Origin of the sequence: Streptomyces asoensis (assembly GCF_013085465.1) — a bacterium.
In the GTDB taxonomy this organism is placed as follows: domain Bacteria; phylum Actinomycetota; class Actinomycetes; order Streptomycetales; family Streptomycetaceae; genus Streptomyces; species Streptomyces cacaoi_A.
Map to the genome: position 1 here is coordinate 8,352,954 of NZ_CP049838.1, position 113,696 is coordinate 8,466,649.

At 71.8% G+C, this 113,696-nt stretch carries 100 protein-coding genes and 3 tRNA genes (2 of these 103 cut by a window edge); 55 read left to right on the plus strand and 48 right to left on the minus strand.

All coding sequences use genetic code 11. The features are described from left to right. Both G9272_RS37275 and G9272_RS37280 read right to left on the minus strand, forming a co-directional pair. Positions 1-303, minus strand: partial view of an SDR family NAD(P)-dependent oxidoreductase gene (locus G9272_RS37275; RefSeq protein ID WP_171400624.1) — the 5' end (the start) only. Its footprint begins 468 nt before the window's first position; only the first 303 of its 771 coding nucleotides appear in the window; it begins with the start codon at positions 301-303; the stop codon falls past the left edge of the window. 3 nt (positions 304-306) lie between these two features. Beyond that, entirely contained in the window at positions 307-1,839 is a 1,533-nt protein-coding gene (locus G9272_RS37280; protein WP_171400625.1) for an acyl-CoA synthetase, read from the minus strand. A 142-nt stretch (positions 1,840-1,981) separates the two neighbouring features. On the opposite strand from G9272_RS37280, the gene G9272_RS37285 reads away from it, so the two are divergent. From G9272_RS37285 to G9272_RS37295, 3 genes are read left to right on the plus strand one after another with little or no spacing between them, the layout of a single operon-like run. Then, positions 1,982-2,797 (plus strand): enoyl-CoA hydratase/isomerase family protein, encoded by an 816-nt coding sequence (locus tag G9272_RS37285; protein ID WP_171400626.1) that lies wholly within the window; start codon positions 1,982-1,984, stop codon positions 2,795-2,797. Between the two features lie 40 nt (positions 2,798-2,837). Then, the gene (locus tag G9272_RS37290; protein ID WP_171400627.1) at positions 2,838-3,896 is read left to right on the plus strand and encodes a 2,3-butanediol dehydrogenase; all 1,059 of its coding nucleotides are present in this window, start codon (positions 2,838-2,840) and stop codon (positions 3,894-3,896) included. 1 nt (position 3,897) lies between these two features. Then, the gene (locus G9272_RS37295) at positions 3,898-5,052 is read left to right on the plus strand and encodes an acyl-CoA dehydrogenase family protein (protein WP_171400628.1); all 1,155 of its coding nucleotides are present in this window, start codon (positions 3,898-3,900) and stop codon (positions 5,050-5,052) included. A gap of 40 nt (positions 5,053-5,092) precedes the next feature. Here G9272_RS37295 and G9272_RS37300 read toward each other — a convergent pair whose 3' ends face one another. Continuing rightward, positions 5,093-5,800, minus strand: coding sequence for a TetR/AcrR family transcriptional regulator (locus tag G9272_RS37300; protein ID WP_171400629.1), 708 nt, complete (start codon positions 5,798-5,800; stop codon positions 5,093-5,095). 210 nt (positions 5,801-6,010) lie between these two features. Here G9272_RS37300 and G9272_RS37305 point away from each other — a divergent pair, with 210 nt between their 5' ends. Then, positions 6,011-8,008, plus strand: a complete 1,998-nt coding sequence (locus tag G9272_RS37305) for an alpha-ketoacid dehydrogenase subunit alpha/beta (protein WP_171400630.1) — start codon at positions 6,011-6,013, stop codon at positions 8,006-8,008. A 135-nt stretch (positions 8,009-8,143) separates the two neighbouring features. On the opposite strand, the gene G9272_RS37310 is transcribed toward G9272_RS37305, so the two are convergent. Further along, positions 8,144-9,190 carry a cyclase family protein gene (locus G9272_RS37310; RefSeq protein WP_171400631.1) on the minus strand — a complete coding sequence of 349 codons (1,047 nt, stop codon included), beginning with the start codon at positions 9,188-9,190 and terminating at the stop codon, positions 8,144-8,146. Positions 9,191-9,354: 164 nt separating this feature from the next. On the opposite strand from G9272_RS37310, the gene G9272_RS37315 reads away from it, so the two are divergent. Together G9272_RS37315 and G9272_RS37320 are read left to right on the plus strand one after the other, a co-directional pair. Further along, positions 9,355-9,753 carry a YybH family protein gene (locus G9272_RS37315; protein ID WP_171400632.1) on the plus strand — a complete coding sequence of 133 codons (399 nt, stop codon included), beginning with the start codon at positions 9,355-9,357 and terminating at the stop codon, positions 9,751-9,753. A 53-nt stretch (positions 9,754-9,806) separates the two neighbouring features. Next, complete coding sequence (locus G9272_RS37320; RefSeq protein WP_171400633.1) at positions 9,807-10,214, plus strand: nuclear transport factor 2 family protein; 408 nt, start codon at positions 9,807-9,809, stop codon at positions 10,212-10,214. 64 nt (positions 10,215-10,278) lie between these two features. On the opposite strand, the gene G9272_RS37325 is transcribed toward G9272_RS37320, so the two are convergent. Then, positions 10,279-11,922 (minus strand): flavin-containing monooxygenase, encoded by a 1,644-nt coding sequence (locus tag G9272_RS37325; protein WP_171400634.1) that lies wholly within the window; start codon positions 11,920-11,922, stop codon positions 10,279-10,281. A gap of 178 nt (positions 11,923-12,100) precedes the next feature. On the opposite strand from G9272_RS37325, the gene G9272_RS37330 reads away from it, so the two are divergent. The 6 genes from G9272_RS37330 (at position 12,101) to G9272_RS37355 (ending at position 17,162) form a co-directional block, all read left to right on the plus strand. Then, entirely contained in the window at positions 12,101-12,493 is a 393-nt protein-coding gene (locus tag G9272_RS37330; RefSeq protein WP_020129389.1) for a carboxymuconolactone decarboxylase family protein, read from the plus strand. Positions 12,494-12,566: 73 nt separating this feature from the next. Then, positions 12,567-13,307, plus strand: a complete 741-nt coding sequence (locus tag G9272_RS37335) for an SDR family NAD(P)-dependent oxidoreductase (protein WP_171400635.1) — start codon at positions 12,567-12,569, stop codon at positions 13,305-13,307. 55 nt (positions 13,308-13,362) lie between these two features. Then, positions 13,363-14,568, plus strand: a complete 1,206-nt coding sequence (locus G9272_RS37340) for an NAD(P)/FAD-dependent oxidoreductase (protein ID WP_171400636.1) — start codon at positions 13,363-13,365, stop codon at positions 14,566-14,568. Positions 14,569-14,587: 19 nt separating this feature from the next. Next, a complete protein-coding gene (locus G9272_RS37345; RefSeq protein ID WP_020129392.1) occupies positions 14,588-14,782 on the plus strand; it encodes a ferredoxin in 195 nt (64 codons plus the stop codon). A 48-nt stretch (positions 14,783-14,830) separates the two neighbouring features. Next, a complete protein-coding gene (locus G9272_RS37350; protein WP_171400637.1) occupies positions 14,831-16,069 on the plus strand; it encodes a cytochrome P450 in 1,239 nt (412 codons plus the stop codon). 145 nt (positions 16,070-16,214) lie between these two features. Continuing rightward, positions 16,215-17,162: an SDR family NAD(P)-dependent oxidoreductase gene (locus G9272_RS37355; protein ID WP_171400638.1), complete on the plus strand. Its 948-nt coding sequence runs from the start codon at positions 16,215-16,217 to the stop codon at positions 17,160-17,162. A 593-nt stretch (positions 17,163-17,755) separates the two neighbouring features. Here G9272_RS37355 and G9272_RS37360 read toward each other — a convergent pair. The 11 genes from G9272_RS37360 to G9272_RS37410 form a co-directional block, all read right to left on the minus strand. Continuing rightward, entirely contained in the window at positions 17,756-19,213 is a 1,458-nt protein-coding gene (locus G9272_RS37360; RefSeq protein WP_171400639.1) for an MFS transporter, read from the minus strand. Positions 19,214-19,522: 309 nt separating this feature from the next. Beyond that, positions 19,523-19,882, minus strand: coding sequence for a hypothetical protein (locus tag G9272_RS37365; RefSeq protein WP_171400640.1), 360 nt, complete (start codon positions 19,880-19,882; stop codon positions 19,523-19,525). Further along, the gene (locus G9272_RS37370) at positions 19,864-20,667 is read right to left on the minus strand and encodes an endo alpha-1,4 polygalactosaminidase (protein ID WP_171400641.1); all 804 of its coding nucleotides are present in this window, start codon (positions 20,665-20,667) and stop codon (positions 19,864-19,866) included. The genes G9272_RS37365 and G9272_RS37370 overlap by 19 nt, the downstream gene beginning before the upstream one ends. 34 nt (positions 20,668-20,701) lie before the next feature. Then, positions 20,702-21,364 (minus strand): spherulation-specific family 4 protein, encoded by a 663-nt coding sequence (locus tag G9272_RS37375; RefSeq protein ID WP_171400642.1) that lies wholly within the window; start codon positions 21,362-21,364, stop codon positions 20,702-20,704. Further along, positions 21,361-22,263, minus strand: coding sequence for an NAD-dependent epimerase/dehydratase family protein (locus G9272_RS37380; RefSeq protein ID WP_171400643.1), 903 nt, complete (start codon positions 22,261-22,263; stop codon positions 21,361-21,363). Before G9272_RS37380 ends, G9272_RS37375 begins: the two co-directional genes overlap by 4 nt. A 7-nt stretch (positions 22,264-22,270) precedes the next feature. Further along, the gene (locus G9272_RS37385) at positions 22,271-22,984 is read right to left on the minus strand and encodes a nucleotidyltransferase family protein (protein ID WP_171400644.1); all 714 of its coding nucleotides are present in this window, start codon (positions 22,982-22,984) and stop codon (positions 22,271-22,273) included. A gap of 48 nt (positions 22,985-23,032) precedes the next feature. Then, positions 23,033-24,034: a GDP-mannose 4,6-dehydratase gene (locus G9272_RS37390; RefSeq protein ID WP_171400645.1), complete on the minus strand. Its 1,002-nt coding sequence runs from the start codon at positions 24,032-24,034 to the stop codon at positions 23,033-23,035. A gap of 85 nt (positions 24,035-24,119) precedes the next feature. Beyond that, on the minus strand, positions 24,120-25,538 hold the full coding sequence (locus G9272_RS37395; protein ID WP_171400646.1) for a hypothetical protein: 1,419 nt from the start codon (positions 25,536-25,538) through the stop codon (positions 24,120-24,122). Beyond that, positions 25,535-27,043: a GT4 family glycosyltransferase PelF gene (gene pelF, locus G9272_RS37400; RefSeq protein ID WP_171400647.1), complete on the minus strand. Its 1,509-nt coding sequence runs from the start codon at positions 27,041-27,043 to the stop codon at positions 25,535-25,537. The genes G9272_RS37395 and pelF overlap by 4 nt, the downstream gene beginning before the upstream one ends. Before the next feature lie 119 nt (positions 27,044-27,162). Then, positions 27,163-29,298 carry a hypothetical protein gene (locus G9272_RS37405; RefSeq protein WP_171400648.1) on the minus strand — a complete coding sequence of 712 codons (2,136 nt, stop codon included), beginning with the start codon at positions 29,296-29,298 and terminating at the stop codon, positions 27,163-27,165. Positions 29,299-29,708: 410 nt separating this feature from the next. Further along, positions 29,709-30,233 carry a hypothetical protein gene (locus G9272_RS37410; RefSeq protein ID WP_171400649.1) on the minus strand — a complete coding sequence of 175 codons (525 nt, stop codon included), beginning with the start codon at positions 30,231-30,233 and terminating at the stop codon, positions 29,709-29,711. 490 nt (positions 30,234-30,723) lie between these two features. Here G9272_RS37410 and G9272_RS37415 point away from each other — a divergent pair, with 490 nt between their 5' ends. Next, positions 30,724-32,778, plus strand: a complete 2,055-nt coding sequence (locus G9272_RS37415; RefSeq protein ID WP_171400650.1) for a phosphocholine-specific phospholipase C — start codon at positions 30,724-30,726, stop codon at positions 32,776-32,778. Positions 32,779-32,869: 91 nt separating this feature from the next. Next, positions 32,870-33,688 carry a phospholipid scramblase-related protein gene (locus G9272_RS37420; RefSeq protein WP_171400651.1) on the plus strand — a complete coding sequence of 273 codons (819 nt, stop codon included), beginning with the start codon at positions 32,870-32,872 and terminating at the stop codon, positions 33,686-33,688. A 54-nt stretch (positions 33,689-33,742) separates the two neighbouring features. Here the strand turns inward: G9272_RS37420 and G9272_RS37425 are convergent, their stop codons facing one another. Both G9272_RS37425 and G9272_RS37430 read right to left on the minus strand, forming a co-directional pair. Beyond that, positions 33,743-34,690, minus strand: coding sequence for a hypothetical protein (locus G9272_RS37425; RefSeq protein ID WP_171400652.1), 948 nt, complete (start codon positions 34,688-34,690; stop codon positions 33,743-33,745). Then, positions 34,687-35,484: a phosphatase PAP2 family protein gene (locus tag G9272_RS37430; RefSeq protein ID WP_171400653.1), complete on the minus strand. Its 798-nt coding sequence runs from the start codon at positions 35,482-35,484 to the stop codon at positions 34,687-34,689. The genes G9272_RS37425 and G9272_RS37430 overlap by 4 nt, the downstream gene beginning before the upstream one ends. A 220-nt stretch (positions 35,485-35,704) precedes the next feature. Here G9272_RS37430 and G9272_RS37435 point away from each other — a divergent pair, with 220 nt between their 5' ends. Continuing rightward, on the plus strand, positions 35,705-36,319 hold the full coding sequence (locus tag G9272_RS37435) for a TetR/AcrR family transcriptional regulator (protein ID WP_171400654.1): 615 nt from the start codon (positions 35,705-35,707) through the stop codon (positions 36,317-36,319). 217 nt (positions 36,320-36,536) lie between these two features. On the opposite strand, the gene G9272_RS37440 is transcribed toward G9272_RS37435, so the two are convergent. Continuing rightward, positions 36,537-37,598, minus strand: a complete 1,062-nt coding sequence (locus tag G9272_RS37440; protein WP_171400655.1) for a DUF2510 domain-containing protein — start codon at positions 37,596-37,598, stop codon at positions 36,537-36,539. 287 nt (positions 37,599-37,885) lie between these two features. Here G9272_RS37440 and G9272_RS37445 point away from each other — a divergent pair, with 287 nt between their 5' ends. Beyond that, positions 37,886-40,600 (plus strand): ATP-binding protein, encoded by a 2,715-nt coding sequence (locus G9272_RS37445; RefSeq protein ID WP_171400656.1) that lies wholly within the window; start codon positions 37,886-37,888, stop codon positions 40,598-40,600. 253 nt (positions 40,601-40,853) lie between these two features. On the opposite strand, the gene pcaDC is transcribed toward G9272_RS37445, so the two are convergent. The 7 genes from pcaDC to G9272_RS37480 are packed head-to-tail and all read right to left on the minus strand — an operon-like array spanning position 40,854 to position 47,346. Then, entirely contained in the window at positions 40,854-41,978 is a 1,125-nt protein-coding gene (pcaDC, locus tag G9272_RS37450) for a bifunctional 3-oxoadipate enol-lactonase/4-carboxymuconolactone decarboxylase PcaDC (RefSeq protein ID WP_171400657.1), read from the minus strand. Then, entirely contained in the window at positions 41,975-43,306 is a 1,332-nt protein-coding gene (gene pcaB, locus G9272_RS37455) for a 3-carboxy-cis,cis-muconate cycloisomerase (RefSeq protein WP_171400658.1), read from the minus strand. The genes pcaDC and pcaB overlap by 4 nt, the downstream gene beginning before the upstream one ends. Beyond that, positions 43,303-43,908 (minus strand): protocatechuate 3,4-dioxygenase subunit alpha, encoded by a 606-nt coding sequence (gene pcaG, locus G9272_RS37460; protein WP_171400659.1) that lies wholly within the window; start codon positions 43,906-43,908, stop codon positions 43,303-43,305. The genes pcaB and pcaG overlap by 4 nt, the downstream gene beginning before the upstream one ends. 6 nt (positions 43,909-43,914) lie before the next feature. Beyond that, positions 43,915-44,688 (minus strand): protocatechuate 3,4-dioxygenase subunit beta, encoded by a 774-nt coding sequence (pcaH, locus tag G9272_RS37465; RefSeq protein ID WP_171400660.1) that lies wholly within the window; start codon positions 44,686-44,688, stop codon positions 43,915-43,917. Between the two features lie 17 nt (positions 44,689-44,705). Continuing rightward, positions 44,706-45,920 (minus strand): thiolase family protein, encoded by a 1,215-nt coding sequence (locus G9272_RS37470; protein WP_171400661.1) that lies wholly within the window; start codon positions 45,918-45,920, stop codon positions 44,706-44,708. After that, positions 45,917-46,564 carry a CoA transferase subunit B gene (locus G9272_RS37475; protein ID WP_171400662.1) on the minus strand — a complete coding sequence of 216 codons (648 nt, stop codon included), beginning with the start codon at positions 46,562-46,564 and terminating at the stop codon, positions 45,917-45,919. The genes G9272_RS37470 and G9272_RS37475 overlap by 4 nt, the downstream gene beginning before the upstream one ends. Beyond that, on the minus strand, positions 46,564-47,346 hold the full coding sequence (locus G9272_RS37480) for a CoA transferase subunit A (RefSeq protein ID WP_171400663.1): 783 nt from the start codon (positions 47,344-47,346) through the stop codon (positions 46,564-46,566). Before G9272_RS37480 ends, G9272_RS37475 begins: the two co-directional genes overlap by 1 nt. Before the next feature lie 212 nt (positions 47,347-47,558). On the opposite strand from G9272_RS37480, the gene G9272_RS37485 reads away from it, so the two are divergent. Then, positions 47,559-48,023 carry a MarR family winged helix-turn-helix transcriptional regulator gene (locus tag G9272_RS37485; RefSeq protein WP_171400664.1) on the plus strand — a complete coding sequence of 155 codons (465 nt, stop codon included), beginning with the start codon at positions 47,559-47,561 and terminating at the stop codon, positions 48,021-48,023. A gap of 72 nt (positions 48,024-48,095) precedes the next feature. On the opposite strand, the gene G9272_RS37490 is transcribed toward G9272_RS37485, so the two are convergent. Continuing rightward, the gene (locus G9272_RS37490; protein ID WP_171400665.1) at positions 48,096-49,082 is read right to left on the minus strand and encodes a DUF3048 domain-containing protein; all 987 of its coding nucleotides are present in this window, start codon (positions 49,080-49,082) and stop codon (positions 48,096-48,098) included. A gap of 321 nt (positions 49,083-49,403) precedes the next feature. On the opposite strand from G9272_RS37490, the gene G9272_RS37495 reads away from it, so the two are divergent. Continuing rightward, complete coding sequence (locus G9272_RS37495; RefSeq protein WP_171400666.1) at positions 49,404-50,594, plus strand: zinc-dependent alcohol dehydrogenase; 1,191 nt, start codon at positions 49,404-49,406, stop codon at positions 50,592-50,594. A 200-nt stretch (positions 50,595-50,794) separates the two neighbouring features. Here G9272_RS37495 and G9272_RS37500 read toward each other — a convergent pair whose 3' ends face one another. Further along, positions 50,795-51,871: an ATP-dependent DNA ligase gene (locus G9272_RS37500; protein WP_171400667.1), complete on the minus strand. Its 1,077-nt coding sequence runs from the start codon at positions 51,869-51,871 to the stop codon at positions 50,795-50,797. 110 nt (positions 51,872-51,981) lie between these two features. On the opposite strand from G9272_RS37500, the gene ligD reads away from it, so the two are divergent. After that, positions 51,982-53,019 (plus strand): non-homologous end-joining DNA ligase, encoded by a 1,038-nt coding sequence (gene ligD / locus G9272_RS37505; RefSeq protein ID WP_171400668.1) that lies wholly within the window; start codon positions 51,982-51,984, stop codon positions 53,017-53,019. Positions 53,020-53,052: 33 nt separating this feature from the next. On the opposite strand, the gene G9272_RS37510 is transcribed toward ligD, so the two are convergent. Together G9272_RS37510 and G9272_RS37515 are read right to left on the minus strand one after the other, a co-directional pair. Then, positions 53,053-55,197 carry an OmpL47-type beta-barrel domain-containing protein gene (locus G9272_RS37510; protein ID WP_171402343.1) on the minus strand — a complete coding sequence of 715 codons (2,145 nt, stop codon included), beginning with the start codon at positions 55,195-55,197 and terminating at the stop codon, positions 53,053-53,055. Positions 55,198-55,259: 62 nt separating this feature from the next. Next, positions 55,260-57,737, minus strand: coding sequence for a ThuA domain-containing protein (locus tag G9272_RS37515; protein ID WP_171400669.1), 2,478 nt, complete (start codon positions 57,735-57,737; stop codon positions 55,260-55,262). 199 nt (positions 57,738-57,936) lie between these two features. Between G9272_RS37515 and G9272_RS37520 the strand changes: the two genes are divergently transcribed. Next, positions 57,937-58,935 (plus strand): multicopper oxidase domain-containing protein, encoded by a 999-nt coding sequence (locus G9272_RS37520; protein WP_171400670.1) that lies wholly within the window; start codon positions 57,937-57,939, stop codon positions 58,933-58,935. A gap of 82 nt (positions 58,936-59,017) precedes the next feature. Then, positions 59,018-60,043 (plus strand): LacI family DNA-binding transcriptional regulator, encoded by a 1,026-nt coding sequence (locus G9272_RS37525; RefSeq protein WP_171400671.1) that lies wholly within the window; start codon positions 59,018-59,020, stop codon positions 60,041-60,043. 114 nt (positions 60,044-60,157) lie between these two features. Here G9272_RS37525 and G9272_RS37530 read toward each other — a convergent pair whose 3' ends face one another. Beyond that, entirely contained in the window at positions 60,158-60,949 is a 792-nt protein-coding gene (locus G9272_RS37530) for a VOC family protein (RefSeq protein ID WP_171400672.1), read from the minus strand. A 319-nt stretch (positions 60,950-61,268) separates the two neighbouring features. Here G9272_RS37530 and G9272_RS37535 point away from each other — a divergent pair, with 319 nt between their 5' ends. The 5 genes from G9272_RS37535 to G9272_RS37555 all read left to right on the plus strand — a co-directional run bounded on the left by G9272_RS37535 (position 61,269) and on the right by G9272_RS37555 (position 64,351). Next, on the plus strand, positions 61,269-61,514 hold the full coding sequence (locus tag G9272_RS37535; RefSeq protein ID WP_171400673.1) for a WhiB family transcriptional regulator: 246 nt from the start codon (positions 61,269-61,271) through the stop codon (positions 61,512-61,514). Between the two features lie 72 nt (positions 61,515-61,586). Next, positions 61,587-61,659 (plus strand) — tRNA-Gly (locus G9272_RS37540). Between the two features lie 9 nt (positions 61,660-61,668). Next, positions 61,669-61,740: transfer RNA gene (locus G9272_RS37545), tRNA-Glu, on the plus strand. Between the two features lie 44 nt (positions 61,741-61,784). Then, positions 61,785-63,149 carry an SDR family NAD(P)-dependent oxidoreductase gene (locus G9272_RS37550; RefSeq protein ID WP_171400674.1) on the plus strand — a complete coding sequence of 455 codons (1,365 nt, stop codon included), beginning with the start codon at positions 61,785-61,787 and terminating at the stop codon, positions 63,147-63,149. Further along, on the plus strand, positions 63,146-64,351 hold the full coding sequence (locus G9272_RS37555) for a ribonuclease inhibitor (protein WP_171400675.1): 1,206 nt from the start codon (positions 63,146-63,148) through the stop codon (positions 64,349-64,351). The genes G9272_RS37550 and G9272_RS37555 overlap by 4 nt, the downstream gene beginning before the upstream one ends. A 24-nt stretch (positions 64,352-64,375) precedes the next feature. On the opposite strand, the gene G9272_RS37560 is transcribed toward G9272_RS37555, so the two are convergent. Continuing rightward, entirely contained in the window at positions 64,376-66,199 is a 1,824-nt protein-coding gene (locus tag G9272_RS37560; RefSeq protein ID WP_171400676.1) for an AAA family ATPase, read from the minus strand. Between the two features lie 8 nt (positions 66,200-66,207). Continuing rightward, positions 66,208-67,614, minus strand: a complete 1,407-nt coding sequence (locus G9272_RS37565; protein ID WP_171400677.1) for a DUF2201 family putative metallopeptidase — start codon at positions 67,612-67,614, stop codon at positions 66,208-66,210. Positions 67,615-67,713: 99 nt separating this feature from the next. Here G9272_RS37565 and G9272_RS37570 point away from each other — a divergent pair. Then, positions 67,714-67,789 (plus strand) — tRNA-Trp (locus tag G9272_RS37570). A 19-nt stretch (positions 67,790-67,808) separates the two neighbouring features. On the opposite strand, the gene G9272_RS37575 is transcribed toward G9272_RS37570, so the two are convergent. The 5 genes from G9272_RS37575 to G9272_RS37595 form a co-directional block, all read right to left on the minus strand. Further along, complete coding sequence (locus G9272_RS37575) at positions 67,809-68,651, minus strand: hypothetical protein (protein ID WP_171400678.1); 843 nt, start codon at positions 68,649-68,651, stop codon at positions 67,809-67,811. Positions 68,652-68,737: 86 nt separating this feature from the next. Continuing rightward, positions 68,738-69,712 carry an acyl-ACP desaturase gene (locus G9272_RS37580; RefSeq protein WP_020129430.1) on the minus strand — a complete coding sequence of 325 codons (975 nt, stop codon included), beginning with the start codon at positions 69,710-69,712 and terminating at the stop codon, positions 68,738-68,740. 216 nt (positions 69,713-69,928) lie between these two features. Beyond that, entirely contained in the window at positions 69,929-70,705 is a 777-nt protein-coding gene (ddaH, locus tag G9272_RS37585; protein ID WP_171400679.1) for a dimethylargininase, read from the minus strand. A gap of 138 nt (positions 70,706-70,843) precedes the next feature. Continuing rightward, the gene (locus tag G9272_RS37590) at positions 70,844-72,466 is read right to left on the minus strand and encodes an ABC-F family ATP-binding cassette domain-containing protein (RefSeq protein ID WP_171400680.1); all 1,623 of its coding nucleotides are present in this window, start codon (positions 72,464-72,466) and stop codon (positions 70,844-70,846) included. A 267-nt stretch (positions 72,467-72,733) separates the two neighbouring features. Then, positions 72,734-73,093 (minus strand): SsgA family sporulation/cell division regulator, encoded by a 360-nt coding sequence (locus tag G9272_RS37595; RefSeq protein WP_171402344.1) that lies wholly within the window; start codon positions 73,091-73,093, stop codon positions 72,734-72,736. 284 nt (positions 73,094-73,377) lie between these two features. Here G9272_RS37595 and G9272_RS37600 point away from each other — a divergent pair, with 284 nt between their 5' ends. The 4 genes from G9272_RS37600 to mmpA all read left to right on the plus strand — a co-directional run bounded on the left by G9272_RS37600 (position 73,378) and on the right by mmpA (position 75,994). Further along, positions 73,378-74,490 carry a WD40/YVTN/BNR-like repeat-containing protein gene (locus tag G9272_RS37600; RefSeq protein ID WP_253268062.1) on the plus strand — a complete coding sequence of 371 codons (1,113 nt, stop codon included), beginning with the start codon at positions 73,378-73,380 and terminating at the stop codon, positions 74,488-74,490. A 50-nt stretch (positions 74,491-74,540) separates the two neighbouring features. After that, the gene (locus tag G9272_RS37605; RefSeq protein WP_171400682.1) at positions 74,541-74,870 is read left to right on the plus strand and encodes a plasmid stabilization protein; all 330 of its coding nucleotides are present in this window, start codon (positions 74,541-74,543) and stop codon (positions 74,868-74,870) included. Between the two features lie 67 nt (positions 74,871-74,937). Further along, positions 74,938-75,633 (plus strand): endonuclease V, encoded by a 696-nt coding sequence (locus G9272_RS37610; protein WP_171400683.1) that lies wholly within the window; start codon positions 74,938-74,940, stop codon positions 75,631-75,633. A gap of 214 nt (positions 75,634-75,847) precedes the next feature. Continuing rightward, complete coding sequence (gene mmpA / locus G9272_RS37615) at positions 75,848-75,994, plus strand: morphogenic membrane protein MmpA (protein WP_171400684.1); 147 nt, start codon at positions 75,848-75,850, stop codon at positions 75,992-75,994. A 25-nt stretch (positions 75,995-76,019) separates the two neighbouring features. Here the strand turns inward: mmpA and G9272_RS37620 are convergent, their stop codons facing one another. Continuing rightward, positions 76,020-77,192, minus strand: coding sequence for a saccharopine dehydrogenase family protein (locus G9272_RS37620; protein ID WP_171400685.1), 1,173 nt, complete (start codon positions 77,190-77,192; stop codon positions 76,020-76,022). A gap of 186 nt (positions 77,193-77,378) precedes the next feature. On the opposite strand from G9272_RS37620, the gene G9272_RS37625 reads away from it, so the two are divergent. The 3 genes from G9272_RS37625 to G9272_RS37635 are packed head-to-tail and all read left to right on the plus strand — an operon-like array spanning position 77,379 to position 82,114. Further along, positions 77,379-78,623 carry a CaiB/BaiF CoA transferase family protein gene (locus G9272_RS37625; RefSeq protein WP_171400686.1) on the plus strand — a complete coding sequence of 415 codons (1,245 nt, stop codon included), beginning with the start codon at positions 77,379-77,381 and terminating at the stop codon, positions 78,621-78,623. A 39-nt stretch (positions 78,624-78,662) separates the two neighbouring features. Further along, a complete protein-coding gene (locus G9272_RS37630) occupies positions 78,663-79,877 on the plus strand; it encodes an acetyl-CoA C-acetyltransferase (protein ID WP_020129441.1) in 1,215 nt (404 codons plus the stop codon). Positions 79,878-79,918: 41 nt separating this feature from the next. Next, entirely contained in the window at positions 79,919-82,114 is a 2,196-nt protein-coding gene (locus G9272_RS37635; RefSeq protein WP_171400687.1) for a 3-hydroxyacyl-CoA dehydrogenase NAD-binding domain-containing protein, read from the plus strand. A gap of 12 nt (positions 82,115-82,126) precedes the next feature. Here G9272_RS37635 and G9272_RS37640 read toward each other — a convergent pair whose 3' ends face one another. After that, entirely contained in the window at positions 82,127-82,858 is a 732-nt protein-coding gene (locus tag G9272_RS37640; protein ID WP_171400688.1) for a MerR family transcriptional regulator, read from the minus strand. A 219-nt stretch (positions 82,859-83,077) separates the two neighbouring features. Here G9272_RS37640 and G9272_RS37645 point away from each other — a divergent pair, with 219 nt between their 5' ends. From G9272_RS37645 to G9272_RS37655, 3 genes are all read left to right on the plus strand, one after another. Further along, complete coding sequence (locus tag G9272_RS37645) at positions 83,078-84,553, plus strand: amino acid permease (RefSeq protein WP_171400689.1); 1,476 nt, start codon at positions 83,078-83,080, stop codon at positions 84,551-84,553. A gap of 67 nt (positions 84,554-84,620) precedes the next feature. Then, a complete protein-coding gene (locus G9272_RS37650; RefSeq protein WP_171400690.1) occupies positions 84,621-85,103 on the plus strand; it encodes a macro domain-containing protein in 483 nt (160 codons plus the stop codon). Between the two features lie 5 nt (positions 85,104-85,108). Continuing rightward, positions 85,109-86,068: an adenosine kinase gene (locus tag G9272_RS37655; RefSeq protein ID WP_171400691.1), complete on the plus strand. Its 960-nt coding sequence runs from the start codon at positions 85,109-85,111 to the stop codon at positions 86,066-86,068. Between the two features lie 22 nt (positions 86,069-86,090). Here G9272_RS37655 and G9272_RS37660 read toward each other — a convergent pair whose 3' ends face one another. After that, complete coding sequence (locus tag G9272_RS37660; RefSeq protein ID WP_171400692.1) at positions 86,091-86,270, minus strand: hypothetical protein; 180 nt, start codon at positions 86,268-86,270, stop codon at positions 86,091-86,093. A gap of 107 nt (positions 86,271-86,377) precedes the next feature. Then, a complete protein-coding gene (locus G9272_RS37665; RefSeq protein ID WP_171400693.1) occupies positions 86,378-87,871 on the minus strand; it encodes a M1 family metallopeptidase in 1,494 nt (497 codons plus the stop codon). Between the two features lie 201 nt (positions 87,872-88,072). Here G9272_RS37665 and G9272_RS37670 point away from each other — a divergent pair, with 201 nt between their 5' ends. Continuing rightward, positions 88,073-90,019, plus strand: coding sequence for a Xaa-Pro dipeptidyl-peptidase (locus G9272_RS37670; RefSeq protein ID WP_171400694.1), 1,947 nt, complete (start codon positions 88,073-88,075; stop codon positions 90,017-90,019). Between the two features lie 14 nt (positions 90,020-90,033). Here G9272_RS37670 and G9272_RS37675 read toward each other — a convergent pair whose 3' ends face one another. Then, the gene (locus tag G9272_RS37675) at positions 90,034-90,996 is read right to left on the minus strand and encodes an NAD(P)/FAD-dependent oxidoreductase (protein WP_171400695.1); all 963 of its coding nucleotides are present in this window, start codon (positions 90,994-90,996) and stop codon (positions 90,034-90,036) included. Positions 90,997-91,090: 94 nt separating this feature from the next. Between G9272_RS37675 and abc-f the strand changes: the two genes are divergently transcribed. Then, positions 91,091-92,731: a ribosomal protection-like ABC-F family protein gene (gene abc-f / locus G9272_RS37680; protein WP_171400696.1), complete on the plus strand. Its 1,641-nt coding sequence runs from the start codon at positions 91,091-91,093 to the stop codon at positions 92,729-92,731. Positions 92,732-92,807: 76 nt separating this feature from the next. Here abc-f and G9272_RS37685 read toward each other — a convergent pair whose 3' ends face one another. Then, positions 92,808-95,228 (minus strand): Tex family protein, encoded by a 2,421-nt coding sequence (locus G9272_RS37685; RefSeq protein ID WP_171400697.1) that lies wholly within the window; start codon positions 95,226-95,228, stop codon positions 92,808-92,810. An 81-nt stretch (positions 95,229-95,309) separates the two neighbouring features. Continuing rightward, positions 95,310-95,441 carry an LPFR motif small protein gene (locus tag G9272_RS45580; protein WP_253268063.1) on the minus strand — a complete coding sequence of 44 codons (132 nt, stop codon included), beginning with the start codon at positions 95,439-95,441 and terminating at the stop codon, positions 95,310-95,312. Positions 95,442-95,584: 143 nt separating this feature from the next. Between G9272_RS45580 and G9272_RS37690 the strand changes: the two genes are divergently transcribed. Beyond that, the gene (locus G9272_RS37690) at positions 95,585-96,556 is read left to right on the plus strand and encodes a GlxA family transcriptional regulator (RefSeq protein WP_171400698.1); all 972 of its coding nucleotides are present in this window, start codon (positions 95,585-95,587) and stop codon (positions 96,554-96,556) included. 28 nt (positions 96,557-96,584) lie between these two features. Next, complete coding sequence (locus G9272_RS37695) at positions 96,585-97,220, plus strand: DJ-1/PfpI family protein (RefSeq protein WP_171400699.1); 636 nt, start codon at positions 96,585-96,587, stop codon at positions 97,218-97,220. On the opposite strand, the gene G9272_RS37700 is transcribed toward G9272_RS37695, so the two are convergent. Further along, on the minus strand, positions 97,207-97,956 hold the full coding sequence (locus tag G9272_RS37700; protein ID WP_171400700.1) for an enoyl-CoA hydratase/isomerase family protein: 750 nt from the start codon (positions 97,954-97,956) through the stop codon (positions 97,207-97,209). The genes G9272_RS37695 and G9272_RS37700 overlap by 14 nt on opposite strands. Positions 97,957-98,284: 328 nt before the next feature. Between G9272_RS37700 and G9272_RS37705 the strand changes: the two genes are divergently transcribed. Next, positions 98,285-98,812: an ATP-binding protein gene (locus G9272_RS37705; protein WP_171402345.1), complete on the plus strand. Its 528-nt coding sequence runs from the start codon at positions 98,285-98,287 to the stop codon at positions 98,810-98,812. Positions 98,813-98,815: 3 nt separating this feature from the next. On the opposite strand, the gene idi is transcribed toward G9272_RS37705, so the two are convergent. Both idi and G9272_RS37715 read right to left on the minus strand, forming a co-directional pair. After that, positions 98,816-99,409 carry an isopentenyl-diphosphate Delta-isomerase gene (idi, locus tag G9272_RS37710; protein ID WP_171400701.1) on the minus strand — a complete coding sequence of 198 codons (594 nt, stop codon included), beginning with the start codon at positions 99,407-99,409 and terminating at the stop codon, positions 98,816-98,818. A gap of 188 nt (positions 99,410-99,597) precedes the next feature. Then, positions 99,598-100,539 (minus strand): cation diffusion facilitator family transporter, encoded by a 942-nt coding sequence (locus G9272_RS37715; protein ID WP_171400702.1) that lies wholly within the window; start codon positions 100,537-100,539, stop codon positions 99,598-99,600. Positions 100,540-101,164: 625 nt separating this feature from the next. On the opposite strand from G9272_RS37715, the gene G9272_RS37720 reads away from it, so the two are divergent. From G9272_RS37720 to shc, 13 genes are all read left to right on the plus strand, one after another. Continuing rightward, positions 101,165-103,003, plus strand: coding sequence for a DUF5941 domain-containing protein (locus G9272_RS37720; protein ID WP_171400703.1), 1,839 nt, complete (start codon positions 101,165-101,167; stop codon positions 103,001-103,003). Further along, on the plus strand, positions 103,000-103,752 hold the full coding sequence (locus G9272_RS37725) for a sugar phosphate nucleotidyltransferase (protein ID WP_171400704.1): 753 nt from the start codon (positions 103,000-103,002) through the stop codon (positions 103,750-103,752). Before G9272_RS37720 ends, G9272_RS37725 begins: the two co-directional genes overlap by 4 nt. Beyond that, complete coding sequence (locus tag G9272_RS37730; RefSeq protein ID WP_171400705.1) at positions 103,740-104,801, plus strand: iron-containing alcohol dehydrogenase family protein; 1,062 nt, start codon at positions 103,740-103,742, stop codon at positions 104,799-104,801. Before G9272_RS37725 ends, G9272_RS37730 begins: the two co-directional genes overlap by 13 nt. Continuing rightward, positions 104,779-105,558: a CDP-alcohol phosphatidyltransferase family protein gene (locus G9272_RS37735; RefSeq protein ID WP_171400706.1), complete on the plus strand. Its 780-nt coding sequence runs from the start codon at positions 104,779-104,781 to the stop codon at positions 105,556-105,558. The genes G9272_RS37730 and G9272_RS37735 overlap by 23 nt, the downstream gene beginning before the upstream one ends. Continuing rightward, entirely contained in the window at positions 105,555-106,439 is an 885-nt protein-coding gene (locus tag G9272_RS37740) for a glycosyltransferase family 2 protein (protein ID WP_301272158.1), read from the plus strand. The genes G9272_RS37735 and G9272_RS37740 overlap by 4 nt, the downstream gene beginning before the upstream one ends. Positions 106,440-106,538: 99 nt before the next feature. After that, entirely contained in the window at positions 106,539-107,468 is a 930-nt protein-coding gene (locus G9272_RS37745) for an ABC transporter permease (protein WP_171400707.1), read from the plus strand. Continuing rightward, positions 107,461-108,249 carry an ABC transporter ATP-binding protein gene (locus G9272_RS37750; RefSeq protein WP_171400708.1) on the plus strand — a complete coding sequence of 263 codons (789 nt, stop codon included), beginning with the start codon at positions 107,461-107,463 and terminating at the stop codon, positions 108,247-108,249. The genes G9272_RS37745 and G9272_RS37750 overlap by 8 nt, the downstream gene beginning before the upstream one ends. A gap of 360 nt (positions 108,250-108,609) precedes the next feature. Then, entirely contained in the window at positions 108,610-109,521 is a 912-nt protein-coding gene (hpnC, locus tag G9272_RS37755) for a squalene synthase HpnC (protein WP_171400709.1), read from the plus strand. Next, a complete protein-coding gene (hpnD, locus tag G9272_RS37760; RefSeq protein ID WP_171400710.1) occupies positions 109,518-110,468 on the plus strand; it encodes a presqualene diphosphate synthase HpnD in 951 nt (316 codons plus the stop codon). Before hpnC ends, hpnD begins: the two co-directional genes overlap by 4 nt. A 20-nt stretch (positions 110,469-110,488) precedes the next feature. Next, entirely contained in the window at positions 110,489-110,620 is a 132-nt protein-coding gene (locus tag G9272_RS46265; protein ID WP_367398586.1) for a DUF6380 family protein, read from the plus strand. Beyond that, positions 110,617-112,038, plus strand: coding sequence for a hydroxysqualene dehydroxylase HpnE (hpnE, locus tag G9272_RS37765; protein WP_171400711.1), 1,422 nt, complete (start codon positions 110,617-110,619; stop codon positions 112,036-112,038). Before G9272_RS46265 ends, hpnE begins: the two co-directional genes overlap by 4 nt. 110 nt (positions 112,039-112,148) lie before the next feature. Beyond that, positions 112,149-113,177: a polyprenyl synthetase family protein gene (locus G9272_RS37770; protein ID WP_171402347.1), complete on the plus strand. Its 1,029-nt coding sequence runs from the start codon at positions 112,149-112,151 to the stop codon at positions 113,175-113,177. 117 nt (positions 113,178-113,294) lie between these two features. Further along, a protein-coding gene (gene shc, locus G9272_RS37775; RefSeq protein WP_171400712.1) for a squalene--hopene cyclase crosses the window boundary here: on the plus strand, positions 113,295-113,696 show its 5' end (the start). Its footprint extends 1,620 nt past the window's final position; the window shows 402 of its 2,022 coding nt (coding positions 1-402); the start codon lies at positions 113,295-113,297; its stop codon lies off the right edge, out of view.

Below are 113,696 nucleotides of genomic sequence, written 5' to 3' on the forward strand. Positions count from 1 at the left end.
CGGGCTGATACCCGCGCAGTTGACGAGGGCGTCCAGCCGCCCGGTCGCTCCGGTGATCCGCCCGACCGCCGTGCGGACCGCGTCCGGGTCGGCGACGGAGCCGGGCAGCACCAGCACCTTGCCGCCGTGCCCGGCGAGTTCGGCCTCCAGGCTCTCCAGGTCGGCGACCGTGCGCGCGGTCACCGCCACGTCGGCCCCGGCCTGGGACAGGGCGATGGCGATCGCCCGGCCGAGTCCCTTGCCCGCGCCGGTCACCCAGGCGGTCCTGCCGTCGAGGCGCAGATCGGTGTTGACGTCGGCCATCGTTCAGCCCTCCACGGGGATGTCGCGCAGGGTCCGCTTGAGAACCTTGCCGGAAGGGGTGCGGGGCAGTTCGCCGACGAGGTCGAATCGGGCCGGCACCTTGAACTTGGCCAGGCGCTCCCGGCAGAACTCCCGCAGCTCGTCCGCTCCGGCGCTCGCCCCGGGCCGGAACACCACGAAGGCCCGGGGGACCTCGCCCCAGCGGGGGTGGGTCAGGCCGACCACGGCGGCCTCCAGCACGGCCGGGTGCTCGTAGAGGACCCGTTCGACCTCGGGTGTGGCGATGTTCTCCCCGCCGGAGACGATCATGTCCTTCTTGCGGTCGTCGATGAAGAGGAAGCCGTCCTCGTCGACGTGCCCGATGTCCCCGGTGTGGAACCAGCCGTCCCTGAGCGCCGCGGCGGTGGCCTTCTCGTCGCGCCAGTAGCCCGCGAAGACCTTCGGACCGCGCAGTGTGATCTCGCCCAGTTCGCCGGCCGGGACCTCCTGGTCCGTGTCGTCGACGATCCTGACCCGGGTGTGCGGCACGGGCCGGCCGACCGAGCCCAGCTTGGACAGCGCGTGCTCCCGGTCGAGGAAGGTGTCGCCGGAGACCGTCTCGGTCAGTCCGTAGGCGTCGGCGAACCAGGCGTTGGGGAAGGCGTTCGTGATCCGCCGCAGGACCGGCTCCGGGGTCTTCTCGCCGCCGCCCACGATGAAGCGCATCGAGGTGGTGTCGTACGACTCCCGGTCCGGGACCTCCAGGACCGCGTTGACCATGACCGGCGCCAGCCAGGCGTTGGTGACCCGGTGTTCCTGGATGGCCCGCAGGACGCCCGCGGCGTCGAACTTGCGCTGGAGGACCACGCCGCCGCCCGCGTACAGCACCGGGAGGGCGGGCATGTCGAGGCCGCCGACGTGGTACAGCGGGCCCGCCACCAGCGTGGTGTCCGCGGCGGTCAGGCCGAACTGCACGATCTGCGCCACGTTCTTGGCGTGCAGGTTCCCATACGTGATCCGCACGCCCTTGGGCCGCGAGGTGGTGCCGGAGGTGTACATCAGACGCTGGAGGTCGTCCGGCTCGACGTCCACCGGCTCCACCCGCGCGCCCCGGTGCCTCTCCAGCAGCGCCTCGTAACCGGTCCACCGGTCCGAGGGCGCCTCGCCGTCCACCAGGATCCGTCGCTCCAGGCCGGTCAGCCGTTCGGCGATGCGGTCCGCGGCCCGCAGGAACTCCGGCTCGGTGACGACCGCCTTCGCCCGGGAGTGGTCGAGGATGTACGCCCATTCGTCCTCGGACAACCGGTAGTTCAGCGGCAGGAAGACGGCCCCGACGCGATTGACGGCGTACACCAGCTCCAGGAACTCCGGCCTGTTGTAGAGCAGCAGGCCCACGACGTCGCCGCGCCCGACGCCCAGTTCCGTCAGACCGGCGGACAGCCGGTTGACCCGTTCATGGAGGGTGCGCACCGTCAGGCGGCGGTCCTCCTGCGTCACGGCCACGGCGTCGGGCCGCTGGGCCAGATGGTGATCGAGGATGCTCGAGAAATTGTGCACGGCGACTCTCCGGCTCGGCGGCCGGGATTGTCCCGACCGGTCGGTTGCCCGCTCCCAAGATTTAGTGTACCTCTTGGTCTATAAAACTCTTGCCGCACTTTACGACGGAGCGCACCGGTCGACAACCATCCAGGCGGGCGTGATGTCGCTTCCCCACGGAGGAGGCCCCGTGCCACGTATCCGCCTCGACCCCGACGGACCCGTCGTCACGGTCCGGCTCGACCACCCGCCGATGAACGCCTTCGACACCGCCCAGCGCAGCGAGCTGGCCGCGCGGGTGCGCGAGCTGGCCGACAGCCGTGCGGTGCGGGCCGTGGTGCTGTACGGAGGTGAGCGGCTGTTCGCCGCCGGGGCGGACGTCGGGGCCCTGGCCACCATGGGCGCCGAGGAAGTGCGGGGCTGGAACCGGGCGTTGCAACGGACCTTCGACGAGGTCGCCCGGCTGCCGGTGCCGGTCGTCGCCGCGATCACCGGGTACGCGCTCGGCGGCGGCCTCGAACTGGCCCTCGCCGCCGACTACCGGGTGGCGGCCGACGACGCGGTCCTCGGCCAGCCCGAGGTGCAGCTGGGGATCATGCCGGGCTCGGGCGGCACCCAGCGGCTGACCCGGCTGATCGGACCGTCGCGGGCCAAGAACCTGCTGATGACCGGCCGCCGGGTGGGCGCCGACGAGGCGCTGCGGCTCGGGCTGGTGGACGAGGTCGTGCCCACGGGCGAGGTGCACGACACGGCTCTGCGCTACGCCCGGCGGCTCGCCGAGGGGCCCGCCGCCGCCCTGGAGGCGATCAAGGAGGCCGTGGACCACGGCGCCGACTCCGGCCTGTCCGCCGGGCTCGCGCTCGAACGGTCCCTGTTCACAGGGGTCTTCGGCACCGCCGACGCCGCCACCGGGATCCGGTCGTTCCTCGAACACGGCCCCGGCAAGGCGCGCTTCGAGGGCCCCGCGGACGACAGCTGACCGCGCGACGGGACCGTACGACACGAAAGGGGTGGAGACGATGAAGGCACTGCGCTGGCACGGCGCGCGCGACCTGCGGCTGGAGGAGGTACCCGACCCGCCCGAGCCGGGGCCGCACGAGGCCGTGGTCGAGGTCGCCTGGTGCGGGGTGTGCGGCACCGACCTGCACGAGTTCCTCGAGGGGCCGCACATGATCCGCTCCGGTCCGCACCCGCTGACCGGAGCCAGTCCGCCCCTCGCCCTCGGACACGAACTGAGCGGCACCGTGGTGGCGTTGGGCGCGGACGTGCCCGGCGTCGCGGTCGGCGACCGGGTCGCCGCCGACCCCGTGTGGCGGTGCGGTGTCTGCTTCTGGTGCGCGCGCGGCGAGTACCACATCTGTCCCCGCAGCGGCTCGGTGGGCCTGGCCTCGCCCGGTGCCTTCGCCGACCGCGTCACCGTGCCGATCGCGGGGCTCACCCGGCTCCCCGACAACGTGAGCGACGAGATGGCGGCCGCCGCCGAACCCCTCGCGGTCGGTCTGCACGCCGTCACCCGGGCCGGCGTCCAACCGGGCGACAACGTCCTGGTCGTCGGCGGCGGCCCGATCGGTGTCGCGGTCGTCCTGGCCGCCCGCATCGCCGGCGCGGCCGGACTCTATGTGAGCGAACCCCTCGCCGCGCGCCGCGAGTCGCTCCTCGGCCTCGGCGTCACCGAGGCGTTCGACCCGCGCGCCACCGACGTACGCCGCGAGGTGTTCCTGAGGACCGGCCGGATCGGCCCGGACGTCGTCATCGACGCGACCGGCGTCCCCGCGCTCGCGGGGCAGGCCGTCACCACCGTCCGGCGCGGCGGCCGGGTCGTGCTCGCCGGCGTCGGCCACGGCAGCGTCGAGTTCGACATGGGCCAACTCGTCTTCTACGAGCGTTCGGTGGCCGGCACGCTCGGCTACAACTTCGACATCCCCCGGGTGATCGACCTGATGAGCACCGGACGCCTGGACGCGTCCGCCCTGATCACCGGACGTTTCCCGCTCTCGGAAGGAGCCGGGGTCTTCGCGGACCTGGCCGCCGACCGGGCCCGCCACCTCAAGGTTCTGCTGACCCCGAAGGGACTGTGACATGGATTTCGACCTGCCGGAGGAGACCCGGGACCTGAAGGACATGGTCCGCGAGTTCGCGGCCAAGGAGATCTCCCCGAACGCGGCCGAGTGGTCGGAGAACGAGGAGTTCCCCACCCCTGTCTTCACCAAGCTCGGCGAACTCGGCCTGATGGGCATGCTCGTCCCCGAGGAGTACGGAGGCGCGGGTTCCGACATGGTCTCCTATGTCGCCGTCATGGAGGAACTCGGCGCCGCCGACCAGTCGGTGGCCTCCTCCTGGAACGCGCACTCCACCATCGCCACCCTTCCGCTGCTGGCCTACGGCACCGAGGAGCAGAAGCACCGCTGGCTGGCCCCGCTGGCCCGGGGCGAGGCCCTCGGCGCGTTCGGGCTGACCGAGCCCGGCGCCGGATCCGACGCGGCCGGCATCACCACCACCGCCCGCCGGGCGGACGGCGGTTGGGTGATCGACGGCACCAAGATGTTCATCACCAACGCCGGCACCGACATCAGCCAGGGCGTCACCCTGCTGGCCACCACCGGCCGTGACGAGAACGGGCGGAAACGCTTCGCCACCTTCTACGTGCCGACCGGCACCCCCGGTTACACGTGCGGGGCCAAGCTGAGAAAGCTCGGCTGGCACGCCATGGACACCCGTGAACTGGTCTTCGCGGACTGCTTCGTCCCCGACGGCCATCTCATCGGCGAGGAGGGGGGCGGGCTGCGCCAGTTCCTCTCCGTGCTGGACAAGGGCCGGATCAGCGTCGCCGCACTGGGGCTGTCGTTGGCCAAGGCGGCCCTCGCGCTCGCCGTCAAACACGCCACGGAACGGCACCAGTTCGGCCGTCCGCTGTCGGCGTTCCAGGCCGTCGCCCACAAGATCGCCGACATCGGCACGGAGTTCGAGGCCGCCCGGTGGATGGTCTACCGCGCCGCCTGGCTCGCCGACCAGGGGCGCCCGTACGGCACGGAGGCCGCGATGGCGAAGCTGTACGCCTCCGAGGTCGCCAACCGGGCCGCCTCCCAGGCGGTGCAGATCCACGGCGGTTACGGCTATGTGCGGGAGTCGGAGATCTCGCGGTTCTACGCCGACGCCAAGATCCTCGAGATCGGCGAGGGCACGAACGAGATCCAGCGCGATGTCATCGCCAGGGCGCTGGTGAAGCAGGTGTGAGCGGCGAAGGGGCCCGCGGCGGGTGCCGCGGGCCCCGTGATCAGCTCGCCACCGAGGCGGACCGCCACTCGGCTTCCGGGTCGAGGGGGAGGTCGGGGCGGTCGCGCTTGAACGCCTCCGCCGCCTCCTCCACGTCCGGCAGGGCGGCACCGGGCGCGCCGAACCCGCGCAGCAGGGTGTCGCAGTACGCGCGGGACAGATACGCGGCGTCCCAGTGGCCGTCCGGCTTCACCCACTGGTAGGTGTGGTTGTGCAGGTTGAGGAACTGGAGGGTGGCCACGTGCGGGTCGACCGCGCGGAAGCTGCCCCGCTCCATGGCCTTGGTGAGCAGTCCCCGGACCAGTCGCTCGAACTCGGCGCGCTGGCCGAGCAGGGTCTGGAGGTAGTCGCCGGTGAGGCTGCGGTAGTCGTGCTCGTAGACCCAGATGTGGTCGAGCCTGCGGAAGATGATCGTCAGCAGCGACTCCGAGAGCAGCCGCAGCCGCACCAGCGGATCCGCGTCGAGTGCCGCGATCTCCCGGGCCCGGGAGAGCAGCGGGGCCATCACCCGGGACTGGATCTCGATCAGCAGGTTCTCCTTGGAGTCGATGTAGTAGTACAGCGCTCCCTTGGCGAGCCCGACCGCCCGGCCCAGGTCGTTGACGGAGGTCGCCGCGTAGCCCTGGCGGGCGAACAGCTCGGCGGCCGTGTCGATGATCTTCTGGCGTCTGACCTCGAAACCCGGTCCGTGGCCCGGTGGTCTGGGCATTGCTCCACTCCCCGCCTGATGTGCCGACGTGTCGGTACGACATGTCCCGGGTCCGCATCCGGACGGCCGTGGGCGCGTCCGGGGGGAAGCGGGCCCGGGGACATCGTTTCTGTTGTGCTCGAAGAAGTTTGCTAGACCAGACGGTACATTAAAAGTAGGACTCAGACGGTGCGGCTTTGTGCCGCCCGGGCGAGCATTGCGAGGACGCGCATGACGACGACCGAGTCACCCCAGCAGACCGGAGGAGGGTCCGCGCACGCGGATCAGCTCCTGGAGATGTATCGCCGGATGCGCCGTATCCGGCGTTTCGAGGAGCGGGCGTCCGAGCTGTACAAGGCGACGGAGATCCCCGGCTTCCTGCACCTGTCGATCGGTCAGGAGGCCAGTGCCGTGGGCGCCTGCTGGCCGCTCGGCCCCCGCGACGGGATCACCTCCACCCACCGCGGTCACGGCCATGTCCTGGCCAAGGGGCTGGACTCGGCGTCCATGATGGCCGAGCTGATGGGCAAGGAGGCGGGCACGTGCCACGGCCGCGGCGGCTCGATGCACATCGCGGACCCCGGTCTCGGCATCTACGGCGCCAACGGGATCGTCGGCGCCGGACTCCCGATCGCCACGGGCGTGGCGACCGCGGCCAAACTGCGCGCCGCGGGCGACGTGGTGGTGGCGTTCTTCGGGGACGGCGCGGTCGCGCAGGGCATGTTCCACGAGGCGGTCAACCTGGCCGCCGTATGGGACCTGCCGGTCGTCTTCCTCTGCGAGAACAACCACTACTCCGAGTTCTCACCCGCCGCCGAGCAGCACCGGGCCCCGCTCTCCGCCCGGGCCGCGGGGTACGGCATCGGGTACGCGCACGTCGACGGCAACGACGTCCTCGCGGTGGCCGGGATGATGACCGACGTGGTGGAGCGGCTGCGGGGCGGCGGCGGTCCGGTCCTGGTGGAGGCCGAGACCTACCGCTGGCACGGCCACTACGAGGGCGACCCCGAGCGCTACCGCAGCGCGCAGGAGGTCGCCGCCGCCAAGGAACGCGACCCGCTGCTGGTGGCGCGCCGGCACCTGGCGTCGGCGGGAGTGCCGGCCGCGGCGGCCGACGCGGTCGACGAGGAGATCGACAAGGAGATCGAGGCGGCGGTCGAGTGGGCCAGGGGCCTGCCCGAACCGGCCCCCGAGACCCTGTACGACTACGTCTCGGCCCCGCGGCCCGCCCTGCCCGAGCCCGCCCCTGCCGCCGGTGAGATCTTCCGCTCGATGGACGCCGTACGGCTCGCCCTGGAACACGAACTCGCGGCCGATCCCGCCGTGTTCGTCGCCGGTATCGACGTCGGCGCGGGCGGGAACGTCTTCGGGCTGACCCGGGGCCTGGCCGAGGCGTTCCCGGGCCGGGTCCGTGACACGCCCATCAGCGAGAGCGCCATCCTCGGCACGGCGGTGGGGGCGGCCATGGCCGGCATGAAACCGGTCGTCGAGATCATGTACATGGACTTCATCGGCGTCTGCCTCGACATGCTGCTCAACCAGGCCGCCAAGCTGCGCTTCATGACCGGCGGCCGGGCCGCCATGCCCCTCGTGGTGCGCACCCAGTTCGGCGCCGGGCGCTCTTCCGGCAGCCAGCACTCGCAGAGCCTGGAAGCGCTGCTGGCCCACATCCCGGGGCTGACGGTGGTGATGCCGTCCAACCCGGCCGACACCTACGGCCTGCTGCGCGCCGCAATCCAGGACCCCAACCCGGTCGTCTTCGTCGAGAACCGGCTCCAGTACGGCTTCAAGGGCCCGAAGCCGCCGGTCGACCACATGGTCCCGCTGGGCAGGGCGAAGGTGGTCCGCGAAGGCACCGACATCACGCTCGTCTCCTGGTCGCGGATGGTCCAGGACGCCCTGGCCGCCGCGGAGTCGCTGGCCGCCGAGGGCGTGAGCGTGGAGGTGATCGACCTGCGCACGATCGCCCCGCTGGACCGGGAGACGGTGCTCGCCTCCCTCGCCAAGACCAACCGGCTGGTCATCGCGCACGAGGCGGTGCGGGACTTCGGCGTGGGCGCCGAACTCGCGGCACTGGCCGTCGACGAGGGGTTCTGGCACCTGGACGCGCCCGTCACCCGGGTGGCACCGCCCCCGATGCCCGCGCCCTACGCGCCCTCGCTGGAACGGCAGTGGCTGCCCTCGTCGGACACCATCGCCGACACGCTGCGGCGTATCGCGGCGGTGTGAGCGAGGAAGCGACGACAAGGGGGAGGCCCCGGGACGTTCGTCCCGGGGCCTCCCCCTTGTGCGGACCGCCGTCGGCCCGGCTGTGCCGGCAGGGCCAGGGCGTGGGCCGACGGCGGATCCGGTCCCGCCCGTGTGTCAGACGGTCGCGACCGGGGTGAGCGGGCTGCCCTGGGTGCCGGGCAGGTTGAGCGGGGGAGCGGTGAGGAGGAAGCGGCTGCGGCCGTGCTCGCGCAGCCAGGCCGCGAGGTCGTGCAGGTACCACAGTTCGCCCAGCGGGACGCCGAGCTTGAACAGGCACAGATGGTGGATGGGCAGCAGCGTGTGCGGGCCCTGGGCCTGGGTGACGCCCACGCCCTCGACCGCGTAGTTGTCGGCCACCAGGCCCGCGATCTGCGACTCGGCGATCCAGTCGAGCAGCGCCGGGTCGTCCGCGTCGAGGTAGGCGGCGGTCTGGTGGATGGCCACCGGGTCGGGGTTCTTCTCCCAGGCCAGCAACTGGGTGGCGAAGCCGGTGTGCAGCAGGAGGATGTCGCCGGCTTCCACCACGACGTCGTCCGCCGCCATGATCTCCCGGAGCTTGGCGAGGTTGACCGGCTGGTGGCCGGTGCCCAGGTGGTGGGCGAGGTCGATCAGGACGCCCCGGCCCTGTACGCCGTGCTGTGCCATGTGCTCCAGGCCCAGGTGGCGCGCGAAGCCGATGCTGCCGCTCCCGTCGCCCTTGGCGTCCTCACGCGGTCCGACGATGTCGGTGTCGGCCCGGAAGCCGTTGTAGTAGACCGGCTCGGCGATCCCGTCGCCGTCGGCGTCGAACTCGGCGCCCTGGTGGGCGAGGGCGTCCCACTGCGTCGAGTACTGGAGCCAGAGGGTCACCACGTCGTCGGACCACACGTCGATCAGGTCCGGCGAGAAGTGCTCGCTCGCCTTGATGTTGTAGAAGACGTCCTGCTGGTGCTGGAGGTCCTCGGTGGGGCGCAGGATCGGCGGGTAGCGGCGCTGGTTCAGCGCCGTTCCGCCCGGATAGTCCAGAGGCAGGCTCAGGCTGAAGGCGATCCCGTGCTCCACCTCGCGCACCCCCTGGAGGACCTTCTCCCGCGTCATCAGGTTGATGCGCCCCAGTTCGTCGTCCTCACCGAACTCGCCCCATGTCGAACCGGGCGGCCGCTGCTTCCAACGCTTCGTCACGATAAACGCCTCCTCAGGCGACAGGTCCCCGTTGACTGCCATCCGCATGCTATGAAGATTGTACCGTTCGGTCAACAAGTCTGATTGCTTTGAATCCAGGCTTCAGATTGCCTCTGCTTCAGTAATAGACTGACTGGTCGAAACATCTATCCCTTGGAGGGGCAATGAGCGAATCCACACAGGCGTGGGTCGCGGCGGGTGTGCGTGCCGTGATCGGGGCGCACACACAGGCCCAGGACGCCGGCCGTACCGACGACATCGTCGCGCTGTACACACCCGACGCGGTCCTGGAGCTGCCGGGGACGGATCCCCTCCAGGGGCACGACGCGCTGCGCGCGGCCTTCAAGGGATGGGAGCCCACCCAGCCGCAACTGCACCTGGTGACCAACACGGTCGTCACCGCCCTGGGACCCGACGAGGCGACGGCGACGAGCGACGTGGCCTTCCTCCAGCGCGGCGAGTCGGGCTGGGCGGTGCAGGTCGTCGGGCACTACGACGACACGCTGCGCCGCGTCGACGGCACCTGGCTGCTGCGGCGCAGGAGGACCACGTACCAGGTCTGACGCCGTCCCCGTCCGACCGTCCGACCGCCCCACCCCTTCGACCCTGGAGAGACATGAGTACGACTTCTGCCGACACCGAGGCGTCGGTCGCCGCCGGTGTGCACTCCGCCATCGCCGCCTACGCGCAGGCGCTGGACGCCGGCCGCACCGACGACCTCGCCGAGCTCTTCGTGCCGGACGGCGTCGCCGAGATAGCCGGCATGGCCACCTTCGAGGGCCAGGACGCGATCAGGGAGGGCTTCGCGGGCTTCGCGCCGGCCGAGCCGCAACTGCACCTGGTGGCCAACACGGTGCTCACCTCGTACACCGAGGACGAGGCCACGGCGGTCAGCGACCTGGCGTTCTTCCAGCGCGGCGAGTCGGGCTGGGCGGTGCAACTGGTCGGCCGCTACGACGACACACTTCGCCGGCACGACGGCGTGTGGAAGTTCAGCCGGCGGGTCACCACCTTCCGCCCCTAGCGGACCGCCGGGACCCGGACGCCCGTGCCGCCTGTGGACCAGGTGGCACGGGCGTTCCGCCTGCTCAGACCGCCGGGTCCGGGGCCTGGGCCTTGGTGAAGGCGAAGGCCGGGAAGTCGTTCTCCACCGACTCGCGGATCAGCTCCTGGAGCTTCCAGCGCCCGGTCGGGTTCAGCAGCTGCTTGACCGGCTTGCCGGGGATGTTGGCGCCGTAGAAGTAGCTGCTCTTGAGGAAGGACGACTGTCCCGAGCTGTCGTTGACGAGGTCCGTCCACTCCTGCTCGGCGTCGGCCGTGACCTCGACGACGTCGTGACCGTGCTCGCGCGCGTGGACGAGCAGGTCCATGACGTAGTCCACCTGGTCGCCGGAGTAGCGCGGGTTGTTGCCGAGGGCGCCGTGCGGTCCGCCGGGGAACCAGAAGTTGGGGAAGCCGGCGGTCGTGACCCCGAGGTAGGTCGACGGACCGTCCGCCCAGTACTCCTCCAGGGGGAGGCCTCCGCGGCCGCGCACGCCGAGGCGGTTGAGGGCGCCGGTGCCGAAGTCGTAGCCGGTCGCCCAGATGATGATGTCGAACTCCTGGTGGCCCTCGGAGGTCTCGATCCCGGTCTCGGTGATGCGGACGATCGGCGTCTCGTTGATGTCGACGAGCTCGACGGCCGGCTTGTTGTACGCCTCGTAGTAGCCGGTGCCGAACGGGGGCCGCCGGCCGCCGTAGCCGTGCCCCTTGGGGATCAGCTTCTCGGCCGTCTCCGGGTCCTTGACGATGGAGCGGATCTTGGCGGCGATGAACTCGCACCACTCCTCGTTGACCGTGGCGTTCGTGGTCATGTCGTAGTAGTGCTCGGAGAGCTTCGTGAAGCCGGGGCCGTTCCACCGCGTCTCGTAGAACTCCTGGCGCTGCTCCGGGGAGTCCTCCAGGCCCGAACGCATGGTGATCTGGTGCAGGAAGCCGCTCGGCGAGGCGTTGAGGGTGTCCCGGATGGACTCGTAGTCGCCCTTGAGCCCGGCCTGTTCCTCGGACGTGATCGGCCGGTTGTTGAGCGGGGTCAGCCAGTCGGCCACCTTCTGGTACACCGTCAGCCGCGCGACCTCGTCGGCGATCGCGGGCACGATCTGGACGCCGCTGGAGCCGGTGCCGATCTGGGCCACCCGTTTGCCGGCGAAGTCCACGGGGGTCGCGGGCCAGCGGCCGGTGTGGTGCTGCTCGCCGCGGAAGTCCTCGCGGCCCGGGATGCCGGGGACGAAGGGCACGGAGAGGATGCCGGTCGCCGCCACGACGTGCCGCGCCCGGTGTTCGGTGCCGTCCTCGGTGCGCACGGCCCAGGTGCCGGTCGCCTCGTCCCAGACCGCCTCGGTCACCTTCGCGCCGAACACCATGTGGCGGCGCAGGTCGAACCGGTCGACCACGTGGTTGAAGTAGCGCTCGATCTCCGGCTGGCCGGCGAAGTGCTCCGACCACTCCCACTCCTCCCACAGCTCCTTGGAGAACAGGTAGCCGTAGGTGTAGCTCTCGGAGTCGAAGCGCGCCTCGGGGTAGCGGTTCCAGAACCAGGTGCCGCCCACGCCGCTGCCCGCCTCGAGCAGCTTCGTCGAGAAGCCGGACTCCCGGGCCCGGTACAGCTGGCCGATGCCGGTGACGCCGGCGCCGATGACCAGTACGTCCACGATGCCCTGGTCCGCCGGGCCCGTCTTCGTGGTTTCGCTCATGTGCTCTCCCGCGTGAGCCTTGATTGTTATGTCGACCGGTCGATCGAATATTGAGGTGAGAGTAGAGGAGGGGTTGGATTCGTTCAATGGATGCGAATCTCGGCTGGGACATTGATTGTACCGACCGTCTGGTCTAACTTTCGCTCAGGGACGCGAAGCCGCGCGACGGGAGCCAGTCATGAGTGACAACAGCGTCGAGGAAACCACCGATCTGCGGGCCGCGGGCTGGAAGGCCATGCGGGCCGCCCTGCCGGGCGTCTTCCCCGAGGACGACGTCGACCTGCGGGACGGCCGCTTCGGGGAGGAACTCGTCGACATCGGTCTCACCAGCGTCTGGGGAGCGCTGTGGGGGCGCGAGGGGCTCGCCCCGCGCGACCGCAGCCTGGTCACGCTCGGGATCCTCATCGCCCTCGGCGCCGAGACCGAGCTGAAGACCCACGTCCGGATCGCGCTGACGAACGGCCTGACCCAGGACGAGATCGCCGAGGTCGTCTACCACTCCAGCGGCTACACCGGGTTCCCGCGGGCGGTCGCCGCCCGCACCGCAGCCCGCGAGGCGCTGGAGGGCTGACGGCCCCGCCCGGGTGTCCCCCCGCCCGGGTGTCAGCGAGCAGGGGCCCACACCGAGCACACGAGGAGCACACATGTCACTTCAGGGAAAGGTCGCGGTCGTCACCGGCGGCGCGCGGGGAATCGGACGCGGGATCGCGACCGTGCTCGCGGCCAAGGGCGCCGCCGTGGCGGTCTGGGACCTCAACACCGAGGGCGCCGAGAAGACCGTCGCGGAGATCCAGGCGGCCGGCGGCACGGCCCTCGCGGTGGGCGGTGACGCCGCCGACGCCGCGGCCGTGGCCCGCTCCGCGGCGCGCACCCGCGACGAGCTGGGGCCGGTCACGATCCTCGTCAACAACGCGGGGACGACCGCCTACGAGCCCTTCACCCAGATCAGCGAGGCGTCCTGGGACCGTCTGATCGGGATCAACCTCAAGGGACCGTTCCTGGTCACCCAGGAGCTGGTGCCCGACATGCTCGAGGCGGGCTGGGGCCGGATCGTCAACATCTCCTCGTCCTCCGCCCAGACCGGCGCGCCCGCCATGGCGCACTACGCGGCCTCCAAGGGCGGCGTCATCGGCCTCACCAGGGCGCTGGCGGTCGAGTACATCGACAAGGGAATCACCGTCAACCACGTCCCGCCGGGGTTCATCGACACCCCGCTGGTGCGCCAGGGCCCCGTCGACGTGGACGCGGTCGCGGCCACCATGCCGATGAAGCGGGCCGGTACGCCCGAGGACGTCGCACACGCGGTGGCCTACCTCGCCTCGCCGGAGGCGGGCTATGTGACCGGCCAGACCTTCAGCGTCAACGGCGGGCGCTACCTCACCTGACCAAGCCGACCGTCTGCACCCGGAACACCGCACCAACGCCGTACTGGAGCCGAGAATGAGCATCGACGACGACGCCGGGGCCCCGGCCCGCGTCCTGGTAGTGGGCGCCTCCGCGTCCGGACTGACCACCGTGGAGACCCTGCGCCGCAAGGGCTACGAGGGCCGCATCACCGTGCTCGGCGACGAGCCGCACGCCCCGTACGACCGGCCGCCGCTGTCCAAGCAGGTGCTCTCCGGCGCATGGGAGCCGGAGCGGGCCGCACTGCGCACCCAGGAGGTGCTGTCGGCGCTCGACGCCGAGTTCGTCCTGGGCGACCAGGCGGTCGCACTGGACCGGGCTTCGCGCGGTGTCCGTACGGAGTCCGGGCGGGAGTTGCGGGCCGACGCGATCGTCATCGCCACGGGGGTCCGGGCCCGGCGCCTGCCCGGATCGGAAGACCTCGCCGGCGTCCACGTACTGCGCACCCTCGACGACGCGCTGGCCCTGCGCGCCGGTCTGTCGGCCGGCACCCGGCTCGTGGTCGTCGGCGAGGGAGTGCTCGGCTCCGAGATCGCGGCCACCGCACGGACCCTGGGCCTGGACGTCACGCTCACCGGCCCGCTGTCGGCGCCGATGGCGCTCCAGGTGGGGCCGCTGGTGTCGGGCGTACTGGCCGACCTGCACACCGAGCGCGGCGTCGAGCTCCGGCTGGGCAACGGCGTCGTCGGACTCACCGCCGGGGGCGGCCGGGTCACCGGCGTCCGGCTCGCCACCGGCGAGGTGCTCCCGGCCGACGCGGTGGTCGTGGCGATCGGCGCGACCCCGGCGACCGAGTGGCTCGCCGACAGCGGGCTGGAGATCGACAACGGGGTGGTGTGCGACTCCCACTGCCGGGCGGAGGAGGGGATCTACGCCGTCGGCGACGTGGCCCGCTGGTACCACGAGGGCCTCGGCCGGCTCGTCCGCCTGGAGAACCGGACCAACGCCACGGAACAGGCCATGGCGGTCGCCGGGGAGATCCTCGGCGCGGACCGGCCGTACGCACCGGTGCCGTACTTCTGGACCGACCAGTACGACGCCAAGCTCCAGGTGCACGGATTCCTGCCCCCCGACGCCGAAGTGGACGTCGTCGAGGGGGATCTGACGGCCCGTCGCTTCGTCGCCCGGTACCGCAGCAAGGGCCGGGTCACCGGGGTGCTCGGCTGGAACATGCCCAAGCAGGCCCGCATGCGCCGTCAGGAGATCGTCGACGGTCTCGACGCTCCCGCCCCGACCCACTGAACGATCAGGAGAGATTCCCATGAAGGTTGTCGTCGACGAGGAGAAGTGCGTCGCCGCCGGACAGTGCGTGGCCGCCGCCATGGACGTGTTCGACCAGCGCGAGGACGACGGCATCGTCGTCCTGCTGGACGAGAACCCGCCGGCCGAACTGGCCGAGGACGTCCGCAACGCCGCCGCGGTGTGCCCGGCGCTCGCGATCCGCCTCGAGGAGTAGGCCCCGAACTTCGCCCCTTCCCCCCCATCCCCCACCGGAGGAACATCCATGGCCGAGGCAGACACCCGGGACCTCCCCGACGAGTCCCTCTACTTCTACCAGGACGAGCGGGACGCCAAGTGCCCCTTCGCCCCGCCGCCCGGGCTGCGCGCCCTGAACGACAGGGGTCCGGTCACCCGGGGCCGGATCTGGGACGGCAGCACCCCCTGGCTCGTCACGGGCCACGCCGCGCAGCGCGCCATCCTGTCCGACCCCCGGGTCAGCTCGGACGACAAGCGGCCGGGATTCCCGTATCCCAACCGGGCCATGGCGGAGACCGCCCATCATCACCCGCTCACGATCTTCAACGCGGACGGCGCCGACCACACGCGGATCCGCCGCATGATGACCCGCCCGTTCACCCGCCCCCGGATGGAGGCGCTGCGGCCGGACATCCAGAGGTTCACCGACGAGCTCATCGACAAGATGCTGGCGGGCCCGAAGCCGGTGAACCTGGTGACGGCGCTGTCGCTGCCGCTGCCCTCGCTGATGATCTGCGCGCTGCTCGGGGTGCCGTACGAGGACCACGACTTCTTCCAGGAGCACGCCTCCTTCGCCACCCGGAGCGACAAGACGGCCGAGGACGACCGCCGGGCGAGCGAGGCGCTGGGCGGCTACCTGGCCGCACTGCTCCAGAAGAAGATGGAGGAGCCCGCGGACGACGTGCTCTCCGACTTCGCCGCGCGGATCAAGGAGGGCGACCTCACCCTTCCCGAGGCCACCCTGCTCTCGATGATCCTGCTGATCGCCGGTCACGAGACCAGCGCGACCATGATCACGCTGGGCACCGCCCTGCTGCTGGAGAACCCCGACGAGATCGCGCGGCTGCGCGGGATCGAGGACACCCGGGACGCCGCGAACGCGGTGGACGAGATCCTGCGCTACCTGACCGTCGCGATGTTCGGGCAGCGGCGCATCGCCACCGAGGACTTCGAGTTCGAGGGCGCGCAGATCAAGGCCGGCGACGGCATCGTCGTCCCGCTGCCCGCCGGCAACTGGGACCCGGAGGCGTTCCCCGAGCCCGAGAAGCTCGACCTCACCCGCAAGGCGAACCACCACCACGCCTTCGGCTGGGGCATCCACCAGTGCCTGGGCCAGCAGCTCGCCCGGATCGAACTCCAGGTCGTCTACGGGACGCTCTACCGGCGCATCCCGACCCTCCGTCTCGCGGTCGACCGCGACGAACTCGAGTTCCGCCGGGCCGACGCGCTCGCCTTCGGCATCAAGGAGCTGCCGGTGACCTGGTAGTCCGGCATCGCCGCACCACCCGGACGCCTCGGCACCGACCGGCCGGTCCCACCCACCCGGGCGGGACCGGCCACCGCATCCGCAACCGCATTCCCCACCGCATCCGCATCCGCATCCGCACACCGCAGTACAACAGGAGTCAGGCATGAGCGAGTTCAGCTTCGAAGGACGCGTCGCGGTCGTCACCGGCGCCGGCCGGGGGATCGGCCGGGCCCACGCCCGCCTGCTGGCGGAGCGCGGGGCGAAGGTCGTCGTCAACGACCTGGGCGGAACCATGGAGGGCGACGGCTCGGACACCGGCCCGGCGCAGAAGGTCGTCGAGGAGATCGTCGCGGCCGGCGGCGAGGCCGTCGCCGACACCAACGACATCTCCACGCAGGCGGGCGGACAGGCCGTCATCGACTCCGCGATCGAGCACTTCGGCCGCATCGACGTTCTCGTCAACAACGCGGGGATCATCCGGTGGGCCGGCCTCCCGGAGGTCGACGCGGAGAACCTGGAGCGTCACCTCGCCGTCCACCTCGTCGGCTCGTTCAACACCCTGCGCGCCGCCTGGCCGCACTTCGTCGAGCAGCAGTACGGCCGCGTCGTGCTGACCACGTCCAGCGGCCTGTTCGGGCTCGACAACAACCTGTCGTACGCGGCGGCGAAGGCGGGCACGGTCGGGCTGGCCCGCAGCGCGAAACTGTCCGGCGAGCCCCACGGGATCAAGGTCAACCTGATCGCGCCCGCGGCGATGACCCGGATGGGCGGCGGCCCCGAGGAGGAGCCCGCCGAGACGGCCCCCGGCATGCCGTACATGCCGTCGGACGCGGTGGCGCCGATGGTGGCGTATCTCGCGCACGAGAGCTGCCCGGTCAACGGGGAGATCTACACCGCCGGCGCCGGCCGCTTCGCGCGCCTGTTCATCGCCTCGACCGAGGGCTATGTCCACGAGGGCGGTTCCGTCACCGTCGAGGACGTGGCGGGGAACTGGGACGCCATCAACGACGAGAAGGGCTACTACGTGCCGTCGGACCTGATGGCGTGGTCGGGCGCGTTCCTGAAGCACCAGTTCACACCGATCGCAGATTCGGCGAACGCGAACGCGTAGGCGGACGGCGGCCGCACGGCCGCACGGCGGTGGCCGAGGGTGCGCTGCGGAGGACGGTGGCCGAGGGCCGGGCGAAATGCCCGGCCCTCGCGGCGTTTCGCCGTGCGCGCCGGCAGCAGCCGCGGGATCGTCTGCCGTCTGCCGTCTGCCGTCTGCCGTCTGCCGTCTGCCGTCTGCCGTCTGCCGTCTGCCGTCTGCCGTCTGCCGTCTGCCGTCTGCGGTCTGCGGTCTGCGGTCTGCGGTCTGCGGTCTGCGGTCTGCGGTCTGCGGTCTGCGGTCTGCGGTCTGCGGTCTGCGGTCTGCGGTATGTCGTATGCGATATGAGGTCTGGGGCATGCGGTATGCCGCTAGGGGTCTGCGGTGTGCGGACAACCGCGTACGACGTCTGTGAAGGCCCGGTGGGCTCGTGCATGACGGCCCGTGGGCAGCCGCCGTACGGGATGGCGCGGCAAGCGGGACGGCGCCGGGGACGGTGAGGGGCGGGCAAGCCGCGTGGGACCGGCTCCGTCGTGCCGTCCTGCCCGGCCGAAAAACGGCCGGGGGAGGGAAGCGAGCGGAGCCGGTCCCACGCGGGGTACGCCGAGGCGGCGCGGTCAGGCCGCCTGACCGACCTCGGCCTCGTCGAGGCGCTTGCTCCGGGGGATGAGAAGGACGAGCAGCGCGCCCAGGGCACAGCAACCGACCACCAGCCAGAGGCCGTTCGTGAACCCGGCGTCGAGGTAGAACTGGGTGCCCTTGAGTATCGCGCCGTGCTGGGCCATCACGACGAAGGCCAGCTGCGAGACGATGATCTGAGCGACGCCCTGGCCGAGGGTCTGCGCGCCGTTGGCCAGCGCCTGCTCCTCGGGCGTGACCACCTCGATGATCATGATGGGCACGATGGCCATGACCATGCCCGTGCCGAACCCGGCGATCAGGCCCATTTCCACGATCTGGGCGGCGTTGTGGTGCAGTTGGGTGCCGATGCCGTAGCCGAGGACCGTGAGCGCGGATCCGGTGCCCAGCAGGATGCGTGCGTCCACCCGGCGGGCGAGCCAACCGGTGCCGACGGCCGCCACAATGATCATTGCGCTGATCGGGCTGGTGACGATGGCGTTGTGGGTGCCGGACCAGCCCAGGCCCTCGGAGACCGTGGGGATGCGCGGCATCAGGATCAGCATCTGGATCACCACGCCGACGGCGCTGAGTGAGCCGGCCGCGATGGACGTGGCCAGCAGGACGGTCCACACCGGACGCCGCCGTGTCATGGCCGGCGGGAACAGCGGTTCGGCGACCCGGCGTTCGACGAGTACGAAGGCGACCAGCGCGATCAGCGCCCCGGCGATGTAGGCGGCGAACTTGCCGCTGTCCCAACCCCAGTGCGATCCCTGGCCGACGGCATAGACGATCGCGGTGATGCCGCCGCCGAGCAGGAGTCCGCCGATCCAGTCCATCCGGCCGCCCGCCGCGCGAATCGGGCTCTCGGGCACGAAGGCGGCCACCAGGACGAAACTCACCGCGGTGCTGATGGCCATGAACCACAGCACGCCGCGGAAGCCGTAGTCGTCCAGGAGCCAGCCGGACAGGAACGGCCCGCCGAAGGCGACGAGGCCGACGCCGCCGGCGAGGATCCCGCTGGCGAGCCCGACCCAGCGGCGGGGGAACACGTCGCGGGTGATCGCGTAGGCGAGCGGGGCGGTGGCCGCGTAGACGCCCGCGATGCCGCGTCCGATCAGCAGCGTGCGGTAGTCGGTGGCGACGGCGGCGATCAGGTCGCCCACGAAGCCGAGTCCGGTGGCGGCGAGCAGGACGCGCTTCTTGCCGAAGAGGGCCGCGGCCTTGACCGCGAAGGGCAGGAAGAAGGTCCCGGTCAGCAGGGTCATCAGGGTGAACCAGGCGATCTCGGTGGTCCTGAAGTGGATCGCGACTTCGGCCTGCGCGATGCCGGACAACGCGGCCATGAGCGCGACCAGTTGGACGGTCCACACGAGCGCGATGACCATGAGGACGTTGCGCGGGGTGGAGGTGGATCTCTCCTGGGCCGGCGGAGCGACGGTTGGTGTCTGCGACATCGGGGCCTTCCATGGGTGAGCGGAGAACCAGGGAGCGGCCCGAGTGGCTGCGGGCCGGGAAGTGGGGACGAGCGCGCGGTACATGGAGCTTCGGTGCGGCTGCCGGAAAGATAGACCCAACGGTCGGTACAATCAATGAAACGCGCAGAAACCGGATCCGTCCGAAGCCGACGGGTCTGCGCGGCGGCTATTGCGGCCGCGGTGACCAGCGCTTTTCGCCTCGCGGGCGGTGGGGTGTGTCGCGGAATGCGAACGGTTTCCGTCCCGCTCAGTGGGACTGCCGGCTGAACCGGCGCGCCTGGCCGGTGCTCAACGCCCGGGTGGCCCCGTCAGGGGACCGCCCGACTGGGCCAGCCGGAGGTCGTTGACGCAGCCGGCGAACCGGGCGAGCACCGCGTCGGGTGTGCCCTCGGCGCCGGGCAGACAGGCGAGTTGGGCGTTCTGCCAGTTGCCCTTCCCCAGAACCAGACACCACCGCGTGGCGAACGAGGCACCCGCGCCCACGACGAGGACCGGCAGCACCGGCCGGGTGGTGGTCGGCAGGGGCAACGGGCTGGACACGAGCGCGCGGGCCGTTTCGCGCCGTCGGCGGCGGACGTGGCGGCGCCCGGCGACACGGCACGGCGCGCCGAACCGACCGGCCGTTCGCGTCAGCAGGGCCTGCGCCACACCCCCAGCTCCAGCTTCTTCTGCATCGACGACAGCTTCAGCCGACGGGTCTCGGCGCAGAAGCTGCTCGTCGGCTCGGCGTACTCCACATGGAAGACCGCCTTGCCCGCCGCGATGAACGGCGAGAGCAGGGCGCACTCGTCGAACTCGGCGCACTCCTCGTTGACCGCGAAGTCGAAGTCGGACAGGAGCTGGGGGATCTGCGGCAGGTCGTTCTTGAGACCCACCGCAAGGCCCCGTTCGTGTGCGATGTCCGCGATCACGCGGTTGTAGCGGAGCTGGTCGCGCGCGGTGAGCGGGAAACCGGTGTCGTTGCCGTAGCCCTCCACCAGGTCGGGCTCCACCGCGTCGAAGCCCTTGTCACGGCACATGTCGAAGCGCCGTTCCATGATCGGCCGCAGTACGTCGATCTGCCGGATGTCCAGCCAGCGCTCGCCCTCCCACCCGTTCTCCTCGCCGAGCACCGAGCTCGGGAAGGCTTTCCGGTCGGGCCGGAAGTTCTCCCAGGCGCCCACGTTGACGTAGCAGATGACCTTGCGGCCGTCGCGGTGCAGCCGGGCCACGTCCGCGGCGGAGTTCTCGAAGCCGTCGATGTCGTAGACGGGCACGTCCACCGACGGGTCGACCTCGCTGTCGAGCTGCCACTGCCAGGCCAGTCCCGGGCGGGGCTGCCACCAGGAAGCGTGCCTCGGGGCGTGGTCCCCGTCGTCGGCGCCGCCCGTTCCGGAACAGCCCGCGAGCGCCAGCACGGACACCGCCAGGATCGCTCGTACCGTGTACCTCATGCCGTGTACCTCATGACTGCGCTCATGACTGCGCTCATGACTCCGCTCCGGTCAGGGCAGGGGTCAACGCGGCCCAGGGATTGGGCAGTTCGCCCGTCACCGGACCGCAGACCGCCGCGCCCCGCTCTCCCGCGGTGCGTACGGCGAGCGGTACGAGCGCCTCGGGCACCCCGTAGACGAGATGGCACAGCCGCTCGGGCGGCTGCCGTGCCGCCCACGCGGGTCTGCTGAACGCGGACACATACGTCGACCAGTGGCCCTCGAAGGTGACCGTCAGATCGGCGAGGCGGACGTAGCCGGGCGCCGGATGCACGCCGGGGTTCAGCACGACGGTGCGGGCGCCCAGCCGGCGCAGGCCGCGGACCAGGCGGCGGCAGGCGGGAAGCCCGTCCGGGGTCGCCGTCACCCGGTCGAGGAAGCAGCCGTCGGCCGCGTACCACTCCTGGTGCCGGCGGAGGTCGTCGGCGATCGCGGCGCGGTCGCGGACCCCGTAGTCGGTGTCGACGTAGCCGAGCAGCCGAGCGCCGGCCGCCCGCAACGCGTCGGCCGCCGCGCTGAACGCGGGGTCGGGGCCCTCGCCCGGACCGTTCGCGGGGTTGAGGACCACCCCGTACGTGCGCGCGGCGGACGTGATCAGCCGGTGCCAGGCGCCCGGGTCCTCGGCCGGATGGACGTACAGGGGAATCAGCAGGCTCACGGCGCGCGGTCGCCTTCCCACAGCGCGGCCAGCGCGTCGTCGAGGGTGTGCGTGGGGCGCCAGCCCAGGGCCTGTTCGGCGGCGCCGATGTCGGAGCACTGCCAGGACACGTCCGCCGAGCGCACCGAGCGGCCGCCCGCCGCGTTCTCCTCGATCCGCCCCCGGAAGCCGGCCTTCGCCGCGAGGCCGTGCACCAGTTCGCGCACCGGCACCGCCCGGCCCCCGCCGATGTTCAGCACCGGTGGCAGCGGGCCGGGCGCGGTGACCGCGTACGCCACGGCCCGGGCCACGTCGCGGGCGTCCACGAAGTCCCGGTACGCGGACAGGTCGCCGAGCCGCAGCACCGCATCGGGGCCGTCGGGCCCGGCGTCGCGCAGCAGTCCGGCGAGCCGGCCGGGCAGCCCGGCGGCCGGCGCACCGGGCCCCACCGGGTTGCCCACCCGCAGCACCACCGCGTCCAGGCCGGAGGAGGTCACCGCGACGGTGCCGGCCAGCTTGGTCGCGCCGTAGGGGCCGACCGGACAGGTGGCCGCCGACTCCGTCACCGAGGTGTGGGGCACGCCCGGCCCGTACTCGGCGGCCGAGCCCAGATGCACCAGCCGTGCCGCGGGCGCCGCCTCCCGCAGCGCCGCGCACAGCACCGCGGGCCCGCGGGCGTTGACCTCGGCGAGGGTGACGGCGTCGCCGCCGGTCGCCCCCGCGCAGTTGACCACCGCGTCGGGCGCGGCCGCGGCCAGGGTCTTGGCCAGCTCCTCCGGGCGGGCCGAGGCGAGATCGACGCCGTACTCGGCGGCGGGGGACCGGCCGCCGCCGAGGACCAGCGCGCCCGGCAGGGCGCGCAGCCGCTCGGCGACATGGCCGCCCAGATAGCCGGTGTGGCCCAGGACGAGAATGCGCATGCGGTGCTCAGGCTCCCTTGAGCAGATGGGACTTGCGGGTGGTGAACTCGGCGTTGGCCCGGTCGTAGTCGTCGGGTCGGCCGATGTCCAGCCAGTATCCGTCGAACTCGTAGGCGTGCGGCTGGTTGTCGGCCTTCAGCAGGTCGAGCACCAACTCGTCGAAGCCCAGGGGCAGTCCGGGCGTGTAGCCGTCGAGCGTGCTGCGGGACAGACCGTAGACGCCCATGGAGACGCGGTAGTCCATGCTCGGCTTCTCGGTGAAGGCGACGACTCTGCTGTCGTCGGTGGTCAGCACCCCGAAGTCGATGTGCACCTTGCGGCAGTACGTCGCGATGGTCAGCGGCGCGCCCGAGTTCCGGTGGGTGCTCAGGACATCGGCGTAGTCGAGGTCGGTGAGGATGTCGCCGTTCATCACCAGGAACGTCTCGGGGAGCCGCTCGCGCAGGTTGAGCAGCGGGCCCATGGTGCCCAGCGGGCTCTCCTCTGTGGCGTAGTCGATCGACATGCCCCACTGGGAGCCGTCGCCGACATAGGCGCGGATGATCTCGCCGAGGTGTCCGATGGCGATGGTGCAGCTGGTGAAGCCGGCCGTGGCGAGCTGGCGCAGCACGATCTCCAGGATGGCGTGCTGGTCGCCGATGGGTACGAGCGGCTTGGGCAGCGCGGTGGTGTAGGGCCGCAGCCGAACGCCCTTGCCTCCCGCCAGGATCACTACGTGCATGGAGTTCCTCCTTCGTGGATGAGCGTGCGCAGACGTGCCGGACGGGAGTCAGATGTTGTAGATGCCGGTCTTGTAGCGGGCCAGGTTGGCCGGGTCGCGGAAGAAGTCCACGGTGTCCGCGAGCCCTTCCTCCAGGGTGTGCGCGGGCTGCCAGCCGGTGGCGGCGGCGAGTCGGCTCGCGTCCGCGACCAGCCGCATCACCTCGGAGTTCGCGGGCCGCACCCGGGCCGGGTCCTCGCGGACGTCGAGCGAGGTGTCCATCACCTTGCCGATCAGCGCGACCAGGTCACCGACCGAGATCTCCCCGCCGGTCCCGGCGTTGAAGGTGCGGCCCACCACCTGTCCGGCGGGCGCGGAGCCCACCGAGAGGAACGCCTGCGCGGTGTCCTTGACGAAGGTGAAGTCCCGGGTGGGACGCAGGTCTCCGAGGGTGATCGTCCGTTCCCCGGCCGCCACCTGGCCGATGACGGTCGGGATGACCGCGCGCATCGACTGCCGCGGCCCGAAGGTGTTGAACGGCCGCAGCGTCACCACCGGGGTGTCGAAGCTGGCGTGGTAGCTGTCGGCCAGCCGGTCCCCGCCCGCCTTCGAAGCGGCGTACGGGGACTGGGTGTTGATGGGATGGTCCTCGGTGATCGGCACGGTCTGCGCGGTGCCGTACGTCTCGCTGGTGGAGGTGTGCACCAGCCGGGGCGTGCCCAGCGCGCGCACCGCCTCCAGCACGTTGAGGGTGCCGGTGACATTGGTGTCCACGTAGCTGTGGGGAGCCTGGTAGGAGTACGGGATCGCGATCAGCGCGGCCAGGTGGTAGGCGACGTCGGCCCCTTCGAGCAGGCCGCGTACGGAGCCCGGGTCACGGACGTCGCCCAGGACGATCTCCACCTGGTCGAGGACGTCCGGGTGCAGGGTCTCCAGCCAGCCGTACGAGGAGAAGGAGTTGTACTGGGCCATGGCCCGCACCCGGTGTCCGGAGGCGACCAGCGCCTCGGTGAGGTGCGAGCCGATGAAACCCTCGGCTCCGGTGACGGCGGCGAGCGGTACGGAGGTCAACTCGGGTGTCCTTCCGGTCAGTTGAAAGTAGGGGGTGCGACGAGCGGGGAACCGGGCGGCGGGGCCGCCCGGGGGAGGCGGGTGCTCAGGCGTGCGGCGCCGGGCGGCCGAGCAGCCGCAGCGCGCACGCCGACAGACACAGCGCGGCGGCGCCGCAGCACAGGGTCAGCGCCGGGGCCGGACCGGGCGGCAGGCCGAAGAGCGTGACCGCCCCGGCTCCCGCGGCGGCGGCGAGCGAGATGCCGGCCGACGGCCAGGCCGCGCCGAACGCCTGGAGCAGGAGCGCGGTCCACAGGGCGGCCGCGAGGAACAGCAGAGCGGCCGGTTCGGCGCCGGTGTACAGGGCCGCGGGCACCAGGGGCAGCAGATAGGCGAGCAGACAGAGGCCGAGGATGCCGGCCGAGCGCAGCAGGAACCCGGCGGGGGTGGCGGTGGCGCGCAGCGCGGCGACCGACAGCCCGCGGTAGCGGTACAGCAGCCACTCCGCAGGCCCCATGCTCACCGTCAGCACGATCACCGCGTAGGGCTCCCGGTCTCCTTCCAGCAGCACCAGCACCCCGGCCGCGAGACCGAACAGGCCGTACGGCAGGGACCACAGCAGGCGCGGCCGGGTCGCGCCGGGCACCGCGGGGACGCCCAGCGCGACCAGCAGCACCCGACCGGTGACGGCGAGGGTGGCCAGCAGCGCCAGCAGCGGCAGCCCGGCCCGCAGCAGGGAACCCGGCTCCCACCACGGCAGTACGACGGTACCGGCGATCAGCGGGGTCAGCGCGGCCAGCAGCAGCCGCTCGCGGGCCAGCACGAGCAGGACCCCCGCGGCCGCCAGGTACAGCGACTGCGCGGCCGCGACCAGGGTGACCGGGCCGCCCCCGGCGGGCACCGCCGCGGCCGCCGTGGCCACCACCGCACCCAGGGGCGCGCCGATCAGCAGCGTACGGGCCGCCTCCCGCCGTCCGGTCGCCATCCGCAGATGGGCGCGGTGGCCGAGCGCCTGCCCCCAGGCCCAGGAGAGGAGGCCCGCCACGATCAGTACCGGGGTGTACCGGCCCGCGTCCCACAGCGGGGCGGTGAGCAGGTAGGCGAGGCCCGGCAGGGCGAACAGCACCCCCCGCAGCAGACAGCGCACCGTGTCCGGACGCCAGGGGTCGGCGGCCCGCGCGGGCTCGGGGAAGGTGCGGGGTACCTGTTCGTACAGCGCGGCGGCCAGCGAGAAGAGGCTCGGGTGGCCGTACCGCTCCTTGATCAGAGCGGCGGACAGACCCTCCGCCTCCAGCAGCGCCGCCACCTCGTACGGGTGGACGGCGGGTCCGACCCGGTCGGCGAGTTCGGCGGCGAGCCGGCTGACCGCCTCCTCGTCGGGGCCGCGCAGGGGCAGCCGGATCGCGAGGGTGGCGTCGTCGAAGGCCCAGCGCGGGCGGCGGCGCGGCGGACGGGTGTCGGCCAGCCGCAGCGCCAGCGTGTCCTGTTCGGCGCCGCCCGGTTCGAGGGATATCGGCCCGCTCATCCGGCCACCGTCCCGACCGGTGCGAGCGTCTCGGGCACGGCTGCCACGACCTCGGACTCCCGCTCCAGCGTGGGCAGTTCGAGATAGATGGAGCGGAACGTGTCGATCGTCTGCCGCAGGGTGAACTGCTCGATCACCCGCAGCCGCGCCGCCTCGCCCATCGCCCGCCGCCGTTCCGCGGCGCCCAGCAGTTCCAGCGCGGCCCGCGCCATCGCGGCCGGATCACGCGGCGGCACCACGAGGCCGGTGTCGCCGACGGCCTCCCGAACCCCGCCCACGTCGGTGGAGACGGTCGCCCGTCCGCACGACATGGCTTCGATCAGCGTGAACGGGAAGCCCTCACTGATGCTGGACAGCATCACGACGTTCCCGGCCGCGTAGGCGTCCTTGATGTCGTCCACGCGGCCCTCGAAGGTCACGGCGTCCGCGTGCCCGAGCTCGGCCGCCAGCGCCTCGCACCGTTCCCGGTAGGCCTCTCCGCCGCGCGGGGTGCCGCCGAACAATCGCAGCCGCACGTCGGGGAGTTGCGCCCGGACCAGGGAGAAGGCGCGGATCAGGGTCTCCAGGTCCTTGATCGGGTCGACCCGGCCCGCCCAGGTGAGCGTGAGCACCTCGGGCTCGGGGCCGGCCGGCGGGAAGGCGGCCGGGTCCACACCGTTGTAGACCGTGCGGATCGACTCCGGGTCGGCACCGCCCTCCTCCTCCCACAGCCGGTTGTAGCGGTTGCCCGGGGTGATCAGGGCGGCCCGGCGGTAGCTCTCCTGCGCCAGCAGCCGGAAGAAGCCGAGGACGACCGACTTCACCGGCCAGCGGTAAGGGGCGGTGCGGTAGCCGAGGTAACGTTCCCGCAGATATACGCCGTGCTCGGTCAGCAGCAGCGGCACACCGTCCCGTTCGAGCGCGGCGAGCCCCGGCAGGACGGCGACCCCGCCGCTGACCGCGTGCGCCACCCCCGTCCGCGGCGCCGGTGCCGCCAGCGGACGCAGGGCGTGCTCCAGCAGGGCGGTCGCGGTCACCGCGTCGTGCAGGGTCGGTCCGGCCTCGCGCACGGCCAGGCCCGGCCGGTTCCACACCGAGGTCAGGATCGAGATGGCCCGGTCGCCGCGCAGGAACGGGCTCAGCGCCCCGTCCGCCGCGGCCCGCGCCATCGCGTACAGGGCGGGAGCGAACCCGTCCTCGGCGCTCGGGTCGAGCAGCGCGGTCAGGAACTGTTCGTAGGCGGCGGCCAGTCGACCCCGGGCCCGCCCCCGGGGTGCCCGCCCTTCCGGCGGAGCGCCCCACATGGGGACGGACAGGACGCCCGAGACATGGGCGGGCAGCTCCCAGACGACGGGTTCGCGCCCGGTGCCGGTGACGGCGATGACGTCGAAGTCGATGTCGGGCATGCCCTGGACGAGCTGGTCGCACCAGACACTCACGCCGCCGTGACTGTGGGGATAGGTGCCTTCGGTGAGCAGGGTGACGCGCGTTGCGCCGAGGCGTCGCGCGTCGTCGTGAACGTGCATCGATGGGCTCCACGGCCGAGGTGTGGGGTGGTTCGTGCCCGGTGGGCCCCTGGGTCGGGGCCCACCGGTGGGGTCCGGCCGCGCACCGCGGCCGGTCGGTCCCTGGGTCGGTGCGCCGCTCAGTTGTCCGCGGTGTACGGGACCTGCTCGGTGACGCCCGCGGGGAGACGGGTGTCGGGCGCCGGGGCCGTGACCGTGACCGTGGCGGTGCCGGAGGCGTCGGCGGCCGGAGCCGCCGCGGCCGCCGGCAGGGTGAGACCGAGCGCGCTGCCCGCGGACGGCGTCCAGCCGGACGCCCCGCCCGCGTACGCGGTCCCGAAGGCGGAGCCGGCCAGTGTGGTGCCGGTGGGCACGGTCGCGGTCACATCCACCCCGGCGGGGGCCTCGACGGTGACGACGTCACCGATGCGGTAGGCGGTGACCGAGCCGGCCTGGAGGGCGGCCGCCCAGGCGGCCCGGCGCTTCAGCTCGGTGCCGACGTCCTTCATCCGCAGGTTCACCACGGGGGTGTCGGCCGCGAACAGCGCGTCGTAGCCGTCCAGGACACCGTTCAGCACCGGGTAGGCGATGCGGTCCTCGGCCAGGTTCGACTGGTGGATGAAGTGCGGCTTGGGGTCGTTGGACAGCACATGCCCGAGGGCGATCTTCGTCTCCAGCGGGACGATGTGGTCGGCGTAGCCGGTGGTGGTGTCCAGCGGCGCCGCGAGGCAGGTGGTGGTGGCCGGGTTGTCCTCGCAGATGCCGCTGCCGCCCTGGGCGCGGCTGGTGTAGATCCAGTTGTACTCGTCGACCTGCTCGGCCGCGTGGCCCGCGTTGTAGAAGACGTTCATCGGATAGCGCGGCACGGTCGTGGCGGAGCCGACCTGACGCGGGCCGGGGTCACGGGAGTTGTCCGAGCCGGTCCAGCCGATGCCGTTGTCGGTGAGGGCGAGGGCCAGGTTGGGGTTGTCCGTCGGCTGCTGCGGCAGCACCTTCAGCCCCGAGTGCTCGCCGGTCACCAACTCGTCGTCGGCCAGGGGGAGTCCGGCCGTCTGCCCGAAGACGCGGTTGTTCGCGATCTCGTCGGATATCTCCGTCCGGCTGACCCACCGGGTGGAGCCGTCGGCGTTGGTGGCGCACTTCCACGGCACCACCGCGGTGTCCTGCACACAGCCCAGGAAGGCGTGTGTGTAGGTGTGGTTGATCCAGCGGAACTTGTTCCGGTCCGCGATCAGCTTGTCCGCGAGCGCGTCGACGCCGTTGTTGTCCTCGCGCTGGTCCACGCTGCCGGCGCCGTTGTAGGCCAGGTCGAGGGTGAAGTCGTGGCCGGTCTGCCAGGCGGTGGCGTAGTCGACGTCCGCGGCCGTCATGCGGATCGGGTCGGGGGTGGCGTTCGGGTCGGTGCAGTCGACGTCGCCGGGTGTGCAGTTGAGGGTGGAGTTCCAGCGGTCGTCGGCGGCGAACACGTCGTCCACGTGCACGGCGAAGTAGTTGCGGGAGGCGCCGAGGTGCACACCGCCGGTCATCCACTCGACGATGCCGCGGGCCAGCAGCCGGAACTGCTGCTGGTACTGGTTGTAGACGAACGTGACGACGAGCTCGCGCCGCCCGTCGTGCCGGTACTCGCCCACCAGCGAGCCCCGCGTCGACTGCCCGGGGATCGGTGCGTCGACGTACGACGTGAAGTCCGCGCCCGCCGCGGGAGTCGAGAGGTAGGCGTAACTCTCGCCGACGGCCGGGTCGTTGTCCTCGAAGGGCACCGCCCCGTCGAGATATCCGAACGGGCCCGCCTGGCCGGCGGCGGTCACCCCGGCCTGCACGCCGTCGACACTGCCCGAGTAGCCGCCGTACACCGGGTACTGGAGACCGGCTTCCGGACGCGCGTAGGTGTAGGCGTCGACCTGGGGAACGGCGTACGTCTGCTCGTAGGCCGCGAGCGCCGTCATCTCGGTGGAGCCGGCCGCGAACGGGTTGTCGTTGGGCAGTACGACCGCCTGGAACTTGGCACGCGGCCGGCCGTCCACCGTGTCCGCGAGGAATCCGGCGTCGATCACGGGCCGGCCGGCCTGCGTGAGGTCGACCTCCGTGTACGGCGTACCGGCCGCGGTCAGCTCCGCCGCGATGGCGTCGGTGGCCGGTCCGCCGTCGCTCACCACGAGTACCCGCAGGTCGATGCGGGGGGCGGTGTCGTCGGCCTGGGCCGCTCCGGCCGGCAGGCCCAGCGCGGCGATGAGCGCGCCCACCGTGAGCACGGTGGTGCGTGTGGTCCGCTTCATGCGGTGAAGTCCCCTCCCCGGGCAGGGGTGATCACGGCTCCGCCAGAGCGGACGCACCCCCTTGCGCGGCGCCGGCGTCCCCCTCAGAAGCCAGTCGTCGTCGCATCCGTCGCGTCAACATAGTGAGGTCTCTGTGTAGCTTTCGTGGTCATGTTGCGAAACATGACGGAAAAGTATAGGTGTCCAACAAGCCGGAAACGGAACCGAATTGGGCGTTCCGTCATCAACGGGGTACGCGGGGCGGGTTGGGCCCCCGGGCTCCGTGTGCTGGTCCGGGGGCCTGGCGGCGCACCGGCGAGCCGCTGGGGCCCGCCGGGCGCACCGTCAGTGGTCCATACCGTGGTCCGTGCCTGGTCGCAGGCCGGTTTCAGGTCACTCTCGCCACGGTCGAACTCGGCCGCGGGCGGCTGTCAGGCGCAGAGCACGCGCGTCTCGGGCGTGTAGACCGGCCCGCCGCTGAGGTTCGTGCTGTCGCTGAACTCGGCGTAGAAGTACGAGTAGAAACCGATGTTGCCGTTGCAGCCGGAGTCGGTGGCGACCTGGAGCGTCAGGGTGACGGTGCGGCTCTGCCCGGGCGGGACGGTGGCCCCGTAGTTGGCGCCGAGATTGGCGGGACCGGTCCCGGAACAGGGGGTGGCGCCCGCGGTCGTGGCCAGGCTGCATCCGGTGAAGCTGTACTTCAGGTCGGGGCGCTGGGTGGTCAGCCACGTCGGGTCGATCGTCTGGTACACGAACCAGATGTCGTAGGTGTGGTTGTTGGTGATCGTCATCGACAGGTTCACCGTGCCGCCGGGCGTGGTGGTGGCGCTGTCGGTGGCGAACGTCAGCTCGGCCGTCGCGGGAGCCGCGCTCGCACCGGGGGCCAGGCCGAAGACGGCGAGGACGAGGGCGAGGATCGCGGTGAGGCCGAGGCGTCTCATCAGAGGTGATCGCATGGCCCGGGAGGCTAGGCAGGCCCCGTTGGCGACGTCTGCCCCGTCGGAGGCGGCCGGCCCGCCGTTCGGCCGGAAGTGTGTGCCGGGTGAGGGCGCTGTGACGAACCTGTGGGCGTGTCAGGAGCCTTGTGTCAGCACACGGTAACGGCAGTGTGACGCAACGGATCGGATGTCTCGCGAGGGGCCGGACGGCTCGGTGGTGCGCCGGGACGGTTTGGCGCGTAACGGTCGTACCGGGCCGTCCTCCGTGCCGCCCGGCGGACGCGCGTAGCGCGGGTTCCCGGCCAACCGCCGATTTCCGGCCCCGAGTCGGCGGTCCGGAGCGGCTTGGGGATCTCTTGGCCCGTCGCACACCCCTCGTACCGTCGACTTTCACACCGGCGTCATCCGGGCCTTCCCTGACGTTCGGTGCCCTTGGAACACTCCTTGCGCGCGCATTGCGTCACGAACCGGCAGGCGCAGCCCCTTCCGTACGAGAGGTGCCTCACCCATGCCCGAAGTCAACCGGCGCAGATTCCTTCAACTCGCGGGCGCCACCACGGCGTTCACCGCTCTGTCCGGCAGCATCGAACGTGCCGCCGCGCTGCCCGCGAACCACCGCACGGGGTCGATCGAGGATGTCGAGCACATCGTCGTCCTGATGCAGGAGAACCGCTCCTTCGACCACTACTTCGGCAAGCTGCGCGGTGTCAGGGGCTTCGGCGACCCGCGTCCGGTCACCCTCCCGAACGGCAAGTCGGTCTGGCACCAGGCGGACGGCGCCGGCAAGGACGTCCTCCCGTTCCACCCGGACGCCGACGACCTGGGTCTCGCCTTCATCCAGGACCTCCCGCACGGCTGGAACGACGGCCATGCCGCCTTCGACGGCGGCAGGTACGACAAGTGGGTGCCCGCCAAGAGCGCCACGACGATGGCGTACCTGACCCGCGAGGACATCCCCTTCCACTACGCGCTCGCCGACACCTTCACCGTCTGCGACGCCTACCACTGCTCCTTCATCGGCTCCACCGACCCCAACCGCTACTACCTGTGGACCGGACACACCGGCAACGACGGCAAGGGCGGCGGCCCGGTCCTCGGCAACGACGAGGCCGGCTACAGCTGGACGACGTACCCCGAGCGCCTGGAGCGGGCCGGCGTCTCCTGGAAGATCTACCAGGACGTCGGCGACGGCCTGGACGCGAAGGGCAGCTGGGGCTGGATCCAGGACGCCTACCGCGGCAACTACGGCGACAACTCGCTGCTCTACTTCAAGCAGTACCAGAACGCCCAGCCCGGCGACCCGCTGTACGACAAGGCGCGCACCGGTACCGACGCCCGCACGGGCGAGGGGTACTTCGAGCAGCTGAAGGCGGACGTCAGGGGCGGCAGGCTGCCGCAGATCTCCTGGATCGTCGCCCCCGAGGCCTTCACCGAGCACCCCAACTGGCCCGCGAACTACGGCGCCTGGTACGTCGCCCAGGTCCTCGACGCGCTCACCTCCGACCCGAAGGTGTGGGCGAAGACGGCGCTGTTCGTCACCTACGACGAGAACGACGGCTTCTTCGACCACCTGCTCCCGCCGTTCCCGCCGGCCTCGGCCGCGCAGGGCCGCTCGACGGTCGACGTGGGACTCGACGTCTTCAAGGGCGACAGCGGCCACACCGCCGGCCCCTACGGGCTCGGCCAGCGGGTGCCCATGCTCGTCGTCTCGCCCTGGAGCAAGGGCGGTTACGTCTGCTCCGAGACGCTCGACCACACCTCGGTCATCCGGTTCATGGAGCGCCGCTTCGGTGTCCACGAGCCGAACATCTCGCCGTGGCGGCGCGCGGTGTGCGGCGATCTGACCTCCGCGTTCGACTTCTCCCGCGCGGACACCCGGCCGGTCGCCCTGCCGGACACCGACGGCTACGAGCCCCCGGACAAGGACCGCCACCCGGACTACGTGCCCATCCCGCCGGCCCGCCCCGTCCTGCCGAAGCAGGAGCGCGGCTCGCGGCCCACCCGCCCGCTCACGTACGCGCCCGCCGTGCACGGTTCGGTGGACCCGACCGCGGGGACCCTCACCCTCGCCTTCGCCTCCGGGGCCAAGGCCGGCGCCGCCTTCCTGGTCACCTCCGGCAACCGCGCCGACGGACCGTGGAGCTACACCACCGGGGCGGGCGCGACCGTCTCCGACACCTGGAACTCGGCGTACTCGGGCGGCTCGCACGACCTGACCGTGCACGGCCCGAACGGATTCCTGCGCGTCTTCAAGGGGGCGGGCAAGGCGGCCGGGGCCGAGGTGACCGCCCGGCACGTCGACGACGGTCTCGAACTGACCTTCACCCACCGGGGCTACGGCGCGGTGGAGCTGAAGGTGGCCGACGGCTACGGAGGGCGGCCCACGACCGTCGAACTGCGGCCCGGCGGATCGCTCAAGCGCACCCTGGACCTGCGGGCGAGCCGCCGGTGGTACGACCTCACCGTCACGTCCGGCGCCGACCCGGCGTTCCTCAGGCGGTTCGCCGGACACGTCGAGAACGGCCGCCCCGGCGTGAGCGACCCGGCGATCGTCACGGAGTGACCCGCTTGGGCCGCTGCCACGGTAAATGCGCGGTGAACACCGCATCGTGGGGGCTGGTCAGGTCCCTGCGGGCTCGGGGTAATGTGCCCCGGTGACCACGCATTCGAACACACCTTCAGGCTGGTATCCGGACCCGCACGGGGCGGACCGGATCCTGCGTTACTGGGACGGCACCCAGTGGACCGAGCACACCCACGCGGACGGCAAGGGTCGGCCCGCGCCGCAGGTGCCCCAGCAGGCGGGGCCGGACGGGCGGGTCCAGCACCAGGTGCAGCAGCAGGCCGGGGTCGCGGCGAGCGGCCCCGGCGGCGGCACGCTCTTCAGCGAGCCGGTGCTGGTGGTGAACCAGAAGGCCAAGCTGATCGAACTGACCAACGAGTACAAGGTCATGGACCAGCAGGGCGGTCAGCTCGGCTCGGTCGTCCAGGTCGGCCAGAGCGCGCTGCGCAAGATCCTGCGCTTCGTCGTCAGCATCGACCAGTACCTGACGCACAAGCTGGAGATCCGCGACGTCCACGGACAGCCGGTGCTGCTGCTGACGCGTCCCGCGAAGTTCCTCAAGTCGCGGGTGGTCGTGACGCGCCCCGACGGGCAGCCGGTCGGTGAGATCGTCCAGCAGAACGTCTTCGGGAAGATCAACTTCGCCATCAACGCGGACGGCCGGCAGGTCGGCGCGATCAAGGCGGAGAACTGGCGGGCCTGGAACTTCGCGATCGTCGACCACGCCGACAACGAGGTCGCCCGGATCACCAAGACCTGGGAAGGCCTCGCCAAGACGATGTTCACCACGGCGGACAACTACGTCCTCCAGGTCCACTACCAGTTGCCCGAGCCGCTGCTGAGCCTGGTCGTCGCCACGGCCCTGACCGTGGACACCGCGCTCAAGCAGGACGCGCGCGGTCTGGGCTGACGCCCTTCGCGGACAGGGTGGCACTCCCCGGGGTGCCACCCTGTCCGCACCGGGTCACAGAGGGGTGAGGTGCTCCGGCCCGGTCGTCGGCCGGGGCAGCAGCGCCGGTTCGGCCGACGCCGTCTCCGGGCTCAGGGCCAGCACCGCCGCCACGGGGTGATCCTCGTCCTCGACGGCACCGGGTTCCGGCGCGGCCCGGGACAGCAGCACCACACCCCAGCCCGCGATGCCCGCTCCCGCCAGCGCCAGGAGCACACCCGCCGCCCCGCCCTGGAGGCGTTCGCCCAGGAGCGCGAGGCCGATCGCCGCGGCGGCCACCGGGTTCGCCAGGGTCACCATCGCCAGCGGTGCGCCGAGGCCACCGCGGTAGGCGGTCTGCGACAGCAGCAGCCCGGCCGTCGCGAAGGCCGCGACCAGCAGCGCCACCCCGATCACCTGCACGCCGAGCAGCGGGCCCGAACGGTCCGTCGCGGCCACCGTCACGGTCTGGGTGAGCGCCGAGGCGACTCCCGAGGCGAAGCCGGACGCGGTCGCGTGCCGCAGTCCCGGCTTGGCGCCGCGCCGGGCCAGCAGCCCGATGAGCGCCGCCGTCGCTCCGGCCACCGCCACCGCCTCCGGCACGCTCAGGACGTCCTCCGGAGCCGGACCCGACGCGGTGACCAGGATCGCGGCCAGGCCGGCCAGGGTGAAGGCGGTGCCCCGCCACTCGGCGGCGCGGACCTTGCGCCCGGCGACCCGCGCGCCCATCGGCACCGCCGCGACCAGGGTCAGTGCGCCGAGCGGCTGCACCACGGTGAGCGGTCCGTACTTGAGGGCGACCACGTGCAGCAGCGCGGCGGCGGCGTTCAGCCCCACCGACCCCCACCAGGCGCCGTTGCCGAGCAGACGCAGCAGACCCGTGCCGGGGTGCCGGGAGGCCAGCCGTTCCTGGGCGACGGCGGCGGCCGCGTAGGCGACGGCCGAGAAGAGGGACAGGACGACGGCGACCAGGGTGGCGTTCATCGGCCCGCTCCCACGAGGACCGGCTCCTCGGCCGGGACGAGGGTGCGCGTACCGCGTCCCGCCGTCGTGGCCGTGCGCCGGGGGGCGTGGATCAGCGCGAGCGCGAGGCCGAGCAGCGCGCCCGCCGCGATCGCGTCGAGCCAGTAGTGGTTCGCCGTGCCCACGATCACCAGCGGGGTCAGCAGCGGATGCAGCAGCCACAGCCACCGCCACCGCGACCGGGTGGCGACGACGAGGCCGATCGCGACCATCAGGGCCCAGCCGAAGTGCAGCGAGGGCATCGCCGCGAACTGGTTCGACAGATGGTCCGTCTGCGGCGGGCCGTACACCGACGGACCGTACACGCGCGCGGTGTCGACCAGCCCCGTCGCCGCCAGCATCCGCGGCGGGGCGAGCGGAAGGGCGAGATGCAGCACCAGGGCGGCGGCGGTGACCGCGGCCAGCACCCGGCGGGCCCACACGTAGTGGGCCGGGCGCCGCAGGTACAGCCAGACCAGGAAGGCCAGGGTGGCGGGGAAGTGCACGGTCGCGTAGTAGGTGTTCGCGACCTCGGCCAGGGAGTCGCCGTGCAGCAGCAGGGCCTGCACGGAGCCTTCCTGGGGCAGCCGGAGCAGGCGTTCGACGTGCCACACGTCGTGTGCGTTGCGGAAGGCCTCGCCGGTGTGGCCGGCGGCCAGCTGCCGGCCGAGCTTGTAGACGAGGAAGAGTCCTGCGACCAGCAGGAGCTCTCGGACTATGGGCGGCCGCGCCGGCGTGACCGGCTCCGCTTCCCCAGGCTCGGTGCGGGCATTCATCCCCCGGCCCCTTCACTGACGGTGGTGCGTGTGGGTGGTGCTGCCGCGCTCGTGACTCGTGCATACACCATCGATACGATGTCGTACCGATACGCCAGTGTACCGATACGCGTGCGTACCGGTACACTGGCGTATCGATTGATGTGCGCCACACTGGACAGAGGCTCTCGCAGGGGCCTCGAGGCAAGCTCCAGAGACGGAAGAGAAGAGGGGACGGCGGATGACGTCGCAGGCAGCGGACGGACCCGAGTCGGTCGCCGCCACGAGCCGCTCCAAGCTCACGCCCGAGCGTGAGCAGGAGTTCTTCGACGCCGTTCTCGACCAGGTCCGTGAATGCGGTTACGAAGCCGTCACCATGGAGGGCATCGCCGCGAGCACCCGGTGCAGCAAGTCCACGCTCTACCGGCAGTGGAAGACCAAGCCCCAGTTCGTCGTGGCCGCCCTGCGCTCCCGCCGCCAGGCCCGGCTCACCGGCATCGACACCGGCTCGCTCGCCGAGGACCTGCGCGAGGCCGCGCGGGCCACCGGCCGCTGGTCCACGCACGACACCAAGCTGCTTCAGGCGCTGGGTCACGCCGTCACCGGTGACCAGGACCTCGCGCTGGCGCTGCGGGAGGCGATCGTCGCCCCCGAGATCGAGGCGCTGCGGGAGATCCTGCGGCGCGGGGTCGAACGCGGCGAGATCGCCCGCGATCACCCGGCGCTGGAGTACGTCCCGGCGCAGATGTTCGGCGTGATCCGCGCCCGTCCCGTCGTCGACGGGGAGTACGCCGACCAGGAGTACCTGGTCCGCTTCGTGGAGGCCGCCGTGCTGCCGGCGCTCGGCCTCACCTAGAGAGCGACACAGCGACCGACACAGCGACCGACACAGCGACCGACGCAGAGACCGACACAGAGACCGACACAGAGATCAGCACATGGCTCAGGCCGCCGTCCACGGGATGACTGGACGGTGACCTGTCTCGCGCCGCACCGTGGGGACGGGGGCGGCGCGCACCACCCGGCCGGGTGGGCCCCCTTGAGCGGAGGGGTGCCCCACCCGGCCGACCGTGTCAGACGTCCTGTCCGCTGCCGCCGCCCGTCGACACCTTGATGCCCTTGGTGATGGTGTCGATGATCGACACGCTCTGATCGGCGTCGACCCCGAAGCGGAGCACCACCAGCCGCTTGGTGTCCGCGGGCGCCGGGAACGCCAGCGACTCGACATAGCCGTCCGCGCCCTTGCTCGTGACCGCCTTCCAGCGCACCAGGTAGCCCTTCTGCCCGGCCACCGTCACCGCCTTGGAGGCGAGCACCTGGTGCGAGGTGATCGCGCCGTACGTCGTGCCGCCGTAGGACTCCTCGGCGTTGGCCGAGATGTCCGCCTTCGCGACCGCCTCGGCGGTCTCGCCCTTGGTCTCCAGCACCTCGACGGGCGCCGAGTACACGCCCCCCTTGGTGCAGGTCTTGGAGGTGTCGCCGGGGCACTTGTAGGAGGAGTCGGAGGTGAGCTGCGCGCCCACGCTCAGCTCCTGGCCGGTCCAGCCGGCCGGGATGGGGATGCTGATCCCGTTGAGCGCGTCGGTCACCGAACCGCTCTTGATCTTCGGCGCCTCGGACTCACCGGGCGAGGGCGAGGCCCCGCCCGAACCCCCGGAACCTCCCGAACCCCCGGAACCTCCCGAACCCCCGGAACCTCCCGAACCGCCCGAACCGCCGGAGTCGCCGAAGGGCCCGCCCTGGCCGCCGCTGCCGTCCTGGCCGCCGGGCCCGCCCGGTCCCTGGGCCGTGCCGCTGCCGCCGCCCGAGCCGTCGTCCTTGGCCAGCGCGTACACGCCGACCCCGATGCTGGCGAGGACCGCCACGGCCGCCGCGACGGCTATGCCCGTCCGCAGCCCGCGCCGCCGGCCCGTGCCCGCCGGCGCCGCGGGATACCCCGGATACCCCGGATACCCAAAATACACCGGGTACGACCCGTCCGCCGGGGTCTGCGCCGGCGGACCCCATACGGCGGCCGAGCCCGCGGCGCGGGTCTGGTCCGTCCATGCCTTGCCGTCCCACCAGCGTTCGGTGGCGGGACCGTCACTTGTCTGCCCCGGATCGGGATACCACCCGGGAGGAGTCACCTGCGTCATGCCCCCACCGTATGAGGCGTCGGTGAAAGCCGGATGAGAGGGAGGGCACTCTGTTGAAATCCGTTCCGGGCGCCCCGCCGCCCGGCTGGCGTGAATTGGACGTCAATTCGGTTCCCGTCACTCGCCGTTGACGCCAGGGGACCACTTCCGCAGGCCCGCCGGGGCGTCCCGGACCGTCGCGTGTCACCCGTGGAGGCGGGACCTGCCCGGACCGCCCTCCGCGCGGGCCCCCGGAAGGCTACGCTCGACGTCGGTACGTCGTTCGGGCGACTTGGGGAGGTAGCGGGATGACGGAGGTCAGGCCGGCGGCGGCCGCCTCGGCTTTCCTGTGGGAGCGCGAGCGGGAGGTCGCCGCCATCGCGGAGGCGGTGGAGACACTCTGCGCCGACCGGTCCTCGTCGGGTCACCTGCTGGTGCTCCGGGGCGAGGCGGGATTCGGCAAGACCGCGTTGTTGGCCGAGACACGCCGTATCGCCGAGAGCCGCGGCTGCGCGGTCTGGTCGGCCCGTGGCGGCGAGACACTGAGGTCCGTCCCCTTCAACGTGGTACGGCAGTTGCTTCAGCCCACCCTGCTGTCCCTGCACCCGGAGGAGGCCCGCGAGTACCTCGGCGACTGGTACGACATCGCCGGCCCCGCCCTCGGCATATTGGAACCCGGCGAGGGCCACGCCGACCCGCAGGGCGTGTGCGACGGCCTCGTCGCCGCCGTGACCCGGCTGGCCAGGCGCGACTACCCGCTCGTGCTGTTGATCGACGACGCGCACTGGGCCGACCAGGAGACCCTGCGCTGGCTCGTCGCGTTCGTCGAACGCCTCGACGAACTCTCCGTCCTGGTCGTGGTGGCCCGCAGGCCCGGCGAGGTCAAGGGCGACGCCGCCCGCCACCTCGAAGCCATCGGCCTGGCCGCGGGCCCCGCCGTCACCAGCCTCAGCGCCCTGACGCCGCCCGCGGTCGCCGGCCTCACCCGGGCCACCCTCGGCCCGCACGCCGACGCCGCGTTCTGCCGCGAGGTGTGGGCCGTCACCGACGGCAACCCCTACGAGACCGTCGAACTCCTCGCCAAGGTCCGCGACAGCGAACTCGAGGCCAGCGAGTCCTCGGCGGGCGAACTGCGCGCGCTGAACCGCGCCGCCCGCGGCGGCGGCCTCGTCGACCGCCTGGAGAAACTGGGCGTCGACGCCACCAAGTTCGCCATGGCCGCCGCGATCCTCGGCGCGGACATCTCCGTCGACCAGGCGGCCCTGCTCGCCGGACTCGGCCGGGACGACGCGGCGCGCTGCGCCGAGCTGCTGCGCAACGCCCGCATCCTCACCGAACCCGTCCCCGGAGCCGTCCCCGCGGGCGACGGCGACCTGGAGTTCGTCCACCCGCTGATCGCCTCCGCCGTCTACGACTCCATCCCCGGAGGCCTGCGCACCGCGATGCACGGCATCGCGGCCCAGGTCGTCACCGACGCCGGCAAGGGCCTCGCGGCCGCCTCCCGGCATCTGCTCCAGGTGCACGCGGAGGGGGACGAGGAACTCGTCGAGCAACTGCGCGAGGCCGCCCGCGAACACCTCGCCGTCGGCGCCCCCGACGCGGCCCGCCGCTGTCTGGAACGGGCCCTGCACGAACCGCCCGCCGCCGAGGTCCACGCGCACGTGCTCTACGAACTGGGCTGCGCCACCCTCCTCACCGCCCCCGCCAGGACCATCGACCATCTGCGCACCGCACTCGCCCTGCCGGGCCTCGACGGCACCGAGCGCGTCGACGCCGTCTTCCGCCTCTCCCAGGCCCTCCTGCACAACGACCAGCTGGAGGAGGCCGTCCGCACGGTCGAGGCGGAGGCCGCCCGGCACGCCCCCGGACCCGCGCGGCTGCGGCTCCAGGCGGTGCAGTTCATGTGGGAGGGCGTGCACGCCGGGGAGGCGACCACACCGCGCCGCTCCGAGAGGCTCGCCGAGCTGGCCGCGACCTGTACCGGCCGGGACAACGCCGAACGCGCCCTGCTCATCCTGCGCGGCTTCGACGCCATGACCCACGGAGAGAACGCCGAGGAGGTCGCCGAGTTCTGCGACCGCGCCCTCGTCAACGGCGGCCTCGCCCCCGGGCTCGGCTGGACCGACCAGGAGTGGGGCATCGAACTGCTGATGATGCTGGCCAGCTCCTACGCCTACACCGACCGGCTCGACCGCGCCGACGCCCTCTTCAACGAGGCCCTGCGCGCCTACACCTCCGCCGGCTGGAGCGGCGGGCACCTCGCGCTGGCCCACGCCTACCTCGGACTGGGCCTGCGCCGCCGGGGCCGTCTGAAGGAGGCGGAGGAGTCCCTCAGGGAATCCCTGCGGGTCGCCGAACGCGTCGGCCGCGGCCTGCCCCTGTACTGGTCGGCCACCTGCAACCTCGTCGACACGCTGCTCGCCCGCGGCCATGTCGCCGAGGCCTGGGAGACCGCCGAACAGTACGGTTTCGCCCCGCCGTACCCGTCGACGATCGTGCTGCCCGACCCCCGCTCGGTGCGCGGCCGGCTGCTGCTGGCCGTCGGCCGGGCCAAGGACGGCATCAACGAGCTGGAGGCGGCCGAGAAGGCGGCCGCCGTGCGCGGCCACCTCAACCCGGTGATGGTCCCCTGGGCCGTCGAACTCGCCCGGGCGCTGGCCACCGAGGATCCGGCCCGGGCGAACCGGCTCGTCTCCGAGGCCCGTCGTCAGGCCGAGCGCTTCGGCACCGACACCGCGATCGGGGAGGCCCTGCGCTGTGCCGCCGCCCTGGAGACCGGCCAGCGCGCGGTCCGGCTGGCCCAGCAGGCGGTCACCTTTCTGGAGTCCTCGCCCTGCCAGTACGAACACGCGGCCGCCCGTGTCGAGTACGGCATCCTCTCCCGCTCGGCGTCCGAACTCGGCCGGGGCCTGTCACTGGCGCGTTCCTGCGGAGCGGACGGCCTGGTGGACAAGGCCCAGCAGGCACTGCGGGGGATGGGCGCACCGCAGGTGGGCCTGGTACCTGGACAGACCCGGAGGTAGCCGCGGCAGGCCGCCGGTGGAGGTGACACCGGCGGCCTCCCGCGGCGGCTCGTCGCCGGGTCGGGCGGGCATCCGTCGTCAGGCGCCCAACAGCTCCTCGGTGAGCCGTGCGAGGCGCGCCCGAACCTGCGGGTCGCACGTCGTCTCGCGCGCCCGCGCCGGACACGTTCCGTAGGCACGGGCACGGGACACCGGTTTCCGGGTGATGCCGTTGGAGCTACCACCGGCAGGATCACCCTCGGCCGTACGCGCCTCAGCCGGTCCCGTCCTCCTCGGCCAGCACCCGCTGGGCCGTCGCGAACGCCGAGTTCGCCGCCGGGACCCCGCAGTAGACGGCCGTCTGGAGCAGCACGGCGCCGATCTCCTCGGGCGTGAGCCCGTTGCGCCGGGCCGCCCGCACATGCATGGCCAGCTCGTCGTAGTGGCCGTGCGCCACCAGCGCGGTCAGCGTGATCATGCTGCGCTCGCGGCGGCTGAGCGTCGGGTCGGTCCAGATCTCGCCCCAGGCGTAGCGGGAGATGAAGTCCTGGTAGCGCGCGGTGAACGCGCTCTGCCGGGCCTGCGCCCGGTCCACGTGCGCGTCCCCGAGCACCTCACGGCGCACCTCCATGCCCCGCTTGGCCCCGCCGTCGAGATGGGTGCGCAGCACGGTCAGCACGGCCTCGGGGCACTCGGCGGGCGCGAGGTGCGAGGCGCCCGGGAGCTCGACCAGCGCGGCGCCCGGCACCGCGTCCGCGATCTCCCGCAGATGCGCCGGCGGCGTCGCCGGATCCTGACGCCCCGCGATCAGCAGGGTCCGTACGGCGATCTCCGGCAGCCGCTCGCGCAGATCGAAGGCGCCCAGCGCGTCACAGCACGCCGCGTAGGCCTCCGGGTCGGCGTCGCGGTGGTCGGCGACCAGTCCCGGCACGGTGAACCCGGGCGTGAACCAACGGGTGTTCGCGCCCTCGGCGAGCCCCGCCAGTCCCTCGCGGCGCACCAGCGCGGCCCGCTCCTCCCACGGCTTGGACCCGTTGAAGTGGGCCGACGAACAGATGACCGCCAGCGCCGACACCCGCTCCGGGTGATGCAGCGCCAGATGCAGACCCACCGCGCCGCCCAGGGACACACCGGCGTACGCGAACCGCTCCAGGCCGAGCGAGTCGGCCAGCGCCAGCACCAGGTCGGCGAGGTCGCCCATGGTGGCCCCGGGACCGATCAGGTCGGCCGCCGAGCCCCCGTGCCCCGGCAGATCCCAGCGGACCACCCGGTGCGTGGCGGACAGCTCCGGCGCGACCTTGTCCCACAGGGCGTACGAGGTGCCCAGCGAGGGGCCGAGCAGCAGCGCCGGAGCGGAAGTCGGGCCCTCGGCACGGTGGTTGAGCAGTTTCTCGGTCAACGTCGCTCCAGCGCACGGTCGGTGAGGCTTCCGGCGGAGCCGGTGTAGCGGGCGGGATCGGTGAGGTCGCCGAGGTCGACGTCCTTCAAGCCGGGCTCCGAGGCGAGGAGTTCGCCCAGCGGACGGTCTTCCGCGTAGGTGCGCCGGGCGAGCTCGGTGAGCAGTTCCTTGGCGCGGGCACGGCCGAGCACGGCCGACAGCGCGGCGGACAGCCGCTCGGAGACGATCAGCCCGTGGGTGAGATCGAGGTGCGCCCGCATCGCGTCCGCGTCCACCCGGAGCCCCTCGGTCAGCTCGGCCGCGTCCCGGGCGGCCCCGCCGGCCAGTCGCAGCAGCTCCCTGAGCGGCTCCCACTCGGCGTGCCACGCCCCGGCCGGTCGCTCGTCCTCCGCCGCCAGGGACCCGTACAGCGTGGCCGCGAGCTGCGGGGCGCGCCGGGCGGCGGCCGCGATCAGCGTGGACCGCACCGGGTTGGCCTTGTGCGGCATGGCCGAGGAACCGCCGCCACTGCCCTCCGCCACCTCGGCGATCTCGGTGCGGGCGAGGGTCAGCACATCCGTCGCGACCTTCCCCAGCGCGCCCGCCGCGAGGGCCAGACAGCCGGCCAGGTCGGCGATCGGCGTACGCAGGGTGTGCCACGGCAACAACGGTGCCCGCAGCCCGAGTTCACGGGCGAAGGCGGCGGGCAGAGCGGTCGCGTCGGTGGCGCCGTACGCCGTGAAGGCCGCCAGTGTCCCGGCCGCGCCGCCGAGTTGGGCGGGCAGCGAGTCCCGTACCGCCGTCACCCGGTCCCGCGCGTCCAGCACCAGCGAACGCCAGCCGGCCGCCTTCAGCCCGAAGGTCGTCGGCACGGCGTGCTGGGTGAGCGTCCGGCCCGGCATCGGCGTGTCGCGGTGCTCGGCGGCCAGTCGTGCCAGCGCCCGCTGGACGCGGTCGAGGTCGGCCAGCAGGAGGCCGAGGGTGCGCACCGCGACCAGCATCGTCGCCGTGTCCATGATGTCCTGGCTGGTCGCGCCCCGGTGGACGTACGGGCCGTACTCCTCGCCGACCGCCTTCGTCAGATCGGCGACCAGCGGGATCACCGGGTTCCCGCCGCCGCGCGCCCGCCCGGCGAGGGAACGCACGTCGAACTCGCCGTCGTCGGCCACCGAGGTGACCGCCGCTCCGGCGCCCTGCGGGGCCAGCCCCAGCGCCTCCTGGGCACGGGTCAGCGCGGCCTCCGCGTCGAGCAGCGCCCGCAGATAGGCACTGTCGCCCGTCGCGGCGGCGGCGGGGGAGCCGGTCCACCCGGGGGCTAGCAGACCGGCGTCGTGGTGCGCAGTTGTCACTGGAACTCCAGGAAGACCGTCTCGCCTTCGCCCTGAAGGCGGATGTCGAAACGGTAGGTCCCCAGCTCGCCCCGCGTGGCGATGAGCGTGTCGCGCCGCGCCGGGTCCACCCGCGTCAGCAGCGGGTCGGCGGTCAGCGCGGTCTCGTCGTCCGGCAGGTAGATCCGGGTGAACAGGTGCACCAGCAGCCCGCGGGCGAACACACAGACGCTCAGGTACGGGGCGCTGTGCCCACGCGCGCCGGGCCGCAGCGTCCGCGCCGACCAGTGACCGTTGGCATCCGTCTGGATGCGGCCCCACCCGGTGAACTCCACGCCGTTGCGGCCGAGGAAACCACCGCTCGACGGGTCGCGCCGCATCGAGCCGTCCACCTGCGGCAGGTTGCCCTCGGGGTCCGCGCCCCACAGCTCCAGAAACGCGTCCGGCAACGGGTTGCCGTCCCCGTCGTACACGTAGCCCTGGAGCGCGATCGTGTCCGGGTGGCCGAGCGGGGCGATGTCACCGCCGCCGGGGAACGGCAGGGCATGGCCGTAGAACGGGCCGACCGTGTGCGACGGGGTGGGGAGCACGGTCTCCGGACGGCTCGTGTCGATCTTCGTCATGGCAGGTCAGCGTCCTTCTTCGATCCAGGTGGCGTGCGGCCCGTCGAGCACGATGTCCCAGTGGTAGCCCATCGAGAACTCCGGCACCGACAGGCTGTGGTCGTACGTGGCGACCAGCCGCTGCCGGGCCGCGTCGTCCGTCACCGACTGGATGATCGGGTCGTACGGGAAGAGCGGGTCGCTCGGGAAGTACATCTGCGTCACCAGCCGCTGGGTGAACGCCGTGCCGAAGAGCGAGAAGTGGATGTGGGCCGGCCGCCAGGCGTTGACGTGCTGACGCCACGGATAGGGGCCCGGCTGCACGGTGGTGAAGCGGTAGAAACCGCTGTCGTCCGTCAGCGTGCGGCCGACACCCGTGAAGTTCGGGTCCAGCGGGGCGTCGTGCTGCTCGCGCTGGTGGGCGTAGCGGCCCGCCGAGTTGGCCTGCCAGATCTCGACCAGCTGACCGCGGACCGGACGCCCGTCGCGGTCCAGCAACCGGCCGGAAACGGTGATCCGTTCACCGATCGGCTCGCCGTTGTGCTGCCGGGTGAGGTCGTTGTCGATCTCGGTGATGTCCCGTTCGCCGAAAGCGGGGGAGGCCAGCTCCACCAGCTCCGGGTCCTTGCTGACGTCGATGGCGACCGGCGGCTGTTTCGGGTGGCGCAGGACGGAGGAGCGGTACGGCGCGTAGTCGCGGCGCGGCTGGTGCTCGACCGGCTGGCCGTCGGCGATCCGCTTCTCGTACGCGGCGTGCTCGGCCGCGATCTCCTGGTCGATGTCGGCTTGCGTGAGAGTCATGGGGGTTCCTGGGTTTCTTATCGTTCGAGGACGAGGGCGAGGCCCTGCCCCACGCCGATGCAGAGGGTGGCGACCCCGACGCCGCCGCCCCGACGGGCGAGCTGGTGGGCGACCGTGCCGGCGAGACGGGCACCGGAGGCGCCGAGCGGATGACCGAGGGCGATCGCGCCGCCCTGCGGGTTGAGGACCGCCGGGTCGAACTCGGGCCACTCGGCCACACAGCCGAGCACCTGGGCCGCGAAGGCCTCGTTCAGCTCGAGCACCGACAGATCGGCGAATCCCCTGCCCGCCTTGGCGAGCGCGCGGTTGACGGCCTCGACGGGGGCGAGCCCGAAGTACTGCGGGTCGATCGCGGAGACCCCGGTGGCACTGACGCGGGCGAGCGGCTCACGTCCGGTCGCCCTCAACCCCTCCTCGTCCACGAGCAGCAGGGCCGCGGCGCCGTCGTTCAGCGGCGAGGCGTTGCCCGCGGTCACGGTCCCGTCCTCCGTGCGGAACGACGGCCTGAGCGTGGCCATCGCCTCCAGTGAGGCGTCCGGCCGTACGCACTCGTCGGCGCCGAACACGACCGGGTCGCCCTTGCGGCGCGGGATCGACACGGGCGCGAGCTCGGCGTCGAACAGGCCCGACTGCTGGGCCGCGGCGGCCTTGCGGTGGCTGGCGAGGGCGAACTCGTCCTGCTGTTCGCGGCCGATCTTGTGCTTGTCGGCGATCAGCTCGGCCGACTCGCCCAGCGGGATCGTCCACTGCGGGTCCATCCGCGGATTGACCATCCGCCAGCCCAGCGTCGTCGAGTACAGCTCGGAGTGCCCGGCGGGGAACGCCCGGTCCGACTTCGGCAGCACATACGGCGCGCGGGTCATCGACTCCACACCGCCGGCGACGGCGACGGAGGCGTCGCCGACCGCGATCGCGCGGGCCGCCTGGATGACCGCCTCGAGACCGGAGGCGCACAGCCGGTTGACGGTGACACCCGGCACGGAGGTGGGCAGGCCCGCGAGCAGCGCGCCCATACGGCCGACGTTGCGGTTCTCCTCGCCAGCCCCGTTGGCGTTGCCGAAGTACACGTCCTCGATGCGGGAGGGGTCCAACGCGGGTGTACGGGCGACGAGTTCACGGATGGCGTGCGCGGCGAGGTCGTCCGGGCGCACCGAGGCCAGAGCGCCGTTGTAGCGGCCGATCGGGGTGCGGACCGCGTCGACGATGTAAACGGTCCTGAAACCGTTGCTCATGACTGGACCTCCTCGGCGAGACGGACCTTGGCGGCCGTCTTCGTCACGATCTCCTCGGCGGTGACGCCCGGCGCGGTCTCCACCAGCACCAGCCCCTCCTCGGTGACGTCGAGGACACCCAGGTCGGTGATGATCCGGTTCACACACGCCTTCCCGGTCAGGGGCAGCGCGCAGTCCGTGAGGATCTTGGGGCTGCCGTCCTTGGCGGTGTGGGTCATGACGACGATGACCGTGCGGGCGCCGTGCACCAGGTCCATCGCCCCGCCGATCCCGGTGATCAGCTTGCCGGGGATCGCCCAGTTCGCCAGGTCGCCGCGCTCGGACACCTGCATCGCGCCGAGCACGGCGACGTCGATGTGCCCGCCGCGGATCATGCCGAAGGACAGTGCCGAGTCGAAGAAGGACGCGCCCGGCAGGACCGTCACGGTCTCCTTGCCGGCGTTGATCAGGTCCGGGTCGACGGCGTCCTCGGTGGGATAGGGGCCGGTGCCCAGGATGCCGTTCTCGCTCTCCAGCACCACCTCGACGTCCGCCGGGAGGTAGTTGGGGATCAGGGTCGGCAGTCCGATGCCGAGATTGACGTACTGGCCGTCCCGCAGCTCGCGCGCGGCGCGGGCGGCCATCTCCTCACGTGTCCAGGCCATCAGTCGCTCACCGTTCCCTCTGCCGCGGGCGCGGAGACCGTCCGCTGCTCGATCCTCTTGTCCGCCGCCTGCTCCGGGGTCAGCGCGATCACGCGCTGCACGAAGATGCCCGGCAGATGGACCGCGTCCGGGTCGATCTCCCCGGGCTCGACGAGCTCCTCGACCTCGGCGATCGTGATCCGTCCGGCCATCGCGGACAGCGGGTTGAAGTTACGGGCGGACTTGTTGAACACCAGGTTGCCGTGCCGATCGCCCTTCGCCGCCCTGACCAGCGCGAAGTCGGTACGGATACCGTGCTCCAGCACATACTCCGCGCCGTCGAACTCCCGGACCTCCTTCGGCGGCGAGGCCAGGGCGACGCCGCCCTCGCCGTCGTAACGCCACGGCAGCCCGCCCTCGGCGACCTGGGTGCCCACGCCCGCGGGGGTGTAGAAGGCGGGGATCCCGGCGCCGCCGGCCCGCAGCCGCTCGGCCAGCGTGCCCTGCGGGATCATCTCGACCTCGAGCTCGCCGGACAGGTACTGGCGGGCGAACTCCTTGTTCGCGCCGATGTAGGAACCGGTTACCCGGGCGATCCGCCCGGCCGCGAGCAGCACCGCGAGGCCCGACTCCATCGCGCCGCAGTTGTTGGAGACCACCGACAGTCCGGCGACGCCCCGCTCGTACAGCGCCTGGATGAGGACGTTCGGCACGCCGCTCAGTCCGAATCCACCCACTGCCAGAGACGCGCCGTCCGGCACGTCGGCCACCGCCTCCAGGGCCGTGGCGACCACCTTGTCCATCCGTGAAGCCCCATCTCTTCCGCGCGTCCCCGGCCGTCAATTAATCAGGGCACTGATTATTTCTCCGAGGTTTCCCACACGCTGCCACCGCAGAGTGGAGCAGTCAAGACCCCAGGCCGGAGGTCTGACAAGGGTCACTAAGGCACAAGACCAGGTCGGTCGCACGCGGTATCGTTCAGTGCACCGACGAAATCTCATGCTGAGGAGCGCACATGGCCGCGGTGGATCTCACCAGCCACCCCGGGCACCTGGCCCGGCGGCTCCAGCAGGCGCACTACCTGCTGTGGAACACGATGGTCTCCGAGGAGATCACCTCGCCGCAGTTCGCGGTCCTCAACGCGCTCGTCGCCGAGCCGGGTCTCGATCAGCGCACGGTGGGGGAGCGGGTGGGGCTCGACCGCTCCACGATCGCCGAGGTGATCAGCAGGCTCATCCGCCGGGAGCTGCTCGACAAGGTCCGCGACCCGCAGGACGGGCGTCGCTTCCTGCTGGGGCTCACCGACGAGGGGCTGCGCACCCACCGCAGGCTGACCGTGCGCACGGCCCGGATGAACCAGGTCTTCCTGTCTCCGCTCTCGGCCGCGGAACAGACTCTGTTCCTCGAGCTCATCCAGCGCGTCTCGGACGCGGCGGAGGGGCTGCGCAACCCGGGGGAGCCCCTGGTCGCGCCGTCCTGATCAGGGCGCGAGCCTGAGCGCGATCGGGCCACGCGGCATCAGGGTGTCCCCGCGGCAGGTGCTTGCGCGACATCAGGGTGCCTGCGCGAACACCACCCACACCTGGCCCTCGGCGAAGGCGACCGGGGTGCCGTCGGCGGTCGTGAAGTCCGTGCCGTCCGTGGCCGTCGCCCGCTTCCAGTTCACGTCGTGGACCCGTCCGTCCCGCAGCACCCGCGCCTTTCCCGAGCCCACCGTCTCGGTGTACGGCGTGTTGTTGCCGAGGAAGTCGTGGAATCCCGACGCGCGCACCTTCACGTACTGCACGACCACCGTGGCCGGGGCCACCCGTTGCCCGCCGTCCGTCACCGTCGGCGCGCCGTCCGTCGAGACCAGCCAGCGCGACCGGCTCGCCGACCAGCTGAAGGAGAAACGGGCCGCCGGGTAGCGCACGGTGAGCGAGGCCTGCGCCGTACCGCCGGAGGGCGCGGTGCCGTAGCGGAACCCGGTGGTCAGCGCGGCGGAGCCCGGCGCGGAGGGCAGCAGGCGACTCGGGCGCAGATAGAGGTTGTGCGGCGCGGCCCGGTCCGTGCCCCGGTAGTAGGCCCCGTCGCCGGCCGCGTCCTCGGGCGTGACGGCGTCCAGCGGCGCCCGGTCGATCAGCGGCAGCAGCTTGCCCTGAGCCCCGGAGAACGCCAGCACCGGCCGCTCGAACTGGCCCAGCAGCTCCAGATCGGACTCGCGGGCACTGCGCACGGGACCGACGGCCTTCGGCACCCTGGTCGCGTACACGGCCATCAGTCGGCTCAGCCCGCCCTCGACCTGCTCGACGTAGACGATGTCCGCGGAGTCGAGGCCGGTCTGCGGCCGGGCGCCGGGGGCGTTGTCGATCTTCACGGCGAGTACGGAGCCGGCGACGGCGGTGGGGCTGGTGCTACCGCTCGGGCTCGGCTTCTGCGACGCGCTCCGGCCGTCGTCGTTCGTCGGTGGCTCGCGGGTCGTCGTGCAGCCCGCCGCGAGGGCGATCGCCAGCAGGGCGGTCAGCAGCGCCGCGGCCACCGCGGAGGGTCCGGTCCGCATCGCGCACGCCGGGTGTCCCGGACGCCTTGGGTATCTCGGATGTATCGGATGTATCGGATGTATCGGGCGTCTCGAACGATTCGTGCCTGTCATGGCCACCCCCGTCTCGTGTCTCGATTGTGCGCTCGTCCGTTCGAGAGTGGCTATGCGTGGCTGCGGGCTGCGGGCTGCGGGCTGCGGGCTGCGGGCCGCGGGCTGTGCGGGCTGTGGGCCGTGGGCGTCGTGGTTCGCGGCCGGGCGGTCGGGTACCCGGGGCGCAGCCAGGACCCGGTACCCCCGGACCAGCCGGGACGCACCGGTCGGCGAAGGGAGCGCGGCGCGATGAAGGCTGTGACCTGGCAGGGCAAGCGGGACGTACGGGTGGACACCGTGCCAGACCCGACGATCCAGGAACCGACGGATGCCGTCATCCGCATCACGTCCACCGGCCTGTGCGGCTCCGACCTGCACCTGTACGAGGTGCTCACCCCCTTCATGACCCCGGGCGACATCCTCGGCCACGAGCCCATGGGCATCGTCGAGGAGGTCGGCGCAGGTGTGCCCGACCTCCGGGCCGGCGACCGGGTCGTGGTGCCCTTCCAGATCGCCTGCGGCAACTGCTGGATGTGCCTGAGCGCGTTGCCCACCCAGTGCGAGACGACCCAGGTCACCGGCGAGGGCATGGGCGCGGCCCTGTTCGGCTACACCCGCCTGTACGGGGCGGTGCCCGGCGCCCAGGCCGAGTATCTGCGGGTACCGCAGGCCCAGTTCGGCCCCATCAAGGTGCCGGAGGGGCCGCCCGACGACCGCTTCGTGTACCTCTCCGACGTCCTGCCCACCGCCTGGCAGGCGGTCGCCTACGCCGACATTCCCCAGGGCGGCACCGTCGCGGTGCTCGGCCTCGGCCCCATCGGTGACATGGCCTGCCGTATCGCCCAGGTGCGCGGCGCGGGCCGGGTGTTCGGCGTGGACCTGGTCGGCGACCGGCTGCGCCGGGCCCGCGCGCGGGGCGTGGAGACGTACGACCTCCGCAGCTTCGACAGCGAGAAGGAGCTCGTCGCCGCGATCCGCGACGAGACCGACGGTCGAGGCCCGGACGCCGTGATCGACGCCGTCGGTACCGAGGCGCACGGCAGCGCGGCCGCCCGTATGATCCAGAACGCCTCCGCCCTGCTGCCGCGGAAACTGAGCGGCCCGCTCGCGGAACGCTTCAGCGTCGACCGGCTCGCCGCCCTGCACACCGCCATCGAGCTGGTGCGCCGCGGCGGCACCCTGTCCCTCGTCGGCGTCTACGGCGGCATGGCCGACCCGCTGCCGATGCTCACCATGTTCGACAAGCAGCTCCAGATCCGCATGGGACAGGCCAATGTGCGCCGGTGGAGCGACGAGATCCTGCCGTACCTCACCGACGAGGACCCGCTCGGCGTCGACGACTTCGCCACCCACCGCCTGCCGCTGTCGGACGCCCCGCACGCGTACGAGATGTTCCAGCACAAGCAGGACGGCGCGGTGAAGGTCCTGATGACACCGTGAACCGTGAACCGTGAAAACGGTTCCGGATCAGGGGTGAGTGCGAAACCGCTTACGGATCAGGTTGCCGCCTGAAACCGCTTACGGATCAGGTTGCCGCCTGAAACCGATTGTGGATCGGGTTGCGCCTGCAACCGGTTGCGGATCAGGGTGCGCCTGAAACCGGTTGCGGATCAAGCTCTGCTCCCGAAACCGATTGTGGATCACGTCGCGGGCGGCGCCCCGAGGATCTCCGCCAGGTCGTAGCGCACCGGTTCCTCCAGTTGCGCGTACGTGCAGCTGTCCGGCGTGCGGTCGGGGCGCCAGCGGCGGAAGCGGGCGGTGTGCCGGAACCGTGCCCCGTTCTCCATGTGGTCGTACGCCACCTCGACCACCCGCTCGGGCCGCAACGGCACCCAGGACAGGTCCTTCTTGCCCGACCAGCGGCTCGGCGCCCCGGGCAGCCGTGCCGTCTCGTGCGCGGCCTCCTCCGCCCAGGCCGCCCACGGATGGCCCGCCGCGTCCTCCATGCGCAGCGGCTCCAGCTCCTCGATCAGCTCCGCCCGGCGTTTCATGGAAAAGGCGGCCGACACGCCGACGTGCTGGAGGGCGCCCCGGTCGTCGTACAGGCCCAGCAGCAGCGACCCCACCACCGGCCCGCTCTTGTGGAAGCGGTATCCGGCGACGACGACGTCCGCGGTGCGCTCGTGCTTGACCTTGAACATGGCGCGCTCGTCCTGGCGGTAGCGCAGGGTGAGCGGCTTCGCGATCACCCCGTCCAGGCCCGCCCCCTCGTACTCCTCGAACCACCGCTGCGCCACCTCGGCGTCGGTCGTCGCCGGCGCCACGTGCACGGGCGCCGGCACCCCGGCGAGCGCCCCGGTCAGCAGCTCACGCCGGTCGCTCAGCGGCACGTCCAGGAGCGACCGGTCGTCGAGCGCCAGCAGGTCGAAGGCGACGAACGACGCCGGGGTCCGTTCGGCGAGCGTGCGCACCCGGGAATCCGCCGGATGGATGCGCTCCGTGAGGGCGTCGAAGTCGAGCCGCCCCTCCCGGGCGATCACGATCTCCCCGTCCAGCACACACCGCTGCGGCACCCGTTCCCGCAACGCCTCCACCAGCTCCGGAAAATACCTGGTCAACGGCTTTCCGGTGCGGCTGCCCAACTCGATCTCGGCACCGTCGCGGAACACGATCGCCCGGAAACCGTCCCACTTCGCCTCGTACTGCATGCCCGGCGGAATCGCCGCCACCGACTTGGCGAGCATCGGCTTCACGGGCGGCATCACCGGCAGATCCATGCTCCGATTCTGCGCGAGGACAGCGGGGACCGCCCGGTGTGCGGACCGTCCGGCGTACGGGCGTCCGCGAGCTGATGCGAGCTGTCGGAGGTGTGTCTACCGTGGCTCGCATGGGCGATGCGGTGGAACTGGAAGTGGCCGGCCGGACGGTACGGCTGTCCAGCCCCGACAAGGTCTTCTTTCCGGAGCGCGGCTTCACCAAGCTGGACCTCGCCCGCTACTACCAGGCGGTCGCCCCCGGCATCCTGCGCGCCCTGCGCAACCGCCCCACCACCCTGGAGCGGTACCCGGACGGCGTGGGAGGCGAGTCCTTCTTCCAGAAGCGGGCGCCGAAGAACATGCCCGACTGGATCCCGACCGCACACATCACCTTCCCCAGCGGACGCAGCGCCGACGAGATGTGCCCGACCGAGGAGGCAGCCGTCCTGTGGGCCGCCCAGTACGGCACGCTCACCTTCCACCCCTGGCCCGTGCGCCGCGACGACGTCGACCGCCCCGACGAACTGCGCATCGACCTCGACCCGCAGCCCGGCACCGACTACGACGACGCGGTCCACGCCGCCCACGAACTGCGCGCCGTCCTCGAGGAGTTCGGCGGTCTGCGCGGGTGGCCCAAGACCTCCGGCGGCCGGGGCCTGCACGTCTTCGTACCGATCGAACCCCGCTGGACCTTCACCCAGGTCCGGCGCGCCGCCATCGCCGTCGGCCGGGAGATGGAACGGCGGCTGCCGGAGCGGGTGACGATCAAGTGGTGGAAGGAGGAGCGGGGCGAGCGCATCTTCATCGACTACAACCAGACCGCCCGCGACCGCACCATCGCCTCCGCCTACTCCGTACGTCCCCGTCCGCACGCGCCCGTCTCGGCGCCGCTGCGCTGGGAGGAGGTCGGCGACGCCCACCCCGGCGACTTCGACCTCGCGACCATGCCGGCCCGGTACGCCGAACTCGGCGATGTGCACGCCGACATGGACGACCACGCGTTCTCCCTGGAGGCCCTTCTCGAACTCGCCCGCCGCGACGAACACGACCACGGCCTGGGCGATCTGCCGTATCCGCCGGAGTACCCGAAGATGCCCGGAGAGCCGAAGCGGGTGCAGCCGAGCCGGGCCCGGCACGAGGACGCCCCGGGCGGGCCCGGGGCGTCCTAGCGCGACCGTCCGGCGCCGGCCGGACGGCCGCTGTCACAACTCCTTGATGCGGATGTCCCGGTACGAGACGACGTCCGTCGTGCCGTGCACCTGGAGCCCGAGGTAACCGGAGGCGAAACGCCGTCCGTCCGTGCCCGGGTCGTCCGCGCGCGGCGGGGAGAACTCCTGGCCGCCGGTGTTGTCGAACTCGTTGATCAGCACGCCGTTGCGGTAGACCGAGTAGTGCTGGTCGACCACCCTGATCTCGTAGTCGTTCCAGGTCCCCTTCTGGGTGACGCCGGCGCCGGCGAGTCCCACCCGGTCGAAGCCGTACACCGACCCGGTCTTGTACATGTCCCCGTCCGGCCGGTCCAGTACCTGCACCTCGTGCCCGTACTTGATGGCGACCCACTCCGGTCGCGACTCCTCGGCATGGTCATGGACCCACGGGAAGCGCACGAACACACCGGAGTTGGCGTTGCCCGTGCCCGGAGCGTCGTCGCGCCACTGGAGCTTCAGCGAGAAGTCGCCGTACTTGCGCTCGGGGAACCACAGCATGCCCAGGCCCTCACGGGTGGTCCCGCTGGTGATCGATCCGTCGGCGTTCTGCGCGAACGATCCGCCGCCCACCTGCTGCCACTTCGCGAACGAGCCCGCGCTGCCGTCGAGGATCGTGCGGTAGCCCTCGGTCTGGCCGGGCTTGCCGATCCCGGACCGGCTCGCCGCCTCCTGGACGGCGTCGTACTCACGCTGGTCCACGACCCCCTCGCCGAACAGCCCGTCGAGGACCGTCTTCACGTGCTTGAGGAACAGCGCGTGGGACGTCCATTCCTTCTCGTCCTCGATCAACTCGTTGATCCGGCACCGCTTGTCGGTCAGCCGGTTCGGCACCCCCGAGTCGACCGTGCCGACGATCACCGTCAACCGCTCGTCGTATTCGGGGCAGTTGGGGGCCGGGACCTGACTCGACACCACGGTGAAGGTCACCGTGCGGGCGGTGGAGGTGTTGCCCGCCTTGTCGGTGGCGCGGTAGACGAGGGTGTGCGGGCCCGCGCGGTCGACCACCACCGGGATGCTGTATGCGATGTACGGTCCACCGTCGAGTGAATACTCGATCCGGTCGACACCCGACCCGTGTTCGTCCGTCGCGCTCACGGTCACCTTGGCATTGCCGACGTAGGCCCCGCCGGAGTTCTTCGTGCCCTCGACGGTCACGCCGGTCACCGGTGGTGTGGTGTCCTGCGGGGTCGCCGCGACCACGGTGAACCGGACGCTCTTCTCGGCGGCCGCGTTGCCCGCCTTGTCGGTGGCCCGGTACCGCACGGTGTGGGTGCCGACCTGGTGCACCATCACGGGCGCGGTGTACGGCTGCCAGGCCCCGGAGCCGACGGTGTACTCGATGGTGTTGACCCCGGATCCGGTGTCGGAGGCCGACACGGTGACGGTCGCCATGTCGATGTACGTGCCGTCGGGGTTCTGCTCGCCGCTCACCGTCCCGGAGGTGTCCGGGGGTGTCGTGTCGTCGGAGGGCCGGGCGACGACCGTGAACGCGGCGGTCTTCTCCGCGGAGACGTTGCCGGCCTTGTCGAACGCCCGGTAGCGGATCCGGTGGCTGCCGACCTGGTCGACGACGACCGGTGCGGTGTACGGGATCCAGTCGCCCGCAGTGCCGACCGCATACTGGATACCGTCGACCCCCGACCCGCCGTCGTCGGTCGCCCCGATCGCGACACTCGCCGAGCCGACGTACTCGCCCTGCGCGTTCTGCGTGCCGGTGACCTGCGCCGCCGTCTCGGGCGGTGTCGTGTCCTCGCCGCCGCCCTCGGTCACCACGAGAATGCCCTGCATCTGGCCGTGTCCGGGGATCGTGCAGTGGTAGAAGTAGCGCCCCGGGGTCAGGGTGACCTCGGCGGTGTGCCGGCCGCCCAGGTCGTCGTTCGGGTTGGCCAGGATGTTCAGCGTGACGTCGTCGTTGAACTCGGGGTCGCTGGTCGCGAACGTCAACGTGTGCGGCATGCCCATGGTGTTGCCGGTCGCCACGCTGTTCTCGAAGACGATCGTCGCCTGACCCGCCACCGCCGTCGCCGGTGCCGAACCGTACTTGGTGATGTCGTCGCCGGCGGTCCAGGTGAGCACCTGGGCGGCGGCTGCCGGCTCGGACTGTGCCGCGGTGGGTGCCGCCTGAAGCCCGAGCATCATCAGCACGGCGGCCAACAGGGCCGTCCAGATTCTTCGTTGCCGTGTCTGTCGTGTGCGCCGTATCACTGAGCCCCCCTCGCCAGCCCGTCGGCGGTCGGTGTCGGACCGCCGCCCTTATAAGTGACCTTCCACAGCGCCGACTTGGCGTCCGAGGTGAAGAAGCCGCGGCCGTAGTCGAGGACGTACAGGGCGCCGTCCGGGCCGAACTTCCAGTCCATGAGGTTCTTGATGCCGTCATTGCCGACCGGCACGATTCTTTTCAGTGACTCCGAGTGGACCGGCAGACCGCCCGACCCTTGCGTCCTCGGGTCCATGACCACCGCGTTGCGCGGCTGATCGGCGTCGTAGAAGTCGCCGACGAACCACTTGCCGTCCCAGTACGCGGGCCACTTGGCCGTGCTCGTGCCGGCGGCGTCGTAGCGGTAGACCGGGCCGTTCATCGCCGCCTGCCCGCCGCCCTTGAGCCACGGCAGCCGGTACGTCGCCTGGTCCTGCCGGTAGGAGGGGATGCCGCTTGCATCGCGCGGGTAGTCCGGTGCGCCGCCCTGGGGTGAGTACCAGATGTTGTTGCCGGTGACCGGCGGCAGGTTGACCAGGCCGTCGTTGTTCGGCGACTCGTTCTTCGGGTGGTCGCAGTCGTACCAGCCCAGCGGCTGCGACGGATCCGGCAGGTTGCGGTCCCGGTAGGGCTGCTTGTTGCCCATGCAGTACGGCCAACCCCGGTTGCTCGCCTGGGTGATGACGGCGAACGTGTCGTACTTCGCCGGTCCCCAGACGGGCGACGGCTCGCCCGCGTCCGGGCCGACCCAGCCCGCGTAGAGGATGTCGGTGGTGCGGTCGACGAAGATGCGCGCGGGGTTGCGGACGCCCATCACATAGATCTCGCCGCGCGTCTTGCCGCCGCCCTCGTCGGTCTCCCGGCCGGTGAACAGGTTCCCCGCCGGAAGTGTGTACGTCCCGTCGGGTTCCGGATGGATGCGCAGGATCTTGCCGTTGAGGTTGTGGGTGTTTCCGGCCGTACGGCGCGCGTCGGCGAAGGAGACGCCCTTGAAGTTCGGCTGCGGGTTGTTTCCGGAGTAACCGCCGCTGAAGCCGCTGGAGTTGTTGTCACCGGTGGCGATGTACAGGTTGCCCTTGGAGTCCCAGGCAAGTCCGCCCCCGGCGTGACAGCAACTGTGCACCTGCACCGGCCACTTGAGCAGCACCTTCTCGCTGCCTGGGTCGAGCCGGTTCGTGGCGAGGTCGAGTGTGAAGCGGGAGACCCGCCGCTCGGCCATCCGGGTGTCACGGTTGACGCCCGAGTGAGGGGTGTAGTGCAGGTACACCCAGCCGTTCTGCTCGAAGCGCGGATCGAGCTCGATACCGAGGAGGCCTTCCTCGACCTTGACGAGCTCGTCGCCGCCGCCCTTGTTGCCGAAGACCGTCAGTTCCCCGGCCAGTGTGACCTTCTTGGTCGCCGGGTCGTAGACGTGGATCTGTCCCTTGCCCTTGCCCACGTCCGGGTTGTTCCAGTCGGTGATCACCGGCCGGGAGGAGTCGGCGCCGCCCCGCCCGATGTAGAGAACCCGGCCGTCGGGCGCGGTGACCAGGCCGTGCGGCTCACCGATCTGGTCGTTCTGGCCGGGCTGGTTGGCCGGGGTCAGGCGCTCGGCCTTGTAGTTCCCGGTGATGGTGGCCTTGCAGTCGGCCTGCACCAGCCGGGACGTCCAGAGCAGGGCGCCGCGCAGATGCGTACGGAAGTCCGTCTCGTCGTACGACGAGACCGTGCCGCCCATGCCGGTGTAGAAGGAGCGGCCGCCGTCGTAGTCGCGGCACCAACTCACCGGATGGTCAGCGCCGTTGGCGCTGGTACCCGGCTGGTACGTCGACTCGCGCACCCGGGCGACGGTGTGCACCTCGCCGGACGGGTTCTTCACCCAGTTCGGCCACAGGTCCGGGCGCTTCCACTCCAGCGGCAGCCCCCCGGTGGCCGGATGCCGCCGGTCGCCGACCTCGACGGTGGCCCGCTGTACGGCCGTCGGGCTCGACGTGGCGGGACGGGCGCCGATCAGACCGGTGAACCAGTCCGAGTACGGCTCCGCGCGGGCCGCGTCGTGGACGCCGAGGAATCCGCCGCCGGCCTCCATGTAGGCCTCCAGACCCGCTTCCTGTTCCGGGTCGAGGACGTCACCGCCCCCGGTCAGGAACACGACCGCGTTGTAACTGCCCAGCCTCGTCCCGCTGGTGAAGACCGAGGCGTCGTCCGTGGCCTCGACCTCGAAGCGCTGGTCCGCCGGCCCGGACAGGCCGATCCGTTCGATGGCCTCGATACCGGCGTTGACGACCGGTGACTCGTCCCCGGCCGCGGCCGACCCGTGGAAGATCAGCACCCGTACATTGGCGCCGCCCGGCGGCGACTTGATGGACATCGTTGTCAGGGGTGGCTCCGGGGCCGGGCGCGCGCCCGCGGCCGGCGCGGACAGCAGGCCGGCGACGAGCGTTGCGCACGCCACGGCGGTCACCCGGATTCGTCCTCTCGTACTCAACCCTCGTAAGTGCATGGGCACCTCCTCGGTCACAGCGACAGCGCCAAGGAAGCTAGACCCCATGTGTATGACTCGCCAATACCTATGACCGCAATGGCACGAACTTTGTCCTGGGTGTGGAGAAACGGCGGAACGACCGGTACCGTCTCACAGGTTCATCACAGGCTCGTCTTCTTCATCGTCGCAAATTCCGTACCAGGGTGGGGAGTTCGGCATGGACAGACGCGGGTTCAACCGCCGGGTACTGCTGGGCGGCGCCGCCGCCGCGACATCGTTGTCCTTGGGGCCGAGGGCGGTGAGCGCCGACGGACCGGCGAAGACCGCGCCGGCGGGCGGAGCGGTCAGGCACCTCAAGTTGTACGCGGAGAAGCTCGCCGACGGACAACTCGGCTACGGCTTCGAGAAGGGGAAGGCGACCATCCCCGGGCCGCTGATCGAGGTCAACGAGGGCGACACCGTCCACATCGAGGTGGAGAACACCCTGGACGTGACGGCGAGTCTGCACGTCCACGGTCTGGACTACGAAATCTCCAGCGACGGAACGAAGTTGAACAGGAGTGACATCGAGCCCGGCGGTACGCGCACCTACACCTGGCGCACCCACGCCCCCGGTCGCCGCGCCGACGGCACCTGGCGGGCGGGCAGCGCGGGCTACTGGCACTACCACGACCACGTCGTCGGAACGGAACACGGCACCGGTGGCATCCGCAAGGGCCTGTACGGGCCGGTGATCGTCCGGCGCAAGGGCGACATCCTGCCCGACGCCACCCACACGATCGTCTTCAACGACATGACGATCAACAACAGACCCGCCCACTCGGGACCCGACTTCGAGGCGACGGTGGGCGATCGGGTCGAGTTCGTGATGATCACGCACGGCGAGTACTACCACACCTTCCATATGCACGGTCATCGCTGGGCCGACAACCGCACCGGCCTGCTCACCGGCCCCGACGACCCCAGCCAGGTCGTCGACAACAAGATCGTGGGCCCGGCCGACTCCTTCGGCTTCCAGGTGATCGCGGGGGAGGGGGTGGGCGCCGGCGCGTGGATGTACCACTGCCATGTGCAGAGCCACTCCGACATGGGGATGGTCGGACTGTTCCTGGTGAAGAAGCCCGACGGCACGATCCCGGGCTACGAACCGCATGAGCCGCACGAGTCGCACGAGTCTCTCGAGCCGGACGAGACCGGCGACGCGCACGAGCACTGAGGGACCGAGGTCGGAGAGCGCTCTCACCCCGGCCGTCCCCCGGAGTTATCCTGAGCCGCAGCCGGCCAGGAGGAGCCCCGAAGTGACCGAGACAGCGTCGCGCCCCACGCTGGAGGCCGTGGCCGCGCGGGCCGGGGTCTCCCGGGCGACCGTGTCGCGAGTCGTCAACGGCGGGGACGGCGTCCGCGAGCCGCTCGTCGAGCGGGTCCGGCGGGCCGTGGAGGAGCTCGGGTACGTCCCCAACCAGGCGGCGCGCAGCCTGGTGACGAAGCGGCACGACGCGGTCGCCGTGGTCATCGCCGAACCGGAGACCCGGGTCTTCGCCGACCCCTTCTTCGCGCTCCAGCTCCGCGGTATCAGCAAGGAACTGACGGCCCACGACAACCAGTTGGTGCTGCTGCTCACCGAGGGCCGCGACGACCACGCCCGTGTCGCCCGCTACCTCGCCGGTGGCCATGTCGACGGGGCCCTGGTCTTCTCGTTGCACCTCGACGACCCGCTCCCCGGGCTGATCCAGGGCGCCGGTGTCCCGACCGTGTTCGGCGGCCGTCCCGGCTGGAGCGACGGCACACGGGACGTGGTCTACGTCGACAGCGACAACCGCGGCGGCGCCCGCGAGGCCGTACGCCTGCTGGCCGGGCTAGGCCGCACCCGGATCGCGCACATCACCGGCCCCCTCGACCAGACCTCCGCGGCGGACCGGCTCGACGGATACCGGGAGGTCATGGGCGAGAACGACCCGCGGCTCGTCGTCGAGAGCGATTTCACCCCCGGCGGCGCCGAGCGGGCCATGCGGGAACTCCTCGACCGCTGCCCCGACCTGGACGCCGTGTTCGCCGCCAACGACCTCGCCGCCTCGGGCGCCCTGCGCGTCCTGCGCGAGCGTGGGCGGCGGGTGCCCGAGGACGTCGCCGTGGTCGGCTTCGACGACATGCTGCCCGTCGCCGAACAGAGCGACCCGCCGCTGACGACGGTCCGTCAGGACATCGAGGAGATGGGCCGGATCATGGCCCGCCTGCTGCTGCGCCGCCTCGACCGACGGGTCGCCGACGAGGCGCCGGGCGGTGTGGTCCTGCCGACCACTCTGGTGCGCCGCGCTTCGGCCTGACCGGGGCCGCCACCCCGCTCGTCCCTCCTTCCTGCCTGCTCGTCCTCCTGGCCTGCTCGTCCTCCTGGCCTGCTCGGCCCTGCCCCGCTCGTGCCCGTGCTCTCGCGTACCGCCTCACATCTCCTGGGGGACGCTCTTGATCACGGCGAAGCGTGCCCCGTAGGGGTCGGCGAGCTTGGCGATGCGGCCGACGCCCTCGACGTCCGTGGCGGGCATCCGCACCCTGCCGCCCAGCTCCTCCGCCTTGGCCACGATGGTGTCCGCGTCGGCGACCTCGAAGTACGGCAGCCAGTACGCGCCGGTCTCGGCCTCCGAGGGGTCGTCGGCCAGCGGCACGATCCCGCCGAACATCGCCTCTTCCCCGGCACCGGCCGGGTTGACGCAGGTGTACGTGCCGCCGGGGAAAGGGGCGGCCGAGGTTTCCAGGCCGAGCGTCGCGTTGTAGAAGGCGGCCGCCGCGGCGACGTCCGGCGTGTACAGCTCGACCCAGCACAGCGCGCCGGGTTCGTTCGCCACGTCCACGCCCTTGGTCCGTCCCGGCTGCCAGAGGCCGAACGGCACGCCCGCCTGGTCGGCGAGGACGGCCATCGTGCCCTGGCCCATCACGTCCATCGGCGCGAAGAGGACCGTGCCGTGCTTCTGCTCGGCTGCCTGCGCCGTGGCCTGGGCGTCCGGTGTCCGGAAGTAGACCGTCCACGACGGCGGGCCCTGCCCGGGTGCGGTCTGCATGCCGCCCGCCACGGTCTTCCCGTCCAGCTGGAAGAAGCCGTAACCGCCGGCGTCGGGTCCCGCCGACCGGAACCGCCAGTCGAAGAGAGCGCCGTAGAAGGAGGTGGCGCCGTCGATGTCGGACGTGCCGACATCGATCCAGTTCGGAGCGCCGTTGACGAAACGGGTGGTGAGCATCGTTGCCCTCCTCGAAGGGGTCCCGTTCTCTGCACTGCCGAGTCTCGCACCGCCCACTGACAATCGCTGCCGGAGCACGACCACCGGCGCGGCCCCGCCGCCCGGCCACGGAAGGTCACGGAAGGTCACGGAAGGTCAGGGGCGGTCACCGGGAGGTGCCATGCGCCCGCTCGGCGTTCCGAGAGTGTGCCGGGTGCACCGCGCGCCGCCGTGCGCAGCGGTGCGCGGCAGGAGCATCATCGGGCGGCCGGGGGCCTTCGGGTGCCGTGTATATCCGGCGTTGATCGAACGTTTTTCGCCGCCGGGCACGATCCTGGCCATGTATACCGACACGATTCCGACACCCGACCTCGGCTGGCAGCGGGAGGCGCTGTGCGCACAGACCGGGGCGGAGTTCTTCTTCCCCGAGCCCGGCAGCTCGGTGCGGGAGGCGAAGCGCATCTGCGGCATGTGCGAGATGCGTTCCGCCTGCCTCGAGTACGCCCTGGCCAACGACGAGCGCTTCGGCGTCTGGGGCGGCATGTCCGAGAAGGAGCGCCTGAACCTCCGGCGCCCGGCACGCTGAACCGCGCAGTCGCGGCGACCCCGAATCCGAGTGACCGCGTCGCGGGGGTGCGGTTAGGATCCGGGGGCGTGTCCGGACGTAGCGCAGAGGCAGGCGCAACGCCTTGCCCAGGCGAATCACGCCGGTTCGAATCCGGTCGTCCGGATGCGTGCGCGGTCCCGTAGAGCAGAGGCAGACTCGCCACCTTCTCAGGGTGGATACGCCGGTTCGAATCCGGTCGGGACCACGGTACGGCGAGCACGGGGCGGGGACGGGGCGGGGCGGCGACGGATGGGCGAGGACAACGGAGGGGCGGCGTTCGGCCCGTCGGTCACCGACGCGGAGCTGGCCGCCTTCCACGACGTCGTGGGCAGACTGCGCGCGCTGCCCGTCGACGATCCCGTGCGGCTGCGGGCCGAGCAGGTCGCCGCGTCCTTCGCGCGTGACGGACGGCTGCGGCGGCGCAAGGGGCGGGGTGCCGAGGTGGCGGCCGCCGACGCGGCGGCGATGGCGGCGACCGCGACCGGCGCCCTGGACCGGCGCGAGGACGCGCCCCTGCCGGCCGCCGGACGCGGAGGACGTTTCCACCGGCCGCGCGCCTGCTACGTATGCAAGTCGGCCTACCAAGAGGTCGACACCTTCTATCACCGGCTCTGCCCCGACTGCGCCGCCGACAACGCCGCCCGCCGTTCGCTGAGCACCGACCTGAGCGGGCGCCGTGTCCTGCTCACCGGCGGCCGGGTGAAGATCGGCTTCCAGCTGGCGCTGATGATGCTGCGGGACGGCGCGCAGACCGTCGTCACCTCCCGTTTCCCGCACGACACCGTCCGCCGTTTCCGCGCCGAGCCCGGCAGCGGGCAGTGGCTGGACCGGCTCACCGTCGTCGCCGTCGATCTGCGCGACCCGCGCCAGGTGCTGGGCCTGTGCGAGGAGCTGCGCCGGGAGGGCGAACCGCTCGACATCCTCGTCAACAACGCGGCGCAGACCGTGCGTCGCCCGCCGGAGTCCTACGCCCTGCTGGCCGCCGGAGAGCGCGACGCACTGCCCGAGGGGACGCGCAGGGCGCCCGGGTTCACCCCGATGCGGATGCTGGAGGGCCTCGGCGGCTCGGTCTCCGCGCTGCCCGCCGCCCTGCGGGAGGCCGACGAGGCCGGACTGCTGCCCGATCCTTCCCCGGAGAACTCCTGGTCGGCCCGGCTCGGCGCGCTCGATCCGGCGGAGGTCCTGGAGACCCAGCTCGTCAACGCCCTCGCGCCCGCGCTGCTGTGCGACCGGCTGCTGCCGCTGCTGCTGGCCTCCCCGCATCCGCGCCGGTACGTGGTCAACGTGACGGCCGTCGAAGGCCGGTTCGCGGTGCGCAACAAGATGCCCGGGCATCCGCACACCAACATGGCCAAGGCCGCCCTCAACATGCTCACCCGCACCAGCGCGGCCGCGCTCGCCGATCAGGGTGTGCACATGTGCGCCGTCGACACCGGCTGGATCACCGACGAGAACCCGGCGCCGAAGAAGGCCCGGATGGCGGGCGCGGGCTTCCGTACCCCGCTGGACATCGTGGACGGCGCGGCCCGCGTGTACGACCCGATCGTGCGCGGTGAGGCCGGCCACCCGGTGTCGGGGGTGTTCCTCAAGGACTACCGGGAGGCGCAGTGGTGAGCGAGGAGAACGCGGCGGGGCCGGAGCGGGCCGGCTTCGCCGGAGTGCCCCACGTGGTGCCCCGCCCCCTCGCCGATCTCGCCCCGCTGCTCGACTGGCTGCGGGCCGGGCGTCCGGCGGGCGAGCGGCTGGACTTCGCGGCGGGCACCGCGCTGCCCGACGGGCGGCTCGACCTGTGCAAGCAGGGCCTCGGGGCCGAGGGCGCGGCCCTGGTCGCCGAGGCCCTGGCCGACGGGCCCTCGCCCGTACGGCATCTGCTCCTCGGCACCGATGCCCTGGGGGACGACGGTGCCGCCACCGTGGCCGGTACGAGCGCGCCGGTCGAGACGCTCTACCTCGGGTGCAACGGCATCACCGCGGGCGGCGCCTGCCGTATCGCCGACCAGCTGCGCGCCTCGCCGCAGGTGGTCACGGGGGTGTGGCTCAAGCGCAACCCGCTGGGCCGGGGCGGTGGTCGGGCGGCGGCCGAACTCATCGAGTCCGTCCGGACGTTGCGCACGCTCGACCTCGTGCAGACCGGACTCGACGCGGCGGGCGTCACCGTACTCGCCGACGCGCTGCCGGCCGCGGCCGGCAACGGGCGGCGGGTCGAGCGGCTGTTCGTCGGCGGCAACCCGCTGGGGGAGGCGGGCGCGGAGGCGCTCGCGGCGGTGGTCGCCGCCGGGGCGATCGACGAACTGTACGTGTCCGCCGCCCGGTTGGGCGACGGCGGCGCGCTCCGAATCGCCGACGCCCTGGAGCGCGCGCCGTACGGACGGCTCACCCGGCTGTCGGTGGCCAGCAACGGCATCGGGCCCTCCGCCGCCGCCCGCCTGGTCGGCGCGGCCACCGTCGCCGGTGTCACCCTGCTGGACCTCGGCCGGGTCCGGGCGGCGGCCGTGCTCGGCGCGGTGGACAACCGGCTGGACCTGGCGTCCGCCGAGAGCATCGGGCGGACGCTGGCGGCCGGCGAGCACCGCCTCGCCCACCTGGTCCTGCGCCACACGGGCCTGCGCAGCCGCGAGGCGCACCGCATCCTGGACCACGCGCCCCGCGCGGTCACCGCCACCCGCTTCGTCCTGGGGCAGGGCGTCGCCGCCACGGTCAAACGCCGCCTGGCGGCCCTCAGCGCCGATGTCCCGGCCCCGGCCGTCCCGCCCGACGTCGCGGCCGTACGCAGCGTGCACCGCACGGCGGCACCGGAGGCATCCGCGGAGGACTGACGCCCCTCCGCCCGCCCCGTCCGCTCAGCGCCGCATCCCCGTGAACACCCCCATCCAGAACTTCTGTTGCTGCTCGGACGCCCCCACCAGGTACGTCGCCCGCAGCTTGGCCGGCAGATGGGCGACCAGGCGGGCCACCACGGCGTGATGCCTGCGCAGTTGGGACAGTTCCGCGTTGGCGAGGATCTGGTGGACGACGTCGCTGTCGTCGCCGCCCTCGTCGGAGCGGGCGGCGGCGCGGCGCAGCCGGGCCTCCCAGGCGTCCGCGTCCCGGGCCAACTCGCGCAGACCCGTCACGGGGCGGCCCTTCAAGCGGTCGATCAGCGCGGTCAGCGGCACCGGCGCGTACTCGCCGTCGCCGAGGTAGACCGTGGCCATCTCCAGCGGCAGCCCGCGCCGGTGCAGCTTGATCAGCCGCTCCAGGGTGCGCTTGGTGATCCAGGCGCGGCCCTCCTCGTCGATGTCGTGCTTCCACCACTCCAGCACCGTCTCGGCGTCCGCCCCGTACCGTGCCAGCAGCCACTCGTTGGCCGGGATGTCCTCCGGCGCCACCTCCAGGGAAGCCGTGAACCGGGTCGCCTGCGCGATGTTGTTGCGGGACACCAGCAGCTTGCGGCCCAGGTGGTACGGCGGATTCTGGACGGCTATCTGGGCCCGCAGGTTCTCGATCCGCTTCCCCGCCAGCGACCACTCCTGGGTGATCTCCATCAGCTTGGCGAACGCGGCCTTGTCCTTGGGCCGGTTGTACTCGTCCCACACGATCGCCTTGGGCTCGGGGCCGGTGAACTTCGCCGCGAGAAGGTTGTCCAGCGTGCCGTCCGGCGACGGCACGGGCGCGCAGAGGTCCTCGACGTTGGTCACCGGCAGCGAGAAGTACAGGGCGTCGCGCCCCAGCCCCGCGCGGACCGTCTCCCGCACCAGTTCCGTCTTGCCGCACCCGGGCGGCCCCTGGAGCAGCACCGTCCAGCGGTTGCGCAGGGCCGCGCGCACCACCTGCCGTACGGGGTCGGGAACCGTGGCCGGGTTGGCCACACCGAGCGCCTGCGCGAGCCGGTCGAGGATCTCGGCCGTGCGGTTCTGGCCGGGCCGGCCGTCCGGTCCCGGCTCGGCCAGTCGGAGCCGCTCGCCGTCGATCAGCGGCAGGCCCCAGCGCAGCGGGAACCCCTCACGGGCGTTGGCCAGGACATGGTCGAGCGTGCGCGGGGACAGCAGCTCGCGCAGAGCGGGGGAGAGCGAGGCCCACACGGCGAACACCGGACGCAGGTCCCACGGGCGGTACTTGACCGCGAGGTGCCGACGCCACGACGTGTCGTTCGCCGAGATCCGCATCGTGACCATCCGGTCCAGCAGCGCCAGGTCGCTGCGCCGGGCCGACGTCTCCGCCTGCGACTCGTTGTCCGTGAGGAAGACGCCGACGCAGCCCAGGGCACGCAGGTCGTGCTCGCCGAGCGTCCAGTCGCAGGCGATCTGCATCAGCTGCGACTGGATGGTGTCGCCCGCCTGCAACGAGTCGTCGATGAGCAGCACGAACGGCCGGCCCGGCTTCAACTGGCTCATCACCAACTGGCGCAGCACCAGTTGACCGGAGCGCGGATCACGTACCGGCGCGTTGACGAGCAGGTCGTCCGGGGTGAGGTTCGCCGCCGGCACGTAGACCAGCTCGGTGCCCGGGTGGGCGCGGGCGACGTGCGAGAAGAACGTCGCCGTCTTGCCGATGCCGTGCTCGCCGAAGACCTGGCCGGTCTGCCCGAGGTCGATCATCGCGTCGATGAAGCCTTCGAGGCGCGAGACCTCGCCGGGGGCCGGCCGGTCGCCGGTGTCGTGCGGGTACTCGGTCCGTGTGCTCATCCGCTCGTTCACCGCGATCCTGTGGTGACGCGATGGCAGTCCATCGCCGGTGTGTGGGTCTCGGGCCACTCGTGGCCCCCTTCGGTGATCAGCCAGATCCAGCGGTCCGGCTCGGCCGGGGTGATCGGCGGCGCGTAGCCGTCGGTGAGGACGACGACCGCGTCCGGACGCTCGTCGAAACGGCGCCCGTTCACCTCCGTGCGGCCCTCCACATGGTCGGCGACCGCCTGGAAGCTCGTGCCGCCGCCCCCGTACACACGCTCGCCGGGTCTGAAGGGCATGACCACGCCGTCGAAGGACAGCCAGTGCGCCTCGACGCCGTCGATCCGGCCGACCAGCTCGGTGAGCCAGTGGACGACGTGGTGCGGCATCGACCCCGAGGTGTCGTAGGCGATCACCAGGACCTTGTCGCGGACCGGGCCGCGCCGCGCCAGCATCGGGTCCTGGCCGAGTGCGGCGAGCAGGGCGCCCCGCTTCTTGGGGTAGACCAGCCGCTCGCCGTCACGCAGCTTCGAGCCGAGCACGTCGACCAGCCAGCGCTGCCACCAGTCGACCGTGCGCGTGCGCGTGGTCCCGCCGCGCAGCGTGCCGGCGCCCAGCCTGCCCCACAGCCGGGCGGCCCGCGCCGAGTCGCCCTCCGTGCGGCCCATGAGGTCGAGCAGCTCCCGCTCGGCGCCCGCGTGCCCGCGCCGGGCCGCCAGCAGGGAGTTGAGCAGGGCGGAGGACGTCACCGCGTCGACGGTCTCCTGGTCGGCGGGGACCGCGCCGGCCCCCAGGTGCACGCACAGCCGCTCCTCGGGCACGGGCGGGTGGCGCATGCGCTTCAGCTCGCCGTACACGCGCGTGTCGGTCCGCGTGAACGTCCCGTACGACACCGGCTCCAGCCCGTGTGCCGTCAGGTCCTCGACGTACAGCTCGTGGACCTGACGGGGGTCGACCCCCGTCGGGCGGCCGTTCAGCAGCGGCAGTTCCTCACGGCCCAGCCGCACCAGGGCCACATGGTTGATGGACACCTCGGCGGCCAGCTCGAACACCGGATCCTCGCGCAGCTCCGGCTCGGCGAGCAGATGCCGGTGCACGAGGTGCCGGGCCTCGTGGAACAGGACGAACTTGACGCCGTCCAGGCCCAGTCCGACGAAGAAGTCCGGGTTGTACAGCAGCAGGCAGGTGCCGTCGCCGGAGGCGACCACGGCCGCCGTGTCCACCGCCGTCGTCGGGATCTGGTGATGGCACTTGGTGTACAGCCAGGACGCCACCGCCGACTCGGTCAGCCCGAAGTCCAGCAGGGCGGCTTCCTTCAGCTGCCGCGCCCGGGCGACCACCTCGGGCTCCGCGGGGCGGTACGCCTCCAGTGCCCTGCGGTCGGCCAGGTCGACCACGGGCGGACGCCGCCGCCCTCGCTCCCCGTACCCCATGTCGAGCCCCCCGTGCCCTATTTGCCGTGCTTCCCCCAGTGGCTCATTGGTACCAGGCCCCACCGACAACGGGCCAAGGCATTACGCTCTGGGGCAAGGGCGGGGTCGTAGCGCAGAGGCAGCCGCACCGGTCTCCAAAACTGGATCACGCTGGTTCGAATCCAGCCGCCCCGCCCCCCTCGACACCCGGTGCCTCAGGCGATCGCGCCCGCCGTCACGACGAGTTCCGGCGCCGTCCCGTGGAACGTGTCGATGAGCTGCGCCAGCACCGCCCAGGCCTCCTCGCGCCCGCCCAGGTGGTCCCGCACGAGCGGGCGCAGGGCGTCCTCGGCCTCGCGGACCCGGGCCGGGAACATGACATGGCCCAGGGAGAGCACCTCCAGGACCCGGGAGGCCGGACCGTGGGCCGTCGCGTACTGGGCCGGGCTGTCGAGGACGCCCGCCTGTCGCAGCCGGTGCGTGAACTTGGGGTGCGAGCCGAACCGGGCGCGCAGCGCGGGCGGGCAGTCCGGGCGCACCGACAGCGCCCAGCGCGGGTAACCGGGCAGCGCGAACTCGTCGTGGGCCGCGCCGACCGTCGCCCAGTCGCCCCGGGTCAGCACCATGGACGCGGCCGCGCGGGCGGCGGGCATGGAGTTCGCCTTGCGCAGGGCGCCGACGAGGCCGTACCGGACGTAGCTCTCGGGGATGTCGGGTTCCTGCCGCTCGTGGATCGAGCGCACCGCCAGGGGCTTCGTGCGCCCGGGGCCGAACGGCACCCCGCGGGCGAGGGCCCGGCGCAGACCGAGGTCGTTGCCGACGAAGCGCCACACGACGGCGTTCAGCGCGGGGTCGTCCTGCTCCAGGACCCAGAGCACCACCGAGGCGGGCGCGGTGGGCCAGGTCCACGCGCGGTTCAGCCTGCGCTGGATCGTGGCCGCGTTCTCGGCGGTGGCCGGGGGCAGACCGATGCGCGCCCGGATCCGGTCGGCGGTGTCCTCGTCGGTCAGCCCGAGCAGGAAGCCGACCGCCTGCTGGACCGTGTCACTGTCACCCATGGCGGCATGATGCCGCAGGTCGCGAACGGCCCGCACCGGGAAATCGGTTCCCTGTGCGAGCCGTCGAAGCGATCGGTGGGCGCGGGTCAGCCGGCCGCCCGTGCCGCCATCCGGGCCTTGCGCGCCGCCAGCTTCTCGTCGAACTTGGACGCCTCCGAGTCGAGGCCGCCCATGTACAGGCCGATCTCCTCCTGCGCCTTCTGCCCCTCGGGGCCGAGACCGTCGACCTCCATGACCTTCAGGAAGCGCAGCACGGGCTGGATGACGTCGTCGTGGTGGATGCGCAGGTTGTAGACCTCGCCGATCGCCATCTGCGCGGCGAACCGCTCGAAGCCGGGCATGCCGTGACCGGGCATGCGGAAGTTGACGAGGACGTCGCGCACGGCCTGCATGGTCAGGTCGGGGGCCAGCTCGAAGGCGGCCTTCAGGAGGTTGCGGTAGAAGACCATGTGCAGGTTCTCGTCGGTCGCGATGCGCGCCAGCATGCGGTCGCAGACCGGGTCGCCCGACTGGTGGCCGGTGTTGCGGTGCGAGACGCGGGTGGCCAGCTCCTGGAAGGCGACGTAGGCGACCGAGTGCAGCATCGAGTGCCGGTTGTCGGACTCGAAGCCCTCGCTCATGTGGGACATGCGGAACTGCTCCAGCTTGTCCGGGTCCACCGCGCGCGAGGCGAGCAGGTAGTCGCGCATCACGATGCCGTGCCGGCCCTCCTCGGCCGTCCAGCGGTGCACCCAGGTGCCCCAGGCGCCGTCCCGGCCGAAGAGCGAGGCGATCTCGTGGTGGTAGCTGGGCAGGTTGTCCTCGGTGAGCAGGTTCACGACGAGCGCGATCCGGCCGATCTCGGTGACCTTGGACTGCCCCTTCTCCCAGGCCTCGCCGTCCTCGAAGAAGCCGGGGAAGTTGCGGCCGTCGCTCCACGGCACGTACTCGTGGGGCATCCAGTCCTTGGTGACCTTCAGGTGCCGGTTGAGTTCCGTCTCGACCACTTCCTCCAGCGCGTGCAGCAGCTTGGCGTCGGTCCAGACGGCGGGGCTACCGAGGTGAGGGGAGGTGATCGTCACGAGAACTCCAGGGGACGTGAAGCGGAGTGGAACACTCCGGCGAGCGAGGCCGGAACTTACGGAATCGTAGGCTACGTATCCGTAGGTTACGAAACCGTAGGTTAAGAGCGGCGTAAAGATCGCTGATCAGCCGTGTTGCGGCGAGCAATTCGGGGCATGTCAAACAGCCCCGGGAACCGCTGGTCCCAGGGCTGAAAGGGTGATCCGATCACCCGGTCAGGCGTACAGTTCACGCAGCCGCACCGAGAGGCATGTCACACATCCCTCGAGTTTCTCGAACTCGCCGATGTCGACGACGACGGGCTCGTGCCCGAGATCGGCGAGCAGGTCCGCCGTCTTCGGCGCGGCGGCCGAGATGAGCACCTGCGGGCCGCCGAGCAGCACCACGTGCGAGCCGGCCTCCTCGGGCACCGACAGGAAGCGCGGGAACAGCGACGGCCGGTCCACCTTGGGGATGTGGCCGATCACCGTGCCGTCGGGCAGCGCCGTGACCGCCGACTTCAGATGCAGCACCTTGCTCACCGGTACGGCCACGACCCGCGCGCCCAGCGGTTCGAACGCGGCGCGCACCTGCTGGACGCCGGCCGCGTTGGTACGGCCGCCCCGGCCGACGTAGATCGTGTCGCCGACCTTGAGCACGTCACCGCCGTCCAGCGTGCCCGGCTCCCAGATCCAGTTCACCGAGCAGCCCAGGCGGGCCACGGCCTCCTCGACCCCGAGGGTCTCGTCGCGCCGGGACTCTGCGCCGGAGCGCGCGATCAGGGCGACGTTCTTGTACATCACCACCGTGTCCTCGACGAACACGGAGTCCGGGCAGTCGTCGGCCGGGTCGACCTCGACGGTCTCCCAGCCGTGCGCCCGCAGGGCTTCGGCGTACGCCTCCCACTGCTCCAGGGCGAGCTCCACGTCGACCTTCTCCCGCTCGACATGCGTCACCAGGCCTTCGGCGAGGCGCGGGCTGGGGCGGCGGATGAGGGCCTTCTTGCTGGGCACGTCCAGGTCTCCGAATCGGGTGGCACAACCGGCGCCTCGGACGCGGCGCCGGTCAGCCATCATGCAGGGCGGGGCCACCAGGACAAAACCCCGCAGTAACAATGTGCCCCTCCTGAGACCATGCGACGACCGGCGCCCCTAGGCCGGATCGGTCACCTCCGACGCCGTCGTCTCCCGCAGCTCCCCGTCCAGCAGCAGCCACCGGGTGATGCCGATGGACTCCAGGAACGGCAGGTCGTGGCTGGCCACGATCAGTGCGCCCTCGTAGGACTCCAGGGCGGTGGTGAGCTGACGCACGCTCGCCATGTCGAGGCTGTTGGTCGGCTCGTCCAGCATGAGCAACTGGGGCGCCGGCTCGGCCAGCATCAGCGCCGCCAGGCTCGCCCGGAAGCGTTCCCCGCCGGACAGCGTCGCCGCCTTCTGATCGGCGCGGGCGCCCCGGAACAGGAAGCGGGCCAGCCGGGCCCGGATCCGGTTGTTGGTGGCGCCCGGCGCGAACCGGGCCACGTTCTCGGCGACCGTGAGCTCGCCGTCGAGGAGGTCGAGGCGCTGGGGCAGGAAACGCAGCGGCACGTGCGCGTGCGCCTCGCCCGCCTCCGGGGCCAGCTCCCCGGCGATGGTGCGCAGCAGCGTCGTCTTGCCCGCGCCGTTGCGCCCGACCAGCGCGACCCGCTCGGGACCGCGCAGGTCGAAACCACCGTCCACGCGCGCGCCGTACGCGAGCCGGAGGTCCTGGAGCAGCAGGACCTCGCGCCCCGGCGGCACGGCCGTGTACGGCAGTTCGACGCGGATCTCGTCGTCGTCCCGTACGGCCTCCACCGCGTCGTCGAGCCGCTCCTTGGCCTTGGCGAGCTTCTCCTCGTGCATGATCCGGTACTTGCCCGCCGACTCCTGCGCCGCGCGCTTGCGTGCCCCCATCACGATCTTCGGTTCGCGTTTCTGGTCGGACATCTTCTGCCCGTACCGCTTGCGGCGGGCCAGCGTGACCTGGGCGTCGACCAGTTCGCGCTTCTGTTTCTTCAGGTCGGCCTCGGCGACGCGCACCATGCGCTCGGCGGCCTCCTGCTCGGTGGCCAGGGCCTCCTCGTACGCGGAGAAGTTGCCGCCGTACCAGGTGACCTCCCCGGCGCGCAGGTCGGCGATCTGGTCGACGAGGTCGAGCAGCTCGCGGTCGTGGCTGACCACGATCAGTACGCCCGGCCAGGAGGTGACGGCCGAGTACAGCCGCCGCCGGGCGTACAGGTCGAGGTTGTTGGTCGGCTCGTCCAGCAGCAGGACGTCCGGCCGGCGCAGCAGCAGCGCGGCCAGCCGCAGCAGGACCGACTCGCCGCCCGACACCTCGCCGATGGTGCGGTCGAGGTCGATGTGGCCGAGCCCGAGCTCGCCGAGGGTGGCCAGCGCGCGCTCCTCGACGTCCCAGTCGTCGCCGACGGTCTCGAAGTGCCGCGCGGAGGCGTCACCGGCCTCGATGGCGTGCAGCGCGGCCCGCTGCGGGGCGATGCCGAGCGCCGCGTCGACCTTCAGCGTGGTGTCGAGGGTGACGTTCTGCGGGAGGTGTCCGACCTCGCCGGCGAGGCGCACCGTGCCGTCGGAGGGGGTGAGTTCACCGGCGATCAGCTTCAGCAGGGTCGACTTGCCGGAGCCGTTGACGCCGACGAGTCCGGTCCGGCCGGGGCCGAAGGCGACGTCGAGCCCGTCGAAGACGGGGGTGCCGTCCGGCCAGGAGAAGGCGAGGGAGGTACAGGTGATGGAGTGAGTCAAAGCGGGCCTCGTGGTGGCGTGTGCGGTCAGGGGCGACACGTGTCGAGACACCGGAAAGCGGCGACCACCGCGGCAGCGGGGGAGCGCGGAGACATGCAGGAAGTCCTGCTCCGCCAGGACGGCTCGAAGGCCGAGGTCGCACGCGGCGCACACACTCCAGAGGTGTGGCGCGGTGTCTCATGACCTCAGACGAGCAACGTCCTTCTCCTATCGGCGGCAACAGAACCGTTCTAAACGGTAGGAGGGCCCGGAAGGGCTGTCAACGGATTAACGGGCGTCCCGCATCAGCTCCGCCAGGTCGTGGTCGAGGTCGAGCTGCCGGTACTCCGTGCCGGCGGGTACCAGCTCGCTCGTGGCCCGCAGGAAGTCGAGGATCTTCTCGGTGTGGACGTGCACGACGGCGGTGCCTTCGGGCGCGTGGAACTCCAGCACGGTGCGGCCGTACCCGTAGGGCCGCACCCGGACGTCGCCGTGGCCCTCGGCGTCGTGCAGGCCCGCGGCGAGCAGGTCACGGGCGAAGGTCCAGCAGACCTCGACGCCCTCCAGGGTGGCCGGAGCCGGGAAGGTCATGCGGACGGCGAAGGGGTCCTGCCGGTCGTAGGACAGGGTGGCGGGGATGCTCTGCATCCGAGGCGCGGCGGCGACCAGACGTGCCTCTACGGGCTGCTCGATGACGGTGGTGGACAACGCCTTGCTCCCTCGTGACGGCGGGACGATCTTCCGGGCGGTGCGTCCGGACACTGGAAGAGACGCCGGAACCGGCCGATCCGTGCACACCCATTCCTAGTGACCTCGGTCACCGCCTTTCATGCACGCGAGTGACTCACCTCTCCTCCCGTGTCTCCTAGGGCGGTTGAGGTGATCGGCGGCATCTGGACGCCACCGAAATCCGTGGGCTAGCTTCGCTCGCCATGAGGCGCTTGGGGAAGACGCGACGCACGGTTCGGACTTCACGCGGGAGCGGCCGGGTGGTGGCGGCGGCCTGCGGGGCGGCGGCACTGGCCCTCCTGACCGCCCTGCCCGCCGAGGCGCACACACCGCGGCCCGCGGCGCCGCACTGGGACCTCAAGGACACCGGCACGACCGCCGTACGGTTCCGGGGTCTCGCGGCGGTCGACCGGCACACCGCCTGGGTGTCCGGCACCGAGGGCACCGTCCTGCGCACCACCGACGGCGGCGAGAACTGGCGCAACGTCTCGCCGCCCGGCGCCGCCGACCTCCAGTTCCGGGACATCGAGGCGTTCGACGCGCGCCGCGCCGTGGTGCTCGCCATCGGCGAGGGCGAGGCGTCGCGCGTGTACCGCACCGAGGACGGCGGGACGACCTGGACGGAGTCCTTCCGCAACACCGACGCCCACGCCTTCTACGACTGCCTGACCTTCTTCGACCGCCGTCACGGCCTCGCCATGAGCGACCCGGTGGGCGGAAAGTTCCGCATCCTGTCGACCGCCGACGGCGGCCGCTCCTGGAAGGTGCTGCCGAACGACGGCATGCCGGCCGCCCTGGACGGCGAGGCGGGTTTCGCGGCCAGTGGCCAGTGCCTGGTCGCCTCCGGGACGAAGGACGTCTGGCTGGCCACCGGCGGGGCCGCACGCGCGCGTGTGCTGCACTCCTCCGACCGAGGACTGACGTGGACGGCCGCCGACACCCCGATCCCCGCGGGGGACCCCGCGCGCGGGGTCTTCGCCGTCGCCTTCCGCGACCGCACCCAGGGCCTCGCCGTCGGCGGCGACTACCGCGCCGACCAGCCCTCCCCGCGGGCCGCCGCCGCGACCGGCGACGCGGGCCGCACCTGGCGGCCGGCCGCCACACCCCCGCCCGCCTACCGCTCCGGTGTCGCCTGGCTCCCGCACAGCCGCTCCGCCGCCCTCGCCGTCGGCCCCACCGGCACCGACCTGACCACCGACGCCGGCCGCACCTGGCGCACCCTCGACACGGGCTCGTACGACACCGTGGACTGCACCCCCGACCTCGGCTGCTGGGCCGCCGGCGAACAGGGGCGCGTGGCACGCCTGGAGAGCTGAGCCGCTCTCGGGGTACCCGGTGGGCGCGAACGCGAAAGGAGTGAGCGCCCATGCCACGCGGTTCCAGCCCCAAGCGGGAGCGCCAGTACGAGCACATCAAGGAGAGCGCGCAGGACCGGGGCGAGAGCCCCGGACGCGCGAAGGAGATCGCCGCCCGGACGGTCAACAAGGAACGCGCCCGGTCCGGCGAGTCCAAGACCGCGAGCCGCACGTCCGTCCAGGACATGTCGTCCGGCAAGCGGGGCGGTCAGCGGTCCGGCAAGGGCTCCCAGGGGCCCACGTACGACCAGCTCTACGGGGAGGCCAAGCGGCGGGGCGTCAAGGGCCGTTCGGACATGAACAAGAGCCAGCTGCAACGCGCGCTCGGCGACAAGAGCTGACGCGTCCGCGTCCGCGGCGGAACACGATCGCGGGCCCGTCCCCAGGAGCCGTACGCTCGTCCCCACCATGACGACCGTAGACATTCCGGCGGGCTGGCCCGCGACCGAGGAAGCGGCCCGCGCCGTCCAGGACGAGCTGCGGGTCCGGGTGGTGCTCGACGAACCGGGGCCGCCGCCCGGCACGGGGTACGTGACGGGCGTCGACGTCGCCTACGACGACGAGCGGGACGTCGTCGCGGCGGCGGCCGTCGTACTGGACGCCGCGAGCCTGGAAGTCGTCGCCGAGGCCACCGCCGTCGGGCGGATCTCCTTCCCGTACGTGCCCGGGCTGCTCGCCTTCCGCGAGATCCCCACCGTGCTGGCCGCTCTGGACGCCCTGCCCCGGCCGCCCGGCCTGGTCGTCTGTGACGGCTACGGCCTGGCCCACCCGCGCCGCTTCGGTCTCGCCAGCCACCTGGGCGTCCTCACCGGCCTGCCCACGATCGGCGTCGCCAAGAACCCGTTCACCTTCACGTACGACGATCCCGACGCCCCGCGCGGATCGGCGTCCCCGCTGCTGGCGGGCGACGACGAGGTGGGGCGGGCGCTGCGCACCCGGGCGGGCGTGAAGCCGGTCTTCGTGTCCGTCGGCCACCGCGTCACCCTGGACGACGCCTGCGCCCACACCCTCGCGCTCACCCCGGAGTTCCGCCTCCCGGAAACGACGCGGAGGGCGGACGCACTGTGCCGGCGGGCCCTCCAGGAGGCGACCACCCGTCACTGACCGACCTCCTGGTACGCGGAGTAGTAGACCGCCGATGTAGTGGACCGCCTCCTGGGCGTAGTGCTTCAGGTTGCCGTTGGCAGGCGCACGCGGACGTTCGAGCAGGTCGCCCGAGTGCGCCAGGGGAGTACGTCGTCTGAGTACGTGGTCTGAGTACGTGGTCTGAGTACCCGTACGGATGTGCGCCCCCGGCTCAGCTCGACAGGCTGGGCCCATGACCACGCACCGTGCCCCGAAGCCCCTCGCCGACCCGAACCGGCCCGTCGAGCGTGCCGTGAACGCCGCGCTGATCCTCGCCGTCCTGGCGGGTGTCGGCTGGATCGCCGGCATGATCTACACGTTGGCGCAGTGGCCGGTCTGAGGCCGAAGACACGGCACGGGGACGGTCAGCGGCGCGCCGCGACGCGGAAGCGGACACCCGCCCGGGTCAACCGTCCGGTCAGCGCGTCGCCCATCGCCACCGCCGTCGTCACCTGCCCCGCGGTCGGCGGGAGGTCGTCGCAGGCCAGGGCCAGCGCCGCCTCGGCGAACATCTTCGCCGTCTCGTCGTAGCCGGGATCGCCGCCCGCCACCTCGGTGCACACCCGCCGCCCGCCGCCCTCGCCGACGAACCGCACCGAGAACCAGCTCCGCGCCCGCTTCTGGGCGCTGGGTCCCTCCCCGGGCTTGAGCCGGTCCGACAGCCAGCGCCGGGCGGGCGGCAGCTGGGCCGCCGCGGCGAGCGTCCCGACCGCCGCCACCCCGCCCACGGCGACGGGCAGCCGCCGTACGGCCGCGTAGTGCCGGTAGCGGAAGTCGGGCCCGTAGCGCGGCAGCGCCCTCGCCGACCGCAGCACGATCTGCGGGTCGATGGTCGGCAGCGGCAGCGCCCAGGCGCCGACTTCCGGGGCGAACCGGGGCGGTCCCACCGGCGCGGTGGCCCGACGGCCCATCAGTCGGGGTTCGTGCCGGCCTCGCTCCCGTGCGGCGGCCAGCATCTGCCGACCGCGCGCGAACTGGCCCAGCGCGGAGGCGAAGGTGCCGCCCGAGAAGGTGGCGTCGACGGTCACGAAGCCGTCCACGGTCAGGGGCACGCCCTCCGGAAGCTGCCGGACGGTGAAGTACACGCCCAGGTCGTGCGGGACGGAGTCGAAGCCGCACGCGTGGAGCAGCCGCGCACCCGTCTCACGCGCGCGTGCGTCGTGCCGGACGTACATCAGGTCCACGAACTCCGGCTCGCCGGTGAGGTCGAGGTAGTCGGCGCCGGTGTCCGCGCAGGCCGCCACGAGTTCCTCGCCGTACGACACGTACGGACCCACCGTCGTGGCCACCACGCGCGCGTGTTCCGCGAGGGCGCGCAGGGACGCCGGGTCCGAGACGTCGGCGCGCAGCACCCCGACGTCCCCGCCGAGCCGCTCGCGCAGCCGCTCCAGCTTCTCCTCGCCCCGGCCGGCGATCGCCCAGCGCAGATCGGCGGGCGCATGGGCGGCGAGGTACTCCGCGGTGAGCGTGCCCACGAAGCCGGTGGCCCCGAAGAGCACGATGTCGTACGGACGGTCCGACCTTTTCAGCCTGCTCATGACACCTCTTCGTCGTCGTGCAGCCCGCGCCGCTGTCGGTGGCTGAGGCTAGCGTGAGCAGTGCGGAGGCCGACGGCAGGTGCCCCTAAAGTGTCTAAGCGCTTGCTCGCTCACCTCTTGTGCCCACTGGAACACGTTCTTAGCATCACTGGTGTTACATCGGTTGTGTCACAGCAAGGGGGCTGGATGACGACGGGACGGACGGCCGGGCACGGCCCGCTGGCGGGCGTGCGCGTGGTGGAACTCGCCGGGATCGGCCCCGGCCCCTTCGCGGGCATGCTGCTGGCCGACCTCGGCGCCGACGTCGTCCGCGTGGACCGCCCCGGTGGCCCCGCTCTGGCCATCGATCCCGCCCACGACATCACCAACCGCAACAAGCGCTCGGTGATCGTCGACCTCAAGGCGCCGGACGGCCCCGCGCGCGTGCTCGACCTCGCCGCCCGCGCCGACGTGCTCATCGAGGGCAACCGGCCGGGTGTCGCCGAGCGCCTCGGCGTCGGCCCCGGGGACTGTCACGCCCGCAACCCCCGTCTGGTCTACGGCCGGATGACCGGCTGGGGCCAGGACGGCCCGCTCGCCGACCGCGCCGGTCACGACGTCTCCTACATCGCCGTCACCGGCGCGCTCGGCATGATCGGCACCCCGGACCGGCCGCCGCCCGTCCCCGCCAACCTGCTGGGGGACTACGCGGGAGGCTCCCTCTACCTCGTCGTCGGTGTCCTCGCCGCCCTGCACCACGCGCGCGTGAGCGGCACGGGCCAGGTCGTCGACGCGGCCATCGTCGACGGCACCGCGCATCTCTCCGCGATGATCCACGGCATGCTCTCGGCCGGCGGCTGGCAGGACCGGCGCGCCGCCAACCTGCTCGACGGCGGCTGCCCTTACTACGGCACCTACGAGACCGCCGACGGCGGGTACATGGCCGTCGGCGCCCTGGAGCCGCAGTTCTACGACGCGTTCGTGGACCTTCTCGGCCTCGAGGACCTCCGCGAGGCCCGCAGGGACTGGACGCGCTGGGGAGAACTGCGCGAGGCCGTCGCCGCCCGCTTCCGATCCCGCACCCGGGACGAGTGGACGGCCCGCTTCGAGGGCTCCGACGCGTGTGTGGCGCCCGTGCTGTCGCTGCGTGAGGCCCCCCGCCACCCGCATCTCGCGGCCCGCGGCACCTTCACCGACCACGGCGGCATCACCCAGCCGGCCCCCGCGCCCCGCTTCTCCGCGACGCCCACGGCCGTCCGTACCGGGCCCGCGCGACCGGGCGCCGACACGCGCGAGGTGGCGCGTGACTGGGACATACCGGAGCTTGTGACAGATCTTGTGAAGACGCCCGCCGAGACCGCGGCGGGGACCTCCGCGGAGGCGACCGCGACGACCACCGCGACGACCACCGCGACGACCTCTGTCAAGGACCTCCCGCACCAGGGCGACTGACCCCGCCCCGCACGGCCCACCCTCCCGAAAGGCTTACCAGTGAGCACCGAAGCGTACGTGTACGACGCGATCCGCACCCCGCGCGGGCGCGGCAAGGCGAACGGCGGCCTGCACGGCACGAAGCCCATCGATCTCGTCGTCGGCCTCATCCACGAGCTCCGAAGCCGCTTCCCCGGCCTCGACCCGGCCGCCATCGACGACATCGTGCTCGGCGTCGTCGGCCCCGTGGGCGACCAGGGCTCCGACATCGCGCGCATCGCCGCCATCGCGGCCGGACTGCCGGACACCGTCGCCGGCGTGCAGGAGAACCGCTTCTGTGCCTCGGGCCTGGAGGCCGTCAACCTGGCCGCCATGAAGGTCCGTTCGGGCTGGGAGGACCTCGTTCTGGCGGGCGGGGTGGAATCGATGTCCCGGGTGCCGATGGCCTCGGACGGCGGTGCCTGGTTCAACGACCCGATGACCAACCTGGCCGTCAACTTCGTGCCGCAGGGCATCGGCGCCGACCTCATCGCCACCATCGAGGGCTTCTCCCGTCGCGATGTCGACGAATACGCGGCCCTGTCGCAGGAGCGGGCGGCGACGGCCTGGAAGGAGGGCCGCTTCGACCGCTCCGTGGTGCCGGTGAAGGACCGCAGCGGCCTCGTCGTCCTCGACCACGACGAACACCCGCGCCCCGGCACCACCGCCGACTCGCTCGGCAAGCTGAAGCCGTCCTTCGCCGACATCGGCGAGCTGGGCGGCTTCGACGCGGTGGCGCTCCAGAAGTACCACTGGGTGGAGAAGATCGATCACGTCCACCACGCGGGCAACTCCTCCGGCATCGTCGACGGCGCCTCCCTGGTCGCGATCGGCTCCAGGGAGGTCGGCGAGCGCCACGGGCTCACCCCCCGCGCGCGGATCGTCTCCGCGGCGGTCTCCGGCTCCGAGCCGACGATCATGCTCACCGGCCCCGCGCCCGCCACCCGCAAGGCCCTCGCCAAGGCCGGTCTGACCATCGACGACATCGACCTCGTCGAGATCAACGAGGCCTTCGCGGCGGTCGTCCTGCGCTTCGTCAAGGACATGGGCCTGTCCCTGGACAAGGTCAACGTCAACGGCGGCGCCATCGCCCTCGGTCACCCGCTCGGCGCCACCGGCGCGATGATCCTCGGCTCGCTCGTCGACGAACTGGAGCGCCAGGACAAGCGCTACGGCCTCGCCACCCTCTGCGTCGGCGGCGGCATGGGCATCGCCACCATCGTCGAGCGCGTCTGACCACCCCAGCGGAACTCAGAGACTTCTACGGAGACCCCGTCATGACACAGAGCACCACCATCCGCTGGGAACAGGACCGCACCGGCCTCGTCACCCTCGTCCTCGACGACCCCGACCAGTCCGCGAACACCATGAACGCGGCCTTCCGCGCCTCCCTCGCCGCGGTCACCGACCGCCTGGAGGCCGAGAAGGACTCCATCCGGGGCATCATCCTCACCTCGGCCAAGAAGACGTTCTTCGCCGGCGGCGACCTGCGCGACCTCATCCGCGTCACCCCCGGGACGGCCCAGGAGCTGCTGGACGGCGGACTGGAGATCAAGCGCAACCTCCGTCGCATCGAGACCCTCGGCAAGCCGGTCGTCGCCGCACTGAACGGCGCGGCCCTCGGCGGCGGCTACGAGCTCGCCCTCGCCTGCCACCACCGCGTCGCCCTGGACGCGCCCGGCTCGAAGATCGGCTGCCCCGAGGTCACCCTCGGCCTGCTCCCCGGCGGCGGCGGTGTCGTGCGCACGGTCCGGCTGCTGGGCATCACCGACGCCCTCCTCAAGGTCCTCCTCAAGGGCACCCAGTACAGCCCGCGGCGAGCCCTGGAGAACGGCCTGGTCGACGAGGTCGCCGACTCGCCCGACGAACTGCTCGCCAAGGCCCGCGCCTTCATCGACGCGAACCCCGAGTCGCAGCAGCCCTGGGACAAGCCGGGCTACCGCATCCCGGGCGGCACCCCGTCGAACCCCCGGTTCGCCGCCAACCTGCCCGCGTTCCCGGCCAGCCTGCGCAAGGAGACCAACGGCGCCCCCTACCCGGCTCCGCGGAACATCCTCGCCGCGGCCGTCGAGGGCGCCCAGGTCGACTTCGAGACTGCGCAGGTCATCGAGGCCCGCTACTTCGTCGAACTGGCCGCCGGACAGACGTCGAAGAACATGATCCAGGCGTTCTTCTTCGACCTCCAGGCCGTCAACTCCGGCGTCAGCCGCCCCCAGGGCGTCGCACCCCGCCAGGTCCGCAAGGTGGCCGTCCTGGGCGCCGGGATGATGGGCGCCGGCATCGCCTACTCGTGCGCCCGCGCGGGCATCGACGTCGTCCTGAAGGACGTCTCCCTGGAGGCCGCCCTCAAGGGCAGGGCCTACTCCGAGAAGCTGTGCGCCAAGGCCGTCTCCCGGGGCCGTACGACCCAGGAGAAGGCGGACGCGCTGCTCGCCCGCATCACGGCCACCGCCGACCCCCAGGACCTGGCCGGCTGCGACGCGGTGATCGAGGCCGTCTTCGAGGACACCGCCCTCAAGCACAAGGTGTTCCAGGAGATCGAGCAGGTCGTCGCCCCCGACGCCCTGCTGTGCTCCAACACCTCCACCCTGCCGATCACCGCCCTCGCCGAAGGCGTCGAGCGTCAGGACGACTTCATCGGGCTGCACTTCTTCTCGCCCGTGGACAAGATGCCGCTCGTCGAGATCATCAAGGGCGAGCGCACCGGTGACGAAGCGCTCGCGCGGGCCTTCGACCTGGTCCGGCAGATCAAGAAGACGCCGATCGTCGTCAACGACTCGCGCGGCTTCTTCACCTCACGGGTGATCGGCCACTTCATCAACGAGGGCGTCGCCATGGTCGGCGAGGGCATCGAGCCCGCGTCCGTGGAGCAGGCGGCGGCCCAGGCGGGCTACCCGGCCAAGGTCCTGTCCCTCATGGACGAACTCACGCTCACCCTCCCGCGCAAGATCCGCAACGAATCCAGGAGGGCCGTGGAGGAAGCGGGCGGTGTCTGGCCCGGCCACCCCGCCGAGGCCGTCATCGACCGCATGGTCGACGAGTTCGGCCGCACCGGCCGCAGTGGGGGAGCCGGCTTCTACGAGTACGGCGAGGACGGCAGGCGGACCGGGCTGTGGCCGGGCCTGCGCGAGCACTTCACGCGCGCGGACGCCGAGATCCCCTTCCGGGACATGCAGGAGCGCATGCTCTTCGCCGAGGCCCTCGACACCGTCAAGCTCCTCGAAGAGGGTGTTCTGACGTCCGTCGCGGACGCCAACATCGGCTCCCTCTTCGGCATCGGCTTCCCCGGCTGGACCGGCGGGGTCCTCCAGTACATCAACGGCTACGAGGGTGACCCCGAAGTGGGCACCGGGCTCCCTGGATTCGTGGCCCGCGCGCGTCAGCTCGCCGAGCGCTACGGCGACCGCTTCACCCCGCCCGCGCTGCTGGTGGAGAAGGCGGAGCGGGGGGAGACCTTCACGGACGGGCGCTGAGCCACCGGGCCGTCACGGGGAGCCGTCCGCCGGCGGCTCCCCGAGCCACTCCCGCAGCTCCTCCGTCAGCGACCGCTGGAAGGCCGTCAGCAGCGCCTGGACGACCAGGGGCTGCATGTGCGCCGACAGCGACCTCACCGCCTGCGCGTCGCCCTCCGGCACCTCCTCGCGCAGCAGCCGCGACAGCTCGTGGGCCGCGGCGCGCGCGTGGTCGAGGAGGACGGTCCGGGCCGCGAGGATCGCCTCCGGCGACAGCGGCACGTCGAGGAGGCGCACACCCAGCCGCAGCAGTCCCGCGTCGACCCGGTACGCGTCCTCGTCGGCCGGGTCACCGGCGTCGGCGCCCAGCACGCCCATCGCGGCGAGCCGGTCCACGTCCTCGTCGCTGAGCGCCCGCCCGGCCCGCCGCTGGAGTTCCTCGCGCGGCACCGTCTCCACGGCGTCCGGCGCCCACGAGGCCACCACGGCCCGGTGCACGGCGAGGTCGTGGGCGTCGAGACCGGGCGGCAGCCGGTCCAGATAGCGTTCGATCGCCGCCAGCGTCAGGCCCTGCCGGCGCAGCTCCTCGATCAGCGCCAGGCGCGCGAGATGCCCGGCACCGTAGTGCCCCACCCGGCGCGGACCGATGACCGGCGGGGGCAGCAGCCCCTTGGTGCCGTAGAAGCGCACCGTCCGTACCGTGACCCCCGCCCGGGCGGCCAGCTCGTCGACCGTGAGGGCCGGCTCCTCGGTCTCGATCGTCATGTGCAGCAGTATCGCTGTCACACCGGTGCTGTGAAACCGCTCGGCCCCTGGTGGGCGGCGTGTGAGAAGCGGCGCGCTGTGACATGGACCACCGCATGAGCGCCGGGGCCTCTGGGAAGGTGCCGCCTTGGTCTGTGCCCCTACCCGGGAGCCGCGGGCCACGACCGTACGGACACCCGGGCACGCCCCGCCCGGGCGCACCAGAGAGTGGAACCACCCGTGAGCAAGGACAGCGCGCGCACGGCCGAAGTCGCCGCCCACCCCCAGGCGACCGCGACACCCGCGGACGCGGGCGACGCCGGCTACAGCAAGGACCTCAAGCACCGCCACGTCAACATGATCGCCATCGGCGGCGCCATCGGCACCGGCCTCTTCCTGGGCGCCGGAGGACGCCTCCACAACGCCGGCCCGGCCCTCGCGCTCGCCTACCTCGTCTGCGGCGTCTTCGCCTTCTTCGTGGTCCGCGCCCTCGGCGAGCTGGTCCTCTACCGGCCCTCCTCCGGCTCGTTCGTGTCCTACGCGCGCGAGTTCCTCGGCGAGAAGGGCGCCTATGTCGCCGGGTGGATGTACTTCCTGAACTGGTCGACGACCGGCATCGCCGACATCACCGCGATCGCGCTGTACACGCACTACTGGAGCATGTTCACGAGCATCCCCCAGTGGGTGCTCGCGCTCATCGCCCTCGCGGTCGTCCTGGCCGTGAACCTGATCTCGGTGAAGATCTTCGGCGAGATGGAGTTCTGGTTCGCGATCGTCAAGGTCGCCACCCTGGTCGCCTTCATGTGTGTCGGCATCTTCCTGCTCGCCACCCAGCACCAGGTGGACGGACAGACGCCCGGCCCGAGCGTGATCACGGACCACGGCGGTCTCCTCCCGCACGGCATGATGCCCGTCGTCCTCGTCATGCAGGGCGTGATCTTCGCGTACGCCGCGCTGGAGCTGGTCGGCGTCGCCGCGGGCGAGACCGCCGAGCCGGAGAAGGTCGTCCCGCGCGCGGTGAACTCGATCATGTGGCGCGTCGGCCTCTTCTATGTCGGCTCCGTCGTCCTGCTCGCGCTGCTGCTGCCCGGCTCGGCCTACTCGGCCGACGAGAGCCCCTTCGTGACGGTCCTGTCGAAGATCGGCGTCTCGGGCGCCGGTGACGTGATGAACCTGGTGGTCCTCACGGCCGCCATGTCCTCCCTCAACTCCGGCCTGTACTCCACCGGCCGCATCCTGCGCTCCATGGCCATGGCGGGCTCCGCCCCCAAGTTCACCGCCCGGATGAACCGCAGCCAGGTCCCCTACGGCGGCATCCTGCTGACCTGCGGTGTCTGTGTGCTCGGTGTCGGCCTGAACTTCCTCATGCCCAGCCAGGCCTTCGAGATCGTGCTGAACATCGCCTCCCTCGGCATCATCAGCACCTGGGTGATCATCATGATCTGCCACCTGGTCTTCGTCCGGCGAGCCAAGGCGGGCCTCGTCACCCGTCCCGACTTCCGGCTCCCCGGCAGCCCGGTCACGGAGATCGTCACGATCGCCTTCCTGGTCGCCGTCCTCGGCCTGATGGGGAACGACCCCGAGGTCGGCCGCAAGACGCTCCTGCTGATCCCGGTGATCGCGGCCGCCTTGGTCGGCGGCTGGTACGCGGTCCGCAGCAGGGTGTCCAAGGCGACGGACGCCGAACTGACGGAGCTGTCCCGGCCCACGGAGTAACAAGGCGAGGCAGCAGGCGAAGCAGCAGGTCGGAGCCACTGTCAGTGGCATCGCCTACGGTGGCGTCATGTCGGAGATCACTTACGTCCGGGGTGACGCCACCGTTCCGTCGGTGAAGGGCGTCAAGGTGATCGCCCATGTCTGCAACGACCTCGGCGGATGGGGGAAGGGCTTCGTCCTCGCGCTGTCCCGCCGCTGGCCGGAGCCGGAGGCCGCCTACCGTGCCTGGCACCGGGAGCGCGCCTCGAACGACTTCGGCCTCGGCGCGCTCCAGCTCGTCCAGGTGAAACCCGACGTCTGGGTCGCCAACATGATCGGCCAGCGCGGCACACGGACGGGCAGCAAAGGCGTCCCCGTGCGTTACCCGGCCATCGACACCGCCCTGGCCCGCCTGGCCGACCACGCGATCGAACTCGGCGCGTCGGTGCACATGCCCCGGATAGGCTGCGGTCTGGCCGGCGGCAAGTGGTCCCGCGTCGAACCGCTCGTCACCGAGCGGCTGGTCGAGCGGGGCGTCGCGGTGACGGTGTACGACCACGGGGAGGGGTAGCGCACATGCGCGCCGACAACGAGACCACCGAGAGCACGAGCACCGAGAACATCGAGCACGCCGAGGACATCGACGTCCTGGTCCTGGGCGGGGCGGGCGTGGACACGATCGTGTACGTACCGGAGCTGCCGCTCCCGTACGCCGACAGCTACATGATCGACAGCGGGATCCACGCCCGCGCCGGACAGACCGGCGACTTCGTCGCCCTGGGCCTCGCCGCCCTCGGTCTGCGCACCCACCACCTCGACCTCCTGGGCGACGACCCCGAGGGAGACCTGGTCCGCGCCCTGCACCGGGACAAGGACATCGCCCTCACCGCGATCCCGCAGCCCGCCGGGACCAAGCGGGCGGTCAACCTGGTCGGCCCGGACGGGCGGCGGCTGTCGCTGTACGACAACAGCCGCGGGCGCCCGGACGACCGCTTCCCCGAGGACATCCTGCGGCGCCTCGCCGCAGCGAGCCGCCACGCCCACGTGTCCATCACGCACCCCTGTGCCGAGGCCCTGCCCGTACTGCGCGAGGCGGGCGTCGGCATCTCCACGGACCTGCACAACTGGGACGGGGAGAACCCCTACCACGAGGCCTTCGCCTACGAGGCGGACGTCGTCTTCGTCTCCGTGACCGCCCTGACCGACCCGGAGACGACCATGCGCCGTATCGCCGAGCGGGGCCGCGCGGAGGTGGTCGTCGCCACGGCCGGCGCCAAGGGCGCGTATCTGCTCACCGACGGCGAGCTGACCCATGTCCCGGCCGCCGTCCCGCCCGGCCCGGTGGTCGACTCCAACGGCGCGGGGGACGCCTTCGCGTCCGCCTTCCTCTTCGGCCGACTCGGCGGCGAGCCGCCGCACCGGTGCGCCGAGTACGGCGCGCTGGCCGGGGCGTACGCCTGCACGGTGCCGGCCACGGAGAGCGCCGCGATGTCGCGCGACGCACTCCTGGCCCGGGCGGCGACGACCCCGCGGTAGCCCGGGCCGGGCCCGGGGGTGGTCACCTCTGCTTGCGCCTCGCAGCGCCGAGTCCGATCATCCCGACGAGGGCGACGACCGCGCCCAACAGGGTCAGCAGCGGCACCCGGCCGATCAGACCGACGGCCAGAACCACCGCTCCGATCAGCGGCAGCACTCTCCACAGCCCCAAGCCCTCACTGCTGTTCCGCGTACCCGCCATGGCCCTCTCCCCACTCTCCTCACGATGCCTGCACGGCTTGCTACCCAGAGCCGCCTCGGGTCAGACAGGAGTTCGGAACGCGGAGTGGGGAGGTCGGGGTATCGGGCTCAGTGCTCGTGCGCGTCGTTCGTCGCCGCGATCTTCTTCCAGGACTTCGGCTGCGCGGGAGCGGCCGACACCTTCGCGATCGACGCCGTCCGCGCCGCGGGCGCGGTCGGCTTCGCCGGCTGGAACAGCCAGGTGTCGAACAGGGCGCCCAACTGCCTGCCGGAGATCTGCTCGGCGTACTTCTGGAAGTCGACGACGCTCGCGTTGCCGTACGCGTGCTTGTGCGGCCAGCCCTTCAGGACGGCGAAGAAGGCGTCGTCGCCGATCTCGTTGCGCAGCGCCTGGACCGCCAGGGCGCCCCGGTCGTAGACGGCGATGTCGAACTGGTTCGCCGCGCCCGGGTCGCCGGGCTTCACCGTCCAGAACGCGTCGTCGGCCGGATGCGAGGCGTACACGTAGTCCGCGAGTTCCTGAGCCGTGCCCTCGTCCTCGTGCTCGGACCACAGCCACTGCGCGTACCGGGCGAAGCCCTCGTTCAGCCAGATGTCCTTCCACCCCGCCACGGACACGTAGTCGCCGTACCACTGGTGCGCCAACTCGTGCACCACCACGGAGACGTTGGAGCCGCTCGCGAACTGCCGGGGGCTGTAGAAGGGCCGGGTCTGCGTCTCCAGCGCGTATCCGGTGTTCGTGTTCGGCACGTACCCGCCGAGCGCGTCGAAGGGATACGGCCCGAAGTACCCGCTGAGCCAGTCGGCGATCTCCCCGGTCCGCTCGATGCTCGCCCGCGCCGCGCCGGCGTTGTCGCCCAGATCCTTGCTGTAGGCGTTCACGACCGGAATTCCGCTCTCGGTCGTCCCGGTGGTGATGTCGAACTTCCCGACGGCGAGGGTGGCCAGATAGGTGGCCTGCGGCTTGTTGGAACGCCAGTTGTAGCGGGTCCAGCCCAGTCGTGAACTCGTCGACTGGAGCGTTCCGTTGGAGATGGCCTGCGAGCCGTCGGGCACCAGCACCGACACGTCGTAGGTGGCCTTGTCGAGCGGGTGGTCGTTGCTGGGGAACCACCACCAGGCCGCCTCGGGCTCGTTGGCGCCGACCCCGCCGTCCGCGGTGCGGTGCCAACTGGTGAAGCCGTACGCCTGTTTCGAGGACGGGATCCCGCTGTACCGCACCACGACCGTGACCGTCGTGCCCTTCGCCAGCGGCGTCTTCGGCGTGATCTCCAGCTCGTGCTCGCCCGAGGTCGTGAACGCCGCCACGGCGCCGTTGACCCGGACCTCGCTCACGTCGAGCAGGAAGTCCAGATCGAAGCGGGACAGGTCCTGCGTGGTCTTCGCCAGGATCGTCGCCGTCCCCTCCAACTCGTCCGTGGCCGGCTGGTACTTCAGCCGCAGGTCGTAGTGGGAGACGTCGTATCCGCCGTTGCCGTACGCCGGGTAGTAGGGGTCGCCGATGCCCGGGGCGCCGGGGGAGGTGCTCGCGGCCGATGCCGGGATCGCCAGCAACACGGACGCGGCAGCGAGTGCGCCCGGCGCGATGATTCTGCGGTGCACGAAAGCTCCAAGTCGTAGAGTCACGCGGTCTGTTCGGAGCCTATTGACTCCCTGTGTCCCAGGGCCTGCCCACCGCCACCCCTGTCACACGATCGCCATTCGGCCGTCACGGGAAGCCCCTCCGCAGGGGCGTGTTCCGGCCACAGCGGACCCACAGCCGCCCTCTTCTGCACGGGAGTTGACCCGGGTACCGTCCCGCGCATGTCGACACGCATGCGCTTCACGATCTGGAGACCGCTCGCAACCGCCGCCATCACCCTCCTGGTGGCCGCCTTCCTCACCCCGACCGCGGCCCACAGCGCCCCGCGCGAGAGCCGGCCCGTGTACTCCTACGAGAACGCCATCCGCGAGGCCGTCTGGGTGGACACCGGACTCGACGGCGACAGCGACGGGAGGACGGACCGCGTCGCCGTCGACATCGTCCGGCCCCGCGAACTCGCCGCACAGGGCCGCAAGGTGCCCGTCATCATGGACGCCAGCCCCTACTACTCCTGCTGCGGACGCGGCAACGAGAGCCAGCGCAAGACGTACGACGCCGCGGGGAACGTCGTCCAGATGCCGCTCTTCTACGACAACTACTTCGTGCCGCGCGGCTACGCCTTCGTCGGCGTCGACCTGGCCGGCACCAACCGCTCCGACGGCTGCGTCGACGTCGGGGGGCGCTCCGACATCCAGTCCGCCAAGGCCGTCGTCGACTGGCTGAACGGCCGCGCCAGGGCGTACACCACCCGCACCGGCACCACGACCGCCAAGGCGGGCTGGACCAACGGCAGAACCGGCATGATCGGCAAGAGCTGGGACGGCACCATAGCCAACGGCGTGGCCGCCACCGGCGTGAAGGGCCTGAAGACCATCGTCCCGATCGCCGCCATCTCCTCCTGGTACGACTACTACTTCGCCCAGGGCGCTCCCCTCTACGACTCCGGACCCGACTGGCTCTCCGACTACGTCGACAGCCCCGAAGCCCGCGCCAAGTGCGCCGCCGTCCAGCGGGAACTCGTCGACGGGGCCCCGCGCACCGGCGACCTGACGTCGCTGTGGTCCGAGCGCGACTACGTCGAGGACGCGCGCAAGGTGAAGGCGAGCGTGTTCCTCATCCACGGCCTCCAGGACCTCAACGTCCGCACCAAGCACCTCGGCCAGTGGTGGGACGCCCTCGCGAAGCACGGGGTCGAGCGCAAGATCTGGCTCTCCCAGACCGGCCACGTCGACCCCTTCGACTTCCGCCGCGCCGCCTGGGTGGACACCCTGCACCGCTGGTTCGACCACGAACTCCTCGGCTACGACAACGGCGTCGACCGCGAACCCATGGCCGACATCGAACGCCACCCCGACCAGTGGGTCACCTCCACCGTCTGGCCGCCGCACGGCACCCGGACCGCCACCCTGCGCCCCGCCACGGGCGACCGGCCCGGCGTCGGCACCCTCGGCCTGCGCAAGGGCACGGGCACCGCCGCCTTCACCGACGACCCGCGGCTGAGCGAGACCGAGTGGGCCGCGCAGATCGACACCCCGACCCCCGACAAGGCCGGATTCGTCACCGGGCCCCTCACCCGTGACCTGCGTCTGTCCGGCTCCTCCCAGGTCACCGTCACCGCCACGCCCACCACCGCGACGGCCCACCTGAGCGCCGTCCTCGTCGACCTCGGCCCCGACACCATCCGCGACTACGCGGCGAGCGGCGAGGGCATCAGCACGCTGACCGACCGCACCTGCTGGGGCGCGAGCAGCACGGGCGACAGCGCCTGCTTCAGGGAGACCGGCGCCAGGACCGCCGACGTCGGTCAGACGGTCGTCAGCCGCGGCTGGGCCGACCTCGGCACCTACGCCGACCCCGGCAAGGGCGTCCCGCTCACCCCGGGCCGGGCGTACACCCTCACCCTCGACCTGGCGGCCACCGACCATGTCGTCCCGGCCGGTCACCGGCTCGCCCTGATCGTCGCGGGCACCGACCGGGACCTCATCGACCCGCCCGCCGACACCCCCACCCTCACCCTGGACCTGTCCCGCACCTCGGCCCGGGTCCCGTTCGTCGGAGGCGCCGACGCCTTCGCCCGCGCCACGTCCGGATCGGCGGCGGCCGCCACCCCCGACGCGCGGTCCCCGGACGGCGTACGGACACCGCACCACACGTACCGGATCCCGTAATCCCGCAGGCGGGGTCAGGAGGCGGCCGGGAGCACCAGCCCGGCCGCCTCCTCCGCACAGCCCCACGCCACCGTGACGCCCGCCCCGCCGTGCCCGTAGTGGTGCACCACCGTCCGCCCGTCCGGCAGCTCCGCCCGCTCCAGGCGTACCGTGCCCCGGACCGGCCGCAGCCCGACCCGGTGCTCCAGGATCCGCGCCCCGGCGACCTCCGGCCGCAGGGCCGCGCAGCGCCGCACGATCGCCTCGGCCACCTTCGGATCCGGCTCCAGCGACCACACGTCGTCCTGCGCCGTACCGCCCAGCACCAGCCGCCCGGCGTGCGGGAACAGATAGGCCGTCTCGCCGTCCGGGCCGGTGGAGACGAGCCAGGTGTCGATGCCGGGGTTCTCCACGACGACGAGCTGCCCCCGTACGGGACGCACCGACGGGTCCGCCGCCAGCCGCCCGGCGTCCAGCCCCGTGCAGTTCACCACCACCGGCGCCTCGGCCTCCGCCAGGTCGGTCACCGTGCGCTCCTCGACCGTGCCGCCCGCCCGCAGCAGCCGCCGCCGGAGCCAGGGCAGATAGGCCGACATGTCGATCAGTGGCAGCCGGGCCCGGACGCCGGTGCCCGCGCCGTACTCGTGCGCCGTCGTCCGGCGCAGCCCGACCAGCCGGCCCGCCGCCCAGCCCTCGACCTCGTCCAGGTCCGTCTCGCCCAGGATCCCGTCGACCAGGCGCACACCGGTCTCCCCGGGCCGCTCGGCGAGCTCCTCGTAGATCTCCAGCGAGCGCAGCGCCCACGCCCGCGCCGACACCATCGGCTCGATGTGGTACGGCCACCACAGCGCGCCGGCCACGGCCGAGGTCGTCCGCTCGACCGGATCGCGCGTCCAGACCCGGACCCGCAGGCCGCGCTCGGCGAGCACGACGGCCGTCGCCAGCCCGATGACCCCGCCGCCGACCACGATCACATCGCCGCTCAACCGAGTGTCCACGCCCGGACGTTAACCGACCGCACGGCCGAACAGCGAGATCGCGGGGAATCCGGCGCGACCGCACCCCCGGACGACCACTAGGATCTACGACCTGATGACTGCCACCCTCGTCGCCAAGAACCTCGCCGCCGGCCACGGCGACCGCTCCCTCTTCTCCGGGCTCGACCTCGTCGTCGCCCCCGGGGACGTGATCGGGCTGGTCGGTGCCAACGGCGCCGGCAAGTCCACCCTGCTGAAGCTGCTCGCCGGGCTCACCGCGCCCGAGCAGGGCGAGCTCAGGCTCTCCCCGCCGACCGCGAGCGTCGGCCATCTGCCCCAGGAACCGGAACGCCGCCCCGGCGAGAGCGTGCGCGAGTTCCTCGCCCGCCGCACCGGCGTCGCCGAGGCACAGCGCACCATGGACGAGGCCACCCAGGCCCTGGTCGACGGGGCACCCGGCGCCGACGACGCCTATGCGACGAGCCTCGAGCGCTGGCTCGACCTCGGCGGCGCCGACCTCGACGAGCGCGCCGAGGAGGTCACCGACTCGCTCGGTCTCGGAGTAGGCCTCGACCAGCCGATGACCTCCCTGTCCGGCGGTCAGGCCGCCCGCGCGGGCCTAGCCTCCCTCCTGCTCTCGCGCTACGACGTCTTCCTGCTCGACGAGCCGACCAACGACCTCGACCTCGACGGCCTGGAGCGTCTGGAACGCTTCGTGAAGGGTCTGCGCGCCGGGACCGTCGTCGTCAGCCACGACCGCGAGTTCCTCACCCGCACGGTCACCAAGGTCCTCGAACTCGACCTCGCCCAGCAGCAGATCAACCTCTACGGCGGCGGCTACGACGCCTACCTGGAGGAGCGGGACGTGGCCCGCCGGCACGCCCGCGAGGACTTCGAGGAGTACGCCGACAAGAAGGCGGCCCTCCAGGACCGCGCGCAGACCCAGCGCTCCTGGATGGACAAGGGCGTGAAGAACGCGCGCCGCAAGGCGAGCAACGACAACGACAAGATCGGCCGCAAGTTCCGCAGCGAGGCCAGCGAGAAGCAGGCCGCGAAGGCCCGGCAGACCCAGCGCATGATCGAGCGCCTCGAGACCGTCGAGGAGCCGCGCAAGGAGTGGGAGCTGCGCATGGAGATCGCGTCCGCGCCGCGGTCCGGCGCGGTGGTCGCGACCCTGCGCGAGGCCGAGGTACGGCGCGGTGACTTCACCTTCGGGCCGGTGTCCCTTCAGATCGACTGGGCCGACCGGGTCGCGGTCACCGGCGCGAACGGCGCGGGCAAGTCGACCTTCCTCGGCGCGCTCCTCGGCCGGGTCCCGCTGGACGCCGGACAGGCCACCCTGGGCTCGGGCGTCCTGGTCGGCGAGGTCGACCAGGCACGGCAGCTGTTCCACGGCTCCGAGTCCCTGCTGGACGCGTTCCGCGCGGCCGTACCCGACACCGAACCGGCCGAGGTGCGCACCCTGCTGGCCAAGTTCGGCCTGAAGTCGGACCACGTCACGCGTTCGGCGGCCACCCTGTCACCCGGCGAACGCACCCGCGCGGCCCTCGCGCTGCTCCAGGGGCGGGGCGTCAACCTTCTCGTCCTCGACGAGCCGACGAACCACCTCGACCTCCCGGCCATCGAGCAGCTGGAGTCGGCCCTCGACGCCTACGAGGGCACACTGCTCCTGGTCACCCACGACCGGCGCATGCTGGACGCGGTCCATGTCACGCGCCGCCTGGAGATCGCGGACGGCAAGGTGACCGAGCGCTAGGGCACCCGAGGCCGGTCCCCGTTTCACGGGGACTGCCGGGGCCCGGCGGGCCGGGCCCCGGTGTTGCTCGGCGGTGTCAGCGCCTGCCCTTCTTGGGGTCGACAAGGCCCGCTCGGCGCAGTGCGTCGGCCATCGCGCTGTTGCCCGGAGCGGGAGCCTGGCGCGAACCGCCGCCACCGCCACCGCCACCGCCGGCACCTCCGCCGCGCTGGCCGCCCTGCTGGCGCTGCTGCGGCGGGCGCCCGCCGCCCCGCTGCGGTCGGCTCCCGCCGGAGGACTGGCCCTGACCGCCCTGCGGGGCCGCCTCGTCGTCCAGCCGCAGCGTCAGCGAGATCCGCTTGCGCGGGATGTCGATGTCGAGGACCTTCACCTTGACGATGTCACCGGGCTTGACGACGTCCCTGGGGTCCTTGACGAACGTCTTCGACAGCGCGGACACGTGCGCCAGGCCGTCCTGGTGGACACCGACGTCGATGAACGCCCCGAAGGCCGCCACGTTCGTCACGACCCCCTCCAGGACCATCCCGGAGGACAGGTCGGAGATCTTCTCCACGCCCTCCTTGAAGGTGGCCGTCTTGAAGGCGGGCCGCGGGTCGCGCCCGGGCTTCTCGAGCTCCTTGAGGATGTCCGTGACGGTCGGCAGACCGAACGTCTCGTCCACGAAGTCCGTCGGCCGCAGCGAGCGCAGGACACCCGTGTTGCCGATGAGGGACGCCACCTGCTGGCCGGAGGTCTTCACCATGCGCCGCACCACCGGGTACGCCTCCGGGTGCACGCTGGAGGAGTCCAGCGGGTCGCTGCCGCCGCGGATGCGCAGGAAGCCCGCGCACTGCTCGTACGCCTTCGGGCCGAGCCGGGCCACCTTCTTCAGCTCGGAACGGGAGGTGAAGGGCCCGTTGGAGTCCCGGTGCGCCACGATGTTCTCGGCGAGTCCGGTGGAGATGCCGGACACCCGCGAGAGGAGCCGCGCCGAGGCCGTGTTGACGTCCACGCCCACGCCGTTCACACAGTCCTCCACCACCGCGTCCAGCGAACGCGACAGCTTCACCTCGGACAGGTCGTGCTGGTACTGGCCGACACCGATCGACTTCGGGTCGATCTTCACCAGCTCGGCGAGCGGATCCTGGAGCCGGCGCGCGATCGACACGGCGCCGCGCAGCGACACGTCCATGTCGGGGAGCTCCTGGGAGGCGAAGGCGGAGGCCGAGTACACGGAGGCACCCGCCTCGGACACCATCACCTTGGTGAGATTCAGTTCCGGGTGCTTGGTGATGAGTTCACCGGCGAGCTTGTCGGTCTCGCGGGAGGCCGTGCCGTTGCCGATGGCGACCAGGTCGACCGTGTGCTCCTTCGCCAGCCGCGCGAGCTTGGCGATCGCCTCGTCCCACTTGTTCGCCGGGACGTGCGGGTAGATCACGTCCGTGGCGACGACCTTGCCGGTCGCGTCCACGACGGCGACCTTCACGCCCGTACGGAAGCCGGGGTCCAGGCCCAGCGTCGCGCGCGTGCCGGCCGGGGCGGCGAGCAGCAGGTCGCGGAGGTTGGCGGCGAAGACGTCGACGGCCTCGTCCTCGGCGGCCGTCCGCAGCCGCAGCCGCAGGTCGATGCCGAGGTGGACGAGGATGCGGGTGCGCCAGGCCCAGCGGACGGTGTCCGTCAGCCACTTGTCGCCCGGCCTGCCGCGGTCGGCGATGTCGAACCGGCGCGCCACGATCCCCTCGTACGACGAGGGACCGGGCTGCTCGGAGGGCTCCTCCGGCTCCAGGACGAGGTCGAGGACCTCCTCCTTCTCGCCGCGCAGCATCGCCAGGACGCGGTGCGAGGGCAGTGCGGTGAACGGCTCGGCGAAGTCGAAGTAGTCGGCGAACTTCGCGCCCGCCTCCTCCTTGCCGTCGCGCACCTTGGCGGCGAGCCGGCCGCGGCCCCACATGCGCTCGCGCAGTTCGCCGATCAGGTCGGCGTCCTCCGAGAACCGCTCGGTGAGGATCGCCCGCGCGCCGTCCAGCGCGGCCTGCGGATCGGCGACGCCCTTGTCGGCGTCGACGAACGCGGCGGCCGCCGCGAGCGGATCGACCGTCGGGTCGCCGAGCAGCCCCTCGGCGAGCGGTTCGAGGCCCGCCTCGCGCGCGATCTGCGCCTTGGTGCGCCGCTTGGGCTTGTACGGCAGGTAGATGTCCTCCAGCCGCGCCTTGGTCTCGGCGCCGAGGATCTGCGCCCGGAGCGCGTCGGTGAGCTTGCCCTGCTCGCCCACCGACTCCAGGATCGCCGTCCGCCGCTCCTCCAGCTCCCGCAGGTAGCGCAGCCGCTCCTCGATCGTGCGCAGCTGCGCGTCGTCGAGCATCTCGGTCGCTTCCTTGCGGTAGCGGGCGATGAAAGGCACCGTCGAGCCGCCGTCGAGCAGCTCCACGGCGGCCTTCACCTGCCGCTGCCGTACGCCGAGTTCCTCGGCGATCCTGCCTTCGATGGACCCTACTTCGATGGACCCGGGTGTCGTCACGATCCCGTACCGCCTTCTCCACTGAGGTTGCGCGGCAATTGTGGCAGGTGACACCGACACCCGGGGATCAGGGCGCGACCATCAGGCCCTGCGGCTCCTGCTGGAGCCCGAGGCCCCGCCGAAGAGCCGGGCCAGCGCCCGGAAAGGCAGTGTCACCACAGTGGCGATGGCGCCACCGATCTGCCGCAGTACGTCTGCGATCGCACGGAACACGAGCTTCCCCTTTCGTCGTCCGGCCGCTCCGGCCGAGGAAGACCGAGTACCTCGAGATCGTCGGGCCATGCCCACGAGCCATGGCAGGAAAGGTGGGGAACCCGTCATTGCCGCCCTGGGCCCGCCCGCGAAGAATCGTCCCCATGGCGCAGCGAACCGTTCCCACCGTTCTCATCGTGCTCTTCGACGGAGTCCAGAGTCTCGACGTGACCGGCCCCCTGGAGGTCTTCGCGGGCGCCGAGCGGCACACCCCGGGCACCTACCGGATCCGCACGGCCTCCCTGGACGGCACTCCCGTGCGCACCTCCAGCGGGCTGACCCTCGTACCGGACGGGGCCCTCACGCGCGCGTGCGACCCGCACACGCTGCTCGTCCCCGGCGGCCGGGGCACCCGCCGCCCGGACACCACGCCGCTGACGGACTGGCTGCGCGTCCACGCCCCGCGCGCGGAGCGCCTCGTCTCGGTCTGCACCGGCGCGACCCTGCTCGCCGCCGCGGGTCTGCTGGACGGCCGCCGGGCGACGACCCACTGGGCGTACTGCGACAGGCTCGCCGGCGACCACCCGGCCGTGCGGGTCGACCCGGACCCGATCTACGTCCGGGACGGGCACGTCTACACCTCGGCCGGCGTCACCTCCGGCATCGACCTGGCCCTCGCCCTGGTCGAGGAGGACCTCGGCCGCGACGCGGCGCTGACCATCGCCCGTCACCTGGTCGTCTTTCTGCGCCGGCCCGGGAACCAGGCCCAGTTCAGCGCACAGCTGGCCGCCCAGACGGCCGAGCGCGCGCCCTTGCGGGAGGTCCAGCAGTGGATCACCGAGCATCCCGCCGCCGATCTGAGCGTCGAGTCGCTCGCCGCCCGCGCCCTGCTCTCCCCGCGCCACTTCGCCCGCGCCTTCCGCGACGAGACGGGCATGACGCCCGGCCGCTATGTCGACCGGGTCCGCCTGGAGCACGCCCGCCGTCTGCTGGAGGACACGGCGGACGGCGTCGAGGAGATCTCCCGCGCCAGCGGCTACGGCACCCCCGAGGCCATGCGGCGCGCCTTCGTCAAGGCGCTCGGGACGCCCCCGGGGGAGTACCGCCGCCGGTTCCGCCCCGCGCCCGTCCACTGAAGCCCCATGAGCCCAACGAGAGGAACCCATGCAGATCGCCGTCGTCGTCTACGACCGCTTCACCGCCCTCGACGTCGTGGGCCCGTACGAGATGCTCTCCCGCGCCCCGGGCGCGGAGACCGTCTTCGTGGCCGAGGAGAGAGGGCCCGTCCGCACGGAGACCGGCTTCCTGGCCGTCACCGCCGACCGGGCGCTGTCCGAGGTCCCCGCCCCCGACGTCGTGATCGTCTCCGGGGGGCCCGGCCAGAGCGCGCTGATGGACCACGAGCCCCTGCTCGACTGGCTCCGGACCGCCGACGCCACCAGCACCTGGACGACATCCGTGTGCTCCGGCTCCCTGCTGCTCGCCGCCGCGGGTCTCCTCGAAGGCCGCCGGGCCACCTCCCACTGGCTGGCCCTCCGGCAGCTCGAGGCGTTCGGTGTCGAACCGACCGGCGAACGCGTCGTCTTCGACGGCAAGTACGTCACCGCGGCCGGTGTCTCGTCCGGCATCGACATGGGACTCGCCCTGCTCGGCCGGATCGCGGGCGACGACCATGCCCGGGCCGTCCAGCTGGGCACGGAGTACGACCCGCAGCCGCCCTACGACGCGGGCGCCCCGCACAAGGCACCCGCCCACCTCGTGGAGAAGCTGCGGGCCCGCAGCCGCTTCATCCTGACGTAGTCCAGGTGAAGCGCGGCTCCCTGCGCTCCAGGAACGCGGCGACGCCCTCCGCGGTGTCGCCGCTGCCGCGCGCCTGCGCGCTCCAGTGGGCGTCCCGGTCCCCGCGGCCGTTCGCGAACTCCTTCGCGGCGGCCTGCGTCAGCTGTGAGCGGGACACCAGCACGCGGGTGAACTCCGCGACGCGCTGCTCGAGTCCGTCGACGGGCAGCACCTCGTCGACCAGACCCGTGCGCAGCGCCCGCTCGGTGTCGATCAACTCGCCCGAGAACAGCAGGTACTTGGCGGTGGCCGGGCCCACCAGGGACACCAGGCGCCGGGTGGCGGTGGACGCGTAGACGATCCCGAGCTTCGCCGGTGTCACCCCGAACTGCGCGCCCTCCTCGGCGAACCGCAGGTCGCACGCCACGGCGAGCTGGGCGCCACCGCCGACGCAGTGCCCCCGGACCGCGGCCAGGGTCGGCTTCGGGAACGCCGCCAGGGCCTCCTCGGCACGCACCGCCAGCTCCTGCGCCTCCTGCGACGACCCCTGGAGCGTGGAGATGTCGGCCCCTGCGCAGAAGGTGCCGCCCGCGCCGGTCAGCACCAGCGCCCGCACCGCCGGGTCGGCGGCCAGCGTGTCGAGCAACGGGGGCAGCGCCGCCCACATCGCGGCCGTCATGGCGTTGCGCTTCGCCGGGTGGTGCAGGACGACGGTGGCGACCGCGTCGGTGACGCCGTGCAGCAGATCGGGCTCCATGCTCCGGATGCTAACCACCAGCTCGTCCGCATGATCGAAGAGGTCGATGTGACAGGTACGACACCGGCGGCAAAGGGAGTCGGAGACAACGAAAGACGATCAAAGGCGGCCAAAGGGGAGGAGCGGCGCCGTCGAACCCGTACAACCCGAAGAGTGCGCGAAGGCGGCGCGGATACGACAGGAACGGTCCTGCGGTCGACTTCGGCATCCGCGGCCGGTCGGAAACGTTCGATAACTGCTGACTTCTGTTCAGTCATCTGGAGGAGAGTGCCTCGGTACCAACACTTCACGTGTGGTGACAATCGAGCGCGAGGGTGGCGACCGGACGATGGACGATCAAGGGCGCGGGCCCGACCCACGCCCAGAGGGCGCCCCGGGCGAACCCTCCGAGCCCTCTGCACCCTCTGTGGAAGCCGTGCCCCGGCCGCTGCCCTACGAAGGCGTCTGGCGATTCACCGCTCCCGCCGTGGACGCCTCGGTCCCGCAGGCGCGACACGCCGTGCGGGACCTGCTGTACCGCCAGGGGGTGCCGGTCTCCGACGACCTGGCGCAGGGACTCCTGCTGATCGTCTCCGAGCTGGTGACCAACGCCGTCCGGCACGCGGCGGTGCTGTCGCCGGTGCTCGCCGTGGAGGTGGCGGTCGGGGCCGAGTGGGTGCGGGTGTCGGTGGAGGACAACCACCCCTACCGCCCGACCGCCCTGGAGGCCGACCACGGCCGCACGGGCGGCCGGGGGCTGCTGCTGGTGCGGGAGATCACCCGGGAGGCGGGCGGGGTCTGCGACGTCGAGCACACAGCGGGCGGCGGCAAGGTGATCTGGGCGGCCCTGCCGCTCAAGCCCGTGCGGGTGCCCTGAGGGTCACCAGCCGGCCGACGGCCCCGTCAGCTCTCTGACCGCCGGGCGCGCCGCGTCCAGCACGGTCATGAACCACGCGGAGAACGTGTCCCTGGCGTGCCGCTCCGCCAGCTCGGCGGGCGTCACGAAGGCCGTGTTCCCGACCTCCTCCGCGTCCGGCCGCAGCGGGGACTGCACCAGCCCGACGAACAGGTGGTTGTACTCCTGCTCCACCAGGCCCGACTCCGGATCCGGGTGGTTGTAGCGGACCGTGCCCGCCTCGGCGAGCAGCGACGGGGAGACGCCGAGCTCCTCGAAGGTACGCCGCGCGGCCGCCGCGAACGGCGCCTCACCGGGGTAGGGGTGACCGCAGCAGGTGTTGGACCACACACCGGGGGAGTGGTACTTGCCGAGCGCCCGCTGCTGGAGCAGCAGCCGGCCCCGCTCGTCGAAGAGGAACACGGAGAAGGCGCGGTGCAGCTGCCCCGGCGGCTGATGGGCGGCCAGCTTCTCCGCGGTGCCGATCGTGACGCCGTTCTCGTCGACCAGCTCCAGCAAGATCGCGTCCGCGGTGCCGTTCGACGACGTGTGTGTCGCGGTGGCAGGTGTGATCGGCATACCCATCCTTAGCATCGGTCCTCGCGTCCCCAGTCTGCCGTACGCGTCCGGCGCTCCCGGCACTTCACGCGAAAGCGCGCATGTCCCGCGCGGCAAGGGGCCCGGTAGGTGATCTTGCCCGGCGGCGGGAACGGGGAACCTTCCTGAACGTCTGTGCGGATCACGCGGCGCGGAGGGCCGGTGCACGCTCAGTGACAGAGCCGCGCCTCGTGCTCGGCGTGCCCGCTCGGCTCCAGCTGGAAGGTGCAGTGCTCCACGTCGAAGTGGTGGCCCAGGCAGCCCTGGAGCTCGTGCAGCATCTTCTCGTGGCCGATCGCGTTCAGTACGTCCGAGCGCACCACCACGTGCGCCGACAGCACCGGCATCCCGGAGGTGATGGTCCACGCGTGCAGATCGTGGACGTCCTCCACCCCGTCCAGGGCGAGTATGTGGGACCGCACCTCCGCCATGTCGACGTCCTTGGGGGCCGACTCCAGCAGCACGTCGAGCGTCTCGCGCAGCAGCTTCACGGTGCGCGGCACGATCATCAGGCCGATGACGAGCGAGGCGACCGGGTCGGCGGCCTGCCAGCCGGTGGTCAGGATCACCACCGCCGAGATCAGCACCGCCACCGATCCCAGCGCGTCCGCCGCCACCTCCAGGAACGCCCCGCGCACGTTCAGGCTCTCCGACTGGCCGCGCATCAGCAGCGACATCGAGATCATGTTCGCGACCAGACCGAACGCGCCGAACCAGATCATCAGCCCGCCCTCGGTGGCGGCGGGAGTGAAGAACCGCTGGACCGCCTCGTACAGGACGTAGCCGCCCACCCCGAGCAGCAGCAGACAGTTGGCGAGGGCGGCCAGGATCTCGGCGCGGGCCAGCCCGAAGGTGCGGGTCTCGCTGGGCGGCCGGTTGGCGAAGTGGATGGCGAGCAGCGCCATACCCAGGCCCAGCGCGTCCGTCGCCATGTGTGCGGCGTCCGCGATCAGCGCGAGGGAGTCGGCGAGCATCCCGCCGACGATCTCGACGACCATGACGGCGAGCGTGATCGACAGCGCGACGCGCAGTCTGCCCCGGTAGGCCGCCGCGGCCGTACCGGTGGTCGGCACGTGCGTGTGCGTATGGCCGTGGTCGTGCCCAGCCCCCATGGAAGCAGCCCTTCTGTGGTCCGTCGTGGGCCGTCGCGTTCTGCCCCGCGATCACAGTGAACTACGGGTGGGGGGTATCCGGCAACGCGGCACTGAACACCGTTGTCATGTGCCCTGACCTGCGGAAACGAATCGCAGGTCAGGGCACCCCCACCTGCTGATCGGGAGTGGTGCCGCGTCGGCCCGACGCGCTCCCCGGCCCCGGTCATGGCCCGTGTCGCATGTGTCCTGTGCGCCTGTGTATCCGGTGTATCCGCTCTGTCCCGCTCCGCCGGTGATGGGCCACGTCATGCCGGAAGGACCCCTGCCGACCGGTACGGACACCCCGGCGCGGTGGACAATGTCCTGGATGTCGGCTCTGGGGGGCGCGGTTTGTCGCCCGGGCCGCCGATCACCGATGATGATCTCGGCAAAGGCCGGTTCAAGCCGCGCTCAAGCCGTGCTGCCGGACCGCGTCGATCGTGCCTGAACGGGCGGTGAACACGGCGTTCCCGGCATCCGATAGCCTCTGCCGACATGCCGCCCGCCTGGTGCAGCCACTGGTGAAGTCGCCGGTGCAGCCAAGGGGCGCCTCCATCGTGTACATGACCGGCGTCAACGCGCCGGACCCAGGGAGTGAGTTCGGTTGTCGACCGCCATCCTCACCGGCTCGCCGGTCCCCGGATCGTCGATCGAGGGCGATCTGCGGTCCCTCGGCTTCGACGTCCGGACCGCCTCCGACGCCGGTGACGCCGAGGCCCTCCTCGCCGCCGTCCCCGGTGACCAGCGCGTCGCCGTCGTGGACGCCCGCTTCGTGGGTCACGAGCACGCGCTGCGCCTCGGCCTCACCGACCCCCGCTTCCCGCTCGGCGCGATCCCGGGCGCGGTGACAGCGCAGCCGGCCGGCCGCCAGGCCCTGACCCGCGCGATGGCCCGGGAGAACTCGGCGAGCGGCGGCGCCGCTCACGGGGGCGCGCCCGCGCGAGCGAAGTCGAGCGTGGGGGACGTCGACAGCGTCGCCGACCGGGTCGCCGCCGCCCTCGACGCCGACGGCGTCGACGTGCACCGCCCCGAACTGGGCAGCCTGGTCGCGGAGGTCCCCGCCGACCCGCAGGCCCGCAACGAGGCACGGCAGGCCGTCGCCGCCGTCGACGACGAGGCCGTCCGCCTGAAGTCGGCCGTGAAGGCCCGCGACGGCTTCTTCACCACGTACTGCATCAGCCCGTACTCGCGCTACGTCGCCCGCTGGTGCGCCCGCCGCGGCCTCTCCCCCAACCAGGTCACCACCGCCTCGCTGATCACCGCACTGATCGCGGCGGCCTGCGCGGCCACCGGCACCCGGGGCGGGTTCGTCGCGGCCGGCGTCCTGCTGATCGCGTCCTTCGTCCTGGACTGCACCGACGGCCAGCTCGCCCGCTACTCCTTGCAGTACTCCACGCTCGGCGCCTGGCTCGACGCCACCTTCGACCGAGCCAAGGAGTACGCCTACTACGCGGGCCTCGCGCTCGGCGCGGCCCGGGGCGGCGACGACGTGTGGGCCCTCGCGCTGGGCGCGATGGTCCTCCAGACCTGTCGGCACGTCGTGGACTTCTCCTTCAACGAGGCCAACCACGACGCCACCGCCAACACCAGCCCCACCGCCGCCCTCTCCGACAAGCTCGACAGCGTCGGCTGGACGGTCTGGGTGCGGCGGATGATAGTCCTGCCCATCGGCGAACGATGGGCCATGATCGCCGTTCTCACCGCTGCCACCACCCCGCGCATCACCTTCTACGCGCTGCTCGTCGGCTGCGCGTTCGCGGCGACCTACACCACGGCGGGCCGGGTCCTGCGCTCGCTGACCCGCAGGGCCAGGCGGACGGACCGGGCGGCGCAGGCACTGGCGGACCTCGCGGACAGCGGCCCGCTCACCGAACTGCTGGCCCGCACGCTCCCCGCCGGCATCCGCATTCCGGCGCCGCTCAGTGCGGTCGTCGGCGTCCTCCTGCTGGTCCTCGCGGCCGCGCTCGACGGGCCGGGCTTCGCGCTCCTCGTGGCCGCGGTCCTGTACGTCCTGCTCTCCGCCGACGCCGTCGTCCGCCCCCTCAAGGGGGCCCTCGACTGGCTGGTCCCGCCGCTCTTCCGGGCCGGCGAGTACTGCACGGTCCTCGTCCTCGCGGCCCGGGCCGATGTGAACGGGGCGCTTCCCGCGGCTTTCGGGCTCGTCGCCGCCGTCGCCTACCATCACTACGACACGGTGTACCGCATCCGCGGCAACGCCGGAGCGCCGCCGGCCTGGCTGGTGCGCGCCATCGGGGGGCAGGACGGGCGCACGCTGCTCGTCGCCGTGCTGGCCGTACTGCTCACCACCTCGCAGTTCACGGTCGCGCTCACGGTCCTCGCCGTGGTCGTCGCCGTCGTGGTGCTCTTCGAGAGCATCCGCTTCTGGGTCGCCGCCCACCGGGCAGGCGCCCCGTCCGTACACGATGAAGGAGAACCCGCATGATCGGCCTCGTGCTGGCGGCCGGCGCCGGACGGCGTCTGCGCCCCTACACCGACAGCCTGCCCAAGGCGCTGGTGCCGGTGGGGCCCGCGGGCATAGAGGGCGAGCCCACGGTGCTGGACCTGACGCTCGGCAACTTCGCCGAGATCGGTCTGACCGAGGTCGCGGTCATCGTCGGCTACCGCAAGGAGGCCGTGTACGAGCGCAGGGCGGCGCTGGAGGCGAAGTACGGCCTCAAGCTCACCCTCATCGACAACGACAAGGCCGAGGAGTGGAACAACGCCTACTCCCTGTGGTGCGGTCGTGACGCCCTCAAGGACGGGGTGATCCTCGCCAACGGCGACACCGTCCACCCCGTCTCCGTCGAGAAGACGCTGCTCGCGGCCCGTGGCGAGGGCAAGAAGATCATCCTCGCCCTCGACACCGTGAAGTCCCTCGCGGACGAGGAGATGAAGGTCGTCGTCGACCCCGAGAAGGGCATGACGAAGATCACCAAGCTGATGGATCCGGCCGAGGCCACCGGCGAGTACATCGGCGTCACCCTCATCGAGGGCGACGCGGCCCCCGAGCTGGCCGACGCGCTCAAGACCGTGTGGGAGACCGACCCGCAGCAGTTCTACGAGCACGGGTACCAGGAACTGGTGAACCGGGGCTTCCGTATCGACGTGGCGCCGATCGGCGACGTCAAGTGGGTCGAGATCGACAACCATGACGATCTCGCCCGTGGACGGGAGATCGCGTGCCAGTACTGACCCGGCTGATCCCCTCACCGGTCGTCGTGGACATCCGCCCGGGTGCCCTCGACGACCTGGTCGGGGTCCTCGCCGACGAGCGCATCTCGCACTCGGGCAAGCTCGCGATCGCCGTCAGCGGCGGCTCGGGCGCCCGGCTGCGCGAGCGCCTCACCCCGGCCCTGCCCGGCGCCACCTGGTACGAGGTCGGCGGCGGCACCCTCGACGACGCCGTGCGGCTGGCGAGCGACATAAGAGCCGGCCACTACGACGCGGTCGTGGGCCTCGGCGGCGGCAAGATCATCGACTGTGCCAAGTTCGCCGCGGCACGCGTCGGACTGTCCCTGGTCGCCGTCCCGACGAACCTCGCCCACGACGGCCTGTGCTCCCCGGTCGCCACCCTCGACAACGACGCCGGTCGCGGTTCCTACGGGGTCCCGACCCCGATCGCCGTCGTGATCGACCTGGACGTCATCCGCGAGGCCCCGGTCCGCTATGTACGGGCCGGAATCGGTGACGCCGTCTCCAACATCTCCGCCATCGCGGACTGGGAGCTCGCCAACCGGATCAAGGGCGAGAAGATCGACGGCCTCGCCGCCGCGATCGCCCGGCAGGCCGGCGAGGCGGTGCTGCGCCACCCGGGCGGCATCGGGGACACCGACTTCCTCCAGGTGCTGGCCGAGGCGCTGGTGCTCAGCGGCATCGCGATGTCGGTGTCGGGCGACTCCCGCCCGTCCTCCGGCGCGTGCCACGAGATCAACCACGCCTTCGACCTGCTCTTCCCCAAGCGGGCGGCCGCCCACGGCGAGCAGTGCGGACTCGGCGCGACCTTCGCGATGTACCTGCGCGGAGCCCACGAGGAGTCGGCCTACATGGCCCAGGTGCTGCGTCGGCACGGACTGCCGGTCCTGCCGCAGGAGATCGGCTTCACGGTGGACGAGTTCGTCCGTGCCGTGGAGTTCGCTCCCGAGACCCGGCCGGGCCGCTACACGATCCTCGAACACCTCGACCTCAAGACCGAACAGATCAAGGACATCTACGCCGACTATGTCAAGGCCATCGGTAGCTGAACTCAGACCGGTCGTCCACCCTCCGGGGGTGAAGGACCGGCGCAGCGGTGAGCACTGGATGGGGCGCCTCTACATGCGTGAGGTGTCCCTGCGGGTCGACCGCTACCTGGTCAACACCAGGGTCACGCCCAACCAGCTCACGTACCTGATGACCGTCTTCGGCGTGCTCGCGGCCCCGGCCCTGCTGGTGCCGGGGATCACGGGCGCCGTGCTCGGCGTGGTGTGCGTCCAGATGTATCTGCTGCTGGACTGCGTCGACGGCGAGATCGCCCGCTGGAAGAAGCAGTACTCGCTCGGCGGGGTCTATCTGGACCGGGTCGGGGCGTACCTCACCGACGCCGCCGTCCTGGTGGGCTTCGGCCTGCGCGCCGCCGACCCGTGGGGCACCGGACGCATCGACTGGCTCTGGGCCTTCCTGGGCACGCTGGCCGCACTCGGCGCGATCCTGATCAAGGCCGAGACCGACCTCGTCGGCGTCGCCCGGCACCAGGGCGGTCTGCCGCCGGTCAAGGAGTCGGCGTCCGAGCCGCGCTCCTCCGGGATGGCGCTGGCCCGCCGGGCCGCCTCGGCGCTCCAGTTCCACCGGCTGATCCTCGGCATCGAGGCGTCGCTGCTGATCCTGGTCCTGGCGGTCGTCGACCAGGTACGCGACGACCTGTTCTTCACCCGGCTCGGCGTGGCCGTGCTGGCCGGCATCGCGCTGCTCCAGACCCTGCTGCACCTGGTGTCCATCCTCGCGTCGAGCAGGCTGAAGTGAGCGCGCCCGGGAAGGTCGGCGCGGTCGTCATCACCATGGGCAACCGCCCCGACGAGCTGAGAGCACTGCTGGACTCGATCGCCAAGCAGGACGGCGACCGGGTCGAGGTGGTCGTGGTCGGCAACGGCTCGCCCGTCCCGGACGTCCCCGAGGGCGTCAGGACGATCGAGCTGCCCGAGAACCTCGGTATCCCCGGCGGCCGCAACGTCGGCATCGAGGCCTTCGGCCCCAGCGGCCGGGACGTCGACGTCCTGCTGTTCCTGGACGACGACGGCCTCCTGGCCCACCACGACACGGCCGAGCTGTGCCGCCGGGCCTTCGACGCCGATCCGAAGCTGGGCATCGTCAGCTTCCGGATCGCCGACCCGGAGACCGGTGTCACCCAGCGCCGCCACGTACCCCGGCTGCGGGCCTCCGACCCGATGCGCTCCTCCCGGGTCACCACGTTCCTCGGGGGCGCCAACGCCGTGCGCACGAAGGTCTTCGCGGAGGTGGGCGGACTCCCGGACGAGTTCTTCTACGCCCACGAGGAGACCGACCTGGCATGGCGGGCCCTCGACGCGGGCTGGATGATCGACTACCGGTCCGACATGGTGCTGTACCACCCGACGACCGCGCCCTCGCGGCACGCGGTGTACCACCGCATGGTCGCCCGCAACCGTGTCTGGCTGGCCCGTCGCAACCTTCCCGCCCCGCTGGTCCCGGTCTACCTCGGGGTCTGGCTGCTGCTCACACTGGCGCGGCGCCCCTCGGGGTCCGCGCTGAAGGCGTGGTTCGGCGGTTTCCGGGAAGGCTGGAGCACTCCGTGCGGACCTCGTAAACCCATGAAGTGGCGTACGGTGTGGCGGCTGACCCGACTGGGCCGGCCCCCGGTGATCTGACAAGCTCGTTTCTGAGGGCACCCCGGGCCGTACCGCGGGCCCCCCGGCTCATGCCGGCCTCGTCAAGGCTGCGCATCCCGAAGACGAAAGTTCCTACTTGTGAGTGAGACAACGCATGACGTCGGAGTCGTGGTGACTGCGCCTCCGTCGCCCGACGAGGGCCTCACGGCGGCGCAGCTGGCCGCCAAGTACGGGCTGGCCGTGAGTGGCGCCCGGCCTGCGCTGCGGGAGTACGTCCGGCAGCTCTGGGGGCGCCGGCACTTCATCATGGCGTTCTCCCGGGCGAAACTGGCGTCCCAGTACAGCCAGGCCAAGCTCGGCCAGCTGTGGCAGGTGGCCACGCCGCTGCTGAACGCGGCCGTGTACTTCATGATCTTCGGCCTGCTCCTCAACGCCGGCCGTGGCATGTCGAAGGAGGTGTACATCCCCTTCCTCGTGACGGGCGTCTTCGTGTTCATGTTCACGCAGAGCTCGGTGATGACCGGTGTCCGGGCGATCTCGGGCAACCTCGGCCTGGTCCGCGCCCTGCACTTCCCGCGTGCCTCGCTGCCGATCTCGTTCGCCCTCCAGCAACTCCAGCAACTGCTGTACTCGATGCTGGTGCTGTTCGTGGTGGTGATCGGTTTCGGCAGCTACCCGGATGCCTCCTGGGCGCTGATCGTCCCGATCCTCGTCCTTCAGTTCTGCTTCAACTCCGGTCTGGCGCTGATCTTCGCCCGGGCCGGCGCGAAGACCCCGGACCTGGCGCAGCTGATGCCGTTCGTGATGCGGACGTGGATGTACGCGTCCGGCGTGATGTTCTCCATCCCCGTCTTCCTCGCGGACAAGCCGCAGTGGGTGGCCAACGTCCTCCAGTGGAACCCGGCCGCCATCTACATGGACCTGATGCGCTTCGCGCTCATCGAGGAGTACGGCGCCGAGAACCTTCCCGCGCACGTCTGGGCGGTCGCGGGCGGCTGGGCCGTTCTCTTCGCCATCGGCGGCTTCGTGTACTTCTGGCAGGCGGAGGAGAGGTACGGCCGTGGTTGAGCCGCTCCCGGGGCAAGGGGTCCCGACCGTCATCGCCGACGACGTCCACATCGTCTACCGGGTCAACGGCGCCAAGAGCGGCAGGGGCAGCGCCACCGCCGCGCTCAGCCGCATCGTCAAGCGCGGTTCCGACGAGTCGGCTCGCGGTGTGCGCAAGGTGCACGCGGTGCGCGGTGTCTCCTTCGTCGCCCACCGCGGCGAGGCCATCGGTCTGATCGGCTCCAACGGCTCGGGCAAGTCCACGCTGCTGCGTGCCATCGCCGGTCTGCTGCCGCCGGAGAGCGGCAAGGTCTACACCGACGGCCAGCCCTCGCTGCTCGGCGTCAACGCGGCCCTGATGAACGACCTCACGGGCGAGCGCAACGTCACCCTCGGCGGGCTCGCCATGGGCATGTCCCGGGAGCAGATCAAGCAGCGCTTCCAGGAGATCGTCGACTTCTCCGGCATCAACGAGAAGGGCGACTTCATCACCCTGCCGATGCGCACCTACTCCTCCGGCATGCAGGCCCGGCTGCGCTTCTCCATCGCCGCCGCCAAGGACCACGACGTCCTGATGATCGACGAGGCCCTGGCCACCGGCGACGCGAAGTTCCGGGGGCGCTCCGAGGAACGCATCCGGGAGCTGCGCGAGCACGCCGGCACGGTGTTCCTGGTGAGCCACAGCAACAAGTCGATCAGGGACACCTGCGACCGCGTGCTGTGGCTGGAACGCGGCGAACTACGGCTGGACGGCCCGACCGATGAGGTTCTCAGGGAGTACGAGAAGTTCTCGGGCAAGTAGTGCGATTCGGCCAGGGCCCCGCCGGAACTGTCCGGCGGGGCCCTGCGTCTGCAAAGGAAACGTCAACTCCGGGTCAGCCTAGGAATCTTGACGCCAATCGGTGTGTTGTTGTGATGTCCCGGACACCCCCGCGAACCGTGCTGCGTTGTACAACGTAAGCTGGACCGGCTCCCGAATCGCGCCAAGTGGGGCGAAAACGTGCAGTGGCCGCCGTCGGGGCCGCTGCGTGGGCGGCTCGGCGGCGTGTCCGAAATAGTGTGTATTAGGTCAGCAGTGTAGAACGGGAGATGTGACGGCGATGGCTACGGAAACTCCCCAGATCGACGCAAGCCGTGCCGTCCCCGCCCCGGGCGGTCGGCGATGACGGCGCCCGCAGCGCCACGCATCGGCGACCCGGAGCGCGGCACGCTCGACAAGGCCGCGGACGAGAACTTCCCGGTGGCCCCCTTCTTCCTGCCCAGGGCCTGGCGCGACGACCTGATGGCCGTGTACGGCTTCGCCCGGCTCGTCGACGACATCGGCGACGGCGACCTCGCCCCCGGCGGCGCGGACGCCCGGCTGCTCGGCGTGTCGGCCACCGCGGCCGAGGACCGCCTCGCCCTGCTGGACGCCTTCGAGGCCGATCTGCATCGTGTCTTCGATGGATCCGACGACACCCCCCGGCACCCCCTGCTGCGCCGCCTCCAGCCGACCGTCCGCCGCCGCTCGCTCGGCCCCGAGCCCTTCCTCGGCCTGATCGCCGCCAACCGCCAGGACCAGCTCGTCACGCGCTACGAGACCTACGACGACCTCCTCGCCTACTGCGAGTTGTCCGCCAATCCCGTGGGCCGGCTGGTCCTCGCCGTGACCGGCGCCGCCACCCCCGAGCGGATCCGCCGCTCCGACGCGATCTGCACCGCGCTACAGATCGTCGAGCATCTCCAGGACGTGTCCGAGGACCTCGGCCGCGACCGTGTCTATCTGCCCGCCGCGGACATGAAGCGCTTTCACGTCAAGGAATCGGATCTGGCCACGAACACCGCGGGCGCGTCGGTGCGCGCGCTGGTCGCGTACGAAGCCGAACGCGCCCGCGATCTGCTGAATGAAGGCGCCCCCCTGGTGGGTAGCGTTCACGGCAGGCTGAGGCTGCTGCTCGCGGGGTTCGTGGCGGGGGGAAGGGCGGCGATCAAGGCGATCGCCGCCGCCGAGTACGACGTACTTCCCGGCCCGCCCAAGCCCGGCAGGCTCCGACTGCTGCGCGAGGTGGGCGTGACCCTGCGAGGAGAGGGGTGATCCGGGCCGTGGAGCCGTCACCGCACGTGTCCGCGCCGGTACTCGCCGCCTACGGCTACTGCGAGACCGTCACCGGACAGCAGGCCCGTAACTTCGCGTACGGCATCCGGCTGCTGCCCACGCCCAAGCGCCGCGCGATGTCGGCGCTGTACGCCTTCTCGCGCCGCGTCGACGACATCGGCGACGGCGCACTGGACGGCGCGGTCAAGACCGCCAGGCTCGAGGAGACCCGGGCGCTGCTCGCCCGGGTCCGCGCGGGTCAGGTCGAGGAGGACGACACCGACCCCGTCGCGGTCGCCCTCGCGCACACGGCCCGGGCCTTCCCCATCCCGCTGCGCGGCCTGGACGAGCTGATCGACGGCGTGCTGATGGACGTGCGCGGCGAGACCTACGAGACCTGGGACGACCTGAAGGTGTACTGCCGCTGTGTGGCGGGCGCCATCGGGCGGCTCTCGCTCGGCGTGTTCGGTGCCGAGCCGGGGGCGCGCGGCGCCGAGCGCGCGCCGGAGTATGCCGACACGCTCGGGCTCGCACTCCAGCTCACGAACATCCTCCGCGACGTCCGCGAGGACGCCGAGGGCGGCCGCACCTATCTGCCCGCCGACGACCTCGCGAAGTTCGGCTGCTCGGCCGGGTTCGACGGGCCGAAGCCGCCGGAGGGCTCCGACTTCGCGGGTCTCGTGCACTTCGAGGTGCGGCGGGCCCGCGCCCTCTTCGCCGAGGGCTACCGGCTGCTCCCCCTGCTCGACCGGCGCAGCGGCGCCTGTGTCGCCGCCATGGCGGGCATCTACCGCCGTCTCCTCGACCGCATCGAGCGCGACCCCGAGGCCGTGCTGCGCGGCCGGGTCTCGCTGCCCGGGCGGGAGAAGGCCTATGTGGCCGTACGCGGACTGTCGGGCCTGGACGCCCGGCATGTGTCGCGGCGCACCGTCAGGAGGCACCCCTGATGGACGCGACCGGTGACAATATGGGCCAAGGTGATTCCACCGGCGAAAAGCGGCACGCAACCCTCCGGTGCGGCGCGGCGTCCCTGACTGCGACGGCCAGCGGTGCAGAGTTCAAACACCATGGCCGGTCCGCACGGGAGGGCGCAGGATGAACGACGAGCAACTCGCGGGCGCCTCTGGAGCGTCCGGCCCTTCGGGGCGTACCGCCGTCGTCGTCGGGGGAGGGCTCGCCGGGGTGACCGCCGCGCTCGCGCTCGCCGACGCGGGCGTACGCGTCACCCTGCTCGAAGGCCGGCCCCGGCTCGGCGGCCTGGCCTTCTCCTTCCAGCGCGGCGAACTGACCGTGGACAACGGACAGCACGTGTACCTGCGCTGCTGCACCGCCTATCGCTGGTTCCTCGAGCGCATCGAGGGCAGCGCGCTGGCGCCCTTGCAGGATCGTCTCGACGTGCCCGTCGTCGACGTGGCCAGGCCCGAGGGGCGGCGGCTCGGCAGGCTGCGGCGCGACGCGCTGCCCGTGCCCCTGCATCTGGGGCGCAGCCTCGCCACGTATCCGCATCTCTCGCTCGCCGAACGCGCCAGGGTGGGCCGTGCCGCGCTCGCGCTCAAGGGGCTCGACCTCGCCGATCCGCGGCTGGACGCACAGGACTTCGGCAGCTGGCTGACCGCCCACGGTCAGTCGGCACGCGCCGTCGAGGCCCTCTGGGATCTGGTCGGGGTCGCCACCCTCAACGCGGTCGCGGGCGACTCCTCGCTGGGGCTCGCCGCGATGGTGTTCAAGACCGGTCTGCTGTCCGACCCGGGCGCCGCCGACATCGGCTGGGCGCATGTCCCGCTGGGCGAACTGCACGACCGGCTCGCCCGCAAGGCGCTCGACTCCGCGGGCGTGCGTACCGAGGTCCGTACACGCGTCACCTCCCTCTCTCTTGACGGGAACGGGACGTGGAGCGTTCAGGTTCCCGGCGAGACGCTCCGCGCGGACACGGTCGTGCTCGCCGTACCGCACCGCGAGGCGTACGACCTGCTCCCCGACGGGGCGCTCGACGACGCCGAGCGGCTGCTGGAGATCGGTACCGCGCCCATCCTCAACGTGCACGTCGTCTACGACCGCAAGGTGCTCGACAAGCCCTTCTTCGCGGCGCTCGGCACGCCCGTGCAGTGGGTCTTCGACCGCACCGCCGCCTCCGGACTGCGCGAGGGCCAGTACCTCGCCCTGTCCCAGTCCGCGGCGCAGGACGAGATCGACGAACCCGTCGCCGCGCTGCGCGAGCGCTATCTGCCCGAACTCCGGCGGCTGCTGCCGGGCACCCGCGGCGCCGAGGTGCGGGACTTCTTCGTGACCCGGGAGCGCACGGCGACGTTCGCCCCCACCCCCGGCGTCGGGCGCCTTCGGCCCGGCGCCCGCACCAGAGCCCCCGGCCTGTACCTGGCCGGAGCGTGGACCGCCACAGGGTGGCCCGCGACCATGGAGAGTGCGGTCCGCAGCGGTGTGAGCGCGGCGGACGCCGCGCTCAGCGCCCTGGGCCGGCCCCGCCCCCGCCACCTCTTCGAGTTCGAGGAGGCGGCCTGATGCTCGATCAGCACGGCTCGGCACACCCCCGCACCCTCTCCAGCACCGCAACAAGAGGAGAAAACGTGCCCACTGTGCCCCCGGCCACGCCGGCCGCTCGGAGGACCGCGGTGGACGTGACCGCGCTCCTGGAGCGCGGCCGCACCCTGGCCACACCGGTGCTGCGGGCGGCCGTCGACCGTCTGGCACCGCCCATGGACACGGTCGCCGCCTACCACTTCGGCTGGATCGACGCCCACGGCAACCCGACCGACGGCGACGGCGGCAAGGCCGTGCGTCCCGCCCTCGCCGTGCTCTCCGCCGAGGTCGCCGGGGCCGCTCCCGAGGTCGGCGTCCCCGGCGCGGTCGCCGTCGAGCTGGTCCACAACTTCTCGCTCCTGCACGACGACCTGATGGACGGCGACGAGCAGCGCAGGCACCGGGACACCGTCTGGAAGCTGCACGGCCCCGCCCAGGCCATCCTGGTCGGCGACGCCCTGTTCGCCCTCGCGGGCGAGATCCTCCTCGAACTCGGCACGGCCGAGGCGGCCCGGGCGACCCACCGCCTGACCATCGCCACCCGTGGCCTCATCGACGGCCAGGCCCAGGACATCTCCTACGAGCACCGCGACCGGGTCAGCGTCGAGGAGTGCCTGGAGATGGAGGGCAACAAGACCGGGGCCCTGCTGGCCTGTGCCAGTTCCATCGGCGCCGTGCTCGGCGGGGCGGACCAGCGCACCGCCGACGCCCTGGAGAAGTACGGCTACCACCTCGGTCTGGCCTTCCAGGCCGTGGACGACCTGCTCGGCATCTGGGGCGACCCGGAGGCCACCGGCAAGCAGACCTGGAGCGACCTGCGCCAGCGCAAGAAGTCCCTGCCGGTGGTGGCCGCGCTCGCGGCGGGCGGTTCCGCCTCCGAGCGGCTCGGGGAGATCCTCGCCGCCGACGCCAAGAGCAGCGACTTCGAGACCTTCTCCGAGGGGGAGTTCGCGGCCCGCGCCGCACTGATCGAGGAGGCGGGCGGCCGTGACTGGACCGCCGGGGAGGCACGCCGTCAGCACGCGGTCGCCCTGGACGCCCTGAACGCCGTGGACATGCCCGAGCAGGTGCGGGACCAGTTCACGGCGCTCGCCGACTTCGTCGTCGTACGAAAGAGATGATCCCTATCGGTCGAATAGCCCTCGCGTAGTCGCCGGCCGGTGTGCGAGGAGAGAGCACCGGCCGACGGCGGACCCACAGCAGACGCAACGCCATGCACACTGCACGAAGGGGAAGCCATGACAGCGACGACCGACGGAAGCACCGGGGCCCTGCCGCCCCGCGCTGCCGCGGCCAGCGAAACCGACATCACCATCCCCGTGGCGGCCGGGGTACAAGAAGCCGCCACCCGCGCGATGCAGCGCGCCACCGACTTCCTGCTCGCCGGGCAGGACGCCGAGGGCTGGTGGAAGGGCGACCTCGAGACGAACGTCACGATGGACGCCGAGGACCTGCTGCTCCGTCAGTTCCTGGGCATCCACGACGAGGCCACGACCAGGGCCGCCGCGCTCTTCGTCCGCGGCGAGCAGCGCGAGGACGGTACATGGGCCACCTTCTACGGCGGTCCGCCCGACCTCTCCGCCACCGTCGAGGCGTATGTCGCCCTGCGGCTGGCGGGCGACGCCCCCGAGGCGCCCCAC

Excerpts from the sequence above, each read along its gene's own strand:
- G9272_RS37565 (WP_171400677.1), bottom strand. The coding sequence starts at position 67,614 with ATGGGGTACGGGGAGCGAGGGCGGCGGCGTCCGCCCGTGGTCGACCTG.
- G9272_RS37670 (WP_171400694.1), top strand. The coding sequence starts at position 88,073 with ATGTCGACACGCATGCGCTTCACGATCTGGAGACCGCTCGCAACCGCC.
- G9272_RS37435 (WP_171400654.1), top strand. The coding sequence starts at position 35,705 with ATGACGTCGCAGGCAGCGGACGGACCCGAGTCGGTCGCCGCCACGAGC.
- pcaH (WP_171400660.1), bottom strand. The coding sequence starts at position 44,688 with ATGACTCTCACGCAAGCCGACATCGACCAGGAGATCGCGGCCGAGCAC.
- hpnE (WP_171400711.1), top strand. The coding sequence starts at position 110,617 with ATGAACGACGAGCAACTCGCGGGCGCCTCTGGAGCGTCCGGCCCTTCG.
- G9272_RS37410 (WP_171400649.1), bottom strand. The coding sequence starts at position 30,233 with ATGCGATCACCTCTGATGAGACGCCTCGGCCTCACCGCGATCCTCGCC.
- G9272_RS37605 (WP_171400682.1), top strand. The coding sequence starts at position 74,541 with ATGCCACGCGGTTCCAGCCCCAAGCGGGAGCGCCAGTACGAGCACATC.
- G9272_RS37285 (WP_171400626.1), top strand. The coding sequence starts at position 1,982 with ATGTCGCTTCCCCACGGAGGAGGCCCCGTGCCACGTATCCGCCTCGAC.
- hpnC (WP_171400709.1), top strand. The coding sequence starts at position 108,610 with ATGACGGCGCCCGCAGCGCCACGCATCGGCGACCCGGAGCGCGGCACG.
- G9272_RS37325 (WP_171400634.1), bottom strand. The coding sequence starts at position 11,922 with ATGAGCGAAACCACGAAGACGGGCCCGGCGGACCAGGGCATCGTGGAC.
- G9272_RS37620 (WP_171400685.1), bottom strand. The coding sequence starts at position 77,192 with ATGAGCAGGCTGAAAAGGTCGGACCGTCCGTACGACATCGTGCTCTTC.
- idi (WP_171400701.1), bottom strand. The coding sequence starts at position 99,409 with ATGCCGATCACACCTGCCACCGCGACACACACGTCGTCGAACGGCACC.
- G9272_RS37490 (WP_171400665.1), bottom strand. The coding sequence starts at position 49,082 with ATGCGGACCGGACCCTCCGCGGTGGCCGCGGCGCTGCTGACCGCCCTG.
- G9272_RS37700 (WP_171400700.1), bottom strand. The coding sequence starts at position 97,956 with ATGGAGCCCGATCTGCTGCACGGCGTCACCGACGCGGTCGCCACCGTC.
- G9272_RS37345 (WP_020129392.1), top strand. The coding sequence starts at position 14,588 with ATGAAGGTTGTCGTCGACGAGGAGAAGTGCGTCGCCGCCGGACAGTGC.
- G9272_RS37530 (WP_171400672.1), bottom strand. The coding sequence starts at position 60,949 with ATGCTCACCACCCGTTTCGTCAACGGCGCTCCGAACTGGATCGATGTC.
- G9272_RS37560 (WP_171400676.1), bottom strand. The coding sequence starts at position 66,199 with ATGAGCACACGGACCGAGTACCCGCACGACACCGGCGACCGGCCGGCC.
- G9272_RS37405 (WP_171400648.1), bottom strand. The coding sequence starts at position 29,298 with ATGAAGCGGACCACACGCACCACCGTGCTCACGGTGGGCGCGCTCATC.
- pcaG (WP_171400659.1), bottom strand. The coding sequence starts at position 43,908 with ATGACGAAGATCGACACGAGCCGTCCGGAGACCGTGCTCCCCACCCCG.
- abc-f (WP_171400696.1), top strand. The coding sequence starts at position 91,091 with ATGACTGCCACCCTCGTCGCCAAGAACCTCGCCGCCGGCCACGGCGAC.
- G9272_RS37705 (WP_171402345.1), top strand. The coding sequence starts at position 98,285 with ATGGACGATCAAGGGCGCGGGCCCGACCCACGCCCAGAGGGCGCCCCG.
- G9272_RS37625 (WP_171400686.1), top strand. The coding sequence starts at position 77,379 with ATGACGACGGGACGGACGGCCGGGCACGGCCCGCTGGCGGGCGTGCGC.
- G9272_RS37650 (WP_171400690.1), top strand. The coding sequence starts at position 84,621 with ATGTCGGAGATCACTTACGTCCGGGGTGACGCCACCGTTCCGTCGGTG.
- G9272_RS37725 (WP_171400704.1), top strand. The coding sequence starts at position 103,000 with ATGATCGGCCTCGTGCTGGCGGCCGGCGCCGGACGGCGTCTGCGCCCC.
- G9272_RS37415 (WP_171400650.1), top strand. The coding sequence starts at position 30,724 with ATGCCCGAAGTCAACCGGCGCAGATTCCTTCAACTCGCGGGCGCCACC.
- G9272_RS37305 (WP_171400630.1), top strand. The coding sequence starts at position 6,011 with ATGACGACGACCGAGTCACCCCAGCAGACCGGAGGAGGGTCCGCGCAC.
- G9272_RS37350 (WP_171400637.1), top strand. The coding sequence starts at position 14,831 with ATGGCCGAGGCAGACACCCGGGACCTCCCCGACGAGTCCCTCTACTTC.
- G9272_RS37335 (WP_171400635.1), top strand. The coding sequence starts at position 12,567 with ATGTCACTTCAGGGAAAGGTCGCGGTCGTCACCGGCGGCGCGCGGGGA.
- ligD (WP_171400668.1), top strand. The coding sequence starts at position 51,982 with ATGGGCGATGCGGTGGAACTGGAAGTGGCCGGCCGGACGGTACGGCTG.
- G9272_RS37395 (WP_171400646.1), bottom strand. The coding sequence starts at position 25,538 with ATGAGCGGGCCGATATCCCTCGAACCGGGCGGCGCCGAACAGGACACG.
- pelF (WP_171400647.1), bottom strand. The coding sequence starts at position 27,043 with ATGCACGTTCACGACGACGCGCGACGCCTCGGCGCAACGCGCGTCACC.
- G9272_RS37380 (WP_171400643.1), bottom strand. The coding sequence starts at position 22,263 with ATGCGCATTCTCGTCCTGGGCCACACCGGCTATCTGGGCGGCCATGTC.
- G9272_RS37360 (WP_171400639.1), bottom strand. The coding sequence starts at position 19,213 with ATGTCGCAGACACCAACCGTCGCTCCGCCGGCCCAGGAGAGATCCACC.
- G9272_RS37290 (WP_171400627.1), top strand. The coding sequence starts at position 2,838 with ATGAAGGCACTGCGCTGGCACGGCGCGCGCGACCTGCGGCTGGAGGAG.
- G9272_RS46265 (WP_367398586.1), top strand. The coding sequence starts at position 110,489 with ATGGGCCAAGGTGATTCCACCGGCGAAAAGCGGCACGCAACCCTCCGG.
- G9272_RS37500 (WP_171400667.1), bottom strand. The coding sequence starts at position 51,871 with ATGGATCTGCCGGTGATGCCGCCCGTGAAGCCGATGCTCGCCAAGTCG.
- G9272_RS37660 (WP_171400692.1), bottom strand. The coding sequence starts at position 86,270 with ATGGCGGGTACGCGGAACAGCAGTGAGGGCTTGGGGCTGTGGAGAGTG.
- G9272_RS37430 (WP_171400653.1), bottom strand. The coding sequence starts at position 35,484 with ATGAATGCCCGCACCGAGCCTGGGGAAGCGGAGCCGGTCACGCCGGCG.
- G9272_RS37385 (WP_171400644.1), bottom strand. The coding sequence starts at position 22,984 with ATGCACGTAGTGATCCTGGCGGGAGGCAAGGGCGTTCGGCTGCGGCCC.
- G9272_RS37445 (WP_171400656.1), top strand. The coding sequence starts at position 37,886 with ATGACGGAGGTCAGGCCGGCGGCGGCCGCCTCGGCTTTCCTGTGGGAG.
- G9272_RS37295 (WP_171400628.1), top strand. The coding sequence starts at position 3,898 with ATGGATTTCGACCTGCCGGAGGAGACCCGGGACCTGAAGGACATGGTC.
- G9272_RS37610 (WP_171400683.1), top strand. The coding sequence starts at position 74,938 with ATGACGACCGTAGACATTCCGGCGGGCTGGCCCGCGACCGAGGAAGCG.
- G9272_RS37475 (WP_171400662.1), bottom strand. The coding sequence starts at position 46,564 with ATGGCCTGGACACGTGAGGAGATGGCCGCCCGCGCCGCGCGCGAGCTG.
- G9272_RS37635 (WP_171400687.1), top strand. The coding sequence starts at position 79,919 with ATGACACAGAGCACCACCATCCGCTGGGAACAGGACCGCACCGGCCTC.
- G9272_RS37440 (WP_171400655.1), bottom strand. The coding sequence starts at position 37,598 with ATGACGCAGGTGACTCCTCCCGGGTGGTATCCCGATCCGGGGCAGACA.
- G9272_RS37600 (WP_253268062.1), top strand. The coding sequence starts at position 73,378 with ATGAGGCGCTTGGGGAAGACGCGACGCACGGTTCGGACTTCACGCGGG.
- G9272_RS37690 (WP_171400698.1), top strand. The coding sequence starts at position 95,585 with ATGGCGCAGCGAACCGTTCCCACCGTTCTCATCGTGCTCTTCGACGGA.
- G9272_RS37495 (WP_171400666.1), top strand. The coding sequence starts at position 49,404 with ATGAAGGCTGTGACCTGGCAGGGCAAGCGGGACGTACGGGTGGACACC.
- G9272_RS37330 (WP_020129389.1), top strand. The coding sequence starts at position 12,101 with ATGAGTGACAACAGCGTCGAGGAAACCACCGATCTGCGGGCCGCGGGC.
- G9272_RS37300 (WP_171400629.1), bottom strand. The coding sequence starts at position 5,800 with ATGCCCAGACCACCGGGCCACGGACCGGGTTTCGAGGTCAGACGCCAG.
- G9272_RS37340 (WP_171400636.1), top strand. The coding sequence starts at position 13,363 with ATGAGCATCGACGACGACGCCGGGGCCCCGGCCCGCGTCCTGGTAGTG.
- G9272_RS37520 (WP_171400670.1), top strand. The coding sequence starts at position 57,937 with ATGGACAGACGCGGGTTCAACCGCCGGGTACTGCTGGGCGGCGCCGCC.
- G9272_RS37735 (WP_171400706.1), top strand. The coding sequence starts at position 104,779 with ATGTCAAGGCCATCGGTAGCTGAACTCAGACCGGTCGTCCACCCTCCG.
- G9272_RS37515 (WP_171400669.1), bottom strand. The coding sequence starts at position 57,737 with ATGCACTTACGAGGGTTGAGTACGAGAGGACGAATCCGGGTGACCGCC.
- G9272_RS37640 (WP_171400688.1), bottom strand. The coding sequence starts at position 82,858 with ATGACGATCGAGACCGAGGAGCCGGCCCTCACGGTCGACGAGCTGGCC.
- G9272_RS37315 (WP_171400632.1), top strand. The coding sequence starts at position 9,355 with ATGAGCGAATCCACACAGGCGTGGGTCGCGGCGGGTGTGCGTGCCGTG.
- G9272_RS37355 (WP_171400638.1), top strand. The coding sequence starts at position 16,215 with ATGAGCGAGTTCAGCTTCGAAGGACGCGTCGCGGTCGTCACCGGCGCC.
- G9272_RS37425 (WP_171400652.1), bottom strand. The coding sequence starts at position 34,690 with ATGAACGCCACCCTGGTCGCCGTCGTCCTGTCCCTCTTCTCGGCCGTC.
- G9272_RS37695 (WP_171400699.1), top strand. The coding sequence starts at position 96,585 with ATGCAGATCGCCGTCGTCGTCTACGACCGCTTCACCGCCCTCGACGTC.
- G9272_RS37470 (WP_171400661.1), bottom strand. The coding sequence starts at position 45,920 with ATGAGCAACGGTTTCAGGACCGTTTACATCGTCGACGCGGTCCGCACC.
- G9272_RS37715 (WP_171400702.1), bottom strand. The coding sequence starts at position 100,539 with ATGGGGGCTGGGCACGACCACGGCCATACGCACACGCACGTGCCGACC.
- G9272_RS37535 (WP_171400673.1), top strand. The coding sequence starts at position 61,269 with ATGTATACCGACACGATTCCGACACCCGACCTCGGCTGGCAGCGGGAG.
- G9272_RS37575 (WP_171400678.1), bottom strand. The coding sequence starts at position 68,651 with ATGGGTGACAGTGACACGGTCCAGCAGGCGGTCGGCTTCCTGCTCGGG.
- G9272_RS37320 (WP_171400633.1), top strand. The coding sequence starts at position 9,807 with ATGAGTACGACTTCTGCCGACACCGAGGCGTCGGTCGCCGCCGGTGTG.
- G9272_RS37370 (WP_171400641.1), bottom strand. The coding sequence starts at position 20,667 with ATGAGGTACACGGTACGAGCGATCCTGGCGGTGTCCGTGCTGGCGCTC.
- G9272_RS37485 (WP_171400664.1), top strand. The coding sequence starts at position 47,559 with ATGGCCGCGGTGGATCTCACCAGCCACCCCGGGCACCTGGCCCGGCGG.
- G9272_RS37595 (WP_171402344.1), bottom strand. The coding sequence starts at position 73,093 with ATGCAGAGCATCCCCGCCACCCTGTCCTACGACCGGCAGGACCCCTTC.
- G9272_RS37655 (WP_171400691.1), top strand. The coding sequence starts at position 85,109 with ATGCGCGCCGACAACGAGACCACCGAGAGCACGAGCACCGAGAACATC.
- G9272_RS37550 (WP_171400674.1), top strand. The coding sequence starts at position 61,785 with ATGGGCGAGGACAACGGAGGGGCGGCGTTCGGCCCGTCGGTCACCGAC.
- G9272_RS37510 (WP_171402343.1), bottom strand. The coding sequence starts at position 55,197 with ATGATGCTCGGGCTTCAGGCGGCACCCACCGCGGCACAGTCCGAGCCG.
- mmpA (WP_171400684.1), top strand. The coding sequence starts at position 75,848 with ATGACCACGCACCGTGCCCCGAAGCCCCTCGCCGACCCGAACCGGCCC.
- G9272_RS37480 (WP_171400663.1), bottom strand. The coding sequence starts at position 47,346 with ATGGACAAGGTGGTCGCCACGGCCCTGGAGGCGGTGGCCGACGTGCCG.